This window comes from Thalassobaculum fulvum (assembly GCF_014652915.1).
Lineage (GTDB): Bacteria > Pseudomonadota > Alphaproteobacteria > Thalassobaculales > Thalassobaculaceae > Thalassobaculum_A > Thalassobaculum_A fulvum.
Genome location: NZ_BMZS01000008.1, coordinates 56,725 through 169,747, shown reverse-complemented (window position 1 = coordinate 169,747; position 113,023 = coordinate 56,725). Strand labels below are relative to the sequence as shown.

At 70.4% G+C, this 113,023-nt stretch carries 102 protein-coding genes and 3 tRNA genes (2 of these 105 running past the window's edge); 49 read left to right on the top strand and 56 right to left on the bottom strand.

The genetic code is table 11. From position 1 onward, the window contains the following. The 4 genes from gcvPB to IE246_RS17300 all read right to left on the bottom strand — a co-directional run. On the bottom strand, positions 1 to 364 hold the 5' end (the start) of the coding sequence (gene gcvPB / locus IE246_RS17315; protein ID WP_189991935.1) for an aminomethyl-transferring glycine dehydrogenase subunit GcvPB. Its footprint begins 1,079 nt before the window's first position; 364 of the gene's 1,443 nt are visible here — the first part of the coding sequence; the start codon lies at positions 362 to 364; the stop codon falls past the left edge of the window. Next, entirely contained in the window at positions 361 to 1,713 is a 1,353-nt protein-coding gene (gcvPA, locus tag IE246_RS17310) for an aminomethyl-transferring glycine dehydrogenase subunit GcvPA (RefSeq protein ID WP_189991933.1), read from the bottom strand. Before gcvPA ends, gcvPB begins: the two co-directional genes overlap by 4 nt. A gap of 70 nt (positions 1,714 to 1,783) precedes the next feature. Then, entirely contained in the window at positions 1,784 to 2,908 is a 1,125-nt protein-coding gene (locus IE246_RS17305) for an ATP-NAD kinase family protein (protein ID WP_189991931.1), read from the bottom strand. A gap of 45 nt (positions 2,909 to 2,953) precedes the next feature. Next, on the bottom strand, positions 2,954 to 3,472 hold the full coding sequence (locus tag IE246_RS17300) for a MarR family winged helix-turn-helix transcriptional regulator (RefSeq protein ID WP_189991929.1): 519 nt from the start codon (positions 3,470 to 3,472) through the stop codon (positions 2,954 to 2,956). A gap of 101 nt (positions 3,473 to 3,573) precedes the next feature. On the opposite strand from IE246_RS17300, the gene IE246_RS17295 reads away from it, so the two are divergent. Genes IE246_RS17295 through IE246_RS17280 form a run of 4 tightly spaced genes read left to right on the top strand, consistent with a single transcriptional unit; the run spans position 3,574 to position 7,477 of the window. Next, entirely contained in the window at positions 3,574 to 4,332 is a 759-nt protein-coding gene (locus tag IE246_RS17295; protein ID WP_189991927.1) for an SDR family oxidoreductase, read from the top strand. Positions 4,333 to 4,347: 15 nt separating this feature from the next. After that, a complete protein-coding gene (gene badI / locus IE246_RS17290; RefSeq protein ID WP_189991925.1) occupies positions 4,348 to 5,130 on the top strand; it encodes a 2-ketocyclohexanecarboxyl-CoA hydrolase in 783 nt (260 codons plus the stop codon). Beyond that, a complete protein-coding gene (gene aliB / locus IE246_RS17285; protein ID WP_189991923.1) occupies positions 5,127 to 6,323 on the top strand; it encodes a cyclohexanecarboxyl-CoA dehydrogenase in 1,197 nt (398 codons plus the stop codon). The genes badI and aliB overlap by 4 nt, the downstream gene beginning before the upstream one ends. Positions 6,324 to 6,379: 56 nt before the next feature. Continuing rightward, entirely contained in the window at positions 6,380 to 7,477 is a 1,098-nt protein-coding gene (locus IE246_RS17280) for a YeeE/YedE family protein (RefSeq protein ID WP_189991921.1), read from the top strand. Positions 7,478 to 7,543: 66 nt separating this feature from the next. Here IE246_RS17280 and IE246_RS17275 read toward each other — a convergent pair. Then, positions 7,544 to 7,633 (bottom strand) — tRNA-Ser (locus tag IE246_RS17275). Between the two features lie 207 nt (positions 7,634 to 7,840). Between IE246_RS17275 and IE246_RS17270 the strand changes: the two genes are divergently transcribed. From IE246_RS17270 to IE246_RS17260, 3 genes are all read left to right on the top strand, one after another. Next, positions 7,841 to 8,161, top strand: a complete 321-nt coding sequence (locus tag IE246_RS17270; protein WP_189991919.1) for a hypothetical protein — start codon at positions 7,841 to 7,843, stop codon at positions 8,159 to 8,161. 106 nt (positions 8,162 to 8,267) lie between these two features. After that, complete coding sequence (locus IE246_RS17265; protein WP_189991916.1) at positions 8,268 to 9,893, top strand: Rieske (2Fe-2S) protein; 1,626 nt, start codon at positions 8,268 to 8,270, stop codon at positions 9,891 to 9,893. A gap of 239 nt (positions 9,894 to 10,132) precedes the next feature. Continuing rightward, the gene (locus tag IE246_RS17260; RefSeq protein ID WP_189991913.1) at positions 10,133 to 11,329 is read left to right on the top strand and encodes a mandelate racemase/muconate lactonizing enzyme family protein; all 1,197 of its coding nucleotides are present in this window, start codon (positions 10,133 to 10,135) and stop codon (positions 11,327 to 11,329) included. A gap of 30 nt (positions 11,330 to 11,359) precedes the next feature. On the opposite strand, the gene IE246_RS17255 is transcribed toward IE246_RS17260, so the two are convergent. From IE246_RS17255 to IE246_RS17230, 6 genes are all read right to left on the bottom strand, one after another. Next, positions 11,360 to 12,130, bottom strand: a complete 771-nt coding sequence (locus IE246_RS17255; RefSeq protein WP_229837327.1) for an SHOCT domain-containing protein — start codon at positions 12,128 to 12,130, stop codon at positions 11,360 to 11,362. Between the two features lie 178 nt (positions 12,131 to 12,308). Continuing rightward, positions 12,309 to 12,740 carry a tellurite resistance TerB family protein gene (locus IE246_RS17250; protein ID WP_189991910.1) on the bottom strand — a complete coding sequence of 144 codons (432 nt, stop codon included), beginning with the start codon at positions 12,738 to 12,740 and terminating at the stop codon, positions 12,309 to 12,311. Positions 12,741 to 12,749: 9 nt separating this feature from the next. After that, positions 12,750 to 14,384 (bottom strand): PAS domain-containing sensor histidine kinase, encoded by a 1,635-nt coding sequence (locus tag IE246_RS17245; protein WP_189991907.1) that lies wholly within the window; start codon positions 14,382 to 14,384, stop codon positions 12,750 to 12,752. A 57-nt stretch (positions 14,385 to 14,441) separates the two neighbouring features. After that, positions 14,442 to 15,014 (bottom strand): GNAT family N-acetyltransferase, encoded by a 573-nt coding sequence (locus IE246_RS17240; RefSeq protein WP_189991905.1) that lies wholly within the window; start codon positions 15,012 to 15,014, stop codon positions 14,442 to 14,444. A gap of 137 nt (positions 15,015 to 15,151) precedes the next feature. Beyond that, positions 15,152 to 15,227 (bottom strand) — tRNA-Ala (locus IE246_RS17235). Between the two features lie 116 nt (positions 15,228 to 15,343). Beyond that, a complete protein-coding gene (locus IE246_RS17230) occupies positions 15,344 to 16,489 on the bottom strand; it encodes a sensor histidine kinase (protein ID WP_189991903.1) in 1,146 nt (381 codons plus the stop codon). Positions 16,490 to 16,749: 260 nt separating this feature from the next. Here IE246_RS17230 and IE246_RS17225 point away from each other — a divergent pair, with 260 nt between their 5' ends. From IE246_RS17225 to folD, 3 genes are read left to right on the top strand one after another with little or no spacing between them, the layout of a single operon-like run. After that, positions 16,750 to 17,040, top strand: a complete 291-nt coding sequence (locus IE246_RS17225) for a YggT family protein (protein WP_189991902.1) — start codon at positions 16,750 to 16,752, stop codon at positions 17,038 to 17,040. 31 nt (positions 17,041 to 17,071) lie between these two features. After that, positions 17,072 to 17,410 (top strand): DUF167 domain-containing protein, encoded by a 339-nt coding sequence (locus IE246_RS17220; RefSeq protein WP_189991900.1) that lies wholly within the window; start codon positions 17,072 to 17,074, stop codon positions 17,408 to 17,410. A gap of 19 nt (positions 17,411 to 17,429) precedes the next feature. Continuing rightward, positions 17,430 to 18,326 (top strand): bifunctional methylenetetrahydrofolate dehydrogenase/methenyltetrahydrofolate cyclohydrolase FolD, encoded by an 897-nt coding sequence (folD, locus tag IE246_RS17215; protein ID WP_189991898.1) that lies wholly within the window; start codon positions 17,430 to 17,432, stop codon positions 18,324 to 18,326. A 246-nt stretch (positions 18,327 to 18,572) separates the two neighbouring features. Here folD and IE246_RS17210 read toward each other — a convergent pair whose 3' ends face one another. After that, complete coding sequence (locus IE246_RS17210; protein WP_189991896.1) at positions 18,573 to 18,914, bottom strand: DUF3253 domain-containing protein; 342 nt, start codon at positions 18,912 to 18,914, stop codon at positions 18,573 to 18,575. Between the two features lie 41 nt (positions 18,915 to 18,955). On the opposite strand from IE246_RS17210, the gene IE246_RS17205 reads away from it, so the two are divergent. After that, entirely contained in the window at positions 18,956 to 19,654 is a 699-nt protein-coding gene (locus IE246_RS17205) for an NnrU family protein (protein WP_189991894.1), read from the top strand. Positions 19,655 to 19,675: 21 nt separating this feature from the next. Here IE246_RS17205 and IE246_RS17200 read toward each other — a convergent pair whose 3' ends face one another. The 4 genes from IE246_RS17200 to IE246_RS17185 all read right to left on the bottom strand — a co-directional run bounded on the left by IE246_RS17200 (position 19,676) and on the right by IE246_RS17185 (position 24,236). Beyond that, on the bottom strand, positions 19,676 to 21,280 hold the full coding sequence (locus IE246_RS17200; protein ID WP_189991892.1) for a flavin monoamine oxidase family protein: 1,605 nt from the start codon (positions 21,278 to 21,280) through the stop codon (positions 19,676 to 19,678). A 162-nt stretch (positions 21,281 to 21,442) separates the two neighbouring features. Further along, entirely contained in the window at positions 21,443 to 22,219 is a 777-nt protein-coding gene (locus IE246_RS17195; RefSeq protein WP_189991890.1) for a glucose 1-dehydrogenase, read from the bottom strand. Positions 22,220 to 22,500: 281 nt separating this feature from the next. Further along, entirely contained in the window at positions 22,501 to 22,794 is a 294-nt protein-coding gene (locus IE246_RS17190) for a GIY-YIG nuclease family protein (RefSeq protein ID WP_189991888.1), read from the bottom strand. Between the two features lie 227 nt (positions 22,795 to 23,021). Beyond that, on the bottom strand, positions 23,022 to 24,236 hold the full coding sequence (locus tag IE246_RS17185; protein ID WP_189991886.1) for an argininosuccinate synthase: 1,215 nt from the start codon (positions 24,234 to 24,236) through the stop codon (positions 23,022 to 23,024). 270 nt (positions 24,237 to 24,506) lie between these two features. Here IE246_RS17185 and IE246_RS17180 point away from each other — a divergent pair, with 270 nt between their 5' ends. Continuing rightward, positions 24,507 to 25,358 (top strand): HamA C-terminal domain-containing protein, encoded by an 852-nt coding sequence (locus IE246_RS17180; RefSeq protein WP_189991884.1) that lies wholly within the window; start codon positions 24,507 to 24,509, stop codon positions 25,356 to 25,358. After that, positions 25,355 to 27,439: a DEAD/DEAH box helicase gene (locus IE246_RS17175; RefSeq protein ID WP_189991883.1), complete on the top strand. Its 2,085-nt coding sequence runs from the start codon at positions 25,355 to 25,357 to the stop codon at positions 27,437 to 27,439. Before IE246_RS17180 ends, IE246_RS17175 begins: the two co-directional genes overlap by 4 nt. 207 nt (positions 27,440 to 27,646) lie before the next feature. On the opposite strand, the gene IE246_RS17170 is transcribed toward IE246_RS17175, so the two are convergent. Continuing rightward, positions 27,647 to 28,447 (bottom strand): HD domain-containing protein, encoded by an 801-nt coding sequence (locus IE246_RS17170; RefSeq protein WP_229837325.1) that lies wholly within the window; start codon positions 28,445 to 28,447, stop codon positions 27,647 to 27,649. A gap of 339 nt (positions 28,448 to 28,786) precedes the next feature. Then, a complete protein-coding gene (locus IE246_RS17165; RefSeq protein ID WP_189991882.1) occupies positions 28,787 to 29,650 on the bottom strand; it encodes an isocitrate lyase/PEP mutase family protein in 864 nt (287 codons plus the stop codon). 386 nt (positions 29,651 to 30,036) lie between these two features. On the opposite strand from IE246_RS17165, the gene IE246_RS17160 reads away from it, so the two are divergent. Next, complete coding sequence (locus tag IE246_RS17160; RefSeq protein ID WP_189991880.1) at positions 30,037 to 33,219, top strand: VPS10 domain-containing protein; 3,183 nt, start codon at positions 30,037 to 30,039, stop codon at positions 33,217 to 33,219. A gap of 39 nt (positions 33,220 to 33,258) precedes the next feature. Continuing rightward, positions 33,259 to 34,461 (top strand): MFS transporter, encoded by a 1,203-nt coding sequence (locus IE246_RS17155; RefSeq protein ID WP_189991877.1) that lies wholly within the window; start codon positions 33,259 to 33,261, stop codon positions 34,459 to 34,461. Positions 34,462 to 34,467: 6 nt separating this feature from the next. On the opposite strand, the gene IE246_RS17150 is transcribed toward IE246_RS17155, so the two are convergent. The 4 genes from IE246_RS17150 to IE246_RS17135 form a co-directional block, all read right to left on the bottom strand. Continuing rightward, on the bottom strand, positions 34,468 to 36,462 hold the full coding sequence (locus IE246_RS17150; protein ID WP_189991875.1) for a sensor histidine kinase: 1,995 nt from the start codon (positions 36,460 to 36,462) through the stop codon (positions 34,468 to 34,470). A gap of 83 nt (positions 36,463 to 36,545) precedes the next feature. Next, positions 36,546 to 36,878, bottom strand: coding sequence for a hypothetical protein (locus IE246_RS17145; protein ID WP_189991873.1), 333 nt, complete (start codon positions 36,876 to 36,878; stop codon positions 36,546 to 36,548). 39 nt (positions 36,879 to 36,917) lie between these two features. Beyond that, complete coding sequence (locus tag IE246_RS17140) at positions 36,918 to 39,452, bottom strand: ABC transporter permease (protein WP_189991871.1); 2,535 nt, start codon at positions 39,450 to 39,452, stop codon at positions 36,918 to 36,920. 6 nt (positions 39,453 to 39,458) lie between these two features. Further along, on the bottom strand, positions 39,459 to 40,193 hold the full coding sequence (locus IE246_RS17135) for an ABC transporter ATP-binding protein (RefSeq protein WP_229837323.1): 735 nt from the start codon (positions 40,191 to 40,193) through the stop codon (positions 39,459 to 39,461). Positions 40,194 to 40,263: 70 nt separating this feature from the next. Here IE246_RS17135 and IE246_RS17130 point away from each other — a divergent pair, with 70 nt between their 5' ends. Next, the gene (locus IE246_RS17130; protein ID WP_229837321.1) at positions 40,264 to 40,914 is read left to right on the top strand and encodes an arylesterase; all 651 of its coding nucleotides are present in this window, start codon (positions 40,264 to 40,266) and stop codon (positions 40,912 to 40,914) included. Positions 40,915 to 41,072: 158 nt separating this feature from the next. Here IE246_RS17130 and IE246_RS17125 read toward each other — a convergent pair whose 3' ends face one another. The 3 genes from IE246_RS17125 to IE246_RS17115 form a co-directional block, all read right to left on the bottom strand. Next, positions 41,073 to 42,173, bottom strand: a complete 1,101-nt coding sequence (locus IE246_RS17125) for a 3-deoxy-7-phosphoheptulonate synthase (protein ID WP_308434496.1) — start codon at positions 42,171 to 42,173, stop codon at positions 41,073 to 41,075. Between the two features lie 203 nt (positions 42,174 to 42,376). Then, a complete protein-coding gene (locus IE246_RS17120) occupies positions 42,377 to 45,130 on the bottom strand; it encodes a CHAT domain-containing protein (protein ID WP_189991865.1) in 2,754 nt (917 codons plus the stop codon). A gap of 17 nt (positions 45,131 to 45,147) precedes the next feature. Next, entirely contained in the window at positions 45,148 to 45,423 is a 276-nt protein-coding gene (locus IE246_RS17115; protein ID WP_189991863.1) for a hypothetical protein, read from the bottom strand. A gap of 238 nt (positions 45,424 to 45,661) precedes the next feature. Here IE246_RS17115 and IE246_RS17110 point away from each other — a divergent pair, with 238 nt between their 5' ends. The 3 genes from IE246_RS17110 (at position 45,662) to thpR (ending at position 47,773) form a co-directional block, all read left to right on the top strand. Then, positions 45,662 to 45,901 (top strand): HP1242/YdcH family protein, encoded by a 240-nt coding sequence (locus IE246_RS17110; RefSeq protein WP_189991861.1) that lies wholly within the window; start codon positions 45,662 to 45,664, stop codon positions 45,899 to 45,901. Between the two features lie 96 nt (positions 45,902 to 45,997). Next, positions 45,998 to 47,041, top strand: coding sequence for an aldo/keto reductase (locus IE246_RS17105; protein WP_189991859.1), 1,044 nt, complete (start codon positions 45,998 to 46,000; stop codon positions 47,039 to 47,041). Positions 47,042 to 47,194: 153 nt separating this feature from the next. Beyond that, complete coding sequence (gene thpR, locus IE246_RS17100; RefSeq protein WP_189991857.1) at positions 47,195 to 47,773, top strand: RNA 2',3'-cyclic phosphodiesterase; 579 nt, start codon at positions 47,195 to 47,197, stop codon at positions 47,771 to 47,773. Position 47,774: 1 nt separating this feature from the next. Here thpR and IE246_RS17095 read toward each other — a convergent pair whose 3' ends face one another. After that, entirely contained in the window at positions 47,775 to 48,254 is a 480-nt protein-coding gene (locus IE246_RS17095) for a low molecular weight protein-tyrosine-phosphatase (RefSeq protein WP_189991855.1), read from the bottom strand. Positions 48,255 to 48,393: 139 nt separating this feature from the next. Here IE246_RS17095 and cobB point away from each other — a divergent pair, with 139 nt between their 5' ends. Next, positions 48,394 to 49,119 carry a Sir2 family NAD+-dependent deacetylase gene (gene cobB, locus IE246_RS17090; protein ID WP_229837319.1) on the top strand — a complete coding sequence of 242 codons (726 nt, stop codon included), beginning with the start codon at positions 48,394 to 48,396 and terminating at the stop codon, positions 49,117 to 49,119. 154 nt (positions 49,120 to 49,273) lie between these two features. Here the strand turns inward: cobB and IE246_RS17085 are convergent, their stop codons facing one another. Then, on the bottom strand, positions 49,274 to 50,077 hold the full coding sequence (locus tag IE246_RS17085) for an SDR family NAD(P)-dependent oxidoreductase (protein WP_189991850.1): 804 nt from the start codon (positions 50,075 to 50,077) through the stop codon (positions 49,274 to 49,276). 97 nt (positions 50,078 to 50,174) lie between these two features. Between IE246_RS17085 and IE246_RS17080 the strand changes: the two genes are divergently transcribed. Next, on the top strand, positions 50,175 to 50,585 hold the full coding sequence (locus IE246_RS17080) for a carboxymuconolactone decarboxylase family protein (RefSeq protein ID WP_189991848.1): 411 nt from the start codon (positions 50,175 to 50,177) through the stop codon (positions 50,583 to 50,585). 147 nt (positions 50,586 to 50,732) lie between these two features. Here the strand turns inward: IE246_RS17080 and IE246_RS17075 are convergent, their stop codons facing one another. The 6 genes from IE246_RS17075 to IE246_RS17050 form a co-directional block, all read right to left on the bottom strand. Further along, positions 50,733 to 51,461 carry an SDR family NAD(P)-dependent oxidoreductase gene (locus IE246_RS17075; RefSeq protein ID WP_229837312.1) on the bottom strand — a complete coding sequence of 243 codons (729 nt, stop codon included), beginning with the start codon at positions 51,459 to 51,461 and terminating at the stop codon, positions 50,733 to 50,735. 136 nt (positions 51,462 to 51,597) lie between these two features. Next, entirely contained in the window at positions 51,598 to 52,116 is a 519-nt protein-coding gene (locus tag IE246_RS17070) for a PAS domain-containing protein (RefSeq protein WP_189991844.1), read from the bottom strand. Then, positions 52,113 to 52,646, bottom strand: coding sequence for a PAS domain-containing protein (locus IE246_RS17065; RefSeq protein ID WP_189991842.1), 534 nt, complete (start codon positions 52,644 to 52,646; stop codon positions 52,113 to 52,115). Before IE246_RS17065 ends, IE246_RS17070 begins: the two co-directional genes overlap by 4 nt. Before the next feature lie 188 nt (positions 52,647 to 52,834). Continuing rightward, on the bottom strand, positions 52,835 to 54,106 hold the full coding sequence (locus IE246_RS17060) for a class I SAM-dependent methyltransferase (RefSeq protein ID WP_189991840.1): 1,272 nt from the start codon (positions 54,104 to 54,106) through the stop codon (positions 52,835 to 52,837). 40 nt (positions 54,107 to 54,146) lie between these two features. Beyond that, a complete protein-coding gene (gene lepA / locus IE246_RS17055; RefSeq protein ID WP_189991838.1) occupies positions 54,147 to 55,946 on the bottom strand; it encodes a translation elongation factor 4 in 1,800 nt (599 codons plus the stop codon). Between the two features lie 88 nt (positions 55,947 to 56,034). Beyond that, entirely contained in the window at positions 56,035 to 56,379 is a 345-nt protein-coding gene (locus IE246_RS17050) for a rhodanese-like domain-containing protein (protein WP_229837310.1), read from the bottom strand. A 192-nt stretch (positions 56,380 to 56,571) separates the two neighbouring features. Here IE246_RS17050 and ftrA point away from each other — a divergent pair, with 192 nt between their 5' ends. Beyond that, complete coding sequence (ftrA, locus tag IE246_RS17045; protein WP_189991834.1) at positions 56,572 to 57,558, top strand: transcriptional regulator FtrA; 987 nt, start codon at positions 56,572 to 56,574, stop codon at positions 57,556 to 57,558. A gap of 422 nt (positions 57,559 to 57,980) precedes the next feature. Here the strand turns inward: ftrA and IE246_RS17040 are convergent, their stop codons facing one another. Beyond that, on the bottom strand, positions 57,981 to 58,391 hold the full coding sequence (locus IE246_RS17040) for a VOC family protein (RefSeq protein WP_189991833.1): 411 nt from the start codon (positions 58,389 to 58,391) through the stop codon (positions 57,981 to 57,983). 11 nt (positions 58,392 to 58,402) lie between these two features. After that, a complete protein-coding gene (locus IE246_RS17035; RefSeq protein ID WP_189991831.1) occupies positions 58,403 to 59,455 on the bottom strand; it encodes an SDR family oxidoreductase in 1,053 nt (350 codons plus the stop codon). A gap of 268 nt (positions 59,456 to 59,723) precedes the next feature. Here IE246_RS17035 and IE246_RS17030 point away from each other — a divergent pair, with 268 nt between their 5' ends. The 6 genes from IE246_RS17030 (at position 59,724) to IE246_RS17005 (ending at position 67,494) form a co-directional block, all read left to right on the top strand. Continuing rightward, on the top strand, positions 59,724 to 60,758 hold the full coding sequence (locus IE246_RS17030; protein WP_189991829.1) for an NAD(P)-dependent oxidoreductase: 1,035 nt from the start codon (positions 59,724 to 59,726) through the stop codon (positions 60,756 to 60,758). A gap of 11 nt (positions 60,759 to 60,769) precedes the next feature. Next, entirely contained in the window at positions 60,770 to 61,900 is a 1,131-nt protein-coding gene (locus IE246_RS17025) for a DmpA family aminopeptidase (protein WP_189991827.1), read from the top strand. A 204-nt stretch (positions 61,901 to 62,104) separates the two neighbouring features. Further along, positions 62,105 to 63,019, top strand: coding sequence for an amidohydrolase family protein (locus IE246_RS17020; RefSeq protein WP_189991825.1), 915 nt, complete (start codon positions 62,105 to 62,107; stop codon positions 63,017 to 63,019). 265 nt (positions 63,020 to 63,284) lie between these two features. Next, positions 63,285 to 65,354, top strand: coding sequence for an acetate--CoA ligase family protein (locus IE246_RS17015; protein WP_189991823.1), 2,070 nt, complete (start codon positions 63,285 to 63,287; stop codon positions 65,352 to 65,354). A 112-nt stretch (positions 65,355 to 65,466) separates the two neighbouring features. Beyond that, positions 65,467 to 66,321 (top strand): TauD/TfdA dioxygenase family protein, encoded by an 855-nt coding sequence (locus IE246_RS17010; protein WP_189991821.1) that lies wholly within the window; start codon positions 65,467 to 65,469, stop codon positions 66,319 to 66,321. Between the two features lie 120 nt (positions 66,322 to 66,441). Next, positions 66,442 to 67,494, top strand: a complete 1,053-nt coding sequence (locus IE246_RS17005; RefSeq protein WP_189991819.1) for a ketopantoate reductase family protein — start codon at positions 66,442 to 66,444, stop codon at positions 67,492 to 67,494. Positions 67,495 to 67,755: 261 nt separating this feature from the next. On the opposite strand, the gene ggt is transcribed toward IE246_RS17005, so the two are convergent. The 8 genes from ggt to IE246_RS16965 form a co-directional block, all read right to left on the bottom strand. After that, the gene (gene ggt / locus IE246_RS17000; RefSeq protein WP_229837308.1) at positions 67,756 to 69,369 is read right to left on the bottom strand and encodes a gamma-glutamyltransferase; all 1,614 of its coding nucleotides are present in this window, start codon (positions 69,367 to 69,369) and stop codon (positions 67,756 to 67,758) included. Between the two features lie 222 nt (positions 69,370 to 69,591). Then, complete coding sequence (locus tag IE246_RS16995; protein ID WP_189991817.1) at positions 69,592 to 70,092, bottom strand: GAF domain-containing protein; 501 nt, start codon at positions 70,090 to 70,092, stop codon at positions 69,592 to 69,594. Beyond that, positions 70,089 to 71,024, bottom strand: a complete 936-nt coding sequence (locus IE246_RS16990) for a branched-chain amino acid ABC transporter permease (protein ID WP_189991815.1) — start codon at positions 71,022 to 71,024, stop codon at positions 70,089 to 70,091. Before IE246_RS16990 ends, IE246_RS16995 begins: the two co-directional genes overlap by 4 nt. 10 nt (positions 71,025 to 71,034) lie before the next feature. Continuing rightward, positions 71,035 to 71,901, bottom strand: a complete 867-nt coding sequence (locus IE246_RS16985; RefSeq protein ID WP_189991813.1) for a branched-chain amino acid ABC transporter permease — start codon at positions 71,899 to 71,901, stop codon at positions 71,035 to 71,037. A gap of 243 nt (positions 71,902 to 72,144) precedes the next feature. Next, positions 72,145 to 73,314 carry an ABC transporter substrate-binding protein gene (locus tag IE246_RS16980; protein WP_229837306.1) on the bottom strand — a complete coding sequence of 390 codons (1,170 nt, stop codon included), beginning with the start codon at positions 73,312 to 73,314 and terminating at the stop codon, positions 72,145 to 72,147. A 56-nt stretch (positions 73,315 to 73,370) separates the two neighbouring features. Next, positions 73,371 to 74,087 (bottom strand): ABC transporter ATP-binding protein, encoded by a 717-nt coding sequence (locus IE246_RS16975; protein ID WP_189991811.1) that lies wholly within the window; start codon positions 74,085 to 74,087, stop codon positions 73,371 to 73,373. After that, a complete protein-coding gene (locus IE246_RS16970; RefSeq protein ID WP_189991809.1) occupies positions 74,075 to 74,845 on the bottom strand; it encodes an ABC transporter ATP-binding protein in 771 nt (256 codons plus the stop codon). The genes IE246_RS16975 and IE246_RS16970 overlap by 13 nt, the downstream gene beginning before the upstream one ends. Before the next feature lie 76 nt (positions 74,846 to 74,921). Beyond that, positions 74,922 to 76,622: a gamma-glutamyltransferase family protein gene (locus IE246_RS16965; protein WP_189991807.1), complete on the bottom strand. Its 1,701-nt coding sequence runs from the start codon at positions 76,620 to 76,622 to the stop codon at positions 74,922 to 74,924. A gap of 168 nt (positions 76,623 to 76,790) precedes the next feature. On the opposite strand from IE246_RS16965, the gene IE246_RS16960 reads away from it, so the two are divergent. The 11 genes from IE246_RS16960 to IE246_RS16910 all read left to right on the top strand — a co-directional run bounded on the left by IE246_RS16960 (position 76,791) and on the right by IE246_RS16910 (position 87,795). Beyond that, positions 76,791 to 78,026, top strand: coding sequence for a metal-dependent hydrolase family protein (locus IE246_RS16960; RefSeq protein ID WP_189991806.1), 1,236 nt, complete (start codon positions 76,791 to 76,793; stop codon positions 78,024 to 78,026). Positions 78,027 to 78,135: 109 nt separating this feature from the next. Next, positions 78,136 to 79,383, top strand: a complete 1,248-nt coding sequence (locus IE246_RS16955; RefSeq protein WP_189991804.1) for a metal-dependent hydrolase family protein — start codon at positions 78,136 to 78,138, stop codon at positions 79,381 to 79,383. 46 nt (positions 79,384 to 79,429) lie between these two features. Continuing rightward, entirely contained in the window at positions 79,430 to 80,254 is an 825-nt protein-coding gene (locus IE246_RS16950) for an ABC transporter permease (protein ID WP_229837303.1), read from the top strand. A gap of 7 nt (positions 80,255 to 80,261) precedes the next feature. Continuing rightward, positions 80,262 to 81,356: an ABC transporter ATP-binding protein gene (locus IE246_RS16945; RefSeq protein WP_189991802.1), complete on the top strand. Its 1,095-nt coding sequence runs from the start codon at positions 80,262 to 80,264 to the stop codon at positions 81,354 to 81,356. A gap of 61 nt (positions 81,357 to 81,417) precedes the next feature. Beyond that, on the top strand, positions 81,418 to 82,482 hold the full coding sequence (locus IE246_RS16940) for an extracellular solute-binding protein (protein ID WP_189991800.1): 1,065 nt from the start codon (positions 81,418 to 81,420) through the stop codon (positions 82,480 to 82,482). Between the two features lie 92 nt (positions 82,483 to 82,574). After that, entirely contained in the window at positions 82,575 to 83,459 is an 885-nt protein-coding gene (locus tag IE246_RS16935) for an ABC transporter permease (RefSeq protein ID WP_189991798.1), read from the top strand. 247 nt (positions 83,460 to 83,706) lie between these two features. Next, complete coding sequence (locus IE246_RS16930) at positions 83,707 to 83,934, top strand: Os1348 family NHLP clan protein (RefSeq protein ID WP_189991796.1); 228 nt, start codon at positions 83,707 to 83,709, stop codon at positions 83,932 to 83,934. Positions 83,935 to 84,025: 91 nt separating this feature from the next. Beyond that, complete coding sequence (locus tag IE246_RS16925) at positions 84,026 to 86,077, top strand: cyclic nucleotide-binding domain-containing protein (RefSeq protein ID WP_189991794.1); 2,052 nt, start codon at positions 84,026 to 84,028, stop codon at positions 86,075 to 86,077. Then, a complete protein-coding gene (locus tag IE246_RS16920; protein ID WP_189991792.1) occupies positions 86,074 to 87,096 on the top strand; it encodes a hypothetical protein in 1,023 nt (340 codons plus the stop codon). Before IE246_RS16925 ends, IE246_RS16920 begins: the two co-directional genes overlap by 4 nt. Positions 87,097 to 87,187: 91 nt before the next feature. Next, complete coding sequence (locus IE246_RS16915) at positions 87,188 to 87,409, top strand: FitA-like ribbon-helix-helix domain-containing protein (RefSeq protein ID WP_229837302.1); 222 nt, start codon at positions 87,188 to 87,190, stop codon at positions 87,407 to 87,409. Continuing rightward, positions 87,406 to 87,795: a type II toxin-antitoxin system VapC family toxin gene (locus IE246_RS16910; protein ID WP_189991788.1), complete on the top strand. Its 390-nt coding sequence runs from the start codon at positions 87,406 to 87,408 to the stop codon at positions 87,793 to 87,795. Before IE246_RS16915 ends, IE246_RS16910 begins: the two co-directional genes overlap by 4 nt. A 4-nt stretch (positions 87,796 to 87,799) precedes the next feature. On the opposite strand, the gene IE246_RS16905 is transcribed toward IE246_RS16910, so the two are convergent. Together IE246_RS16905 and IE246_RS16900 are read right to left on the bottom strand one after the other, a co-directional pair. Next, entirely contained in the window at positions 87,800 to 88,783 is a 984-nt protein-coding gene (locus IE246_RS16905; protein ID WP_189991786.1) for a CobW family GTP-binding protein, read from the bottom strand. Beyond that, entirely contained in the window at positions 88,780 to 90,822 is a 2,043-nt protein-coding gene (locus IE246_RS16900; RefSeq protein WP_189991784.1) for an alpha/beta hydrolase domain-containing protein, read from the bottom strand. Before IE246_RS16900 ends, IE246_RS16905 begins: the two co-directional genes overlap by 4 nt. A gap of 149 nt (positions 90,823 to 90,971) precedes the next feature. Between IE246_RS16900 and IE246_RS16895 the strand changes: the two genes are divergently transcribed. Next, on the top strand, positions 90,972 to 91,874 hold the full coding sequence (locus IE246_RS16895; protein ID WP_189991782.1) for a sugar ABC transporter substrate-binding protein: 903 nt from the start codon (positions 90,972 to 90,974) through the stop codon (positions 91,872 to 91,874). A 23-nt stretch (positions 91,875 to 91,897) separates the two neighbouring features. Here IE246_RS16895 and IE246_RS16890 read toward each other — a convergent pair. The 6 genes from IE246_RS16890 to hemC all read right to left on the bottom strand — a co-directional run bounded on the left by IE246_RS16890 (position 91,898) and on the right by hemC (position 97,745). Then, a tRNA-Thr gene (locus tag IE246_RS16890) sits at positions 91,898 to 91,973 on the bottom strand. A gap of 66 nt (positions 91,974 to 92,039) precedes the next feature. Further along, positions 92,040 to 92,762, bottom strand: coding sequence for a hypothetical protein (locus IE246_RS16885; RefSeq protein WP_189991780.1), 723 nt, complete (start codon positions 92,760 to 92,762; stop codon positions 92,040 to 92,042). A gap of 151 nt (positions 92,763 to 92,913) precedes the next feature. After that, positions 92,914 to 94,347: a heme biosynthesis protein HemY gene (locus IE246_RS16880; RefSeq protein ID WP_189991778.1), complete on the bottom strand. Its 1,434-nt coding sequence runs from the start codon at positions 94,345 to 94,347 to the stop codon at positions 92,914 to 92,916. Between the two features lie 4 nt (positions 94,348 to 94,351). Further along, on the bottom strand, positions 94,352 to 96,031 hold the full coding sequence (locus IE246_RS16875) for a COG4223 family protein (protein ID WP_189991776.1): 1,680 nt from the start codon (positions 96,029 to 96,031) through the stop codon (positions 94,352 to 94,354). Positions 96,032 to 96,043: 12 nt separating this feature from the next. Then, positions 96,044 to 96,775, bottom strand: a complete 732-nt coding sequence (locus IE246_RS16870) for a uroporphyrinogen-III synthase (RefSeq protein WP_189991774.1) — start codon at positions 96,773 to 96,775, stop codon at positions 96,044 to 96,046. A 7-nt stretch (positions 96,776 to 96,782) separates the two neighbouring features. Further along, complete coding sequence (gene hemC / locus IE246_RS16865; protein ID WP_189991772.1) at positions 96,783 to 97,745, bottom strand: hydroxymethylbilane synthase; 963 nt, start codon at positions 97,743 to 97,745, stop codon at positions 96,783 to 96,785. A gap of 80 nt (positions 97,746 to 97,825) precedes the next feature. Here hemC and tsaD point away from each other — a divergent pair, with 80 nt between their 5' ends. From tsaD to IE246_RS16845, 4 genes are all read left to right on the top strand, one after another. Beyond that, positions 97,826 to 98,887: a tRNA (adenosine(37)-N6)-threonylcarbamoyltransferase complex transferase subunit TsaD gene (gene tsaD, locus IE246_RS16860; RefSeq protein WP_189991770.1), complete on the top strand. Its 1,062-nt coding sequence runs from the start codon at positions 97,826 to 97,828 to the stop codon at positions 98,885 to 98,887. Then, positions 98,884 to 99,828: an NAD(P)H-dependent glycerol-3-phosphate dehydrogenase gene (locus IE246_RS16855; RefSeq protein ID WP_189991768.1), complete on the top strand. Its 945-nt coding sequence runs from the start codon at positions 98,884 to 98,886 to the stop codon at positions 99,826 to 99,828. The genes tsaD and IE246_RS16855 overlap by 4 nt, the downstream gene beginning before the upstream one ends. A gap of 69 nt (positions 99,829 to 99,897) precedes the next feature. Continuing rightward, positions 99,898 to 100,317: an EVE domain-containing protein gene (locus IE246_RS16850; RefSeq protein WP_189991766.1), complete on the top strand. Its 420-nt coding sequence runs from the start codon at positions 99,898 to 99,900 to the stop codon at positions 100,315 to 100,317. Positions 100,318 to 100,432: 115 nt separating this feature from the next. Further along, the gene (locus IE246_RS16845; RefSeq protein WP_189991763.1) at positions 100,433 to 101,818 is read left to right on the top strand and encodes an MATE family efflux transporter; all 1,386 of its coding nucleotides are present in this window, start codon (positions 100,433 to 100,435) and stop codon (positions 101,816 to 101,818) included. 9 nt (positions 101,819 to 101,827) lie between these two features. Here IE246_RS16845 and IE246_RS16840 read toward each other — a convergent pair whose 3' ends face one another. Next, a complete protein-coding gene (locus IE246_RS16840) occupies positions 101,828 to 102,202 on the bottom strand; it encodes a DUF4170 domain-containing protein (protein ID WP_189991761.1) in 375 nt (124 codons plus the stop codon). A 165-nt stretch (positions 102,203 to 102,367) separates the two neighbouring features. Then, positions 102,368 to 102,697: a cytochrome c family protein gene (locus IE246_RS16835; RefSeq protein ID WP_189991759.1), complete on the bottom strand. Its 330-nt coding sequence runs from the start codon at positions 102,695 to 102,697 to the stop codon at positions 102,368 to 102,370. 226 nt (positions 102,698 to 102,923) lie between these two features. Here IE246_RS16835 and IE246_RS16830 point away from each other — a divergent pair, with 226 nt between their 5' ends. Then, positions 102,924 to 104,153, top strand: coding sequence for a pentapeptide repeat-containing protein (locus tag IE246_RS16830; protein WP_189991757.1), 1,230 nt, complete (start codon positions 102,924 to 102,926; stop codon positions 104,151 to 104,153). 15 nt (positions 104,154 to 104,168) lie between these two features. Here IE246_RS16830 and IE246_RS16825 read toward each other — a convergent pair whose 3' ends face one another. Further along, positions 104,169 to 105,386 carry an aminopeptidase P family protein gene (locus IE246_RS16825; protein ID WP_189991754.1) on the bottom strand — a complete coding sequence of 406 codons (1,218 nt, stop codon included), beginning with the start codon at positions 105,384 to 105,386 and terminating at the stop codon, positions 104,169 to 104,171. Between the two features lie 182 nt (positions 105,387 to 105,568). Between IE246_RS16825 and IE246_RS16820 the strand changes: the two genes are divergently transcribed. Together IE246_RS16820 and IE246_RS16815 are read left to right on the top strand one after the other, a co-directional pair. Beyond that, positions 105,569 to 106,924 carry a TldD/PmbA family protein gene (locus tag IE246_RS16820; RefSeq protein WP_189991752.1) on the top strand — a complete coding sequence of 452 codons (1,356 nt, stop codon included), beginning with the start codon at positions 105,569 to 105,571 and terminating at the stop codon, positions 106,922 to 106,924. Positions 106,925 to 107,083: 159 nt separating this feature from the next. Next, positions 107,084 to 107,575 carry a YHS domain-containing (seleno)protein gene (locus IE246_RS16815; protein ID WP_189991750.1) on the top strand — a complete coding sequence of 164 codons (492 nt, stop codon included), beginning with the start codon at positions 107,084 to 107,086 and terminating at the stop codon, positions 107,573 to 107,575. 168 nt (positions 107,576 to 107,743) lie between these two features. Here IE246_RS16815 and ppc read toward each other — a convergent pair whose 3' ends face one another. Then, on the bottom strand, positions 107,744 to 110,509 hold the full coding sequence (gene ppc / locus IE246_RS16810; protein WP_189991748.1) for a phosphoenolpyruvate carboxylase: 2,766 nt from the start codon (positions 110,507 to 110,509) through the stop codon (positions 107,744 to 107,746). 97 nt (positions 110,510 to 110,606) lie between these two features. After that, a complete protein-coding gene (locus IE246_RS16805; RefSeq protein WP_189991746.1) occupies positions 110,607 to 111,560 on the bottom strand; it encodes a diacylglycerol/lipid kinase family protein in 954 nt (317 codons plus the stop codon). A 215-nt stretch (positions 111,561 to 111,775) separates the two neighbouring features. Between IE246_RS16805 and IE246_RS16800 the strand changes: the two genes are divergently transcribed. Both IE246_RS16800 and IE246_RS16795 read left to right on the top strand, forming a co-directional pair. Continuing rightward, the gene (locus IE246_RS16800) at positions 111,776 to 112,549 is read left to right on the top strand and encodes a UDP-2,3-diacylglucosamine diphosphatase (RefSeq protein ID WP_189991744.1); all 774 of its coding nucleotides are present in this window, start codon (positions 111,776 to 111,778) and stop codon (positions 112,547 to 112,549) included. 50 nt (positions 112,550 to 112,599) lie between these two features. Beyond that, a protein-coding gene (locus IE246_RS16795) for a glycosyltransferase family 4 protein (protein WP_189992222.1) crosses the window boundary here: on the top strand, positions 112,600 to 113,023 show its 5' portion. 599 nt of this gene lie beyond the right edge of the window; only the first 424 of its 1,023 coding nucleotides appear in the window; its start codon is at positions 112,600 to 112,602; its stop codon lies off the right edge, out of view.

The following is a 113,023-nucleotide window of genomic DNA, read 5'->3' as shown; positions in this document are numbered from 1 at the left end:
CGCCGATCCGCTTGAGCGCCTCCTGCAGGCGGTGCATCAGCTCCAGTGCCCCCTGCGCGGACGCCTCGTCCTGCAGCGGGTGCAGGCCGGCGAAGCCCGGCAGCCGGGCGAGCCGCTCGTTGATCTTCGGGTTGTACTTCATGGTGCAGGAGCCGAGCGGATAGAAGCCGCCGTCGACCCCGTAGTTGCGCTGCGACAGGTGCAGGTAGTGGCGGACCACCTCCGGCTCCGACAGCTCCGGCAGGCCGTTGTCGGCGCGGACCAGGTCGTCCGGCAGCGGGGCGGGCGGCACGTCGCAGTCCGGCAGGCTCGTGCCGGGCCGGCCGGGGACGCTGAGTTCGTAGAGGGTGGGGATGTCCGTCACGACACGATCTCCCGCAGCGCCGCGACGAGGCGGTCGATCTCGGCCCGCGTGTTGGTCTCGGTGACGGCCACCAGCATGCGGTTGCCGTAGCCGGGGAAGAACCGGCCGAGGTCGAAGCCGCCGACGATCCCGTGCCCGTCGTGCAGCCGCGCGTTCGCCTCGGCGGCCGGGACCGGTAGCTCGACGACGAACTCCTTGAAGAACGGCGCCTGTGGCGCGTCCGGGTTGACGGCGACGCCGTCGATCGCGGCGATCCGGTCGGCAGCGTAGTGACTCTTGTGGAAGCACAGCTCGGCGATCCGCCTGAGGCCGGCCTTGCCGACGGTCGCCAGGTAGGTGGCGGCGGCCAGCGCCCCGAGCGCCGAGTTCGTGCAGATGTTGCTGGTCGCCCTGGCGCGCCGGATGTGCTGCTCGCGGGTGGCCAGGGTGAGGACGTAGCCGCGCCGGCCGTCGGCGTCCGCGGTCTCGCCGACCAGCCGTCCGGCCAGCCGGCGGATGTGGGCCCGGCGGGTCGCGAAGATGCCGAGCGACGGGCCGCCGAAGGACGGCGCCAGGCCGAGCGGCTGGCCGTCGGCGACCACCACGTCGGCGCCGAATTCGCCGGGCGGCCGGAACAGGCCGAGCGCGATCGGGTCGACCGCGACGATCAGCAGCGCGCCCTTGCCGTGCACGGCCTCGGCGATGCCGTCGAGCCGTTCCAGCCGGCCGAGCACGTTCGGGGTCTGCAGCACCAGGGCGGCCGTGCGCTCGTCCACCATGTCGGCGAGATCGGCGGCGGCGACGGTCGGATCGTCCGGGACCCGGAGCTCGGCGTCGCTGCCCCGCAGATAGGTCTCGACCACCCCGCGGTGGTGGAGGTGCACCGACGGCGACATCACGATGCCGGTGCGCGCGTCCTTGGTCGCGTCCAGGGCCAGCAGCACCGCCTCGGCCAGCGAGGTCGCGCCGTCGTAGTGGCTGGCGTTCGAGACCTCCATGCCGGTCAGCCGGCAGATCATGGTCTGGTACTCGAACATCGCCTGCAGCATGCCCTGGCTCAGCTCGGGCTGGTACGGCGTGTAGGCGGTGTAGAACTCGCCGCGCTGCAGGACGTAGTCGACGGTCGCCGGCACGAAGTGCCGCCAGGCGCCGGCGCCGAGGAAGCACGGCCCGGCGTCGATGCCGGTGTTGCGCGATGCAAGGCGGCGCAGCTCGGCGTCCAGCTCCAGCTCGGACAGCGGCGCCGGCAGGCCGAGTTCGGGGAACCGGGCGCGCCCGGGGATCGCGTCGAACAGCGCCTCCAAGCTGTCGACGCCGATGGCGTCGAGCATTCGGCGCTGCTCGTCCGGGGTGTGCGGCGTGTAGCTCATCGCCTGCCTTCCGCGGGACAGACGACCATCCGACGCCACTCCGCCGGTGTCCGCGTTGACGTCGGTCAATTTACCCGGCGACCGGGGTCAGGCGGTGCCGGCGATAGCCGACGATCACCGGCAGGTAGCCGCGGCCGGCCAGCTCGGCGTCCAGTGCGGCGTCGCCGGTGTCGAACCGGAGTGCGGCGGTGCGCTTCAGCTTGGCCGGGGTGGCGACGACCACGATGTTCCCGGTGCCGATCCGGCGGATCGCTTCCGGGCTGATCTGCAGGTTGCCGCGGCCGAGCACGAAGCCCTGGGCGCCGATCGGGCTGACGATCAGTCGGGCGTCCGGATTGCGCGCCAGCAGCGCGAGGATGGCGGACTCGTCCAGGTCGCGGCCGATCAGCCTTCCGGCCAGCAGGGCGTCGACGCCCAGCAGGGTCTTGTCGAGCCCGAGCGCCTCGGCGACCGCCTGGACGGTGCTGCCGGGGCCGAGCAGGAACAGGGTATCGGGACGGGCGGCGATCTCCTCGCCGAGATAGTCGGCGATCGCGGCCTTCACCTCGGCGTCGGAACTCTCGACGACCAGCGCCTTGGCGGTCTGGGTGCGGGTCGGCTCGAAGGGCGTGCGGGCCCTGCAGGATAGCCGCATCGCCAGCTCGCCGGCCCGGTAGCGTTCCTCGTCGAGATCGAGCACGTCGACGGTGGCCAGCGGCAGCGTCCCGGCGAGCCAGTCGCGGACGACCTCGGCGGTCCCGGCCGGCGTCACGCCGAACACGCCGGAGAACATCTTGACGCCGGCCGGGATGCCGAGCATCGGCGTGGCCTCGCCGACCACCGACGCGACGTCGCGCGCAGTCCCGTCGCCGCCGCAGAACAGCACCAGCCCGGCCCCGGCGGCGACGAACGCCTCGACCGCCGCGACGGTGTCGTCCCGGCTCGGGATGGCGGCGGTGGCGTGCACGACCCGGACGGCGTCGAAGCCGGCCGCCCGCAGGACGTCGGCCCCCATGGTCCCGGCGCAGGTCAGCCACTCGATCGCGGCGGGATCGTCGAGACTGTCGCGCAGGTGTCGCAGGGCCTCGACGGCCCGTCCGGGAGCGACCGGGACGGCGCCGAGCCGGGCGGCCTCGTCGGCCAGCCCGTCGGTGCCCTTGAGCCCGACCCGGCCGCCCATGCCGGCGATCGGGTTGATCAGGAAGCCGATGCGCATGCCGGGCAGTACAGCACGGCTGCGCTGCGCCGGCCCCGACCTGGATCAATCGGATGCGGTCGGTTCCGGCGGCGGCAGGCCGTCCAGGCTGTCGCGCAGCCGGTCGAGCAGGCGGAACAGCAGCACGCACTCCTCGAGCGAGAAGGCGTCCAGCGCGTCGGCGTAGTAGCGGCGGATGTCGGCCAGCATGTCGGTCCACACCCGCTCGCCCGCCGGGGTGAGGCGGACGTGCCGCAGCCGGCCGTCGCCCTCGGTGCCGCGCACACGCTCGACCAGGCCGAGATCCTCGAGCCGCGCCAGCACGCCGGCGAGGTTCTGGCGGCTGACCATCAGGAAGCCGATCAGCTCCTTCACCGTCATGCCGCGCTCGCGTGCGCCGGGGCGCGACAGCGCGCCCATGACCGCCCATTGCTGGGTGGTGGCGCCGTGCCGGGCGACCGCGCGGGTGCCGGTCTTATGCATCAGGTTGGAGGCCTGATAGAGCCGCAGAAACAGCCGATTGGCGACGTCGAACCGGGCGTCCGCATCGGCGGTGGAAAGGCGCGTGGAGGCTGGATAATTCATCAACACCTTGTCATATCGTTTGAGATATAGCATACCATTGTCATAATGTCGGGACCAGCGGATTTGCCCGCGGTCCCCCGAGCGAGCCCGAGGGAGGAGACATGCGCGGTCTGAAGGACAGGGTGGTGGTCGTCACCGGCGGCGGCGGCGGGATCGGCAGCGCCACCTGCCGGCGCTTCGCCGAGGCCGGGTCCAAGGTGGCGGTGCTGGACATCGACCTGGCGGCGGCCGAGCGCGTCGCCAAGGAGATCGGCGGCGCGGCACGGGCGTTCGCCTGCGACATCACCGACCACGCCGCCGTCGTCGCGACGGTCGCCGCCGTCGAGGCGGCGCTCGGCCCGATCGGCGTGCTGGTGAACAACGCCGGCTGGGACGTGTTCCGGCTGTTCAAGGACAGCACGCCCGAGGAGTGGCAGAAGCTGGTCGCCATCAACCTGATGGGCCCGCTGAACATGCACCACGTGGTGCTGCCGGGCATGCTGGAGCGGCGGTACGGGCGGATCGTCAACATCGCCTCCGACGCGGCGCGGGTCGGCTCGACCGGCGAGGCGGTGTACGCCGCCTGCAAGTCCGGGATGCTCGGGTTCTCCAAGACCCTGGCGCGCGAGCACGCGCGGCACGGCATCACCGTGAACGTGGTCTGCCCGGGGGCGACCAACACCGCCCTGTTCGCCGAGTACAAGAAGGGCGCCGGCAATCCCGAGAAGCTGGAGGAGGCGTTCCGCCGGGCCGTGCCGATGGGCCGGATCGGCGAGCCCGAGGACCTGCCGGGCGCCATCCTGTTCTTCGCCAGCGACGACGCGGCGTTCGTGACCGGCCAGGTGCTGAGCGTGTCCGGCGGTCTCACCATGGCCGGTTGAGGGGAGGGCAGAGAGATGCAGTACGAGGACATCCGGTTCACGGTGGCCGACGGCGTCGCCACCATCACGATCGACCGGCCGAAGGTGATGAACGCCTTCCGCGGCCGGACCTGCGAGGAGCTGATCCACGCCTTCAACAAGGCCGGCTGGGACAAGTCGATCGGGGTGATCGTGCTGACCGGCGCCGGCGACCGGGCGTTCTGCACCGGCGGCGACCAGTCGGCCCATGACGGCCAGTACGACGGCCGCGGCATGATCGGCCTGCCGGTCGAGGAGCTGCAGTCGATCATCCGCGAGGTGCCGAAGCCGGTGATCGCCCGCGTGCAGGGCTACGCCATCGGCGGCGGCAACGTGCTGGCGACGCTGTGCGACTTCACCATCGCCTCGGAGAAGGCGCAGTTCGGCCAGGTCGGCCCGAAGGTCGGCTCGGTCGACCCGGGCTTCGGCACCGCCTATCTCGCCCGCATCGTCGGCGAGAAGAAGGCGCGCGAGATCTGGTACCTGTGCCGCCGCTACACCGCCGCCGAGGCGCTGGCCATGGGGCTGGTGAACACGGTGGTGCCGCACGAGGAACTGGATGCCGAGGTGGCGCGCTGGTGCGCCGAGATCATGGAGAAGAGCCCGACCGCGATCGCCATCGCCAAGCGCTCGTTCAACGCCGACACCGACAGCATCCGCGGGATCAGCGGCATGGGCATGCAGGCGCTGTCGATGTACTACGCCAGCGAGGAATCCCAGGAGGGCGTGCGGGCGTTCAACGAGAAGCGCAAGCCCGAGTTCCGGAAGTACCAGAAATGACCGCCGGACTCAGCACTGCCGGGCTCGGCACCGCCGGGCTCAGCGAGGAGCAGGTCGCGATCCGCGAGGCGGCCGAGCGGTTCGCGCGCGAGCGGATCGCCCCCGGCTACATGGCGCGCGAGCAGACCGGCCGGGTCGACCGCGACCTGGTGCGCGAAATGGGGGCGCTCGGCCTGATCGGCGCCGACCTGCCGGAAGCCCATGGCGGGCTCGGCGCCCCCAGCGTCACCACCGGCCTGGCGGTCGAGGCGGTCAGCCACGCCGACATCAACGTCAGCTACGTCCAGCTGCTGGCGTCGCTGAACGGCCAGATCGTCGCCCGCCACGGCTCGCCGGAGCTGGCCGGCGAGTGGATCCCGCGCATCGTCTCGGGCGAGGCGCTGTTCGCGCTGGCCCTGACCGAGCCGCGCGGCGGCTCCGACGCCGCCAACCTGCAGCTCTCGGCCCGGCGCGACGGCAACGGCTACGTCCTGAACGGCGAGAAGTCGTCGATCTCGATGGCCGACCAGGCCGACGCGGCGGTGGTATTCGCCCGCACCGGCGCCGCCGACAGCGGGGCGCGAGGGGTGACCGCGTTCCTGGTGCCGACCGACACGCCCGGCGTCACCACCACCCGCTTCAGGGATCTCGGCAGCCACGCCGTCGGCCGCGGCTCGATCTTCTTCGACGACGTGAAGCTGCCGGCCGACCACCGCCTCGCCGAGGAGGGGATGGGGTTCGTGCAGGTCATGCAGGGCTTCGACTACAGCCGCGCGCTGATCGGCCTGCAGTGCTGCGCGGCGGCGCAGGCCTCGCTCGACGAGAGCTGGGCCTACGTGACCGAGCGCGAGGCGTTCGGCGCGCCGATCGCCCGGTACCAGGGGGTGACCTTCCCGCTGGCCGAGGGCGAGGGGATGATCGCGGCGGTCCGCCAGCTCTGCTACCACACCCTGCGCCTGCGCGACGACGGCGCCCCGCACACCGCCGAGGCGGCGATGTGCAAGTGGCTCGGCCCGAAGACCGCGGTCGACGTGATCCACCAGTGCCTGCTGACCCACGGCCACTACGGCTGGTCGATGGACCTGCCGCACCAGCAGCGGCTGCGCGACGTCATGGGCTTGGAGATCGGCGACGGCACCGCACAGATCATGAAGATGATCGTGGCGCGGGAACGGGCCGGCAAGGTGACGGTGCAGCACGCCGCCCGGCCCTGACTTAAGCACTGACTTATGTCATATCCCTGGCCGGCGTTTGGACCGATACGTCAGCCATGGAACAGTTGCTGGCCACCGACGCCCTGTCGGATTCCACCAAGATCGTCCTCGGCGCGGGGGTGATCGGGCTCATCTTCGGCTACTGCGCCCAGCAGAGCCGGTTCTGCCTGAGGGCGGCCTGCCTGGAGTTCTGGGGCGGCAGGCTCGGACCCAAGGTGGCGGTCTGGCTCATCGTGTTCGGGACGGCGCTGCTGGCCGTGCAGCACCTGATCGCGACCGGCCGGCTGAACCCCCTGGACGTGCGGCAGCTGGCGATGGCCGGCAGCCTGTCCGGCGCGATCGTCGGCGGCCTGATGTTCGGCGTCGGCATGGTGCTGGCGCGCGGCTGCGCCAGCCGCCTGCTGGTGCTGTCGGCCACCGGCAACGTCCGGGCGCTGGTCGCCGGGCTGGTGGTGACGGTCGCCGCCCAGGCCAGCCTGTCCGGCATCCTGTCGCCGGTGCGCGAGGCGGTGAACCGGCTGTGGGTGGTCGGCCCGAACGCCCGCAACCTGGCCCTGCACCTGCCGGACGGCACCGGGCTGGCGCTCGGCCTCGCCTGCGTCGCGCTGGCGGCGTTCCTGGCGTGGCGCAACAAGGTCGGGCTGTGGACCGCGGCGACCGCGGTCGGTGTCGGCCTGACGATCGCGCTCGGCTGGGCCTTCACCGCGGCCCTGTCGCACGTCTCGTTCGAGCCGGTGACGGTCAGCAGCGTCACCTTCACCGGCCCGTCGGCCGACACCCTGATGGCGCTGATCGTCCGGCCCGAGATGGTCATGAACTTCGGCATCGGACTGGTGCCGGGCGTGTTCGCCGGCTCGCTGATCGCGACGCTGGCGCACCGCGAGTTCCGGGTGCAGACCTTCGACGCCGAGAGCGGCACGATCCGCTACCTGGTCGGCGCGGTGCTGATGGGCTTCGGCGGCATGGCGGCCGGCGGCTGCGCGGTCGGCGCCGGCGTGACCGGCGGCTCGGTGCTGTCGCTCACCGCCTGGGTGGCGCTGCTGTGCATGTGGATCGGCGGCGGCCTGGCCGGGATCGTGCTCGAGCGCCCGGCGGCCGGCGCGCCGCCGCAGGGGTGGACGACCGGCATCCTGGCGACGTTCCGGCGGTCGTAGAGGGCGGCGGGGGGCGGCGATTTCGGGGGGCCGGCGGACGGAGAGTCCCGTCGCACGGGGCGGGAATGGCGGAGGGGATGGGATTCGAACCCACGAGGGGCTTTCACCCCTACACACTTTCCAGGCGTGCGCCTTCAACCACTCGGCCACCCCTCCGGAAGCGGCGCAAACTAATCGACCGGGACGGGCTTTGCAACGCTTCAGGAACCGCCCGTCGCCGGCCGGTGCCCGGTCCGGCCCGGTCCGCCCGCGGGGCGGGTTCCGCGAACCCGTCGGTCGTGGTTAACTCCTTGCGGGAAAAACGCGGACGGGCGGACGATGCGGGCGATTCGCCGGTCCCCGATCGGCGCCCGCGGGTCTGACATGCGTACCGGGTTTCGCGTCATCGGCTGGATCCTGACCGGCCTCGCCGCCGCCCTGCTGGCGCGCGACCTGTTCGTGCTGGCGCAGACCGGCCGCTGGGCGCCGATCGACACCGGCGCGCTGTGGTGGTGGCTTCACCCGACCTCGCTGCAACTCGCCGAGCCGGCAATCGCCCGGCATGTCCATCCGGTCCTGTGGGACCCGGTCATGCTCACCGTCCTGCTGTCGCCTGCCTGCCTTGTGCTGGGCGTGCCGGGGCTGCTGCTGCTGCTGGTCACCGGCCGGCGGCGCGGGCGCCGGTCGCGCCGGTTCGGCGGTTGAGCGCGTACGGATCCGAACAACCGGTCGACATAAATTTACAAGTCATTTCTTGTTTTAATTCGACGGTCGCCCCATACTTCGTGAAACAGATTCACGGGAGGTCGCCATGTCCGTCGCCATCACCGAAGCGCCGTCCGGCCGGGACAACGCCGCCGCTGGAGACTGGGTCGCCGCCCTGCCGCTGGCCGAGCTCGAGGCCAAGGGCCGGGCGCTGGTCAAGCGCGGCGGCCGGCAGATCGCGCTGTTCGCGACGCCGGGCGGGGTGCGCGCCGTCGCCAACCGCTGCCCGCACGAGGGCTACCCGCTGTCCGAGGGCACCCTTGCCGACGGCCCCGGCGGCTGCACGCTGACCTGCAACTGGCACAACTGGAAGTTCGACCTGACGACCGGCGAGGTCGCCGGCGGCGGCGACGCCGTGCGGGTGTTCCCGGTCGAGATCCGCGACGGCATGGTCCATGTCGACGTTGCCGACCTGCCGGCGGAAGAGCGCATCGCCCGGGCGCTGGCCGGGCTGAAGGACGGCTTCCGGCGGCCCGAGCGCGACCGCATGGCCCGCGACCTGGCCCGCATCGAGGCGGCCGGCGGCGACCCGCGGTTTGCCCTGGCCGCGGCGGTCGAGTGGACCCACGACCGGCTGGAATACGGCACCCGCCACGGCTATGCGGCGTTGCCGGACTGGCTGGCGCTGGCCGACGCGGCGGCCGACCCGGTCGACCGGCTGGCCTGCCTGACCGAGACCGTCGGCCACCTCGCCGACGATGCGCTCCGTCATCCCGCCTTCCCGTACCCGGTCGGCAGCGAGCCCTGGAACGAGGACCGGTTCGTCGCCGCGGTCGAGGCCGAGGACGAGGCCTCGGCGGTCCGGCTGGTGCGCGGCGGGCTGGCGGCCGGCGGGTTCGCGACGGTCGACCGAGGGCTGTGCCGGGCGGCACTGAGGCACTACCAGGATTTCGGGCACTCGGCGATCTACGTGGAAAAGACCCGCGAGGCGGCGGTCCGGCTCGGCGAGCATGCGCCGGTCGAAGGCATGGTGCTGGCGCTGGTCCGCAGCCTGATCAACGCCCGCCGCGAGGATCTGATCCCGGAGTTCAAGGCCTACCGGCCGGCGCGCGACACCTGGACCGGGCGCGGCTCGGCCAAGGCCAAGCCGGCGGATTTCTGCCGGGCCTCGGTCGCCAAGTGCCTGGAGCGGGCGCTGGCGGCCAGCGGCGACACCGGCCGGCTGTACGACGCCATGCTGGAGGCGGCGGCCTGGCAGCTGCTGCGGGCCGACCCGCTGTACGCCGGCCGCGCGGCCCAACCGGTCAGCCAGAACGTCGACCGGCTCGACTTCAGCCACGCCATCACCTTCGCCAATGCCGGCCGGCGGATCGCCGCGCGGCACCGCGAGCTGTGGCCGGACGTGCTGCTGCAGATCGCCTGCTTCCTCGGCCGCAATGGCGGCTTCGTCGACCCGGGCTACGACTGGCGGCGCTGGCAGGTGACCGATGTCGACCGGTTCCTGGCCGAGGCCGCCGACGGGGTGGTCGACCACGGCCAGGCCGAGTACATCGTCACCGCCCACCTCGCCAAGATGCTGTGCGCGGTCCGCGAGGAGGTCGCGGCGGCGCCGAACGCCGCCTGGGTGCCGGCCCTGGCGGCCGCCCTCAACCGGTTCCTGAACGAGCCGTTCCGCCGCATCCTGCCCCGCCGCATCGCCCACCAGGCGCGCGAGACGGTGCGGGGGGAGTAGCGCCCGTCGGCTCGTAGCTTCCGGCTCCGTCCCGCCGCCGGCGGGCCGGTCCGGAATGACGGCAGGAAAAGGGATGGCGATCCTACTTTCCATTGTCGTCATTCCGGAGAGACGCGGCCCCGGCGCGGCTCATCCGGAACCCACCAGCCGCTTCGGCCGGTCAGCGGCGCGGTTCCACCTCTTCCACCCGCCCGTGTCCCTCCGCATACTCCCGCTCGAAACCACCGGGAGGATGCGCCGTGAAGGTCACCGCGATCGAGACGATCCGGCTCGAGGAGTTCCCGAACCTGCTGTGGGTGCGGGTCGAGACCGACGAAGGGATCGCCGGGCTCGGCGAGACGTTCTACGGGGCGGCTTCGGCCGAGGCGCACGTGCACGGCATCATTGCCCCGTACCTGCTCGGCAAGGACCCGCTGCGGATCGAGCAACACCAGGCGCACCTGATCGGTTATGTCGGGTTCGCCGGCGTCAGTGCCGAGCAGCGCGGCCGCTCGGCGGTCGACATCGCGCTGTGGGATCTGTGGGGCAAGGCGACGGGGCTGCCGATCCACCAGCTGCTCGGCGGGGCGGTGCGCGACGACATCCGGGTCTACAACACCTGCGCCGGCTACCAGTACGTCCGCAACAAGCCGGTGCAGGGGACCGCGAACTTCGGCATCGGCGCCGAGGAGGGGCCGTACGAGGACCTCGAGGGCTTCCTGAACCGGGCCGACGAGGTCGCGCACTCGCTGCTGGAGATGGGCATCACGGCCATGAAGATCTGGCCGTTCGACTACGCCGCCGAGGCCTCGTCCGGCGCCTACATCTCTGCCGCCGACCTGAAGAAGGCCCTGGAGCCGTTCGAGAAGATTCGCCGTGCCGTCGGCGACCGCATGGACGTGATGGCCGAGCTGCACTCGATGTGGAACCGCCCGACCGCGGTGAAGATCGCCCGGGCGCTGGAGCCGCTCGACCCGCTGTGGGTCGAGGACCCGGTGTTCATGGACCACCTATCGTCGCTAGGCGAGGTGGCGCGCTCGACCCGCTCGCCGATCGCGGTCGGCGAGACCCGCGGCGGCAAGGCCGACTTCCGCTATTTGATCGAGCTCGGCGAGCTGTCGCTGATCATCGCCGACCTGACCTGGTGCGGCGGCCTGACCGAGGGCCGCAAGATCGCCGCCATGGCCGATGCGTGGCACCTGCCGGTGGCGTTCCACGACTGCACCGGTCCGGTGGCGCTGACCGCCTCCACCCACCTGGCGCTGCACACCCGCAACTGCTTCATCCAGGAGATGGTGAGGGCGTTCTACCACGGCTGGTACGGCGAGCTGGTGACCGCCCTGCCGCCGGTCGAGAACGGCATGATCCGCGCGCCGGACGGCCCGGGGCTCGGCCTCGACCTGCTGCCGGACGTCGCCAAGCGCAAGGACGCGTCGGTGCGGCGGAGCACGGTGTAGGACGTTGTCGCGGCGGCGTGCGCAGGCATCCTACAGCCCGGACAGGATCTCCTGCTTCTTCTTCTCGTAGTCCGCCTTGGTTATCAGCCCGCGGTCCAGGAGGCTCTTCAACGTCGCGAGGCGCGCCTCGGCGGATGATCCCGGTGCGACCGCCCCGGTGGTCGGCGCCGTGGCGGCGTCCGCGGGCTTCGAGCCGGGCGGGACGAACTCCGGCGCGATCGGGTCCCGAAGGTTTCGGATGCCGATCGCCTTGATGAACCGCTCCGCATCGTCCTGCGCCACGCGCCCGCCGGTCGGCTCGCAGTAGTAGCCGTGGACCCGGGACGTGCCGGCATAGGTGCCGATGTGGAAGGTGCCGTCGCCGAAGGTGCTGGAGAACAGCATGCAACCGACACCGCCCGAGTCGAACAGGACGAAGTCGGTGTTGCCGAAGGCGGCGACGGTGCGATGGGTGGAGCGGACGCTGTTGGTCCGCTCCTTGAAGATCCGGAACCTGGAGATCGCCTCCGCGACATCCTCGCGCGTCGGGTAGTGGCGGCCACCTGACAGGTCGTAATACCAGATGCCGGCCAATCTCCGGCTTCCCAGGCTGCCGCCGTTGCCGAAGTACTCGCTCCGGAACCGGTATCCGTCGTCCCATCCCTTGGACTGGAAGCCGGCGCCCGGCAGCACGTTCGGGGCAGCCCGGAAGATCAGCGGGCTGCCCTCGGCGGAGACCTTCTTCCATTCGCCGGCGCTCGCGCCGGTCGAAACGATGGCCGCCGACGAGGCGATGAGCGTGACGCGGACGAGAACCGCCAAGATCCTCGAACGAATCCGACCGGGCATTGGTGCGTCCTCCTTCCGGGCGACGCGAGCCGGAGGGCCGCGTCGACGACACGGGTCCCTGACCGCGTCGTCGGGCGCTTGCGGACCCGCCGGTACTCGACCCGAACCGGGCCTCGCTCGACCGATCGTTGCACTAGCATCGTGCCCGGAATTACGCCAGGGCCAGATCGTCCGGCTCCAGTCCCAGCAGCCGGGCGAGGCGCTCGAACTCGGCCTGCTCGGCGGCCGTGGTCGCCCCGTCGCAGGTGATGACGGCGTGCGCCGCCCGCAGCAGGGTGCGGGCCCGGTCGGGCGACCCGGCATAGCCGGCGACCCGGTTCTCCAGGCGCCGGGTTGCCGCCACCCGGTCGGACCGCAGGGCGAACACGTCTTCGTCGAGGATCTCCATCGCTTCCCGCAGGTCGAACACGTCGAAGATCGGGAGCTCGGACAGCAGCGCCTCGGCGCGGTACTTCTCGGCAATGCCGTAGTCGCCGTCGGCCATGGCGGCGAGCGCGGCGACCGCCATCAATGCTTCCAGGAAGCCGCGGTGCTGCAGCCGCTCGACCTCGCGGCGGACCGCCTGCAGGAACCCTTCGGCCATGCTGCCATCCTATCCAACGGCCCGGCGTCGGCCGTGCGCTGCGGCGTCGATCATGCGGTCGGCGGGCAGGACCACGGTGACCTTGCTGCCGGCACCGACCGAGCTCTCGAAGGCGATGCTACCACCATGCGCCTCGACCAGGTTCTTGGAGATGAACAGGCCGAGCCCGGTGCCGTGGTGGCGGCGGGCGTGGACGTTCTCGAGCTGCCGGAACGGCTCGAACAGCTCGACGATCCGCTCCGGCTCGACCCCGACCCCGGTGTCGCTGACGACGATCCGGAGCCCGCCGTCCGCATCCGGCTCGGCGGTCAGGGTCACGGCGCCGCCGGCCGGCGTGAACTTGATCGCGTTGGACAGCAGGTTGAGCAGGATCTGCTTGAGGGCGCGCCGGTCGCCCCGGATGCCGATCGACGGATCGACCGCCGCGATCGCCAGGCGCAATCTGTTCTGCTCGGCGCGCTGGCGGATCATCCGGTCGGTTTCCTCCAGCAGGCTGGCGAGCGCGAACGGCTTCTCGTCCAGGGTCACCCGGCCGGCCTCGATCCGCGACACGTCGAGCAGGTCGTTGATCACCGAGAGCAGGTGCGTGCCGCTTTCGTGGATGTAGCCGGCGTATTCGCTCTGCACCGCGCCGTTCGAGGCGAACTGGCCGGACTGAATGATCTCGGCGAAGCCGATGATGGCGTTCAGCGGGGTACGCAGTTCGTGACTCATGGTCGCGAGGAACGCCATCTTGGCGCGGTTCGCCAGCTGCGCGTCGGCGACCGCCTCCGTCAGCGCGGTTTCGCGGCGCTTCAGCTCGCTGATGTCGGTGACGGTCAGGAGCTTCCCGCCGTCAGGGGTGCCCTGCTCGCTGATCATCAGCCAGCGGCCGTCCCGGAGCATCTCGATCGAATAGGGCAGGCTCCGGCGTTGCTCCAGCCGCTCCGCGAGCCACGCTTCCTGCCGCTCCACCGCCGCGGGGATATCGCCGGCGGCGATGCTGGCGCGCATGAAATCGATCCAGGTCACACCCGGTACCAGGGCGTTCCGGGCCGCGCCGGCGAGGTCGCGGTAGGCCTGGTTGCACATCACCAGGCGGTCGTCGGAATCCCAGAACGCAACGCCCTCGGAGCGCGCATCGATCGCCTGGACCAGTCGGCTGTTGATCGCGTTCGCCCGCTGCTCGGCCTCGATCAGTGCGGTCACGTCGCGGCCGATGCCGCGGTAGCCCTTGAAGACGCCGCTGTCGTCGAACACCGGCACGCCGCTGACCGACAGGCACCGGCAGGCGCCGTCCGGCCCGGTTCGATGGAACCTGAAGTCCTTGAAAGGCTCGCGACGCGCGAGCGCGGCCTCGTGGGCCGCCCATTCCTCTTCGCTCACGCCCAGCGGCGCAGTCTCGCGTCGGGTCTTGCCGTAGTGGTCTTCCGGGGTGAGGGTCGAGTGCTGCCAGACCGAGTGCGACAGGTAGGTGAAGCGCAGGTCGGCGTCCTGTTCCCAGAACCAGTCGGACGACATCTGCACGAAGTCCGACAGCCGGCGATCGGCGATGTCGACCTCCGACTGCGCCCGCCGCGCCATCGCCTGCGCGCGCCGCATCCCGACGATGGCCAGCAGTCCGACACCGACAGCCGCAGCGGTCATGGCGAACGGAAGCCACATCGATACCTCCGGGGCATGTTTCCCGGACAGTTCAGCACGCGGCTGGTTAAGGTTGGGTTACGCCGGTCCGGGGGGCGGCCCGCCCCACTCGTCGGCGAGCATGGCGTAGACGACCTCGTCGGTCCGCTCGCCCTTGACGATCTCGTTCTGGCGGAAATGCGCCTCCCGGCGCATGCCGAGCTTCTCCATGACCCGCATCGAGGCGTTGTTGCGGCCGTCGCAGCGCCCGACGATGCGATGCAGGCCGAGCCCGGCGAATCCCAGCTCCAGCATGACCTCGGCACCCTCGCGGGCGAGGCCCCGGCCGTGGTGGTCGGGATGCAGGACGAACCCGATCTCGCCCTGTTCGTGTTCGCGGCTGACCCACACCAGGTTGACGTCGCCGACCAGCGCGCCGGTGTCCCGCCGCTCCATCGCCAGGTTCAGCTTGTCGCCCTCGGAGACGATCCGGTCCTGCCGCAGCCGGTCGGCCAGCACCAGCCGAACGTCGTCGAGGGGCCTGGCGTCCCAGTACAGGTAGCGTGTCACATCGGGCCGTGACTGGATCGCATGGAGGGCGTCGAGGTCCTCCGCCCGGAACGGCCGCAGCCGGAGCCGGTCGGTCTCGATGGGGTAGTCGGGAAGCAGCATGGCGTTCACGCGAGGACGGGGCCCGGAAGTACAGCCGACCGGGGGAGCATGCCGGGATTTGCGCGGAGCGCAACGCTGCGCCGGGGGCGCGGCCGGAATCCGGCGCGGACCGTGTCTTCGTGGCAGTCGAAGGAGTTTGGTGGAGCGGAGGAGGATCGAACTCCCGACCTTCGCATTGCGAACGCGACGCTCTCCCAGCTGAGCTACCGCCCCACCGTCTGGGCGGGTCGACCTGTCGGCCGCCCGTTGAGTGACCGGGGTTATAAGAACTTCGCCCGCCGGGTTCAAGAGGAGTCGTGCGGGGATCGCGATGTGGCGGCGGCGACGGGTCAGCCGGCGACCGTGCCGGGCGGGAACTCGAGGCGGGCCCGGGTGCCCCGGCCCGGGGCCGAGTCCAGCATCAGGCGACCGCCGTGCAGCTCGACCAGGGTCTTGACCAGCGGCAGACCGACGCCGGCCCCCGACATCCGGCGCGACCGCACCTCGTCGTTCTGGGTGAACGGCTGGAGGGCGGCCTGGATCTGCGAGGGGGTCATGCCGGGACCGTCGTCCGCGATGACGATCGCCAGGCCGCCCTGGGGGTCGCGCTCGGCCGACAGCGTCACGCTCGACCCCGCCTGCGAGACCTTCACGGCGTTCGACAGCAGGTGGGTGATCATGCGCCGCAGCGATCCGCCATCGGCCCTGAGCGGCGGTATCCCGTCGGGGACCGCATTGACGAGCGTGACCTGGCGCGGGCGGGCGAACGGCTCGGTGATGCGCATGCAGGTCGCGGCGATGGCGTCGAGCCGGACCAGGGCCATCGGCATCGGCGTGCCGTTGCCGCCGAGCCGGGTCAGGTCGAGGATGTCGTTGATGGTCTGCAGCAGCTGCTCGCCGCTGGCGCGGATCAGGCCCGCATACTCGCTCATCGTCTCGGTCGCCATGGTGCCGCCGGAACGCTCCAGCAGCTGGGCGAAGCCGATCACCGCGTTCAACGGGGTTCGCAACTCGTGGCTCATCAGTGCCAGGAAGTCGGCCTTGGCGCGGTTGGCGAGTTCCGACGCCTCCTTGGAGCGCAGCATCGCCGCCTCGGCCTCGCGCTGGATGGTGACGTCGCGCCACAGGCCGACGACCCCGCCGTCCGGCAGCGGTACCTTGCGGGCCTCGATCCAGCGGCCGTTCGACAGCTTGTAGACCTGATGGGCGTACGGCGTGCGGTGCCGCCTGATCTCGGCGTCCAGGTAGCTGTCCATGTCCGGGTAGCCGAGGGTGCGGACCCGATCGTGCCGTTCGGCGAAACGTCGCAGCGCGTCGCGGTACGACAGCCCGATGGACAGCTCCTCCTCCGGAAACATCGCCCGGTAGTAGGGGCTGACCGCGACCACGCGGTCCTCGCGGTCATAGATCGCCACCGCCACGTCGATCGACGCCAGCGCATCGAAGATCCGTTCGATCGGGAGAGCGTCGCCGATCGCTGCCGTGGACGTTTCCATCGCTTACAGAATTATACGAAACTCTAGGATTCGCCAGCAAAACATTAGGATCACTGCATGAATCGCCGTTCAACGATCGCCGTCTCGATCCGGGCGTGGCGGTTCTGCCGAACCCGGGCGGGGACGACCGCACCGCCCGCGCCCGGGCCGGCCGATGCCGGTGTTTCAGGCGGTTGGGCGGGCCGCCGGCGACGCCGCAACCTTGCCGTCGGCAACTCTGCTGGGTAGGGTGCGCCGCACACCATGGAGGGCGGATCGCGATGTACTCGGTGCTGTGGCTGATCGACTGGGTTGTCCAAGCGTACACCTACCTCCTGTTCGCCTACATCGTGATCGATCTGCTGGTGAAGTTCGGCGTCATCAACGCCTACAACCGCGTCGTCTACGTGGTGATGGATTTCCTGTCGCGGATCACCGAGCCGCTGCTGCGGCCGATCCGCAACGTCATGCCGAATCTCGGCGGCATCGACATCTCGCCGGTCGTCCTGGTGCTGGGCTTGCAGTTCGGGCTGCGCCTGCTGCACGAGCTGGTCCGCGGCATGATGCAGTGACGCGGCGCCGACCGCCGCAGGCCGGCCGGGCATGCCGTCGCCGTTCCAGTCCGCCGCCGACGGTGTCCGCGTCGCCGTCCGGGTGACGCCCAGGGCCTCGGCCGACAGGGTGCGGGGCGTCGTCCTCGACGAAGCCGGCGTCGCCTGGCTGCAAGTCGCCGTCACGGCGGTGCCGGAGGATGGCCGTGCCAACAAGGCCGTAGCGGCGCTGCTGGCCAAGCGCTGGCGGGTTCCGAAATCGACGGTCGAGGTGGTGCAGGGAGCCACCGACCGGCGCAAGACGCTGCTGGTCCGCAGCGGGGATCCCGACGGGCTGGCGGCGCGGTTGGACGCCTGGCTGGCGGACGAGGGCCTCGCGGCAACGGGCTGAGCGAAAGGAAAACGGGCGGATGGGCACGGGTGCGATCATCGACGGGAAGGCGTTTGCCGAAGGGCTGCGCGGACGGGTGGCAGGCGCGGTCGCGGAACTGGTCCGCGATCGCGGGTTCAAGCCGGGGCTGGCGGTGGTGCTGGTCGGCGAGGACCCGGCCAGCCAGGTCTATGTCCGCAACAAGGCCAAGCAGACCGTCGAGGTCGGCATGCACTCGGTCGAGCACCGGCTCGACGCCGACACCTCCCAGGAGACCCTGCTGGCCCTGATCGCCGAGCTGAATGCCGACGACGCGGTCGACGGCATCCTGGTGCAGCTGCCGCTGCCGGCGCAGATCGACAGCCAGGCGGTGCTCGACGCCATCGACCCGGCCAAGGACGTTGACGGCTTCCACGTGGTCAACGCTGGCCGGCTGGCGACCGGCGGGGCGGCGTTGGTCCCGTGCACCCCGCTCGGCTGCCTGCTGCTGCTGAAGGACCGGCTGGGCGACCTGTCGGGGCTGCACGCCGTGGTGGTCGGCCGCTCCAACATCGTCGGCAAGCCGATGGCGCAGCTGCTGCTCGGCGCCAACTGCACGGTCACCGTCGCGCACTCGCGGACCCGCGACTTGGCCGCCGTGTGCCGGCAGGCCGACATCCTGGTGGCGGCGGTCGGCCGGCCCGAGATGGTGCGCGGCGACTGGATCAAGCCGGGGGCGACGGTGATCGACGTCGGCATCAACCGGGTGCCGGCGCCGGACAAGGGCGAGGGCAAGACCCGGCTGGTCGGCGACGTCGCGTTCGCCGAGGCGGCCGAGGTGGCAGGGGCCATCACCCCGGTGCCGGGCGGGGTCGGGCCGATGACCATCGCCGTTCTGTTGCGCAACACCGTCGAGGCCGCCTGCCGGCGTCGCGGCGTGCCGGTGCCGGGGATGTAGGGGGGCCGGGGATGTAGGGGGGCCGGGGATGTAGAGGCAGGCCGCCCGTCGCCTCGCGGGTCCCGGCTCTCCGCCCCGGGTTCAATCCGGGGCTGCGGCCGGGATGACGAAAAAATAGTGAGCTGCTCTCTATCTATAACGTCATTCCGGACGGGCGCGCCGCCTCGGCGCGGTCGAGCCGGAACCCACCCGCTGCCGCAACGGCTACACGATCGTCCGGTCCCGGCTGCGCCGGGCCGCCGGCGGTCATTCGCCGTCGGTTCCCGCCGACGGCAGGCCCAGCCGGATGACCCCCTTGGCGGTGCGGATGTCGACCGGCTTGCCCTTGCGCAGCACCACGATCTCGCCGGCGTCCTGCAGCAGCGTCGCCTCGGCCCGGATGCGGCGGATCAGGGCGCGCCAGGGCACCACGTCGTTCGGGTTGCCGCCGAGCGCCCGGGCGACCGCCGAGGGGTCGACCGACTTGCCGGGGCCGGCGTCGGCGCAGTGCGTCAGGATCGCCTTGCGGACCGGCTCGTCGAACGAGCCCGGCGCGGGTTCGGCTTCGGTCCGGGGGGCGGGGTTGGCTTCGTCGGAGGGGCGTGTCATATCGGCACTGTACTCGAAACCCGGGAGGGAGCCAGACCGCGATGCTCGGCACCATCGACGCGCTGCTGCTCGGGCTCGTGCTGTTCGTCGGCGGGCACTTCGCCCTGTCGTCGCCGCCGCTGCGCGAGCCGGCGATCCGGGCCGTCGGCGAGGAGCGGTTCCGCGGGCTGTACGCCATGCTGGCGCTGGCCTCGCTGCTGTGGACGGTGCTGGCGTTCGGCAAGGCGCCGTTCGTCGAGGTGTGGTCGCCGCCGCCATGGACCCGCTGGATCCCGAACGTCGTCATGCCGTTCGCGGCGGTGCTGCTGGTCGCCGGCGTCACCACCCGCAACCCGACGGCGGTCGGCGGCGAGACCGCGCTGGACGAGCCGAATCCGGTCCGCGGCATCCTGACCGTCACCCGCCACCCGTTCCTGAACGCCACCGGGCTGTGGGCGCTGGCGCACCTGGCCGCCAACGGCGACCTGGCCTCGATGCTGCTGTTCGGCGGGATCGCGGTGCTGTCCTATGGCGGCATGCCGGCGATCGACGCCAAGGTGCGACGGCGCGCCGAATCGGCCTGGGGGCCGGTCGTCCTGACGACCTCTCGGACGCCGTTCCTGGCGGCCGCCCAGGGCCGGGTAAGGGTCGACTGGCGCGGCATCGGCCTGTGGCGACCGGCGCTCGGCCTGCTGCTGTGGGCGGCGCTGTACGGCCTGCACCCGATGTATGCCGGGGTCTGGCCGCACCCGGTGCTGTGACGGTCGGGAGTTGCGCGGCTCCTACCCGCCCTGGGAGACCCGCGACACCACGGCCTCGACGGCCAGGTCGGCCGAGCGGATCGCGCCCTCCTTCCAGCCCCACCAGTAACTGAGGAAGTCGCCGGCCAGCATCAGATTGCCCTCGGGCATGGTCAGCCGGAAATACGCCTCGGGATCGGCCTCGGGCGGGTTGTTCTGCCAGCCGCCGGCGAAGTGCGGCATGTTGTGCCAGGCGATCGACAGCGCTCGGTCCCGGTAGACCCAGCTCGCGAAGCCGGGGTGCAGCTTCTCGCCGCCCTCGAGCGCCAGCTGCACCCGCTGCTCGTGGGTCAGCCGGCCGAACATCTCGGCGGTGGCGCCGTTGTTGTAGGCGCCGGTCAGCACTCCGGTCTTCGAGAAGAACTCGTTCGACGGGTACCACATCTGGGTGATCGGATGGTCGGTCCAGCTGATGCCGCCGTAGATCTGGTCGTCCTCCTCCCAGAACCGCCGGCTCGCCTGCCAGCCGAGCTTGAAGGCGGCGGCGTCCTGGATCCGCTTCAGGGCGTCGGTGTAGGCGGGCGTGAAGTTGTTCTTGGTCTTGGCCAGCAGCGACGGCGCCATGGTCGAGATGCAGAAGTCGAAGGTCTCCGGGCCCTTGGCGTGGACCACCTGGACGCCGCTGCCGGTGTTGGTCACCTCGCCGACCGGGCTCTCGGTGACCACCAGGTCGCGGACGGTCCTGCCGCCGGGGATCTTCGCCCTGAGCAGGCCCTTGACGATCATGTCCATGCCGCCGACCGGCTGCAGCAGGCTGGTCTGCCAGAAGTCGACCATGTCGTTGAACAGCCCGTTCTTCCAGAAGTCGGAATCGAGCAGGGTCTTGAGGTCGATCTCCGGGTACAGCATGCCCGGGTTGCGGCCGGCGCCCGGCGCGATCGTGTAGCCGGCGCGGCCCGAGCCGTTGTAGACCAGCGCGCCGTTGCGGCCGCGCTGCAGGTCGCCGAACTGCCGCAGCATCTCCAGGAACGCCGAGCGGTCGTCGGCCGTGAGCGAGCCGTCGAGCGCCGCCGGGTCGGGCACCTTGGCGAGCATCTCGGACAGCTGGCCGCGCAGTTCGTGCTTGATGCGCCGCAGCTGCACCGGGTGGCCGCCGAACGCCTTGTCGCTCTGCATCAGGTTGGCGCGGCTGGCGAAGATGTACGGCTCCATCGCCACGCCGAGCTCGCGGCAGTACTCCAGCACCGCGGTGTGGTGGTGCGGGATGCGGCCGGGGCCGGCGTTGAGGTACAGGCCCTGGTCGAACCGGCAGACCATCGCCTCGCGCCCGACCTCGGCGTATTCGTCGCCCGGCCGCACCGTCAGGCTGCGCCCGCCGATGTGCCTGTTGGCCTCGATCACCTTCACGGTGAAGCCGGCGCGCGCCAGCAGCAGGGCGGCGGTCAGTCCGGCCATGCCGGCGCCGAGGATCGCCACGCTGCGGCCCTTGCCGATGTCGGGGGCGTAGGCCGGGATTCCGGCATAGGCCGGCGGGATAGCCAGCAGCCCGAGCGTCGTCAACCCGTGGTAGACGGCGCCGGCGCCGCCGAGCGCCGCCAGCCCGCGCAGAAAGCCGCGCCGCGTGACCGGTTGCCTGTCGCGTGTCATCTCCCACCCCCCTGTCCGGACTTCCCTGGTCGTCGGCCTGCGCGCGGTCGGAAACCGCCCCTCCGATGCGGGCCGTTGACCGAGTCTGCCCGATCCGGCTGCGGGTGTCGCGGCAAACCGGCCGGGGGAGGGGCTGACGGAACCGTCAGGCTTCGAGCAGGGCTACTCGACGTAGATCATCCGGCGGGTCATGCCGCCGTCGACCACCAGGTTGTGGCCGGTCACGAAGCCGTTGCGCTCGGACAGCAGGAACGCGACCGCCTCGGCCACGTCGTCGGGCGTGCCGACCCGGCCGGCCGGGTGCTGGGCGCGGTCGGCGTCGCTGTGCCGGGCCTCGCGCCGGCGCGACGCCTTCTGCCAGGGTCCGGTCTCGATCCAGCCGGGCGACACCGCGTTGACCCGGATTGCGGGGCCGAGCGACACCGCCAGGGCGTGGGTCAGCGCCACGATGCCGCCCTTGGAAGCGGAGTAGGCCTCGGTGTCGGGCTCGCTCATCAGCGCCCGGGTCGAGGCGATGTTGACGATGGCTGCGCGCGGGGACTGCCGCAGATGGGACAGGGAATGCTTCGCGAACAGCATCGGCGCCGTCAGGTTGACCGCCAGCACCCGGTTCCAGGCCGCCGGCTCGAGCTGCTCGAGCGGGCCGTTGGCGCTGATCCCGGCGTTGTTCACCAGGGCGTCGAGCCGGCCGAACGTAGCGACCGCGCGCTCGACCGCGATGCCGGGAGCGTCCGGCTCGGCGACGTCGGCCGGCACCGCGCACACCACGCCGCCGTGCCGGCCGGTGACCTCGGCCAGCGCCTCGGCGTCCAGGTCGACCGCCGCCACCCGCCAGCCGTCGGCCACCAGCCGGGCAACCGTGGCCCGGCCGATCCCCTGGCCGCCGCCGGTGACCAGCGCGACCGGGCGGGTGTCGTTCGAGGGCGTGGCGTCGGTCATCGTGGAGTCCTGTGGCTGCGGGTTCCCGGATCGGCGATCAGGACAGAGGAATGTGGAGATTCCGTTACCGGCCGGGGAGGCGGGCTGTCCAGGGGGCGCCCGTCGTTGCGTGGGTTCCGGATGCGTCCCGCCTGCGGCGACCCGCTCCGGAATGACGAAGGGGGAGGGGGCGTGGCGCCAGGCTTTCCCCACTGTTCGTCATTCCGGAGCGGACCCCGGGCTCGGCCCGGGGGACGCATCCGGAACCCACGAAGCGACGGGCCCACTCAGGTCAGGCCCGGTCAGACCAGGTCCGGGTACAGGTCCCGCCAGTCCGGATTGGCCTGCTCGATCAGCGCGATCTTCCAGGCCCGCCGCCAGCCCTTGAGGCGGGTCTCGCGCAGGATGGCGGCGGCCATGTCCAGGTGCGGCTCGAACCAGACCAGGCGGTCGACGCGGTAGCGGGCGCAGAAGCCGGAGGGCTGCTCGCGATGCACCCAGACCCGCCGCAGCAGATCGCCCGTCACGCCGACGTAGAGGGTGCCGTTGCGCTTCGACGCCAGGATGTAGACGCAGGGGCGGAGGGTGCGGGCCATGTCCCCCGGTATGGTCGGGGCAGAGGCGTTTCCACCCGTCGCCCCGTGGGTTCCGGATGCGTGCCGCCGGCGGCGCCCCGCTCCGGAATGACGAAAAGGGGGGGAGGGCAGTAAGGGGGGCATAAACGAAGAAGGGGGCCGCCGCGGCGACCCCCTTCCTTTTCGTCATTCCGACCGTAGCGGCGCAGCCGCGGAGAGCCGGAACCCACGCAGCGACGGGCGCCCCGTCAGCCCTGCAGCATCTTCTTCAGGCGCAGGCGCAGGGCGTTCAGCTTGATGAAGCCGGCGGCGTCCTTGTGGTCGTAGTCGGCGACCGCGCTCTCCTCGAAGGTCACCCAGTCGGCCGAGTACAGCGACTTCTCGCTGTCGCGGCCGACCACGATGGTGTTGCCCTTGTACAGCTTCAGGCGGACCCGGCCGGTGACGTCCTGCTGGCTGTAGTCGATCGCCGCCTGCAGCATCTGGCGCTCCGGCGAGAACCAGAAGCCGTTGTAGATCAGCGTGGCGTAGCGCGGCATCAGCTCGTCCTTGAGGTGCGTCATGCCGCGGTCCAGCGTGACGCTCTCGATCGCCCGGTGGGCGACGTGCAGGATGGTGCCGCCCGGGGTCTCGTACAGGCCGCGGTTCTTCATGCCGACGAACCGGTTCTCGACCATGTCGAGCCGGCCGATGCCGTGGTCGTGGCCGAGCTGGTTCAGCCTGGTCAGGATGGTGGCCGGCGACAGCTTCTCGCCGTCGATCGAGACCGCGTCACCCTTCTCGAAGCCGATCTCGACATAGGCCGGGATGTCCGACGCCTCCTCGGGCGACAGGGTGCGCGACCAGATGTAGTCCTCCGGCTCGGCCCACGGGTCCTCCAGCACCTTGCCCTCGGACGAGGCGTGCAGCAGGTTGGCGTCGACCGAGAACGGCGCCTCGCCGCGCTTGTCCTTGGCGATCGGGATCTGGTTCTTCTCGGCGTATTCGAGCAGCGCGGTGCGCGACGACAGGTTCCACTCGCGCCACGGCGCGATGATCTTGATGTCCGGCTTCAGCGCGTAGTAGCTGAGCTCGAAGCGCACCTGGTCGTTGCCCTTGCCGGTGGCGCCGTGGCACACGGCGTCCGCCCCGGTCATCTCGGCAATCTCGATCTGGCGCTGGGCGATCAGCGGCCGGGCGATCGAGGTGCCGAGCAGGTAGGTGCCCTCGTACAGGGTGTTGGCGCGGAACATCGGGAACACGAAGTCGCGCACGAACTCCTCTCGCAGGTCCTCGACGAAGATCTCCTTCACGCCGAGCATCTCGGCCTTCTTGCGGGCCGGCTCCAGGTCCTCGCCCTGGCCGAGGTCGGCGGTGAAGGTCACCACCTCGCATCGGTAGGTGTCCTGCAGCCAGCGCAGGATGATGGAGGTGTCGAGCCCGCCGGAATAGGCGAGGACGACCTTCTTCGGGGAGTCGGCCATGGTGCCCTCGTGATGGTGCGAATCGCCGGGCACGCGCCGGCCCGGAACGGCTGCGTTGTATAGGGAGAGCGCGGCGGGGGGCAAGGGGGAGTGGGGAGCGGGAGTTTCGCGTCACCTGGAACTCGAAGCAGCAGTTGGCTCTGATGGAGCGGGTGTGGTGTCAGCGATCACCAGACATATCGCACACTGCGTTCCGTCAGAGAGTGATACGATTGCTTGCGTCGGGTACAACCATAGGCAATTATCCGATCAAAAATGGGGTGAACTAGCGTGACGGCTTATAGCCACAAGCCAAAGCGTTTCCTCGAACGACTATACTTCCAGGACGGAGGCAACCCCGTCGAAGGAATCTGTTGTGCCGGTTTCGAGTTAAGCGCGTGGCGTTGTATTCCTTTTGCGGAGCATCTGATTGAATGGCTCCCAGAGTACGCCCTTCCAGAAGACGAGCTATCAGTCACGCATGCAAATATGTATGTTAAATTAAAACAGGCCGCATACCGAGTCTACACAAGTGTGAAATATGCAAAACGTGGCGAAGCGGGCGAGATTGCGCTGCACGCAATTTGTCGGGATTATTTCAATACATTGCCAATATCCAACCGCGTGTTCTACAAGAGCGCATCCAACGATGTTATAAAAGCGTTCGATATGGTGCATGCGCGGTTTCCGGATAGCGGCGGTGTTGAGCTATGGTTGGGCGAATCTAAACTCTACCAGGACACAAACAGTGCTATAGTCGAAGCGCTCAATTCTGTTGCGGACCATCTGGAAAAAGGATTTCTAAAGGAACAAAAACTACTTCTTGGTCCGCAGATTCCCAAAACAACTCCGCGTTACGATGAGCTGATTGAGCTATTTGAGCCTCAAACTAGTTTGGATAAGTTCATTTCTTCTGGCGTGTTTGTAATTGGAATTCTTGCAAATAGTAAGGCGTGCAGCTCAGCGGGCGCCGTTACTCCGGCGTATATATCTGATTTAGAAAAAGAACTATGCAGTATCAGAGGTAAGCTCGAAAAGTCGGGACTTACAAAGATCGTTCGTGTTGTTTTGGTTTACATTCCGTTAGCGGATAAAGATCAATTTGTTGCTGAATTTGATAAGAAACTGAGGGGGCTCCAATGACGGTGTCTCAGCAACAATGGCGAGAAATAGAAAAACTTCAAGGAAATGAACTAAAGAGTCGTGTTTTTTCTGTATTGCAGGAGGCTGCGCGTGACATTCAAATTCTTGATGTTGACGATCCTGGCGTGCTCGATGTAGTGCCACGATTGGCCAATTTATTGGAAGCTCGTCCAGAATTAGAGTCGTATCGCGAGGCCTTCAGTTCCCTCGCACGAGCCGTTGGACTATGGAACTATATTGATAAAGAAACGGCAGACTATCGGGACTCTATGGTGGCCGATGCTGTTACGGCTAATGAACTCGATGGTATCACGTTTCACAGAGAACAGGTTGCGGCGCTGAATACCTTGCTTTCAGGCAAAAACTTGGTACTGAGTGCGCCGACCAGTTTTGGAAAAAGTCTCCTGATTGATGCGCTGCTTTCGACGAACCGATATAAGCGAGTCGCAATTGTTCTGCCAACTATCGCGCTCCTTGACGAGTTTAGGCGTCGGATTGAGAGGCGATTTGGAGACCGATTTGCTCTAGTAATGTATCATTCTCAGGAGGCTCCATCTCATGACCCAGTCATTTTTTTAGGGACGCAAGAAAGGCTGATCAATCGGAAGGATCTTGGGCGACTGGATTTGGCTGTCGTAGATGAGTTTTATAAATTGGACCCCTCTCGCCAGGATGATCGTAGTTCGACTCTCAACGCTGCTGTCTATCAATTGCTTCGTCGGTCTAATCAGTTCTTTTTTTTGGGCCCTAACATCGAGACCGTTCGATATTCAGCAGAGAATCGGTGGAAGTTTGAGTTTTTACATACACGGTTTGCAACCGTTGCTGTTGATACTTTTGATTTAACAAGAATAGAAAATAAGGAAGACCGACTTGTAGCTGAGCTAAAGGATTCTAAGAACTGGCCAGCGCTTGTGTTTATTTCATCGCCGGATCGCGCAAATCGACTCGCTGCGACTCTGACAGCAGAGACTGCGTTTTCGAAGGTTGCCAATATGTCAGAGTGGATCGATGAGAATTTTGGCGATGGGTGGGAATTGAGCGACGCTGTTGCTTCTGGTGTTGCCGTGCATCATGGTCGTATTCCGCGATCTCTAGCATCCCAATTTGTGCGAATGTTTAACAATGGGTCTCTTCCCATTCTCATTTGTACTTCAACATTAATTGAAGGGGTTAATACAGCTGCAAAATCTGTTCTAATTTACGATAAACAGATAGCCCGAAAAAATTATGACTTCTTTACGTTTTCTAACATCCGTGGTCGCGCGGGACGCCTTGGTCAACATCACGTTGGTTCAGTTTATTTATTTCACGCGCCACCGGATGAACAAATCGTCGAAGTCGAGCCTCCACTTTTCGGTGATCTCGATGATGCTCCTGATGAGCTAGTTGTTCACATATCTGATGAGGATAGTTCTCCCAAGATATCTGACCGCGTTGCGGAGCTCGCTCGAGCGATGGAGCTTTCGCCAGATGAACTTCGCTTGGCGTCTTCTGTCGGTCTTGAGGATGCGCTTGCTCTAAAGCAGCTAACGCAGATTGCTTCACGACAAGATTCCGTTATTCACTGGGGCGGATCACCCAGCTATAATGAAATTTTGGCCGTGTGTGCTGTGATTTGCAAAGTGCGAAACGCAAGTGAATTTGGGGTTCGTAGTCCAGCGCAGTTGGCATTTTATCTATCTAATCTTCGGTCTAACAATTCTTTGCGTGAGTTTTTCCGCTGGCATAGCGGCAGTTATCGTGGTCAAGCGCATCAGCAGGATAATGTATTTCGATTTCTCCGGGCGTGTGAATATGGACTTCCGCAGTTGTTTTCAGTTGTGGAGTTATTTGCCAAGCGAATCCAGCCGACCACAAACTATAGTCTCTTCATTGCCGAAATGCCCCGTTGGTTCCGAGCCGAAGTGCTTAAGAATCTTGATGAGCAAGGAGTGCCTGTACAGATCTCCGAGCGCTTCCTAGCGCACAACGACACAATCGAATCGCTTCGCCAACGCCTTGTTCGGCAGGCAAGGGATCCTGGAAGCAAACTGACTGAATTCGAACGGGAATGGATATTGGAGGCACTCACCGGTTGATCACGCGAGGCCGCTGATGCAGCCACGGGGCTACCATCCTGCTTCCAATTGTCTTCAGTCGTTCGTGCCGAGCAGAGTACCCTTTCGCTCTCTAGCCATCACAGTCAATTCTGACTGCGGCCATCGACGTCGAAGCGGACCTGCCCGAAGGCGCATTGGGGCCGCACCCGCGCCGACTACTTCGCGAACCCCCAAATCCAGCCCCCCTCACAAAAAGTTATTCGGCCAGATCATCGTCCGCCACATGTGCGCCACCGGGCTGCCGTCGAAGCCGAGGCCTTCCGCCGGGTCCCGCCAGTTGCGCGCGATCACGCCTTCGAACTCGTCGATCGTCACCTGCTTGTCCGGGTCGAAGGCGTACAGGTCGTTGACGACGACCTGCATCGCGGTGTCGTACCACTGGTGGCCCCGGCAGTACTCCCACTCGGCCTTGACGTAGGCCGGCGGGTCGTAGTCCTCGCCGAACGCCTTCATGTACGACGCCGGGTACTCGTAGCCATAGTCCGGGTCCGGACGGAACCGCAGGGCCTGGTGGTGCCGGATCGCCCAGGTGACCTCCGGGTCGACATAGGGCTCGATCATCTGCGCGCCCCAGTGGCCGTGGTCGGTGCGCACGAAGCCGACGACCGAGATGTCGTGCAGCAGGCAGGCCAGGATCACCTTCTCGCTGCAGCCCTTCTCCATGGCCAGCTTGCCGCTCTGCAGCAGGTGGTTGCCGCCGTAGGAGTCGTTCAGGAACCGGTAGCGGAAGAAGTCCATCAGGGTCGGCTTCTCCGGCATCTCCGGCAGCCGCGGGTCGTCGCCCATCAGCCATCGGCCCTGCGAGCGCGGCATGCTGCCGGAGGCGTAGTTGCCGACCCGGCCGATCGCCGGCTTCATGATCTGGATGTCGAGCAGCTCCATCATCGCCATCTCGAGCGCGTCGATCTTCTCGTCCAGGCCCATGCCGTCATGGACACGGGCCGCGGCCAGCTCCTTGGCCCGGGTGAACAATTCCTCGCGCTGCATCCTCGCCTCCCTGGCGGGGCGCGCTCGCTTCGGCTGGGGCGGACATTTCCCGGGCGCGCCGTTCGTCTCGATCCGCGGCAAGAGCGTAGTCCCCCGGGCGCCGGCGCGGCAACCGCCGGGGGCGGTGGCAAATACGCAAATACGGTGACAGTGCACTTGACTGCACGCCTGCGACGCCCGACGGATGAAGCACGGAGATGAGTGCACTGTCACCGAAATGGCCTCACCGAAATGGCCTGCGGCGACCCGCTCCGGAATGACGGCCATTCATATCATCGTCATTCCGGCCGCAGCGGCGAGGCCGCGGAGAGCCGGAACCCACGAGGCGACGGGCGCCTGTCACCCTCCGACGATGAACGGCCTGGCCTGGGCGTCGTAGTCGGCGTAGCCGAGCGTCGTGCGCAGCTCGGCCGGCGGCAGCGCGCCCGCGGCCTCCGACCCGCCGGCGGCCAGCGCCGCCAGCCCGGCCTTCATGCCGGCGATCGCCGGCGCCAGCATGGCGGTCGGGAAGGTGCCGATCTTGAAGCCCAGGGCCTCGGCCTCGGCCTGGGTCGGGGTCGCCCGCGGGGCGCCCGGCGACAGCACCGAGAACGACGCCCGGCCCTGGGCCGCGGCGACCGCGCGCCGGCACTCGTCGTCGTCGGCCGGCGAATCGAGCAGCAGGATCTCGGCGCCCTCCTCGACATACATCTCGATGCGGGCGACCGCCTCGTCGATGCCCTGGGTCGGCCGGCAGTCGGTGCGCGCCAGCACCATGATTCCCGATTCCTTGGCCGCCTCGATCGCCGCGCGGATCTTCATGCGGGCCTCGTCGCGGGTCAGGCACGGCTTGCCGGCGGAGGTCAGCGGGCGCGGGGTGATCTTGTCCTCGATCAGCACCGCCGCCGCCCCGGCCCGGCCATAGTTGCGGACCGTGCGCTGGACGTTCATGGCGTTGCCGTAGCCGTGGTCGCCGTCGGCCAGCAGCAGCAGGTCCGGCGCCGCCGCCCGCACCATGTGGCAGGCATCCAGCATCTCGGTCGCCGTGATCAGGTCCAGGTCCGGGCCGCCGAGCCGGCTGGCCGCCACGCAGGAGCCGGACAGGAACGCGGTCTTGAAGCCGGCCTCCGCCGTCAGCTTGGCGGTCAGCCCGTCCCACACCGCCGGCATCACGACGAAGCCGGGTTCGGCGAGCAGGGCGCGCAGGCGATCGGGAGGGGTCATGGCTGGGACTCTCGGAAAGGGGAAACGGAGGCGGGAGCCCCGACGTTAGGCGCCCGCCCGGCGCCCGGCAAGCCGCCTGCGGGCCGGACGCCGCTTCCGGCAGGGCCGGAACCAAGGCATTCCGAATTCAGCCGCTCCCAACAACTTAGGCCGTTGCCGCCGGCCGGCCTCGTGCCATAGGCTTTCCCGCGGCCGGTCCGTTCGGGCCGGCCTCCACCACAGGCATCCCGTGTGACGAGTCCATCTTCAGATTCCGGACGACCGTTCCGGCGCGCGCCTCGGCAGAAGCCGACGGACGGCGCCGTGCGTCCCGTCCGTCCGCCGCACGCGCGCCCCTAGACTCTGCCCACGAGCCTCTGCCCCGCCACAGGAACCGGACATCCGCCATGCCGACCCCCGCCGCCTTCTCCGCCAGTCCCGCCGAACTCGACGCGCTGAAGTGGCGCTGCATCGGGCCGTCGCGCGGCGGCCGCGTCGTCGCCGTCGCCGGCGACTACCACGACCCGATGACCTTCTACTTCGGGGCCTGCGCCGGCGGCGTGTGGAAGACCGTCGACGGCGGCACCTACTGGCGCTGCGTCACCGACGGGTTCCTGACCTCGGCGACCATCGGCGCCCTGGCGGTCGCCCGCTCCGACAGCAACGTGGTGTACGCCGGCACCGGCGAGACCACGATCCGGCTCGACGTGTCCTACGGCGACGGCGTCTACCGCTCGACCGACGCCGGCCGCAGCTGGAAGCATATCGGTCTCCGCGACACCAAGCACATCGGCCGCGTCGTCGTGCACCCGAGCGACCCGAACCTGGTCTACGTGGCGGCGCTGGGCGACGCCTTCGGGCCGAGCGAGGCGCGCGGCGTCTACCGCTCGAAGGACGGCGGCGAGACCTGGGAGAAGGTGCTGTACCGCGGCGTCGACGCCGGCTGCGTCGACCTGTCGATGGATCCGAACAACCCGCGCATCCTGTTCGCCGGCTTCTGGGAGGCGCGCCGGCACTTCTGGAGCCTGCGCAGCGGCGGCCCGGGCAGCGGCCTGTTCCGCTCGATGGACGGCGGCGACACCTGGGAGCAGGTCGAGGGCAACGGGTTTCCGGACGGCGTGCTCGGCAAGGTCGGCGTCTCGGTGTCGGGGGCCAAGGCCGGCCGGGTGTTCGCGCTGCTCGAGGCCGAGGACGACAAGATCGGCCTGTACCGGTCCGAGGACTACGGCGCGACCTGGACCCAGGTCTGCCGCAACCGCGACCTGATGCACCGGCCCTGGTACTACACCCACGTGTTCGCCTGCCCGGTTAACGCCGACACGGTGTACGTGACCAACCTGCAGATGTGGAAGTCGACCGACGGCGGCGCCGGCTTCAAGGAGATCACCACGCCGCACGGCGACAACCACGACCTCTGGATCGACCCGGCGAACCCGCGGCGTATGGTCCAGGGCAACGACGGCGGCGCCAACGTGTCGTTCAACGGCGGCGAGTCCTGGTCGACGATCTACAACCAGAACACCGCCCAGTTCTACCGGATGGACATCGACAACCAGTTCCCCTACCGGGTCTACGCGACCCAGCAGGACAACACCTCGATCTCGGTGCCGAGCGCGTCGGAATGGGGCGTGATCACGCTGGCCGACTGCTCCTACCCCGGCACCGGCGAAAGCGGCTTCGTCGCCGTGCACCCGGAGGACGCCAACATCGTCTATGTCGGTGCCATCGGCTCTAGCCCGGGCGGCGCCGGCGCCCTGCAGCGCTACGACCACGGCACCCGACAGGTCCAGCTGGTCAACGTCTGGCCGGAGGAGTCGACCGGCATCGCGCCGCGCGACATGCGCTACCGGTTCGCCTGGACCTTCCCGATCATCTTCTCGCCGCACGACAGCAACACGCTGTACGTCGGCGGCAACCACGTGTTCCGGACCCGCGACGAAGGCATGAGCTGGGACGAGATCTCCCCGGACCTCAGCCGCAACGACCGCAGCAAGCAGGACTATTCCGGCGGCCCGCTGACCCGTGACAGCGCCGGTGCGGAGACCTACGCGACCTGCGCCTGCATCCACGAGTCGATCCACCGCAAGGGCGAGATCTGGGCCTCGACCGACGACGGGCTGGTCCACGTCACCCGCGACGACGGCAAGACCTGGGAGAACGTGACCCCGCCGGGCATGCCGGAGCTGGCCTATGTCGGCAGCGTCGAGGTCTCGGCGCTGGATGCCGACACGGTCTACGTCTCGGCCACCCAGTACAAGCTGTCGGACTACAAGCCGTACCTGTTCCGCAGCACCGACGGCGGCAGGACCTGGGCCTCGATCGTCGGCGACCTGCCGCAGGACGAGATCACCCGCGTGCTGCGCGCCGACCCGGTGCGGGCCGGCCTGCTGTTTGTCGGCACCGAGACCGGCGTGTTCTTCAGCCTCGACGACGGCGCGACCTGGTCGCGAATGGGCGGCGGCTTCCCGGTGGTGCCGGTCTACGACCTGAAGCTCAAGGGCAGCGACCTGGTGGCCGCCACCCACGGCCGGTCGTTCTGGATCCTCGACGACGTGTCGCCGCTGCGCGCACTCGCCGACCGCGGCAAGCCCCAGCTGGTTGCGCCGCGCGACACCGTGCGCACCAAGCTGGCCTGGAGCGCGGGCCGCGGCAACCTCAACGGCATCAGCTACGGCCCGGCCTTCGGGATCGACGGCAGCACCCAGCTGGTCGAGCGGCCGGACGGCAGCCGGGTCCGCCACCATCTGGACGTCGGCGAGAACCCGCCGAACGGGGCGATCATCTACTACTGGCTGCCCGAAGGCACCGAGGGCGCGGTGCAGCTCACGGTCCGCAACGCTTCCGGCGAGGTGGTCGCCAACTTCGTCAGCGACGACAAGGCTGCGCCGTTCGCCAAGCGGCCGGGGGCGAAGCCCGGGCTGAACCGCTTCGTGTGGGACCTCAAGGTCGCCGGGCCGGAGAAGCTCGACCCGGCTCTGTCGCCGCGCAAGCTGAAGCCGCTGGCCGGCGACGGCGAGCCGCCGGCCGGGCCGACCGTGGTGCCCGGGGCCTACGAGGTGACGCTGGAGGTCGGCACGACCAGCCTGACGGCCGGCTTCGCGGTGGTGCCGGACCCGCGGGTGCGCACCACCGAGGCCGACTTCGTCGCCCAGTTCAACCTGCTGCGGTCGCTGAACACCGCGCTCTCGACCCTGAACCAGGGCGTCAACCGGATCCGCCGGCTGAAGCGCCAGCTCGGCCTCCTGCCGGAGCGGCTCGGCGACGGTCGGGAGACGCTGGGCGAGCGGGCCGCGGAGATCGCCGACAGCCTGTCGGCGATCGAGGGCGCGCTGGTCGACGTCAAGCGGGAGTCGCCGCGCGACGTGCTGCGCAACCCGGCCGGGCTCGACGACACCCTGGTCGACCTGATCAACGTCGCCTCGACCGCCGACGCGGCGCCGACGACGCAGGCGCACGCGGTCTCGGCCGAGATCATCGGCAAGGTGCGCGAGCAGATCGCGGCCCTCGACCATCTCGTCGACGGCGAGCTGGCCGCCCTCAACACGGCGCTGGCCGAGGCCGGGGTCAGGGCCGTCGAGGTGACGGCCTGACCGGACCCGGGGCGGGCGCCACTTGGGAGCTGATCTGTCATGCTGAAGCAGCCGGGTGGATTCTGGCCGCTGTTCGTGGCCGATGCGATCGTCCGCACCGGCTACCAGATGGGCAAGACGCCGGTGCTGCCGATGTTTGCGGCGCTGATCGGCGCCGGCGAGCTGATGATCGGCACGATCGTCGCGGTGTCGACCGTCACCGGCATGGTCGCCAAGCCGTTCGTCGGGGCGCTGTCCGACCGCTGGGGGCGCCGGCTCTGGTTCTTCGCCGCGCTGCTCCTGTTCGCCGGAACGCCGTTTCTCTACCGGCTGGTGGAGACCCCGGAACAGCTGTTCTGGCTGCGGCTGTTCCACGGCAGCGCGACGGCGATCTTCGGGCCGGTCACCCTGGCGATCGTGGCCGAGATGGGGACGCGGGACCGGGCGACACGACTCGGCTGGTTCGGCATCGCCCGCGAGATCGGCTACCTGCTGGCGCCGGCGATCGCCGGCTGGCTGCTGCTCGTGTTCGAGGATCCGGCCGACCTGTTCACGGTGATCGGGTTGCTGAGCTGTGCGGCGTTCGCGCCGGCCGCCTTCATGCGGTTCCCGCCCACGCCGCTGCAGGCCGGCGGGGGCGACAGGCCGGGGGTGATCCGGCAACTGGTCGACGGCTTCCGGCACACCGCCACCCGGGGCGAGATGTGGTTCGCGGGTACGCTGGAGATGACCGTGTACTCGGTCACCTACGGCCTGAAGGCGTTCCTGCCGCTGTTCGTGGTGCAGGTGGCCGGGTTCAGCTGGCTCGACGCCGGGCTGTTCTTCACCATCCAGGAGGCGGCGAACGTCCTGACGCGCCCGGTCGGCGGCCGGGTCGGCGACCGCATCGGCTACCTGCCGGCGATCGCCGGGGGGCTGGCCCTGGTCGCCCTGGCGCTCGCCTGGCTGCCGGCCGTGTCGATCGCCCCGTCGCTGCTCGCCGTCGCGGTGGCCAGCGGGGTCGGGCAGGGCCTGATATTCCCGTCGACGGTCGCGATGGTCGGAACCGCGGTCGGGGCCGGGCATCTCGGGCTCGGCCTCGGCGTCTACGGCACGCTGAAGAACCTGGGCAAGGTCGCCGGTCCGCTGGCGGCCGGCGCGCTGTTGCAGGTCATGCCGTACGGCACGCTGTTCCGGGTGCTTGCGGCGCTGGCGGTGGTGGCGGCGATCGGCGTGCTGCTGGCGCATCGCCACCAGCGGCGGGTCTCCGAACAGCCGTCGTAGTCCGGCTCAGAGGGGGAGTCGCACCGTGACCGTGGTGCCGACGCCGGGTTCGCTGTCGAGCGTCAGGCTGCCGCCGTGCAACTCCACTAGGGCGTTCGACAGGGCCAGGCCGAGGCCGGTGCCCTCGCGCCCGCGGCGGTCGTTGCGGTCGATCTGCTCGAACGGCCGCAACAGGCGCGGCATCTCGTCCTTCGGAATCCCGATGCCGTTGTCGGCGACCTGGATGGCGACCTGCCCGGGTTCGGTCCTGACCCCGAGCCGGACCCGGCCGCCGGCGGAGGTGAAGGTGATGGCGTTCGCGAGCAGGTTGATCAGGACCTGCTTGATCGCCCGGACGTCGACGTCGACCATCAGGCCGGCATCGATCGGATCGACCTGCAGCACCAGGTCGGCCTCGGCGGCACGCCCGCGCATCATCCGCCCGACCGATCCGATGATCTGGGCCAGCGCCTCCTTCTCCCGGTGCAGCCGGTACTTGCCGGCCTCGATCTTCGACATGTCGAGCAGATCGTTGATCAGGCTCAGCAGGTGGCTGCCGCTGGCGTGGATGTCGTCGGCGTATTCCTTGTAGCGTCGGCCGCCGAGCGGGCCGAACGCCTCGGTCTTCAGGATCTCCGAGAAGCCGAGCACGGCGTTCAGCGGGGTTCGCAGCTCGTGGCTCATGTTGGCCAGGAACTGGGACTTGGTGCGGCTCGCCGCCTCCGCCCGCTCCTTTTCGCGGGTCAGCATCTCGGTCACCTGCGCGAGGTGCTGGGCCTGATGCTCGGCCTCGCCGCGCGCGGCGTCCAGCTCCTGCACCTGGGCCTCGAGCATCTCCTCCTTGCGCTTGAGCTCGGTCACGTCGGTCCCGGTGATGACGGTCCCGCCATCGGCCGTGCGCAGGTCCCGGATGATGTGGATCTGCCCGTCCCGGGTCCGGCGCTCCAGCTCGACCGGGTCCGGCCCCCGGAGCGCAAGTCGGCGGGCCACCGACACCGGCTCGCCCTTGTAGAGCAGGACGGCGCCGCGTTCCCGGATGACCGCATCGGCGATCTCCCCGAGAGTGATGCCGGATCGCAGCTCGACGCCTTCGGCGAACCGCTCGTAGGACTGGTTCCAGACCACCAGCCGGTCGTCGCGGTCGAACAGCGCCACGGCCTGCTCGGTGGCATCGAGGGTGGCGCGCATCAGGCGGCGGCTGCGGTCCAGTTCGGTGACCTCGGTCGCCACGCTGACCACGCCGCCGTCGCCCATGCGGCGTTCGCGGATCAGGAACACCCGGCCGTCCTTCTGGGTGATCTGGATCGGGTCGCCGTCAGGGCTGCGGTGGCGCTCGATCCGCCACGCGATGAAGTCCTCCATGCTGTCGAAGCCGACATTCGCCGGATTCTGGCCCTTGGAGACCTGTCGCAGCAGATCCTCGAACCGCCGTCCCGGCAACCGGGCGGCGTCGCCGAGGCCGCTCATGGTTGCCCAGGACTGGTTGCAGAGCGCCAGCCGCTCGTCCGCATCGAACACCGCGAACGGGTCGGGGCTGGCCGACAGGGCGTCGATCAGCCGCTGCTCGGCGCGGCGGGCGCGCTGCTCCAGCTCGCGCATCCGCACTTCGTCGGCGCGCCGGTCGGTGACGTCCTGGGCATACAGGGCGAGGCCGCCGCTGAACGGAGTGACCTTGACCGTGTAGGTCCGCGGCCGCCCCTCGACGCGCAGGTTGAGGTCGAAGGCGTCCGGGATGCCGGTGTCCATCACGCGCAGCAGCCGCCCGGCCGCGTCCGGGACCGGCCAGCCGGAAACCAGGGTCAGGAAGGAGGTCTCCACGAGGCTCGAACGCGGCCGGCCGAGCAGGCGCTCGGCGCCGGCGTTCACGACCGTCCAGACCAGATCGACGGTGGCCCCGTCGGCCCCGAGGACCGGGCGCAACGCCATCAGCCCCTGAAACGCGCTGTCCAGGAGCGATACCAGCAGGTCGTGGTCTGTCGGCACCGGGTCGGGTACCGGAGGCAGGGCCAGGGTATCGGACATCGTCTGCGCTGTCGGTTTGCCTGGCTGCCAATTTGCCCTGCGCGAGTTAACAGCGCGTAAAGACGGCCGGAATGCCGCGGGTTCTACAGTTTGAGGGAGTTGCCGTCCTTGCCGTCGGGCGTGTCCGGCTGCGCCGGCGGATCGGCTTCCCCGGGCGGGCGCCGCCGGATGATGATATCGCCGTTCGGCAGGACCTCGGGCGGCTGGTAGCTCTGCAGCTGATCCATCAGCATGCGGAGCCCGTCGACGATCGCCGCCGCCCCCTCCTGCAGGCGGTCGGTCGCGCTCGGCCCGTCGGCCTTCGGCCCGGCCTGGCCGCCGGAATCGGACTGGCCGCCGGGATCGGACTGGGCGCCGGCAGCCCAGGGAGCGCCGGCCAGGGCGGCGACGATGACGGTGGCGGCAAGACGTCTCATGATCGTAGCCTCCCTCGCGAATGCGGCGTGACGATGACGTCACTCGTTGCGGAGCAGCGGGGCCGGGCGCTGGCCGAGGGCCCGCCAGGTGCCCGCGAAGCCGAACGTCAGGGTGACCGCGGTGGCCAGCGCCGCGACCGCGGCCACCACCTCCGGCGCCAGCACGAAGTCGGAGCGCATGACCCGGGTGACCACCACATAGGCGGCGCCGGACCCGACGACGGCGGCGACGGCGGCGGTCGCCAGCCCGAGGATGCCGTACTCCAGGGCATAGGTCTTCAGGATGCGGGCGCGGGTGGCGCCGAGCACCTTCAGGACCACGGCGTCGCGGACCCGTCGGGCGTGGCCGGCGGCGACGGCCCCGGCCAGCACCAGGATGCCGGCCACCAGGGTGACCGCCGCGGTGGCGCGCACGGCGGTCGAGACCGCCCGGAGGATCCGGTCGGCGGCCTCGATCGCGTCCTTGACCCGGATGGCGGTGACGTTCGGCAGCGCGTCGGTGACCCGGCGCTGGACCGTCGCCTCGGCCGCGGGATCCGACACCCGGACGGTCGCGACGATCGAGTGCGGGGCGGCCTCCAGCGTGCCCGGCGCGAACACGAAGATGAAGTTCATGGACATCGAGGACCAGTCGATCCGCCGGAGGTTGGCGATCGTGGCGGTGATCGGCCGGCCGAGCACGTTCAAGGTCACGGTGTCGCCGACCCCGACGCCCAGGCCCTCGGCGATGCGGGCGTCGAACGAGATCAGCGGCGGCCCGGCATAGTCCGGCGCCCACCACTCGCCGGCCACCACCTCGGCTCCCTCGGGCGGCTCGGCGGAATAGGTCAGGCCGCGGTCGCCGCGCAGCGCCCAGGCGGCGTCCGGGTCGGCCGACAGGGCCTCGGCATCGACGCCGTTCACCGCCGCGATCCGGCCGCGCACCATCGGGGTGGTCCGGACCTCGGTCACCTCGGGGATGGCGTCGACGATCGACTGGAACCGCGTCGCCTGGTCCGGCTGGATGTCGATGAAGAAGAACGCCGGGGCGGCTTCGGGGATGCGCTCGGCAACCTGGCGGGCGATGTTGGCCTGGATCAGCGCGACCGCGATCAGCACCGTCAGCCCGAGGCCGAGCGCCAGCACCACGCCCGCCGTCGGTGCGCCGGGGCGATAGAGGTTCGCGAGCGCGATCCGCAACTCCGGATTCCGCGGCCGGCCGGCCCGCCGGGCCGCCGTCATCACCACACGGGCCGCTCCCAGGAACAGGGCGAAGGCGGCGGCCGACCCCGCCACGAACCAGCCGGCGAACGCCCGGTCCTGCGAGGTGGCGACCGCCAGGGCCGCCAGCAGCGCCACGGTCCCGGCGGTGGCGGCGATCACGAGCGCCGCCGGCCGGCCGCCCAGCGGCGCCACCACGGCGCGGAACAGCGCCGCCGCCTGCACCTGCCCGGCACGCCCGAGCGGCCACAGCGAGAAGGCCAGCGCCGTCAGCAGACCGAAGGCCGCGGCGACCGCGAGCGGCAGCGGATACAGCCTGACCGGCAGGTCGAACGGCAGCAGCGGCCCGGCCAGTTCGGCCGCCGCGATCGGCGCGGCCGCGCCGACCGCCAGGCCGATCAGGGTCCCGGCGGCGGCCAGCACCAGCACCACCGCCAGATAGGTCCGGAACACCAGCGCGCGCGACGCGCCGAGGCATTTCAGGGTCGCGATGGTCTCGGTCTTGCCGTCGAGATAGGCCTTCACGGCCATCGCCACGCCGACCCCGCCGACCAGCAGCGAGGTCAGGCCGACCAGGGTCAGGAACAGGGTGGTGCGCTGGACGAAGGTGTCGAAGCCGGGGGCCGCGCTCTCCAGCGAGCGGGGGCGCCAGCCGGCGTCCGGGAAGCGGTCGTCGAGCCGCTCCAGCCAGGGCTTCGGAGCGGTGCCGGCGGGCAGGGCGATCCGGTAGTGGTAGCGGATCAGCGATCCGACCTGGACGAGCCCGGTGGCCGGCAGGGCCGCCTCGGACACCATCAGCCGCGGTCCGAAGCTGGCGAAGGTGACGATCCGGTCGGGCTCGGCGGCCAGCACGGCGCGCAGCTCGACGGTGGCGTCGCCGAGCCGCAGCCGGTCGCCGACCGCGAGCCCGAGCCGGTCGGCGAGCGACTGTTCCGCGACCGCGCCGAAGGTGCCGTCGCGCCCGGCCAGGGCGGCGTCCAGCTCGATCGCCGGTTCCAGCCCGACCGCGCCGACCAGCGGATAGGCGTCGTCGACCGCCTTCAGCTCGACGAGGGTGCGGGCCGAGCCGTCGACCGTGCGCGCCATCGCCCGCATCTCGGCGACCGCCGACACGCGCCCCGAGGCCTCCAGGAAGGCGCGCTCGGCAGCGTCGGCCGGGCGGTGCACCAGCCGCAGGTCGACGTCGCCACCGAGCAGGCGCCGGGCGTCGCCCTCGATCCCGGCCATCATGGCCGAGGAGACCGAGCCGACCGCCGCGATCGCCGCTACGCCGAGGGCGAGGCAGGCCAGGAAGATCCGGAAGCCCTTGAGGCCGGTCCGCAGCTCGCGCCGGGCGAGGCGCAACGGAAGATGCAGGGGAAGCGGCAGCGTCACGGCCGGCTACTCCGCGGCCAGGGCGGCGTCGCCGTCGACGATGCGGCCGTCGGCGATGTGGATCACCCGGTCGCAGCGCCCGGCCAGCGTGGTGTCGTGGGTGATCAGCAGCAGGGTGGTGCCGTGGTCGCGGGCCAGCGAGAACAGCAGCTCGATGATGGTGTCGCCGGTCCGGCCGTCGAGGTTGCCGGTCGGCTCGTCAGCCAGCAGCAGCCGCGGGCGGCCGACGAAGGCGCGGGCGATGGCGACGCGCTGCTGCTCGCCGCCGGAGAGCTGGTCGGGGTAGTGGTCGGTGCGCGCCGCCAGGCCGACCCGGGCGAGCGCCGCCTCGGCCGCCTCGAAGGCGTCCGCCCGGCCCGCCAGTTCCAGCGGGATCGCCACGTTCTCCAGGGCGGTCATCGTCGGCACCAGCCGGAACGCCTGGAACACGATCCCGACATGGTCGCGCCGGAACCGCGCCAGCGAATCCTCGTCGAGCCCGACGAGATCCCGCCCCGCTACCCGGACTAGGCCCGTGCTCGGCGCCTCCAGCCCGGCCGCGACCATCATCAGCGTCGACTTGCCGGCGCCCGACGGGCCGACCACGCCGACTGCCTCGCCGGCCGCCACCGACAGGTCGATTCCGCGCAGCACGTTGACCTCGCCGGCCGCACTCCTCAGTTTCAGGGTGACGCCCTCGAGGCGGATGATCGGCTCGGCCGTTGCCGGCTGGGCGGCGTGCGGTCGGTCGGGAGAAGTCATGGTGTCGCGTTCCATCATCGTTGCCGTGGGACCCCGGTGCCGGCGGCGAGCCTCACGCCCATATGGTCCCTTGGCCGGACCGATAAAAGCGCTGGCCGTCCTGGTGCTGCTTCTCGGGCTCGCCGTGCCGCATACGGGGCGGGCGGCCGATCCGATCACCATACTGGGTTTCGGCGACTCGCTGATGGCCGGCTACGGCCTCGGCAGGGCGTCCAGCTTCCCGGCCCAGCTCCAGGCGGCGCTCACGCAGAGGGGCCATGCGGTCCGGCTGGTGAACGCGGGGGTGTCCGGCGACACCTCGGCCGGCGGCAAGGCCCGGCTGGCCTGGTCGCTGGCCGAGAACCCGGACGCGGTGATCATCGAGCTCGGCGCCAACGACGGGCTGCGCGGGCTGGCGGTCGAGGAGCTGCGCAGCAACCTCGATGCGATGCTGGGCGAGCTGGACAGGCGCGGCATTCCGACCCTGCTGGCGGGCATGCGGGCGCCGCCGAACATGGGCCGCGACTACGGCCGGGCGTTCCGGCAGGTCTATGCGGATCTCGCCCGCAAGTACGACGTGGAGTTCTATCCGTTCTTCCTCGACGGGGTCGCCGCCAACGCCTCGCTCAACCAGGGCGACGGAATCCACCCGACCGCCGAGGGCGTCGGCGTTATCGTCGAAGGGATCCTCCCGACGGTCGAGGCGCTGATCGAGCGGGTTCGGGCGAAGCGCGGCGGCTGAGGGGTTGCGGCGGCGGGTGGGGTCCGGATCCGTCCCGCCGTCGGCGGTCCGGTCCGGAATGACGAAGAAAGCGGGACTGCCGATCTCCTCCCCCTGTCGTCATTCCGGACGGACGCGCCACCCCTGGCGAGGCCGAGCCGGAACCCACGAAGCGACGGTCATCGGGCCCGCCGTGCCCGCACCGCTGCCGCCAGCCGCTCCAGCATCGCCACCGAGGTCTCCCAGTCGACGCAGCCGTCGGTGATGCTCTGGCCGTAGACCAGCGGCCTGCCCGGCTCCAGGTCCTGGCGGCCGGCGACCAGGTTGCTCTCGGCCATGACGCCGATGATGCGGCGCTCGCCGGCGGCGATGCGCCCGGCCACGTCGTCGATCACTGCCGGCTGGTTCTCCGGCTTCTTGGCGCTGTTGGCGTGGCTGGCGTCGATCATCACCTGGCCGCGAAGCCCGGCCTTCTCGGCGATCGCGCAGGCGGCGTCGACGCTGGCGGCGTCGAAGTTCGGCCCGTCGTTGCCGCCGCGCAGGATGACGTGGCAGTCCGGGTTGCCCGCCGTGGCGGCGATCGCCGCCTGGCCGCTCTTGGTGACGGCCAGGAAATGGTGCGGCTGGGCCGCCGAGACCACGGCGTCGACCGCGATCTTGACGCTGCCGTCGGTGCCGTTCTTGAAGCCGACCGGGCAGGACAGCCCGGACGCCAGCTCGCGGTGGATCTGGCTCTCGGTCGTGCGGGCGCCGATCGCCCCCCAGCCGACCAGGTCGGCGAAGTACTGCGGGGTGGCGGTGTCGAGGAATTCGCAGCCGGCCGGCAGTCCAATCTCGGCGATCCTGAGCAGCAGGCCGCGGGCCAGCCGCAGGCCGCGGTCGATCCGGAAGCTGCCGTCCAGGTCGGGGTCGTTGATCAGCCCCTTCCAGCCGACCGTGGTGCGCGGCTTCTCGAAGTACACCCGCATCACCACCTCGAGCTCGCCGGCGAACCGGCGGCGCTGCTCGAGCAGCCGGCCGGCGTAGTCCAGCGCCGCCTCGGGGTCGTGCACCGAGCACGGGCCGATGACCACGGCGAGGCGGTCGTCTTCGCCGCTCAGGATGCGGTGGATCGCGTTGCGGGCGCCGGCGACGGTGCGCGAGGCGGCGTCGCCGCGCGGCAGTTCGGCGATCACCGCGTCCGGCGGGCTGAGCGGGGTGATCGCGGCGATGCGCAGGTCGTCGGTGCCGGGCGTGATCGCCTCGGCTTGGGTCTGGATATCGTCGGTGACGGTCTTCACTTGTGGGGTCCTCCGGGTGGAGGCCCGCCGGCGACCGAAAAAGCCGCCGGGAGGGCCGGCGGCTTCGGGATGGTCTGCTGCGCTGTCTGTCTAGGTCGCGCGCACCCATGCCTCCGCCGGCGGCTGCGGATAGCTAAAGTAAAACCAGAAGCCGGCGAACGAATGGGTCATGGGGACGGTTATAGGGCGCCCGGTGCCGGTTGTCACGCCCGAGGCGCCGTGCTCCAGCGCCGCACCACCGACGGGCTCCCGTACAGGCAGTAGAACAGCCACACCGGACGCTTGAACCGTCGGGCGGCGTCCTGGCGAGCCATGCGAAGGGCATGTCCCGCGGGCAGTCCGGCGATCGCGAAGTGTTCGTAGAACAGGCCCGCGAACTCCACCGCCTCCCGTGTCGGCACCGGCCCGAGCGTGCCGATGAACGGGCGGGCGCCGGCATAGTAGAACTCCCGCCCGAAGCTCTGGAAATCCGACAGCAGCAGATCGGAGGCGCCGGAACTGCAAGCGTTGGCGAACACCACGGCGCCCCATTTCACGCCGAGGGCGTGCACCTGCCTCGGCAGCAGTCTTCCCGCGACACCCTCGCGGTAGCTGAGATGGTAGCTGGGCTGCTGGCGGCCGTGGCAGACGAAGTGCACGATGTCCTTGCCGGCCACGTCGCGCTGCAGCTCCGCCCAGCTGGCCTTTATCAGGGGCGGCGCCGCGCGGGCCTCCATGCGGCCGAAGGTCAACTGGCCGACCCGGCCGGGCCGATCGATCTCGTCGCCGACCACCAGGAGCGCCCGGTCGAGCGCGGTGGTGACGGTAGTGGGGGTCGCGATCGTCGCATGCGGCGGGCGGCTCGCGACCGGCGATCGCACGAGCACGAACCGCTCGCCCCACAGGGTGCCCTCGGGACGGCTGGCGAGCAGCTCCCACGGAATCCAATCGGCGTCGCAGTCGAAGACGACCAGCGCGTTCTCGTTGAGGCCGTCCAGCACCGATTCCAGGCCCTTCGGCGCAATCTGGGCGTACAGCTCGTTGCCGGTGGCGGCGAGTTGCGCGCGAAGGGCGTCGAGGTCCTCCGGTGTCGGTTCAGGCTCCAGCATCTCGCGGATCAGCCGGGATTGCTCGACCTGCCATGCCGCCACCCGGGCCGGCTCGAAAGCCCCCGACGACTGACCGAGGAACTCGCGGGGACCGGTCGGGCGCACCAGGGTCCAGTCGAGCCTGCCATTGTCGGCCGTCTGAACGAGGAACGTCGCCTCCGCGACGCCGGCCAGCTCAAGTGCTTCGGCATCGATCGGTTCCAACATCGTCACCGCGGCGGTGCCCGCGCTCTCCGGCGTCGTCTCGGTCCGCTCGATCACCCTGGTGGCGACGCAGCTCTGTCCGATGGTCGCGGTGCCATGCATGAACTTCACGTCGATCACCTGCTCGCCGGCGGCCCGCGGACGCAGGGCGAAGGCGACGGTTTCCGACGACCCGTCCCGTGGCACGGTCATGGCCTTGACGGGCTCCCGGACCGAGAAACCCGGCGCCTGTACGACCACCAGCAACTCGACCTCGGCCTCGCCCTCGTCGAACGGAACGGCGACCGGCCCGACGGCCGGCCCGGCGACGGCGCGCAGCTGCACCGTCAGCGTCACCTCGGCGTCGACGGAGCACTGCTCGGGAAAGTCGATCTTCGGCTCGCGTTCGAGTCGTGCCTTGGGAAGCGGCCGGTCCCCGAACAGGTGCCTGATCGTCGGCACGTGCGAACCGAACAGCATCGCCAGGTGGGCAGTCCGCGCGGTGGAATAGGCTTGGCCCACCGTGCCGACCATATCGGGCAGCGCTTCGATCGCCTCGCGAAGGATCGGGATCGCCACGCCCGGATCGCCATCCCAGCTCGTCTGCGTGCGGTTCCGCGCCACCAGGTCGAGCAGCCAGTCCAGATGCCCGTGGGGGAACTCGATCCGGTGGATGTGATGGAACGGGGCATCGAGCGCACCGTCCAGCGCGACGATGCGGTGCAAGACCTCGGCGGCTCGGGCGCGTTCCCGCGGCGACGGCAGGTGTCGGGCGGACCAGACCAGGGCAGGCAGCGCCGCCGACGCCGACATTCGCCCGGCGACCCGGACGACCCGCGCGCGTGCGTCGCCGTCCCAGCCGATGGCCGCCGCCGCGACCGCGGCGCCGGTCGCCGGGTCGGCGAAATCCTCGAGGGCTTCCGCCGTCAGAAACATCGAGAGCCCCTCGGGGGTCAGCCCGTCGATCGATTCGCGACGGTCGTCGCGGGCGATGGCCCAGACGGCGTCGGCGTCCGGATGCGGTCCGTCGTCGCCCGCGAGCTTGCGGAGCAGCGGTGTGGCGGCGTCGAGGCCAAGTTCGCTGGCCGCCTTCCTGGCGACGACGCGCGTCCATTCGTGCGGGTCGGTCAAGGCGACGGCAATCAGAGCATCCGCGGCTGCGGCCGTGTCTTCGCGCTCGAGCATCGTGCGAACCGCCTCGAACGCGCCGGCCGCCGCCGCCGGGTCCGCATGCATCCGGCTCCACCGGTCGAGAGCGGACTTCGCGGCCTGTGCGCGATGGGCCGCCGACCTCCCCGGCCTGAGAGCCGCCGGGGGGTAGCTCAGCCCGTTCCACGCCGCGATCAGCGGCCCGATGACGCCGACCGGTCCGCGCAATCCGGCGGAGGTCACCGACGCACGCAGGAATTCGAACCAGTCCGCGCGGTTGCCGGCCAGGGCCTCGCGCAGCCTGTCCTGCGGCACCTGCAGCAGCTCCGCGGTTAGCGGAAGCGGGTTCTCTCGGGTATGCGCCATCGCGATGGCCAGGGTCGAAGCCTCGTCGACCGCCAGTGGACGACGGAGCGCCCCGGCATGCTCGGCGAGCAGGCCGCCGGCCCGGGTCGGCGCGAGTTCCTGAGCCGCCCGGATTGCGCCGATGCGGATCCACCCGACGGGATCGCCGAGCGCAGCCTTCAGCGCACTCACCGGCTCCATGGCCGGGCCTAGCCGTCGTCGCCGAGGAAGGTCGCGGTCTTGTCTCTGCCGGCCAGAAGAAGCGCGATCGCGAGATAGGCGAAGAACCCGGCCGCCAGCCCGATGGCATAGCTGTCGAACCGGTCTGTGCCGGTCTGGAACAAGGTCAGGACGGTTCCGCCGCCCACGGCGCCGATGACGGTCGCGAGATCCGAGATCCCCGAATTCTTGGTGTGCCGCAGCGTTCGGTAGGTGATGAAGCCGATCACGACGCCGAAGAAGAACGGCCCGATGGAGAAGACCACGGCACCCTCCCTGCTATCACTTCGAGTTCTGCAGTATTCGATCTTCGGTTGATGGATTTGCCAAGTCAATCGCGGACAGGGTGCTCTGCATCCGCGTCGCGTACCGCGCTTCGGCGGTCGGCCGGCGGCACGGCAATCCTGGTGGGGCTGGCGTGGCGACGTGGACTTGATCCAGGTCATCCTTGAGGCGCAGGCCGGCTGCTAGGTTCGCGCAGCAACCCACCAGGAGCGAGACCACATGGGCGATTTCCACCACGATATCGGCACCGAATTTCCCGAGTACCGCGATCGCATCCACGACCTGAAGACCGGCAACGCGCATTTCGCGCGGCTGTACGACCAGTATCACGACCTCGACAAGCAGATCGCCCGGATCGAGCAGGAGATCGAGCCGACGACCGACGAGCACGCCGAGGAGCTGAAGCGCCAGCGCGTCAAGCTGAAGGACGAGATCTTCGGCATGCTGCGGGCGGGCTGAGCCACACCGAACCTCCCGAGGGTGGGGGCGTTGCCCCCGTGAGTGGGCTCCGGTATAGCGCGACCTCTTTCGTCGCCTGTTCCGGAGCCCTTTTTCATGCAGTACCGCCAGCTCGGCCGCACCGACCTCCGCGTCAGCCTGATCTGCCTCGGCTCGATGACCTGGGGCCGCCAGAACACCGAGGCCGAGGGCCACGCGCAGATGGACCTGGCGCTCGAGCGCGGCGTCAACTTCATCGACACGGCCGAGATGTATTCGGTGCCGGTGACCGCCGAGACCTACGGGCGCAGCGAGGAGATCATCGGCTCGTGGCTGGCGGCGCGCGGCACCCGCGACCGCGTGGTCGTCGCCACCAAGGCGGTCGGCCCGGGCGAGCGCTTCGGCCATATCCGCGACGGCAAGCCGAGGCTCAACCGCGCCCATCTCACCCGGGCGGTCGAGGACAGCCTGCGCCGGCTGCGCACCGATTGGATCGACCTGTACCAGCTGCACTGGCCGGAGCGCTCGGTGAACAGCTTCGGCAAGCTTGGCTACGTCCATGTCGAGGACGAGGACACCACGCCGATCGCCGAGACCCTGGCGGTCCTGGGCGACCTGGTGAAGGCCGGCAAGATCCACCATGTCGGCCTGTCGAACGAGACGCCGTGGGGCATGATGACCTTCGCCCGGATCGCCGACGCCACCGGCCTGCCGCGGCCGGTGTCGGTGCAGAACGCCTACAACCTGGTGAACCGGGCGTTCGAGGTCGGCTGCGCCGAGGTGGCGATCCGCGAGGACATCGGGCTGCTGGCGTACTCGCCGCTGGCCGGCGGCTGGCTGACCGGCAAGTACGACGGCGGCGCGCGCCCGGCCGGCGCCCGGATGACCGAGTTCGCCGACTACTTCCGGCGCTATTCCGGCGAGACCGGACAGGCGGCGATCGCCGGCTATGTGGCGCTGGCGCGCGAGCACGGCCTGGACCCGGCGCAGATGGCGCTGGCCTACGTGAACTCGCGGCGGTTCCTGACCTCGAACATCATCGGTGCCACCTCGCTGGAGCAGCTCGCGGCCGACATCGACAGCGTCGACGTGGTTCTGGGCCCGGAGGTGCTGCAGGGCATCGAGACCCTGCAGGCGCGCTGGTCGAATCCGTGCCCGTGACGGGGTAGGGTCGTCAGACGCCCGTCACTCGGTAGGTCCCGGCTCAAGGCCGGGATGAGGGAGCAAGGGGGGGCGTCTCACACCCTCATCCCGGGCGTGCGAAGCACGACCCGGGACCCCTGGCGCGGATGCGTGAGATATGGAGGTTCACCCATGCGCCTGTTCGTGGCGATCGCGATGCCGGAGGACGTCACCGACCGGCTGGCCGCCGTGATGGGCGGGCTCGACGGCGCGCGCTGGGTCGATCCGGCCGACCTGCACCTGACCCTGCGGTTCGTCGGCGAGGTCGGCCGGGACGCGGCCGAGGACCTGGCGGCGGCGCTGTCGTCGCTGCGGGCGCCGGCGTTCGCGCTGCGGCTGAGCGGCTTCGGCTACTTCGGCGGCGGCCGCCGGGTGCGGGCGCTATGGGCCGGGGTCGAGGCCCAGCCGGCGCTCGAGGTGCTGCAGGGCCGGGTCGAGGCGGCGGCCCGGCGGGCCGGCCAGCCGGCCGAGCCCCGCAAGTTCGTGCCGCACGTCACCCTGGCCCGGATGGCCGGCCCGGTCGGCGAGGACGAGGTCGCGCACTGGATCTCCGTGCGCGGAGCGTTCACGGCCGGCCCGTTCGAGGTGCGTGAGGCGGTCCTGTTCGAGAGCTTCCCGGGACGCGACGGGCCGCTGTACGAGCGCCGGCTGGCGGTGCCGCTGGAGCGCCTGCCCGACGCCGACGACTGGGAGCAGGGCGAGTTCGACTGAATCAGTCGGCCACGCCGGCGTCGGCCAGGGCGTCGACCAGGGCGGTGCAGCCGGTCTCGATCATCTCGAAGGCGCGCCGGTACTCCTCGGCATCGCGGCCGTACGGGTCCGGCACCGCCACGCCCTTCATGTCGGGCGTGTAGTCGAGGAACAGCCGGACCCGGTCGCGATGCGCCCGGCCGCCGCGGATCCGCAGGTCGTGGACGTGGCCGCGATCCATGCCGAGGATCAGGTCGAAGCGCTGGAAGTCCTCGTCGGTGAAGGCCCGCGCGCGCAGGCCGGAGAGATCGTAGCCGTGGCTCTGGGCCGTCATGCGGGCGCGCAGGTCGGGAGCCTCGCCGACATGGCCGTCGTACAGGCCGGCGGAGTCGACCAGGACCTTATCGCCGAGACCGCGCTTCTCGAGCATCGCCCGGGCGATTCCCTCGGCGGTCGGCGAGCGGCAGATGTTCCCGGTGCAGACGAACAGGATGCTGTACATGCCGGTGCGTGAGGTGGTCTCGGTTACGGCGGGCTCAGATACCGGGGGTCGCGCCCGGCGCTGCGGGCGGTTACAGTCGCGACCCGGCCGGGGGCGGTCAAGAGCGGGTTTGTCGCAGACGAGCAAGGCGGGAGCGACCGTGAAGGATCTGAAACCGACGGATGCGATCGTCATTCTGACCGGGGCCGGTATCTCCAAGGAGTCCGGCCTCGATACCTTTCGCGATGCCGATGGAATCTGGTCGCGGGTACGGATCGAGGACGTCGCGACGCCCGAGGCCTTCGCCCGCGACCCGGTCCGGGTGCACGAGTTCTACAACGCCCGGCGCAGCGGTATGCTGAACCCGAACGTGCAGCCGAACGCCGCCCATGCCGCGTTGGCCCGGCTCGAGCGGGAATGGCCGGGCCCGGTGCTGCTGGTCACCCAGAACATCGACGACCTGCACGACCGCGCCGGCTCGACCGCGCTGATCCACATGCACGGCGAGATGTTGAAGGCGCGGTGTGCCGGCTGCGGCGGGGTCGGGGCGTGGCGCGAGGACATCACCGTCGCGACCGCCTGCCCGTCCTGCGGCGGCGCCGGCGGCATGCGGCCGCACGTGGTGTGGTTCGGCGAGATGCCGCTGGAGATGGACCGGATCATGGCGGCACTGGCGGAGTGCGCGCTGTTTGTGTCGATCGGCACCTCCGGCAACGTCTACCCGGCCGCCGGCTTCGTGCAGGAGGCGCGCTACGTCGGCGGCGCCCACACGGTCGAACTCAACCTGGAGCCGTCGGCCGGGGTGACCGACTTCCACGAGGCCCGGCACGGCCCGGCGACCGAGCTGGTGCCGGCGTTCGTCGAGGAGCTGCTTTCGCGGGTGTAGGGCGCCCGTCGCGCCGTGGATCCCGGGTCTCGCTTCGCTTGCCCGGGATGACGTCAGGAGAGGGCAATGCCTCGGCGACCGCCTCCTTTTCTGCCGTCATCCCGGACGTCGCGCAGCGGCGATCCGGGACCCATGGCGCGACGGGCCCTCACCCTCAGAACGGCGTCCGCACGATGCCGCCGTCGCAGCGCAGGGCGGCGCCGTTGGTGGCCGCGGCGGCCGGCGAGCAGGTGTAGCAGATCAGCGACGCCACTTCGTCGGGCTCGGCATAGCGCTGCAGCAGCGAGGTCGGCCGGCGCTCGGTGAAGGTGCGGCGCTTGAACTCCTCGGCCGAGATGCCCATGGTCTCGGCCCGCGCCGCCACCCGTTCGACCTGCGCCTCGACCCAGGTCGGGCCCGGCAGCACCGAGTTGACGGTGACCCTGGTTCCCTTGGTGAGTTCGGCGCAGCCGCGGGCGATGGCGAGCTGGGCCGCCTTCGAGAAGCCGTAGTGGATCATGTCGGCGGGGATGAAGATCGCCGATTCCGACGACACGAACACCACCCGTCCCCAGTCCTTGTCGAGCATCTTCGGCAGGTAGTGGCGGGTCAGCCGCACGCCGCTCATCACGTTGACGTCGAACATCCGCTGCCAGTCGTCGTCCGGGGTGTCCTCGAACGGCTTCGGCTCGTAGATCCCGGTGTTGTTCACCAGGATGTCGACGTCCGGGGCCATCGCGATCACGTCCTCGCAGCCGGCGACCGTGCCGAGGTCGCCCGGGGCCGAGCCGAAGTCGCCGTCCGGCACCCGCACCCGCAGCTCGCCGATGGCGTGGTGCACGGTCTCCTCGGTGCGGCCGTTGACCAGCACCCGGGCGCCCATGGCGGCCAGGCCGGCCGCCGTCGCGTAGCCGATGCCGCGGGTCGAGCCGGTGACCAGGGCGGTCCGCCCGGACAGGTCCATGTCGAACGCCTTCATGGCGGAGTCCTCCTCTCGTCGTCTGATTGTCTCGTGCCGCGGACGCGACCATGCCACAGTTCCGCCACCAGGAAACGAGCGTCAGGAGAAAGGGACCATGAGCGAGCCGGCGACCGTGAAGATGGTCGAGTACGCCGAGGCCAGCGACGAGGTGCGGGCGGTGTTCGACGACATCATGGCGACCAAGGGCATCGACTTCGTGCCGAACGCCTGGAAGGTGTTCGCCAGTCATCCGCCGAGCCTGAAGCGGCTGTGGTACGGGCTGAAGGAGGTGATGGCGCCGGGCGCGCTCGACCCGAAGTTCAAGGAGATGATCGCGATCGCGGTGTCGGCGACCAACGGCTGCGACTACTGCACCCGCAGCCACACCGCGGCGGCCCGCAAGCTCGGCATGTCCGACGCCGAGTACGGCGAACTGATCGCCGTGGTCGGAATGTTCAACCAGACCAACAAGATGTCCGACGCGTACAAGATCCCGGTCGACGAGGTGTTCCTGCGCGCCTGGTAGACGGCGCCTGGCTTCGCGGCGGCCGGTGGGTCCCGGATCTACGCGGCGTTGCCGCTCCGTCCGGGATGAGGGTCGGTAGGAATTCACCCATTGTCCTCATCCCGGCCGAAGCGCAGCGGAGAGCCGGGACCCGCGAAGCGACGGGCGTCAGTTGGAGATCGCCTGCGCCCCGTCGATGTAGAAGGTCTCGCCGGTCAGGAACGGGATGTCCTCGGTCACGATGGCGGCGACGAAACGCGCCACCTCCCAGGCCTCGCCGGGGCGGCCGCGCGGGATCGCCCGCTCGATGAAGGCGCGGAACCGGGCGTCCTCCATGTGCGCCTTGTTCAGGTCGGTCATGGTGAAGCCCGGGGCGACGTCGACCACCCGGATGCCCTGCTTCGCCCATTCCACCGCCAGGCAGCGGGTGATGGCGCCGATCGCGGCCTTCGAGGCGGCGTAGGCGGCGTTGTACTTCACGCCCATCTTGTCGTAGTGCGAGCCGATGTTGACGATCACCCCGCCGCCGGCCGCGAGCAGGTGCGGGTGGGCGGCCTGGCAGGCGGCGAAGGTGCCGAGCGCGTTGGTGTGCAGCACCGCGGCGAAGTCGTCGAGGTCGAACGCCTCGCTGCGGCCCTGACGGTGGATGCCGGCGTTGTTCACCAGGGCGTGCAGGCCGCCGGTCCGGGCCGTCAGCTCCGCCAGGGCGGCGCGAACGGACGCCGGGTCGTCGACGTCGCAGGCGATGCCGACCAGGCGCGGCTCGATGTCGGCCGGCACCGCGCTGTCCTCCGGGCCGATCCCCTTGCGCGACAGGCAGCCGACGGTCAGGCCGCGGCGCGCCAGTTCCAGGACCATGGCGGCGCCCAGTCCGCGCGACGCTCCGGTCACGGCCACGGTTCTGGGCTCTCCGGACGCCGGAGCGGCTGCGGTATCGGTCATGGCGGTCTCTCGGACGGTCGCGATGGCGGGACCGCATCCTGGGGCAGCCGGCCGGCTTTGGCCAGATCGGCGGCGGCCGGACCCGCGGGCGTCAGTCGATGACCGGCCGGCCGTAGGTTTCGGGGTCGATGATCATGGCGTAGCGGTCGCGCTTCACCCCGTCGCTGCTGAGCGGCAGGAGCAGGCGCACGAACGACCACATTTGGCCGTGCGGGTCCTGGAACTCGCGCCGCATCAGTTCCGGCTCGCCGCGTGCCATGGCACGCTCGATGCCCTCGCGTACCTTTTCGACGTCGCCCGGCGCGAACCCCTCGGACAGGCCGGTGCCCTTCATCTCGCGCCCGTGGCCGTCGGTCAGCAGGGAGCCGCCGAGGTCGACGATCCAGTCGCCGCTGTCGGGATTCTTGCGCAACAGGCTGACCCCCTTGATGACCGCCACCGGCAGGGTCAGGGGGTCGAGCGTCTCGGGAAGCCGTCCGGTCGAGGCGTTGCGCCATACCTTCAGGCACTCGGCGAGCAGCGGGTAGTCGGCGATCTCCGCGATCGGGATCTCCACATGGATGCTCGGCAGGCGCCAGAACGCTTCGGGGGCCAGGGTCGGAGATCTCATTGGCCGGGATCCTCGGGGTCGACACGACCGAAGCTGTCCGGATCGATCACCGTCACGAAGCGGTCGACGCCGTCGCCGGCGCGGCCGAACGGCAGGAACAGGCGGACGTACGACCACCGGCGGCCGCGCGGGTCGACGAAATTGCGGCGCATCAGTTCCGGCTGACCGCGCTGCACCGCCGCGTGGATCGCCGCCTTGACCTGGGCACGGTCGGCTTCGGAGAACGCTTCGACCAGACCGGTGCCGCGCAACTCGGATCCGACATGCTCCGTGATCAGGCGGCCGGCCAGCCGGACCCGCCAGTCGTCGGTGTCGGCGTCGAACTCGAACAGGTTGAGCCCGGCGATGGCCGAGCGCGGGAACACCAGCGGGTCGACCTGCGAGGGCAGGCCGTCCGCGACCAGGCTGCGCCAGCTCTCCAGGCACTGCGCCAGGATCGGATAGTCGACGAGCCGGTCCAGCGGCAGCGTCGCATGCTCGCCCGGCAGTGCCCAGAAGGCACCGAGCGGTTTCCCGACCAAAGTCTTCATCGGGCGCATTCTGCTTCCCCGTTCCCGGAAACCGGCGTTCTCCGGGAATCTTTCGCATCGTTTCTGCGAAGCGGCCGGCCGGGCAATCGCCGACTTCCTCGCGGCTCTGCGCAAGTGTGATCGGGCCGCCCGATGGCGTCCAGTGCGGGAAGCCCTTAGTTCTGCCCGCCCGATGGCCGGGGCCGAATTCACCCGGCCAGCAGGTACAGGAGACCCAGTCCGGTCAGGCGGCGCTGGACCTGCCTGAGTTCCGCCCGCGCCGCATCGCGCTGTCCGGCGAACCGGTCCAGCACGGCGCCCACCCGGGTCGGGCCGTCGATCGCCGACAGGACATCCAGCCCCAGGTCCGAGAGGCGCAGGCCGACCGAGATCGTGCGGCCGTCCACGTCGATCTGGATGCCGCGCGCCTGTTCGGACCGGCCGCGCAGGGTCGCGGCCAGGGCAGGCGGGCGGATGCCGGCCGGAACGAGCACGGTCGCTGGGTCATCGAGCAAGCGCTCGGCGGGATCCTCGTCTTCGGCAGCGGCGCCCTGGTCGTCCCGGACGGCATAGAACACGTGCTTCTTCAACGAGCCCTGCAGCAGTTCCGCCAGCTGCCGGCCGGTCCGGTGATCGAGACCGGCCGCCGCCGCCCGCAGGGTCGGGTCCCGCAGGGCCGGTACCGGATCGTACAGGAAGGGCGGCGTGAACGTCCGGATCCGCAGGCCCGCCGCCGCGAACAGCTCGTCGAGCTCGGCGACGCCGAAGGCGCGGTCCCGCGGGTTGAGCAGCACGTCCGCCAGCTCGGCGTCGTCGGCGTCGGCCAGGGCCTGGAACGCGGGGTTCCGGCGCAGCCAGTTGGTCTGCGGCAGGCCGCGCACGAAGGCGCGCGCCAGGGCCACGGCGTCGGGCCGTCCGGCATCGACTCCCAGAAGCGCGAGCGCGGCCTGGGCCTGGTAGACGCCGGTCCGACCGATCCGGCCATATGCCATCACCCCGATGCCGCCGCCCGGGGCCAGCACGCGCGACAGCACGGCCAGCGCGGTCCGCGGCTCGGGGACGTGGTTGAGGACGCCGCAGAGGTCGATGTAGTCGTACGGCCCGTCGATGCCCTCGGCGAGGGATTCGAGCGGTGCGACCCGAAACGCGACGTCCTGCAGCCCGAGGGTGGCGGCGCGGGCGCGGGCAATGGCGCAGGACCGTTCCGACAGATCCACATAGTCGATCCGTCCGGCCAGCCCCAGCCGCCGGAGCCAGCCGCCGAGGCAGACGACGGCGTCGCCGGTACCGCCGCCGGCGACCAGCAGGCGCAGCGGCCGGCCCGCCGGGAGCCGACCGCCGAAGACGTGATGGGCGACCGCCGGCAGCGAACCCGGCCGGATCCAGGCGAGATCGCCGACGGCGGCGTCCGGGTCGCGGTGGGGATAAGGGAACCGCTCGTAGAAGGCGGCGATCCGGTCCCCGGGGCCGGCGTCCGTCACCGCGGGCTCCGGTGCCGTGCCGGCCGCCGACCGGGCATGCTCAGCTGTCCATCTTCAGGGCGGCGATGAAGGCGGATTGCGGGATCTCGACCTGGCCGAACTGCCGCATCCGCTTCTTGCCTTCCTTCTGCTTCTCCAGAAGCTTCTTCTTGCGGGTGATGTCGCCGCCGTAGCACTTGGCGGTGACGTCCTTGCGCAGCGCGCCGACGGTCTCGCGGGCGATCACCTTGCCGCCGATCGCCGCCTGGATGGCGATCTTGAACAGCTGCCGCGGGATCAGGTCCTTCAGCTTGCCGCACATCGCCCGGCCGCGCGGGTCGGCCTGACTGCGGTGCACGATCATCGACAGCGCGTCGACCGGCTCCTGGTTGACCATGATGGTCAGCTTCACCAGGTCGCCCTCGCGGTAGCTGTCGAGCTGGTAGTCGAAGCTGGCATAGCCGCGGCTGATCGACTTCAGGCGATCGTAGAAGTCGAACACCACCTCGTTCAGCGGCAGCCGGTAGACCACCATGGCGCGGCTGCCGGCATAGGTCAGGTCGAGCTGCTCGCCGCGGCGCTCGGTGCACAGCGTCAGCACCGGGCCGAGATACTCGTCGGGGACGAAGATCGTGGCCTTGATCCACGGCTCCTCGATCGAGGCGATCTTCATGACGTCGGGCATGTCGGCCGGGTTGTGCAGCTCGATCGTCTTCCCGTCGGTCAGATGGATCTTGTAGACGACGCTGGGCGCGGTGGTGATCAGGTCGAGGTCGAACTCGCGCTCCAGCCGCTCCTGGATGATCTCCAGGTGCAGCAGCCCGAGGAAGCCGCACCGGAACCCGAAGCCGAGCGCCGCCGAGGTCTCCATCTCGTAGTGGAAGCTGGCGTCGTTCAGCCGCAGCTTCTCCAGGCTGTCGCGCAGGTGCTCGAACTCGCCGGCGTCGGCCGGGAACAGCCCGCAGAACACCACCGAGATGCTCGGTTTGAAGCCCGGCAGCGCCTTGGCCGCGGGCTTGCGCTCGTCGGTGATGGTGTCGCCGACCTGGGTGTCGGCCACGGTCTTGATGCCGGCGTTCAGGAACCCGACCTCGCCGGGGCCGAGGCTATCGACCTCCAGGCCCTTCGGGGTCAGCACGCCGACGCGCTCGACCGGATGCACCGCGCCGGTCTGCATCATCTTGATGCGCTGGCCCTTCCTCAGCACGCCGTCGTGGACGCGCATCAGGCAGGTGACGCCGAGATACGGGTCGTACCAGCTGTCGACCATCATCGCCTTGGTCGGCGCGTCGCGGTCGCCGGTCGGCGGTGGCAGGCGCTTCACGATGGCCTCGAGCAGCTCGTCCATGCCGAGCCCGGTCTTCGCCGAGATCTCGATGGCCTCGGAGGCGTCGATGCCGATGACGTCCTCGATCTGCTCCTTGACCCGCGCCGGGTCGGCGGCCGGCAGGTCGATCTTGTTCAGGACCGGGATGATCTCGTGGTTCGCCTCGATCGCCTGGTAGACGTTGGCCAGGGTCTGCGCCTCGACGCCCTGGCTGGCGTCGACCACCAGGATCGAGCCCTCGCAGGCCGCCAGCGACCGGCTGACCTCGTAGGCGAAGTCGACGTGGCCCGGGGTGTCGATCAGGTTGAGCGTGTAGCGCTTGCCGTCCTTGGCGTCGTAGATCAGCCGAACGGTCTGCGCCTTGATGGTGATGCCGCGCTCGCGCTCGATGTCCATCGAGTCGAGCACCTGCTGCTTCATCTCGCGCTCGGTGAGGCCGCCGCACATCTGGATCAGCCGGTCCGCGAGGGTCGACTTGCCGTGGTCGATGTGCGCGATGATCGCGAAGTTCCGGATGTGGGTAAGGTCGGTCATGGAGCCGGGTTATGCCTGAAAAATGCGGCGCGGAACATAGTGTCCCGCACCGCACCCGGCAATGCCGGAGATCGACCGTCCGGGCGGGTCACGCCGGGACGGGGGGCGCCTCGGTTGCGAGGGCGAATCCCTCGTCCTTCCAGCCTTCGATTCCGCCGATCATCAGCTTCACCGGGCGGCCCAGCCGGGCCAGCCGGATCGCCGCCCGGCAGGCGCCGTTGCAGTGCGGTCCGGCGCAGTACACCACGAACAGGGTGTCGGCCGGCCAGTCGGCCAGCTTGCGCTCGATGATCTTGCGGTGCGGCAGGTTGACGGCACCGGGCACGTGGCCGGCGGCGTACAGCGCCGGCGAGCGGACGTCGAGCAGCACGAAGTCGGCCCGGCCGCCGGACATCGCGTCGTGGACGTCCCAGCAGTCGGTCTCGAACGCCATCAGGGCCTCGAAATGGGCGAGGGCGGCAGCCGACGGGGCGGCCGGGATCTCAGCTACGGCGGAGGGGGCGACTGCGGAGGGGGCGACTGCGGAAGGCATGGCGGGGCTCCGGGAACGGTTGCGGTTGCCGGCCAGCATTGCGCCGCCGCCCGCGCCTGGAAATCGGCACTCAAGCCATGTATCGTAAAAATCATGCCAAAGGGTGCTCATCCGGGGCCCGACCCCCGCAGCGTCGCCGTGCTCGCCTATGACGGGCTCTGCACCTTCGAGTTCGGCCAGGTGGTCGAGGTGTTCGGCCTGCCGCGCCCGGAGATGGGCGACGACTGGTACCGGTTCCGGGTCTGCGCCGAGCGCCCCGGGCCGCTGCGCGCCATCGGCGGCTTCCGGGTCGAGGCCGGCGGCGGGCTGGCCGAGCTCGGCGCGGCGGCGACCATCGTGGTGCCCGGCTGGCGCGGCATCGACGCCCCGGTGCCGGACGACCTGCTGGAGACCCTGTGGGCCGCGCACGCCCGCGGCAGCCGGCTGGTGTCGATCTGCTCGGGGGCGGCGGTGCTGGCGGCGACCGGGCTGCTGGACGGCCGGCGCTGCACCACCCACTGGCGCCATGCCGAGAAGCTGGCGGCGCGGTTCCCGGCGGTCCGGGTCGACGCCGACGTGCTCTATACCGAGGCCGACCGGGTGTTCACCTCGGCCGGCAGCGCCGCCGGGCTCGACCTCTGCGTCCATCTGGTGCGGCGCGATTTCGGCCCGCGGATCGCCAACGAGGTCGGCCGCCGGCTGGTGCTGCCGCCGCATCGCGAGGGCGGCCAGGCGCAGTTCATCGCGCGGCCGGTGGCGGACCGCGAGAACGGCCGGTTCGCCGCGCTGTTCGACTGGGCACGCGACCGGCTGGGCGAACGCATCAGCGTCGACCGCATGGCGGCCGAGGCGGCGATGAGCCGGCGCAGCTTCGTGCGCCGGTTCGAGGCCGCCACCGGCACCACGCCGGGCGAGTGGCTGATCGGCGAGCGGGTGCGACGGGCGAGCGACCTGCTGGAGACCACCGGGCTCGGGGTCGAGCGGGTGGCGACCGAATGCGGCTTCGGCAGCGCCGAGGCCCTGCGCCACCACTTCCGGACCCGGCTCGGCATCAGCCCGACCGCCTACCGCCGCCAGTTCGCGCGGGTGGGGGCGCGATAGGGGGCGACGGCGCCCGTCGGTTCGTGGGTTCCGGATGCGTTCCGCCTGCGGCGGCCCGCTCCGGAATGACGAAAAAAGGGGAGAAGGCGCGCGCGGCCGGTCCTCACCAAACTTCGTCATTCCGGAGCGACGCGCCACCCTTGGCGCGGCGGATCCGGAACCCACGAAGCGACGGGCGCCCGCGCCTTGCATTACGGTGACAGTGCACTTGTCTTGAGTTCCGGCACTCTCGAGCGCGTTGCTACGAGGCAATTTGAGTGCACTGTCACCGCAATAGCGGCGGCCCGCTCCGGAATGGCGAAAAAAGGGGAGAAGGCGCGCGCGGCCGGTCCTCACCAAACTTCGTCATTCCGGAGCGACGCGCCACCCTTGGCGCGGCGGATCCGGAACCCACGAACCGACGGGCGCCTGCGCCTTGCGACCTACCCCCGCCCCTTCAACTCCACGCCGTTGCCCTCGGGGTCGCGCAGGTAGATCGACGGGCCGTCGCCCTCGGCGCCGAAGCGGGTGGCCGGGGCCTCGGTCTCGACGCCGTGGGCCGCGAACCAGGCGCGGATCGCCTCCGGGTCGAACGGCTCGACCTTGAGGGCGACGTGGTCGACGTTGCGGCCCGGGCCCGGCGGCGGGCCGCCGCGGCTGCCGGCCTTACCGTTCATGTCGACCAGGTCGATCATCGAGCCGCCGGCGTCCAGGTGCCAGAGCCCGAGCGGCTCGTTGTGCTTGGCCACCGGGCAGCCCAGCAGGTCGCGGTAGAACCGCAGCATCGCGTCGATGTCGCGGGCCCGGACCACCACGTGGTCGAGGCCGCCGAGGCGGTAGGGCAGGTCGGGCATCGCCGTTCTCCTTAGGGAATCACCTTCATGTCGCGGAACTCGCCGAAGATACGCTCGAACATGGCGTCGGACCGCACGCAGTCGGGAAAGCCGTGCAGCCGCAGCTTCAGGGTGTCGCTCATCACGTCCCAGTCGGTGCCGAACACGTAGTCGGCGAACGGCCAGGCGGCGATCTGGTCGTAGGGGATGCGCTGCAGCCCGAACTTCTCGACGATGCTCGCCCACAGCCCGGCCTTGTCGGCCATGAACTCCGACAGCCTGATGGTCTGGACGTCGGCCGGCTCCATGTCGAAGAACCTCGCGAACTTCGGCCACACGTTCTTCCAGCGGAAGAAGTCGCCGTTGGTGATGTTGAACACCTCGTTGGCGGCCCGGTCGTCGGTCGCGCACCACACCATGGCGTTGGCCAGATGCTGGTTGTCGCAGACCTGGTAGACCGCCTCCCAGGCGCCGGGCTTGCCCGGGAACCGGAGCGGCAGGCCGAGCTCCTTGGAGATCGTCGCGTACACCGCGATGCAGGTGGTGATGTTCATCGGGTTGCCGAGCGCGAAGCCGCACACCGTGTGCGGGCGCAATGCCGACCAGCTCCAGGCCTTGCCCTTCTGGGCGGCCCGCAGCCACTGCTCCTGGTCCCAGTAGAAGTTCGGCAGCATGTGCGGCGGGTCGTCCTCGCGCGCCGGCGTCTTGAACGGGCCGAGATGCGAGCCGTAGATCTTGTTGCCCTCGATCAGCTGCACGTGGCGCAGCGCCTTCGAGGCCTGCTCGATCGGCTCGACCGAGTTAACCAGCATCGCCAGGTTCGGCGGGCCGTGCTCGGCCCAAACCGGGCGGGCCTGGAAGGCGCAGTAGAAGATGTGGGTGACGTCGGTCAGGCCTGACAGCTTGGCCTCGGCGTCGGCCCGGTCCAGCAGGTCGACCGAGATGTAGGTCGCCGGGCTGTCGAAATCCGGCGCCCGCCGGCTCAGCCCGACGATCTCCCAGCCGCCGAGATTGCCGAGGTGCTCGATCAGCTTGCGGCCGATGACCCCGAGGGCGCCGACCACCACGGCCTTGTTCTTCGCCATGTCGTCCTCCGTCTGTCCGGTGCGCATGGTCCACGCTCGCCGCGTTTGGATCAACGCCCGTCGGAGCACGGCAGGATTTCCTGCACCGGGTCGATCTTCTTTTCGCCACAGACCGCTCCATATAGAGATCCAGGTCGTGCCAACTGGGCGGGTCGTGAAGCGGTCCGCCTTTTCTTTTCCGGCACGGGTCATCCCCCGATCCGCGACGTCCCGACAGCCCTGGAACGCGGTGTATGCTCGCTCGAAGACCAATCGAGGGAGTGCCGCCATGACTGCCTTCCGCGTCGGCCTCAGCGCCGATTTCACCCGTGCCGACGGCAAGCCGACCTTTCCGAGCTACGACCTGTCGCCGCTGGCCGCCGACGGCGTCGAACTGGTGGAGCTGCCGCGTACCGCGGTGCTCGCCCCCGGGCACGTCGCCGGCTTCGACGCCATCGTGCTGCTGGGCGAGCGGATGGCGGCCTCCAGCTTTCCGGGCGACGGCCGGCTGGCGCTGGTCGCGCGCATGGGGGTCGGCTTCGACACCGTCGACACCGCGGCCTGCACCGCCAACGACACCGCCCTGACGATCACCCCCGAGGCGGTCCGCCGGCCGATGGCGACGACCCAGGTCTGCTTCATCCTGGCGCTCGCCCACAATCTGGTGGCCAAGGACCGGATCGCCCGCACCGGCTCGCTCGGCTGGCCGGCCCGGCTGGACTTCCACGGCACCGGCCTGGTCGGCCGGACCGTCGGCTCGGTCGGCATCGGCAACATCGGCGCCGAGATGTTCCGGCTGCTGAGGGCGTTCGACGTGCGGATGATCGCCCACGACCCGTACACCGACCCGGCGCGGTTCGCCGAGCTCGGGGTCGAGTCCGTCCCGCTGGAGGCGGTGTTCGAGCGGAGCGACTTCGTCACCTTCAACTGCCCGCTGAACGACGAGACCCGCGGCATCGGCTCGGCGGCGCTGATCGCCCGCATGAAGCCGACCGCGTATCTGGTCAACACCAGTCGCGGCCCTGTGGTGAACCAGAAGGCGCTGTACCACGCGCTGGTCGAGCAGCGGATCGCCGGTGCGGCCATCGACGTGTTCGACCCCGAGCCGCCGGCCGCCGGCGATCCGATCCTGCAGCTCGACAGCGTGATCACCGCGCCGCACTCGCTCGGCTGGACCGACCAGATGTTCGCCACCATGGGCGAGGTGAACCGCGGCGCCATCGCCGACGTGAAGGCTGGCCAGATACCGGCGAACGTGGTCAACCGCGCGGTGCTGGAGCGGGCCGGCTTCCAGGCCAAGCTGGCGGCCTACGCAGCGCGATAGGGGGCCAACCGATGAGCGGCGCCACCCACCAGCCCGACGGCCGCCCGCGCGGGCGCGGCCTCGGCCTGCCGTTCCCGGGCCAGACCGGGGCGACCAACTCCATCGTCGACGTCCCCGGCGTCGAGGTCGGCGCCGTCACCCTGATCCGCGGCGACGGCCCGCTGCTGGTCGGCCAGGGGCCGGTGCGCACCGGCGTCACCGCGATCCTGCCGCGCGGCAAGACCGGCATGGCGGTGCCGGTGTTCGCCGGCATTCACAGCCTGAACGGCAACGGCGAGCTGACCGGCAGCCACTGGATCGTCGAGTCCGGCCGCTGCGAGGGGCCGCTGACCATCACCAACACCCACTCGGTCGGCCGGGCCCGCGACGCCAGCGTGCGCTGGCTGGTCCAGCATGCCGGGCTCGGCGCCTCGGTTGCCGCCTGGGGACTGCCGGTGGCGGCCGAGACCTATGACGGCTATCTCAACGACATCAACGGCTTCCACGTCACCGAGGACGACGTGATCGCCGCCATCGACGGCGCCTCGGCCGGCTTCCCGCCGCTCGGCAACCGCGGCGGCGGCACCGGCATGATCTGCTACCAGTTCAAGGGCGGCAACGGCAGCGCCTCGCGGGTGACGGAGGCGGGCGGACAACGCTGGACATTGGGGGCGTTCGTGCAGGCCAATTTCGGCCGCCGCGACCTGTTCGCGCCGCTCGGGGTGCCGGCCGGCCGGCTGCTCGAGGTGCCGCTCCCGGGACCGCTGGCTCCGACCGGCGGGGCCGAGGGCTCGATCATCGTGATGGTGGGAACGGATGCGCCGCTGCTGCCGCACCAGTGCGCCCGGGTCGCCCGCCGGGTCTCGCTCGGCCTGGCCCGCACCGGCTCGGTCGCCACCAACGGTTCCGGCGACATCTTCCTGGCGTTCTCGACCGGCAACCAGGCGGCGTTGGGCGACGGCGAACTCACCCCGAAGCACCTCGACTTCCTGCCCGACGCCGCCCTCGACCCGCTGTTCGAGGCGACCGTGCAGGCGACCGAGGAGGCGATCGTCGAGGCCATGCTGGCGGCCGATACCATGACCGGCATCGACGGCCGCACCGTGCACGCCCTGCCGCACGGGCCGTTGGTCGACGTGATGCGGAAGTTCGGGCGGGTGTAGAGGGACCCATCCGCTCCATACCGGTCCCGAATGTGGTGGCGCCGGGGACGATCGATGCGCTCTACTGCTCCCTGCCAGGGGACGATCCCCGTTCTGAATACCGAGTCCAAGACAAGCGAAAGACAGTCACGAGGCTGTCCCGGTCGACCGCCGGTGCGGGTTGACGGGGTCAGCCCCTTCGACACCGTCCGGAAGGGAGGAACGATGCGCCCCATCATCGACATGGAGATCGAGGCCCCGCTTTCCGAGGCCGCCCTGCGTGCCCAGGAGATCGGCAAGGGCCGGCCCGGCACGCCGACGGGCGAGCCGTTGCCGCGACCCGAGGGATACGGGTTCGCCAACTACGGCACGGTCTTCGGCGGTGGCTCGACCGGCTCGGCGACCAGGGGGTTCTCGCCGGACGAATGGGACCGGCAGCTCGAGGCGATCGTCGCGGACATGGACCGGGCGAACATCGAGTACGGCTTCCTGTGCAACATGCTGAACAGCGAGATCGGCGACATCCACCGCAAGCATCCCGGCCGCTTCAGGATGTTCGCCCTGATCGACCCGATGGACGGCATGCGCGGGGTGCGGGAGCTCGAGCGGCTGGTGCGCGAGGACGGGGCCAACGGCTTTCGCGTGACCGCACTCAGCAACTGCCTGCCGGCCAGCGACCGGCGCTACTACCCGCTCTACGCCAAGTGCGTCGAGCTGAACGTGCCGGTCAAGATCTACAGCACCATGAACTACGCCAACGACCGGCCCTACGATCTCGGCCATCCGCGCCACCTCGACCAGGTCGCGGTCGACTTCCCGGAGCTGAAGATCGTCGCCGGCCTCGGCGGCTGGCCGTGGGTCCCGGACATGGTCGGCCTGCTGGCCCGGCATCCGAACCTCTACTGCGACACCTCGGCCCACCGCCCGCGCTATTTCGCCAAGCCGGGGTCCGGCTGGGAGATGTTCCTGCAGTTCGGCAACACCCGCCTGCAGGACAAGATCATGATCGGGATGTCGCGCTACCTGTTCGGCTGCCCGTTCGAGGAGCTGATCGAGGAGTACAGCCAACTCCCGCTCAAGGAGAAGGTCCTGGACAAGTGGTTCTACCACAACGCCAAGCGGTTCTTCGAAGGCGGCTGAGGGCGGCGATCCGCCTGCTGGATCCCGGCTCTCCGCGGCTCCGCCGCTGCGGCCGGGATAAGGGAACTTCACCACCCGACCCTCATCCCGGCCGGAGCCCGGCCCCAGGCCGGGCGCAGAGCCGGGACCTACACGCATGCGCCTCGCAACGCCTCGACTGGCCTCGCGCGGCGCCCACCCAGGAGCCGCGCGTCCAGCCAGAACACCACAAGGGGTCACCATGACCAGGGATGTCTCGTCTCTCATCAGGCCGGCGACGATTGCCGTGATCGGTGCGTCCGCCACCAAACGGGCCCAGGGCAACGCCGTCATCGACAACCTGCTGAGCCGGGATTGCCGGAGCCGGATCGTCCCGGTTCATCGCAGCGCCACGGCGATCCAGGGGCTGGCGACCGTCGCGTCGATCGACGACCTGCCCGACGGGGTCGATCTGGCGATCGCCTCGGTCCCGGCCGCCGCCGCGACCGAGACGGCGCGGGCGCTGGAGGGGCGCGGCGTCAAATCGGCGATCTTCTTCGCCTCCGGGTTCGCGGCGGCGGACGAGGACGCCTTCCGCGCCTTCGCGACCACCAGCGCCATGACCGTCCACGGACCGAACTGCATGGGCCTGATCAACCTGAACGACGGGCTGTTCCTGTATCCGGCGACGACGTCGAGCAAGATCAGGCCGGGCAGGGTCGCGTTCATCGCGCAGTCCGGCTCGGCGGCGATCACCCTGATGAACTCGGCCGAGTTCGGCATCTCGAAGATCGTCACCGTCGGCAGCGAGTTCCAGCTGACTGCCGCCGACTACATGGACTGGCTGGCGACCGACGACGACACCGCGGCGGTCGGCGTGGTGCTGGAGGCGATCAAGGACCCGGAAGCCTTCGCCCGGGCCGCCCGCCGGATCTTCGAGAACGGCAAGTCGCTCGCCGTCCTGAAGGTCGGCAATTCCGAGGTCGGATCGGCCGCGACCCTCGCCCACACCGGCTCGATGACCAGTGACTCCGATACCTACCGGCTGTTCTTCGAGGCGCACGGCATCGCCACCGTGGACGACTACGACGAGCTGAACGCGGCCCTGGAGATCCTGGCGCGCGTCGGCCACCGCCCAGGTGCGGGCAGGCTCGCGATCGTCGGCATCTCGGGCGGGCAGACCGCGCTCGCCTGCGACGTCGCGGCGGCCGCCGGCGTCGAGCTGGCGCGCTTCGGCGACGACGTGGTCCGCCGGATGGGCGAGGTCTCTCCCGGCACCCGGGCCCAGAACCCGATCGACTTCGGATCGGTGGTGGACGAGGCGGCCCGCGACATCGTCGGCTCGATCAGGGCGGTGCTCGACGACGACGGCATCGACGTGCTGGCGGTGCTCCAGGACTGCCAGGCCGGCCTGCACCCGAAGTCGCTGGAATCCTACAGCACGCCGATCGACGCCTATTGCCGGAGCGCTCTCGAGGCGTCGAAGCCGATCGTCGCGATCTCGCCGACCTCGGAGCCGATCCATCCCGATGTCCGGGCGAAGTTCGAGAGCCACGGCATTCCGATCGTCAGCGGCCTGCGCGAGGGCATCGTCGGGATCAGGACGATCTCGCGACCCCGTCCGCCGGCGCGCGCCGAGATGGCAGAGACGCCCGAGGCGACGGCCCGCAGGAGCCGGGCTCTGGGCCTGATCGGGGGCGAAGTGAACAGCGGCCGGTCCCAGCTGGCGCCGCAAAGCTGTCTGGAGATCCTGAAGGCCTACGGCATTCCGACGGCCCCGTCCGTGGTGGTCGGGAGCGCGTCGGAGGCGGCGGAGCGGGCCGCCGAGATCGAGTTCCCGCTGGCGGTCAAGATCGCGTCCAGGGACATCGCGCACCGCTCCGAGCTCGGCGGCGTCGTGCTCGGCGTGAAGGACATGGACGGGCTCGCGGCGGCGATCGCCCGGATCGCCGACAACGTCGCTGCGGCGGCGCCCGGAGCGGCGATCGACGGCTACGAACTGCAGCGGGAAGTCCGTGGCGATCTCGAGGCCGTGGTCGGGTACGTCGCCTCGCCGCCGTTCGGCGTCAAGGTCATGGTCGGAACCGGCGGGACGTTGGTCGAGCTGACCGGCGACCTGGCCATGGGGCTGGCGCCACTGACGGTGGCGGACGCGCAGGCGCTGATCGCCTCGACCAGGCTCGGCAGGCGGATGGACGGCTACCGGAACCTCATCGCCCGGACCGACACGCGACCGCTCGCCGAGCTGGTGGCGAACCTGTCGCGGATCGCCCACGACCTCGGCGACCGGATCACCTCCTGCGACCTGAACCCGGTCATGATCAGCGCCGGTTCCGGCGACGTCGCCGTCGTCGACGTGCTGATGACGGTGCGGTGACGCTGATCTGAACATTGCACTCGATCCCGACCCCCTGGATCGCGCCGTCCGGCCGTGCTGACATGGCGATGCCGCGGCAGACGGCCCGACAAGAAATGCGGAGGTTCCCGCCATGGCCTACCGGACCATCGAGGTCACGCCGATCGGCGGCACCCTGGGCGCGGAGGTCGCCGGGATCGACCTCGCCCGGCCGCTCGGCAACGAGCAGATCGCCGAGATCCACCAGGCGTTCCTGGAGAACCAGGTGCTGGTGTTCCACGGCCAGGACCTGACCATCGAGCAGAACAAGGACTTCGCCCGGCGCTTCGGCCCGCTGGTCCCCTATCCGTTCGTGAAGGGCCTGGACGACCATCCGGAGGTGTTCGAGATCCGCAAGGAGCCGGACGAGGAGAAGAACTTCGGCGGCGCCTGGCACACCGACATGTCGTTCGAGGAACGGCCGCCGGTCGGCACCATGCTGTATGCCCGCGAGACCCCGTCGCGCGGCGGCGACACCCTGATTGCCAACCTGTACCGGGCCTACGAGACCCTGAGCGACCCCATGAAGCGCGTGGTCGAAGGGCTGACCGGGGTGTACAGCGGCGACCTCAAGGGCAGGCGCGGCGGCCGCAAGGCATTGATGGACTCGACCCGGTTCCAGGCCGCCAACGTCGAGCGGGCCGGCGAGATGGAGGCCGAGCACCCGCTGGTGCGCACCCACCCGGAGACCGGCCGCAAGGCGCTCTACGTCAGCGGCAGCCACCTGTACCGGATCGCCGGCATGACCGACGCCGAGAGCGCGGCCCTGGTCGGCTTCCTGAAGGACCACGCCGCCACGCCGGACTTCACCTGCCGGGTCAGCTACCGGCCCGGCACCCTGGTGGTCTGGGACAACCGCTGCACCCAGCACCGGGCGCTCAACGACTATCCCGGCGAGCGCCGGGTGATGCACCGCCTGACCATCGGCGGAGGCGACCGCCCGCACTGAGCTCGACATTGGCCAATCGCGCGGAGCGAGTCTTGCGCTGGCATCACCCCTCGAGGAAGGGGTGCGGCCCGCCGGAGCGGCGGTGACCGGGAAAACAACCACAGTCGAGGAACACCGAGAATGAGCGAACGCATCGCGATCGTCGGGGCCGGCGCCGTCGGCGCCTATGTCGGCGGCTACTTCGCGCGGGCCGGCGAAGACGTGACCCTGATCGACCCCTGGCCGGAGCACGTCGAGGCGATGAGGCGCGACGGCCTCAGCCTGTCCGGGATGACCGAGGGCGAATGCTTCACCACCCCGGTCAAGGCGATGCACCTCACCGACGTGCAGAGCCTGGCCAGGACCGGGCCGATCGACATCGCGTTCGTGTGCACCAAGTCCTACGACACCGACTGGGCGACCGCGATGATCCGCGGCTACCTGGCGCCGGACGCCACCGTGGTCTCGCTGCAGAACTGCATCAACGAGGAGACCATCGCCCGGATCGTCGGCTGGGGTCGCGTCGTCGGCTGCATCGCCGCCAAGATCGCCGTCGAGCTGACCGGGCCGGCACAGGTCCGGCGCGGTGTTCCGCTCGGCGGCAACAAGCACACCGTGTTCCGGGTCGGCGAGGTGCACGGCCGGATCACGCCGCGGATCGAGCGGATCGCGACCATGCTCGGCCGGGTCGACAGCGCCAAGACCACGTCGAATTTGTGGGGCGAGCGCTGGTCGAAGCTGTGCGCCAACGCCCAGGCCAACGGGGTGTCGGCGGCCACCGGGCTCGGCAACAACGGGATGGCCCGCGAGCCGGTGACCCGCTGGCTTTCGATCCGGCTGGCCGGCGAGGCGGCGCGGATCGGCCGGGCGCTCGGCTACGAGCTGGAGACCATCAACAAGTTCAGCGCCGACGACTGGATCGCCGCCACCGACGGCGACGCGGCGGTGCGCGAGCGGATCGAGGCCGAGATGATCGCCGCCTGCGAGGGCCGCAGCGAGACCGGGCGGCCGTCGATGGGCCAGGACATCGCCAAGGGCCGGCGCACCGAGATCGAGATGCTGAACGGCTACATCGTCGAGCGCGGCAAGGAGATCGGCCTCGCGGCGCCGGCCAACGCGGGGCTGACCGCCGCGGTCCAGGCGGTCGAGCGCGGCGAGGCCCCGCCGGGCCTGGAGCGCGTCGCCGGGATCTGAGGGTGGCCGCGCGTCTCTGATCGCATGGTCGCCAAGGCCGGTCCTTCTCCCTTCGCCGTCATTCCGGAGCGGCGCGCCGCCTCGGCGCGACGCATCCGGAACCCAACAAGCGACGGGCGCCAGCCATGGCCATCGCGGCGGCGGGTGGGTTCCGGCTCGCCCGCGCGAGGGCGCGGCCGTCCGGAATGACGGCAATTGGGGGAAGCGGGACGCCGGGGGCTCCGGGGCGCGCGTTGGCCCCCCTCCGGCCTGCCTCGCCCGTCAGGCGCTCAGAGCCACTCCGTCGCGGCCCGGGTCGGCGGCGCCGTCGAGGCGGTCGGGCAGGATGCGGATGCCGTGCACCCAGCCGATGGTGAAGCCGAACGGGTTGCGGATCACCTCGTAGCCCTGGGCCTCGAGTTCGCGGGTGACCGAGCGCGGGATCCGGTTCGACACGTCGATGGCGTTGCTGGTCGACGAGAACCGCGGGGCCGCCGCCGCCTCGGGCATGGTCATGCCGAAGTCGAGCACGTTCAGGATCGCCTGCAGCACGCCCATGACGATCTGGGTGCCGCCGGGCGCGCCCAGCACCAGCAGCGGCCGGTCGTCCTCGAACACGATGGTCGGGCACATGGCGCTGAACCGCGACTTGCCGGGCGCCAGGCTGCCGGCCCGGCCCGGGCGCGGGTCGAACACGCCCATGCAGCCGTTGTACATGAAGCCGAGCCCGCCGGTGATGACGCCCGAGGGCATGCCGAGCGAATGGGTCATCGCCACGCAGTTGCCGTCGGCGTCGACCACCGACAGGTGCGTGGTGTCCTTCGGCACCAGATCGGTCGCCTGCAGCCGCGCCACCGACGCCTTCTCGCCGCGCCGGATCGCGGCCGCCAGGCCGGCGGCGTAGTCCTTGCCGGTCAGCCGGTCGAGCGGCACGTCGACGAACGCCGGATCGCCGACGAAGCGGTCCTTGTCGACGGTCGCGCGCTTCATCGCCTCGCACACCACCCGCAGATATTCCGGCGTGTTGTGGCCGATGCCGGCGAGGTCGAAGCCCTCCAGGATGTTCAGCATCTCCAGCAGCATCACCCCGCCGCCCGGCGGCTGGTTGGTGGCGATGCGGCGGCCGCGATAGCTGCCGACCAGCGGCGCGGTGCGGACCGGCTGGTAGGATTCCAGGTCGGCGCGGCCGATCAGCCCGCCGTTGGCCGCCATGTCGGCGACGATCCGGTCGGCGATCTCGCCGCGGTAGAAGGCGTCGGCGCCGCCCGCGGCGATCGTCCGCAGGGTGGCGGCGTAGTCCGGGTTGCGCAGCGGCGTGCCGATGGTCTTGGGCGAGCCGTCGGGGCGGCAGTACATCGCCCGGCCGGAGGCCGAGTAGGCCAGCCGCTCGGTCGACGACACCCGACCCATGGTGCCCTCGTCGATCCAGAACGCGTACATCGCCGGGCGCACGAAGTAGCCGTCCTCGGCCCAGGCGATCGCCGGGGCGCAGACTTCCTTCCAGGGCAGCTTGCCGTGCGCCTTGTGGGCCGCCTCGTAGGCCTTGAGGGCCGCCGGCACGCAGATCGACTGGTAGCCGAGGTCGTTGACCCGGCCCTTCAGCACGAAGCCGAAGCCGTCGCGGGTCTCGCCCTCGACCAGGTCGGCCCACATGTCCGGGCGGGTGGCCTGCGGCGCCGGGGCGTGGAAGTCGATGTACTCGTGGGCGCCGTCGGCCGGCTTGTAGACCGCCAGGCTGCCGAAGCCGGCGATCCCGCACATCAGCGGGTCGACCACGGTCTGGGCCAGCGCGGTGGCGATCGCCGCGTCGACCGCGTTGCCGCCGGCCCGCAGGATTTCCACCCCGGCCTCCGCCGCCTCGGGCTGCGGGCACACCACCATTCCGTTGTTCGTCATGGCCGTCCTCTAGTCGTGCGTTCAAGCGCCATTGCGCAGGCTTCGGGGCGGCGGGTGGGTTCCGGATCGACCGCGCCAAGGCGACGCGTCCGTCCGGAATGACGAAGGAGGGGAGGTTCCTGTCGGCAACTCCGCTTCCCCCTCGTCATTCCGGACCGGGCCGCGGCAGGCGGACCGGATCCGGAACCCACCCGCAGCTGCTGAATCCAGCTACCGATGCTCTCAGCTCAGCGCCAGGTAGGGCGTCACCGCCAGCCCGGCGAACACGGTGGCGAGCGGGATGTCGCCTTCGCCGTACCAGTTCGCCTCGTGCAGGATGTTGATGGTGCCGAGCATGGTGTCGTTCCACACGACAGGCACGTTCAGCACCGAGTCGCAGCCGAGCGACGCGATCAGCTCGTGGTCGAAGAACACCGATTTGATGTCGGCGGCGTCGTAGCCGATGTAGGGCTTGCGGCCGTGGATCACGTGGCCGGCCCAGAAGGTCGGGTTCAGCGCCTTGCGGCCGCCGACCGGGTAGCTGTCCGGCTGGTTGGTGTAGACCCGTTCGGACTCGCCGCTGTCGGCGTGGAACCGCAGGACGGTGAACAGCTTGTGGCCGATCGCCGCGTCCATCGCCCGGTCCAGGGCGGCGAAGGCGGCCTGCGGCTGGCCGCCGGCGGCCAGCGCCCGGGCGGCGGCCTCCAGATGCGGCAGCGGGTCGACGGTTCCGACGTGGCTCATGTCGCTTTCTTCTCTTGCGGCAGGTTGGACTCGGGCAGATCGATGCGCGGCAGCCGCTCCGGCAGCAGGCCGCCCGGCCTGAGCCGCATGATCACGATCAGGGCACCGCCGATCAGCATCTCGCGGAGCGCGGCGACCTGCACGGCCTGCAGGCCGGGCACGACCTCGGTCAGGAACCGGGTGGATTCCATGAAGAACACCACCAGCACGCTGCCGACCACGGCGCCGTAGTTGTTGCCGGTACCGCCGGCGGTCAGCGCCAGCACGATGTAGATGGTGATCAGCGGCACGAAACCGTCGGGCGCGATGTAGGAGGTGTAGTGGCCGTACAGCGCGCCGGAGAGGCCGATCACGGCGCAGCCGAGCGCGAACGCCTCGACCTTGAAGCGGATCACCGTCTTGCCGGCGACCGCCGCCACCTGGTCGTCGTCGCGGATCGCCCGCAGTACCCGGCCGTAGGGGGCGTGGCGGACCCGTTGCAGCAGGAACACCACGATCGCGACGACGACGGCGACCAGCGCCAGGAAGATCAGGTTGAAGGCTTCCGGCGTCACCTGGCCGCGCAGCGGACCGGGTATGCCGGAGATGCCGTCGGTGCCGTTGGTCAGCCAGATCTCGTTCGACGCGGTGATCCGGATCACCTCGGAGAAGCCGAGGGTGACGATCGCCAGGTAGTCGCCCCGCAGCTTGGCGGTGACCATCGCCACTACCATGCCGGCGGCTGCGGCCCCGGCGGCCCCGGCGACCACGCCGAACCAGATCGGCAGGCCCAGCACTTTGGTCAGCAGCGCCGAGACATAGGCGCCGAAGGCGAAGAAGCCGACCAGGCCCAGGTTGATCATCCCGGCCATGCCCCAGACCACGTTGAGGCCGAGCGCCATCAGCCCGTACAGGCCGGCGAACACGAGCATGGCGACGATGTAGTTCTCCATCGCCGGCTCCTCAGAAGGCCCGCTCGCCGAGAATGCCGCGCGGCCTGAGCGTCAGCACCAGCAGGATGGCGACGAAGCCGACCGCCGAGCGGTAGGCCGGGTCGAGCACCAGCAGCGACAGCTCCTCGGCGACGCCGATGGTGAGCGCCCCGACCACCGCGCCGGGGATGCTGCCGAGGCCGCCGACCACGGCCGCGGCGAACACCGTCAGGATCGCCCGGAACCCGGTCAACGGGTCGATCGAGGTGTCGAGGCCGAGCAGCATGCCGCCGAGCCCGGCCAGCCCCATGCCGACGAAGCTGACCAGCCGGCCGACGGCGACCGAGTCGATGCCCTTGATCGAGGCCAGCATCGGGTTGTCGGCGACCGCCCGCATCGCCTTGCCCATGCGCGAGAACGCCAGGAAGCCGAACAGGCAGGCCATCGCGATGATCGCGATCACCCCGTTCTCGAGCTGCTGCGGGCTGACCCTGAGGCCGGCGAACCGCCAGTCGCGCAGGACCGGCAGGTCGTAGCCCCTGAGGTCGTTGCCGAACCAGAACCGGACGACGTTCTCCAGCACGATGGTCAGGGCCACGGCGGCGATGGCAGCGGCCAGCGGGCCGGCCGGCCGCATCGGCCGCAGCACGAACTCGTCGCAGACCAGCCCGGAGAACCCGGCGACCAGGAAGGCGAAGGCCACCGCGACCGGGGCCGGCAGCCCGAAGGTCACGTTCGCCACATAGCCGGCGAACGCCCCGATGGTCACCTGCGAGGCGACGCTGAAGTTGGGAAAGCGCAGCACCGCGTAGATCGCGGTGAAGCCGATGGCCGGGACCGCGAGAATGGTCCCGGCCATCAGCCCGTTCAGCACGAGCTGGACGACCTCGGTCAGCATCGGCAGGTCCGATGGTCCGGGGCCAGCGTCCTTCGCGGCCCGCCGGCCGGCTCTCCCCCACTGTCGTCATTCCGGAGCGGGCCGCCGCAGGGCGGCACGCATCCGGAACCCACGGGCTCCCGCCGCCGTGGTCGTTGAGCCCGCCCGTCGCTGCGTGGGTTCCGGATCGCCCGCGCCGGCGCGCGGGTGTCCGGAATGACGGAATTGGGGTTGAGGCCGCTCACCCGAAGCATTCCCGCGCTCTCAACCGACCTTCAGGGTCTTGAACGCCCCCTTCTGCACCTGCTCGTAGCGGAAGTTGGTGGTCAGGATGTCGCCGATGTCGTCGAAGTCGCAGGCGCCGCTGGCGCCCTCGTAGTTGATGTCCTTGCCGGCGGCCAGCAGCTTCAGGCCGTCGACCACGTCGTCGACCTTCTCGCCCGGTCCCTGCGAGATCTTGCGGACCGCGTCCTTGATGGCGGTGCCGCTGGCGTCGCCGGCCTTGGCGATCGCCAGGCACACCAGGCTCGCCTGGTCGTTGCACTGGCAGGAGTACGGGTCCAGGTCGGGCTTGCCCAGGAACTCGGCGAGCCGCTTGTAGGCGGCGGAGTTGACCGACGGCGACGGCGCGACCGTGTAGCAGCCTTCGGTGACGTCGGCCGGCAGCGACTCCAACAGCTTCTTGTTGACGGCGTAGGCCTGGCCGATCTTGCCGCCCTCGTAGCCGGCCTTGTACAGCTCGCGCATCACGATGGTGACGTCCGGCGTGTAGCCGTTCAGGTAGATCATGTCCGGGTTGGCCTTGAGGGCCTGGTCGATCTCGGAGCGGAACGTGGTCTTGTCCTTGTCGTAGATCACGCCGCCGATCAGCTCCGAGCCGCCGGCCTTCAGCACCTCGCCCAGGCGTTCCTGAGACGGCAGCGCGAACGGGGTCTGGGCGGCCAGCACGAACACCTTCTTCGAGCCGAGCTCCAGCAGGAACTCGCCGAGCCTGCCGATCTGCAGGTGGGTGTTCGGCTGGGTGCGGACCAGATAGCCCTGGTGCGGCAGCTTGGTGATGGTGTCCGACCCCGACACGGTCGTCAGGAACACCTTGCTCTCCCAGCACAGCGGCGCCACCGCGGTGGTGCAGGCCGAGGCCCAGGTGCCCATGATCGCCGACACCTTGTCGACGTCGATCAGCTTGCGGGCGGCGCGCACCGCGGCGTCCGGGTTGGTCTGGGTGTCCTCGCCGGCCAGCTCGACCTTGCGGCCGTTGATGCCGCCGGCGGCGTTGACGCGGTCGACGACGCCCTCGATGGCCTTGCGCATGGTCGGCCCGTAGGAGCCGCCGGCGCCGGTCAGCGGGTTCAGCGCGCCGAGCCGGATCGGCTCGCCCTGGGCGCGGACGATGGACGGGGCCGCCAGCGCGGTCACCGCGGCCGCGGTTCCCATGAGTACCTGACGCCGAGACGGATGCACAAAGATCGTCATGACCTCTACCCCCACTGTTAGGCGGCCTCACCCCCGAGAAACACCCGGCGGACGCTCGGATCGGCCGCTAGTTCGTCAGCGCGCCCGGACATGCTGTTGCGCCCGTCGACCAGGATGTAGCCGCGGTTCGCGATCGACAGGGCCTGCAGGGCGTTCTGCTCGACCATGGCGATCGCCACGCCCTCGGCGTTGATCGCGACGATGGTCTCGAACAGCCGCTCGGCGGCGATCGGCGACAGCCCGGCCGACGGCTCGTCGAGCAGCAGCAGCGCCGGCTCCACCATCAGCGCCATGGCCATCGCCAGGATCTGCCGCTGGCCGCCGGACAGGGTGCGGGCCATCTGGCGCCGCTTCTCGGCCAGGATCGGGAACCGCTCCAGGATCCGGTCGATCCGCTCGGCGGTGTGGGCGGGATCGACGTAGCCGCCCATCTCCAGGTTCTCGCGCACCGTCAGGGTGCCGAACACGTTGTGCTCCTGCGGCACGAAGGCGAGGCCGAGGCGGGCGATCTCGCGCGGCGGCCGGCCGTGGATCGGGGTGCCGTCGAGGACGATGGTTCCCCGGCTCGGCTTCAGGATACCGGCGATCGCCTTCAGCAGGGTCGACTTGCCGGCCCCGTTCGGGCCGATGATGCTGACGATCTCGCCCGGCTCGACGTCGAGGTCGACGCCCTTGAGGATCTCGTCGGCGGCGGTGTAGCCCGCCACCACGCCGGACGCGGTCAGGAGGCCCATCGGCGCTTCCCCATGTAGGCGTCCTGGACGCGCTCGTCGGCGGCGATCTCCGCGAAGCTGCCCTGGGCCAGGTGCCGACCCTCGGCCATGACGATCACCGGGTCGCATAGCCGGGCGATCATGTCCATGTGGTGCTCGATCACCAGGAAGCTGATGCCCTCGTCGCAAAGCGAGCGCAGATGGTCGGCGATCTGGTTGGCGAGCGTCGGGTTGACGCCGGCGATCGGCTCGTCCAGCAGGATCAGCTTGGGATCGGTCATCAGCGCCCGGCCGATCTCCAGCAGTTTCTTCTGGCCGCCGGACAGGTCGGAGGCGGCGTTGTTCAGGACGTGGCCGAGGTTGAGCCGGCGGCCGACGGCGACCGCACGCTCGCGCACCTCGGCCTCGCGCGCCGCCTGGTCGCGGGTCCAGGCCAGCGCCTTCCACAGGGTCTCGCCCGGCTGCCGGGCACCGTACAGCATCAGGTTCTCCAGCACCGACAGGCGCGGGAAACCGCGGGCGATCTGGAAGGTCCGGACCAGGCCGGCCTGGGTGATCCGTTCCGGCCGCCAGCCGGTGATGTCGCGGCCGTCGAAGGTGACGCTGCCGGAATCCGGCGGTACCAGGCCGGTGACGCAGTTGAACACGGTGGTCTTGCCGGCGCCGTTCGGGCCGATCAGGCCCGTGATGGTGCCGGGCTCGACGACCAGGTCGACGCCGGCCAGGGCCTGCACGCCGTAGAAGTTCCGATGAAGATTGCGGACGTCGAGAAGACCCATGGCGGCAAAACTCTAGCCTGGATTTTCCCGGTTGGAATAGTCGTCTTCGAGTTCGCTCGTATTTACGTGTCAGCCCTTACCAGCCGAGAGCATAGGTCGGGCGGCGATGGTCCGAGGCGGCCCACAGCGTGCCCCCGGGACCCGGCGCGATGGCGCAGACCGAGCCGGCGAGGTAGGTGCTCTGCGGCCAGCGGCCGACGGTGTGGCCGAGCGCCTCCAGGCCGGAGACCGTCGTGTCGGCGATCCGGGCCTCGGCCTTCACCAGTCCCGGATAGGCGGTGTGCGGCTCGAAGGTGTCGGGCTGGCTGTAGGTCGCGACCCGCGGGGCCTCGACCGCGACCTGCGGCGGCATCCGGAATACCAGCAGGTTCAGCAGGAACTGGGTCATCGCCTGGATCTGGACGTCGCCGCCAGGGGTGCCGAACGGCATGGCGCGGCCGTCGGGCGCGATCCACATCGCCGGGTTCGGGGTCAGCCGCGGCCGCTTGCCGGGGGCGACCCCGCTCGGGTGGCGCGGGTCGCCCCAGCTCGCCGAGCCGCGCGACGACGGCACCAGCCCGGTCCCGGGGATCACCGGGCTCTGGTACGACACGTCGCTCGGGGTCGCCGAGAACGTGTTGCCCCAGCGGTCGACGGTGCAGACGTAGGAGGTGTCCGGCGGCGGCGGCGGGTCGCCGGCGGCGACCGCGAAGGCCCGACGCGTCGGGGCATCGACCCCGGCCGGCGGCAGGCCCGGCCAGGCCCGGTCGCGGTGCAGCTGGCCGCGGCGCTCGGCGGCGTACTCGGCGCTCAGCAGGCGCTCCAGCGGAACGTCGACGAAGTCCGGGTCGCCGAAGGTCTGCTCGCGGTCGGCGAACGCCAGCTTGATGCTCTCCAGCAGCAGGTGGAGGTGCTCCGGCCCGTTGTGCGGCAGGGCGGCGAGGTCGTAGCCCTTGAGCAGGTTGACGACCATCGCAAGCACCGGCCCCTGGCACCACGGCCCGCAGCACAGCAGCTCGCCGCCGGCGAAGCCGGTCGACACCGGCGGCGTCAGCGAGACCCGGTAGTCGGTCAGGTCGCGCTCGCGCAGCAGCCCGCCGTTCGCCTCGTGGTAGGCGACGATCCGGCGACCCAGGTCGCCGCGGTAGAACGCGTCGCGGGCGGCCTGCAGCCCGGCCTCGCGGCCGCGGCCGGCCTGCGCCGCCTCCTGGTCGGCCATGAACTGCAGCGACCGGCCGAGGTCCTCCTGCCGGAACAGGTCGCCGGCCTGCGGCAGCTTGCCGCCCGGCAGGTAGATCCGGGCGTTCTCGTCCCACTCCCGGTATTCGTCGGCGTGCTCGGCGATCACCGCCGCGGTCAGCCGGTGCAGCGGGAAGCCGTCGCGGGCGAAGCGGATGGCGCTGTGCGCGACCTCGCCGAACGACATGGTACCGTAGCGGCGCAGCGCCTCGATCCAGGCGGCCGGGGCTGCCGGTACAACCGTACGCTGAAGGCCGCGCGGGATTCGACCGCCGTGCTCCTCGAAGAAGCTCTCCGGGTCGAGGGCGCTCGGCCAGCCGCCGAGCCCGTCGATCGTCACGGTCTCGCCGGTCGCCATGCGGATCATGATCGGCGCCACGCCGGCGACGTTGACGAGGTCGCTCTGCACCACGCCGAGGGCGATGCCGCCGGCGACCCCGGCGTCGACCGCGTTGCCGCCGGCCTCCAGGACAGTGAATGCGGCGTGTGCCGCCAGATAATGTCCGGCAACCACCATGTGGCGAGTGCCGGCCACCTCGGTCTTCCAAGGATCTGTCATGGGCAGGGCGCTCCGGGAGCAAGGCGAGGACTGGACGATAACGCCAGCGGGCGGCGACTAGAAAGAGGGCATTCCGGAAAGGCATTTGGCGAAAACGCGGTCACGTTGACGGCGACGAATTTCTGACCTTTGCTTGCCGGATCGCCGCTGCGGTCGAGGAGGGAGTCGGTGGGCCAGACGCTGTTCCGGAATTTCCGGATGCTCGATCCCGAACGGGACGAGATCGTCGACGGGTTCGAATTGCTCGTTGAGGGCGAGCGGATCCGCGAGGTGTCGGACCGCCCGATCAAGGCCGACGGTGCCGATGCCGTCGACTGCGGCGGCCGCACGCTGATGCCCGGCCTGATCGACAGCCACGTGCACGTGATGCTGAGCGAGGTGTTCATCCGCCAGCTCGAGAACGTGCCGTTGACCCTGGCGACCGCGCGCTCGATCGCGCTCATGGGGGCCACGCTCGATCGCGGCTTCACCACGGTGCGCGACACCGGCGGTGCCGACTGGGGCCTGAAGGCGGCGGTCGACCAGGGCCTGGTGCCCGGTCCGCGCCTGTTCATCGCCGGCCGCGCGCTCGGGCCGACCGGCGGCCACAGCGACGGCCGGCGCCGTACCGACAGCGGCCCGACCTGCTACTGCTGCAACGCCATGGCGTTCACCATGCGGGTCGCCGACGGCATTCCCGAGGTCCGCAAGGCGGTCCGCGAGGAGATGCGGCAGGGCTGCGACCATGTGAAGATCATGATGTCGGGCGGCGTCGCCTCGCCGTTCGACCCGCTGGACAGCATGCAGTACTCGCCGGGCGAGGTGGAGGCGGCGGTCGAGGAGGCCGAGGCGTTCGGCCGCTACGTCTGCGCCCACGCCTACACCCCGGAGGCGATCACCCGGGCGGCGAAGTCCGGCGTGCGCACCATCGAGCACGGCAACCTGATCGACGACGCCTCGGCCAAGCTGATGGCCGAGAACGGCATGTTCCTGATCGCCAACCTGATCGCCTACTACGCCATGCGCGAGCGGGCCGCCGATTTCGGCATGCCGGCGGAGATGCTCGAGAAGAACGAGATGGTGATCGACGGCGGCCTGCGGTCGCTGGAGATCTGCAAGCGGGCCGGGGTGCCGGTGGCCTACGGCACCGACCTGCTGGGCCAGCTCCAGGTCGACCAGGGCCGCGAGTTCGAGATCCGCTCGCAGGTGCTGTCGCCGATGGAGATCATCCGCTCGGCCACCCTGATCGGCGCGCAGGTCGTGCGCCGCGAGGGCAAGCTGGGCTGCCTGCGGCCGGACGCCTATGCCGACCTGCTGGTGATCGACGGCGACCCGCTGAAGGACCTCAGCCTGTTCAAGAAGCACGAGACCCACCTGTCCGCGATCATGAAGGGCGGACGGTTCCACAAGAACACCCTCGGTTAGCGCGAGCACGTATTTCCGCCTGCGCCTTCCTGCCTTAGCCTTCCCGCCTTCGGCCGCTCCCATCCCGCCTGCCGGCCCGCACGAGACGCAATACCGAGGACGACCCTCCATGGCCCCGACCGGTAGTTTGCTGTTGTTCCGGAACCTGCGCCTGCTGGATCCGCGCTTCGACGAGGCGCGGGGCGGCTACGAGGTGCTGGTCGAGGGCGACCGCATCCGCGAGGTCGCCGACGGGCCGATCAGGGCGGACGGGGCGACGGCGATCGACTGCGGCGGCCGGGTGCTGATGCCGGGCCTGATCGACAGCCACGTGCACTGCATGCACAGCGAGGTGTACATGCGGCGCATGGAGGACGTGCCGCTGACCCTGGCGACGGCACGCTGCGCGGTCCGGCTGCGCGACATGCTGGACCGCGGCTTCACCACCGTGCGCGACACCGGCGGGACCGACTGGGGGGTCAAGACGGCGGTCGAGCAGGGCCTGCTGGTCGGCCCGCGGCTGTTCATCGCCGGTCGCTCGATCGGTCCGACCGGCGGCCATTCCGACGGCCGCGGCCGCACCAACACCGGCTATCCCTGCTACTGCTGCAACGCCTTCGCCAACCTGCGCGAGATGGTCGACGGCGAGGACGATTTGCGGCGGGTGGTGCGCGAGCAGATGCGCCAGGGCTCGGACCACGTGAAGATCATGGTGTCCGGCGGCGTCGCCTCGCCGTTCGATCCGCTCGACTCCCTGCAGTTCTCGATCGGCGAGATCCGGACCGCGGTCGAGGAGGCCGAGGCGTTCGGCCGCTACGTCTGCGCCCACGCCTACAGCGCCGAGGCGATCGACCGGGCGGTATCGAACGGCGTGCGCACCATCGAGCACGGCAACCTGATCGACGACGCCAGGGCCGAGCTGATGGCCCGCGAGGGCGCCTATCTGGTGGCCAACCTGGTCGCCTATGTGGCGATGAAGGAGCGCGCCGCCGACTACGGCATGCCGGCGGAGATGCTCGAGAAGAACGCCATGGTGCTGGAGGGCGGCTACCGCAGCCTGGAGATCTGCAAGCGCGCCGGCGTCAAGGTCGCCTACGGTTCCGACCTGCTCGGCGCGCTGGTCGAGGACCAGAGCCGCGAGTTCTCGATCCGCACCGAGGTGGTGTCGCCGATCGAGGTGATCCGCTCGGCGACCCTGATCGGCGCCGAGGTGGTGCGCCGTCCGGGCAAGCTCGGCGTGGTCGAGCCGGGCGCCTGGGCCGACCTGATCGTGGTCGACGACGACCCGTTGCGGGACATCACGCTGCTGGAGGGCCAGGGCCGGCACCTGGCGGCGATCGTCAAGGGTGGCGCGTTCCACAAGAACCGGCTGAACTGATCGGGAGCGGCGGCATGGCGGGACGGGGCATGGCGGGGCGGGAATGATGGGCGGTATCGACAGGCGGACGATCGGACGGTGGGCGCTGACCGGCACGGCCGCGCTGACCCTGTTCTACATCCTGATGCCGCTGATCTCGGTGACCTGGCTGTCGTTCTACGCCCAAGAGATCCCGTCCTTCCCGCCGCAGGGATACTCGCTGCGCTGGTACGCCTCGATCGTCGGCAACGAGCGGTTCGTCAGCGGCCTGCTGCTCAGCGTCCAGCTCGGGGTGAGCGCGACCGCCATCGGTCTCGCGGTCGGGGTGCCGGCGGCGCTGTGCCTGTCGCGGTTCCGGTTTCCCGGGCGCGAGGCGCTGAACAACCTGCTGCTGCTGCCGCTGATGGTGCCGGGCGTGGTGCTCGGCACGGCGCTGTACGTGTTCCACGTCGAGGCCGAGATCGCCACCGGCGGCGAGTTCCAGATCCTCGGCTCGACCGTCGGCCTGCTGTCGGGCCACGTGCTGGTGGTGATCCCCTGGGTGGTGCGGCTGGTACTCGCCAGCCTGGCCGGCTTCGACCGCACGCTCGAGGAGGCGGCGCACAACCTCGGGGCCGACCGCTGGACGACGTTCCGCCGGATCACCCTGCCGGGCATCCTGCCGGGCGTGGTGGCGGGCGCGATGTTCGGGTTCGTGGCGTCGTTCGGCAACCTGGAGATGAGCCTGTTCCTGGTCGGGCCGGGCCGCACGACCCTGCCGATCGCCATCCTGCAGTACCTGGAGTGGAAGATCGATCCGTCGATCGCGGCGGTGTCGGTGGTGCAGATCGTGCTGATCGGCGCCGCGATGCTCATGACCGACCGTTTCGTGAAGATCAGCCGCGTGGTGTGAGGACAGTATGGCCCGCCTTGTATTGAACCAGCTCTCCAAGCGCTACGGCGACTTCTTCGCCGCCCGCGACGTCACCCTGGACGTCGCCGACGGCGAGTTCCTGGTGCTGCTGGGCCCGTCGGGCTGCGGCAAGACCACGACGCTGCGGATGATCGCCGGCTTCGTGGAGCCGACGTCGGGGACCGTGCGGCTAGGCGACACCGACGTGACCCGGCTGCCGGCGTGGAAGCGCAACACCGGCCTGGTGTTCCAGAACTACGCGCTGTTCCCGCACCTGACGGTGGCCCAGAACGTGGCGTTCGGGCTGGAGATGCGGAAGGTCGCGAAGCCGGAGGCCGACAAGCGGGTCGCCGAGGCGCTGGAACTGGTGCGCCTCGGGCATCTCGGCGAGCGGCTGCCGCGCCAGCTTTCGGGCGGCCAGCAGCAGCGGGTCGCCTTGGCGCGCGCCCTGGTGTTCCGGCCCGACGTGCTGCTGCTCGACGAGCCGCTGTCGAACCTGGACGCCAAGCTGCGCCAGGAGGTCCGCGTCGAGATCCGCAAGCTGCAGCAGTCGCTGAACCTGACCACGGTGATGGTGACCCACGACCAGGAGGAGGCCCTGACCATGGCCGACCGCCTGGTGGTGATGAGCGAGGGCGCGGTCAGGCAGGTCGGGACCCAGCGCGACCTCTACGAGCGGCCGGCCGACCGGTTCGTCGCCGGCTTCGTCGGTCGCAGCAGCTTCCTGCAGGGGGCACTGGAGGCGCCGCAGCGGTTCCGGACCGCCGGCGGAATCGCGGTCGCCTGCAATGCCGACCTGGCACCGGGCGCGGCCACCATGGCACTCCGGCCGGAGCGGGTGATCGTCGGACCGAGCGAACTGACCGAGGTCGACAACGGGTTCCCGGGGGAGGTCGAGTTCGTCTCCTATCTCGGTGGCCTGATCGACCTGCATATCCGCCTGTCGCCACAGGACCTGGTGATCGCGCAGATCCCGAACCGCGAGGACGGGTTCATGCCCGAGGTCGGCGACAAGGTGCATGTGGGTTGGACGACGGCCTCGGCCGCCGTCTTCGCCGGAGCCGGCAGCGCGGCCGATTCCGACGAGCTTCAGCCGGACTAGCTCGGCCGGCCGAGGGGAACGGGAAAACCAGACGGGCAACCACGAACAGGGAGTGCGGAGAATGGAAAAGATCAAGCAAGGCTTGGGGATCTCGCGCCGCAATCTGATGAGGGGCGCGGCGGCCGTGGCGGGGACCGCGGCGCTCGGTCGTGCCGGCGGCGCACTCGCCCAGTCCAAGGGCAAGATCGTCGTCGGAACCTGGGGCGGCGATTACGCCCGCCTCCTGACCAAGAACATCGAGGACCCGATCCTGAAGGCCGCCGGCTGGGAGGTCATCCAGGACCAGGCCGGCGATCCGCAGCGCCGCAGCAAGATGCAGGCCGAGCGGCGGCTGCCGCGCGGCACCAGCGACGTGCAGGGCCTGTCCGCCCTGAACATCTACCAGATGCACGCGCTCGGCGTGACCGACAAGATCGACTACTCGAAGCTTAAGAACGCCAAGCACATCCTGCCGTCGATGAAGTTCGAGGCCGGCGTCGGCCACATCTACTCGGGCAAGGTCGCGGTCTACAACGCCAACCTCGTGAAGACCCCGCCGACCAGCTACGCCGACACGCTGAACCCGAAGCACGGCAGCAAGCTGGCGATCATCGACATCCAGTACCAGTACACGCTGGTCGCGGCGGCGCTGGCGGCCGGCGGCGGCGTCACCGACATGGACGGCGCCAAGAAGCTGCTGCTGGAACTGCGCAAGGCCGGCTGCCGCATCTACCCGACCAACGAGGCGTTCGCCCAGGGCCTGGCGGCCGACGAGTTCGAGGTCGGCATCATGTGGAAGGCCCGCACGGTGCAGTGGCAGAACAAGGGCATCAACGTGAAGTCGGTGGCCCCGACGGAAGGCACGCTGGCCTACACCTCGGGCTTCGTGATCCCGTCGAACGCCCCGAACAAGGACGGTGCCTACGCCTATCTCGACGCCATGCTGGAGCCGTCGGCGCAGGAGGCGTTCGCGATCGACATGGGCTACAACCCGACCGTCGACAACGCCAATGTGGCGCCGGACCTGAACGAGCGCATCGGCTTCACGCCGGAGCAGATCAAGAACCTCCGCAACATGGACTTCGGCTTCATGACCGACCACGACGTCGAGCTGAAGGAGTGGTGGGACAAGGAGTTCAAGGCCTGACCGGCCCGGACTTCGCATGATCCGGTCCCGGACGCCCGCCGTTGCACGGTCGGGCGTCCGGGACATCCGACCGGCATAGAGGAACTCGGTTGATGGCGGCAGGAACGACAGCCCCCGCAAGGGTGGAGGAGCGCGGCGGGTCGATCCTGTCGGCGGCGTCGCTGATCGGCCCGGCGACGTTCATCGTCGCGGCCGGCCTGCTGATCCCGATCGCCATCCTGTTCCGCTACAGCCTGAACAAGTTCGTGCCCCGGCTGCTGATGGTCGAGGCCTTTACCTTCGAGAACTACGTCAAGTTCTTCACCGACGCCTACTACATCGGGGTGTTCCTGACGACCGTCCAGGTGGCGCTGGCCTGCACGGTGATCTGCCTGGTGCTCGGCTTTCCGCTGGCCTACGTGCTGGCCCGCACCCGGACCCGCTTCAAGAACGTGCTGGTCATGCTGGTGGTGCTGCCGCTGTTCGTCGGCAACGCGGTGCGGGCGGCCGGCTGGATGACCCTGTTCGGCAGCAAGGGCATCATCAGCGTCGGGCTGATGGGCATCGGCATCACCTCCGAGCCGACCGAGATCATGTTCACCACCAGCGCGGTGATCATCGGCATCATCGCGGTCAACCTGCCGTTCATGGTGCTGACCCTGCAGAGCGTGATCGAGAGCATCGACCGCTCGGTCGAGGAGGCGGCGTTCAGCATGGGCGCCGGCCCCTGGCACATGTTCTGGCGGGTGCTGTGGCCGCTGGCCCTGCCGGGTATCGCCGCCGGCGTCATCCTGACCTTCATCCTCGGCATGAACGCCTACGCCACGCCGGTGCTGCTCGGCGGGCCGGAGTTCAAGATGATGGCGCCGCTGGTGTTCGGGCAGATGCAGCTCGGCAACTGGCCGTTCGGCGCCGCGGTGTCGTTCATCCTGATGATCACCACCCTGGTGCTCACCATGATCGCCGGGTTCAGGCTGCAGAAGCGCTACCGGCGCTGACTCTTCGCGGCCCGGCGCTTCCGGGGCGACAGGGAGAGCGGCCGGCCGGTCCGCCTGATCCAGCCACCAATACTGACGGAACCGGCAAGTTTTGCGCGTGTCGATTCCAATTCGTCTTTGCCTGTGATTGAATTCCAGACGTTGAGACGATTTCTGCTCCGGACGGCGTGTCGATCCGACGGTGACAAGCGGGCGGTTGCGGCATCCGACGGACAGTCTCGCATTGCCTGACGATGGGGGATGGGGGATGAGCGAAGAGATCGTGAAAGCGATCGTGGACAAGTACGTCGCCGACGAGACGTTCCGGACCGAGGTCCGGGCCGATCCGGAAGGTGCGATCCAGGCCGCCGGCTTCGAACTGGACGACGAGGAGCGGGCCTTGCTGCAGTCGATCGACTTCTCGCAGACGGATGAGCAGCTTTCGAAGCGGTTGTCGGGCGCATGGTCGGACCCCATAGGAACGCCGTGGGATTGACCTCTCGCAAGCGAACGGGCTGCGTTCGGAACGGATCTCCGCGAGGACCGGCCTGAACACGCATCGCCAGGACCAAGACCTCCGAGCAGTTGTGCCCGCCCAGGATCAATCTCTCGCCGACAAGCGCGGTGTTCTCGCCTCCCACCCGGCCTTCGCGACGCTGTCCGGGGCGGCGCTGGAATCGCTCGCCGGGCATTTCGCGGAGGAGCGGTACGCCCCTGGCGAGGCGATCGTCCGCGAGGGCGACCCCGGGGACCGGCTGTTCCTGATCGTCTCGGGAACCGTCGATGTCCATTCCGCCGACCGCAAGCGGTCGGTGTTCATGAAATCGCTGGGGCCGGGCGACATGTTCGGCGAAATGGCCCTGCTCGAGCCGGACGGCCGGCGCAACGCCACCGTCACCGCGACCGGCGAAGTCAGGGTCCTCAGCCTGCCGAGACCGGTGTTCACGGAGTCACTCCAGGCCGAGGGCGGGCTGCGCGACGCGGTGCTCCGGCTTCGCGACACCATTCTCCGGTTCCGCTTCCTGCGCATGGCCAGCCCGTTCGGCGCGCTGGAGCCGGCAATGCTCGACGCGCTGTCGGCGCGCATGACACGGACCGACTTCTCCGCCGGCGACGAATTGATCCGGCAGGGCGACGCCGGCGACTTCGCGCTGCTGATCGCCGAGGGCGAGGTGGAGGTGGTCCGGCGCGACGGCGGGGACGAGCGTCGGCTCGCCGCGCTCGGCGTCGGCGCCATGCTGGGCGAGGCGGCGATCCTCACCGGCGAGGTCCGCAACGCCGCGGTCCGCGCACTGAAGGACGGCCACGCCTTCCGGATCGACCGCGACGCGATGCTGGAGATGTTCGAGCGCGACCGGCGGATCGGCCTGCAGGCGATCCAGCTGCTGCGCCTGCGCGAGCAGCCGCGACAGGCGCCCGGCGTCGAGGTACACGAGCGGCGGACCGTCGACGGCGACACGATGTACGTCCTGAAGCGCCGGGACACCAGTGCCTTCTTCCAGCTGTCCGAGAACGGCTGGCGCCTCTGGCAGAAGCTCGACGGCGAGTCGACCCTCCGGGACATCACCATCGCCCATATGCTCGCCACCAGGACCTTCGCGCCGCAGATGGTGGCCGACACCATCGCCGCGCTCATCGCCAGCGGATTCGTCGATGTCCGGACCGTGACGCCGGAGGTCTCGGAGCGGCTCGGCGACCAGACCGGCGGCACGGCGCTCGGCCGGATCGCCGCGGCCCTGCGGCGCATCTTCGTCTGGCATTGGGATATCGGCTCCGGCGACCGCCTGGTCGGGCGGCTCTACGATGGCGGCGGGCATCTCGCCTATCGTGCGGCCGGGCTGGCCGTCATCGCGACGGTCATCCTCACAGGAACGGCGATCGTCGTCCTCACCGGCCCGCAGGCGCGGCTGGCGATGCAGGGCGGATGGGGCGAGGGCTCGCTGTGGCTGGTGGTGCCGCTGGTCTACGCCAGCATCGTCCTGCACGAGCTCGGCCATGGTCTCTCGGTGAAACACTACGGGCGCGAGGTGCTCGGCGCCGGCCTCGGCTGCCAGGGGCCGTTCGTCTTCGCCTACGTCAACACCAGCGACATGTGGCTCGAGGGGCGACGACCGCGACTGGTTGTCGACGCGTCCGGCCTCGTGGTGAACATGCTCCTAGCCGGGCTGGCCGGGCTCGGCCTGCTGCTCGCCGAGGACCCGGCGACGGTCGCGGTGCTGTGGCTGTTCGCGGTGTTCTCCTGGCAGATCGTCCTGGTCAACCTGAATCCGTTCTTCGACCTGGACGGCTACTACCTGCTGTCGGACTGGCTCGACCGTGCGAACCTTCGAGAGAAGTCGTTCCGGCGATTTCTCGACCTGGTGCGCTCCGGTGACCTGGCGATCGCCCGGCGGCATCCGGTGGAGATCGCCTATACCGCCCTGACCCTGGTCTACGTATCGGCGATGGGCGTGGTGCTGTACCTGGTCTATCGCCCCCTGCTCGCCAGCTGGTTCGGCGACGCCGCCCCGGCTCTGCTGGCCGAGCTGGGCGCGTTGGCCATCGCCCTCCTCTGGTATGCCAGCAGCGCTGCCTTCCTCTCCCGCAGCCTGAAGCGCGCCTGGTTGGCCTCCCGAAACCGGCCGGCGACCGGGATATGACGGCGGCCCCGTCCGGCCCGGCCTCAGCGACGGCGCGCCTCGACGACCCGGGTTTCGCCGAGGCGCTGATGGCGTGGATCGGCGACCTCGCCGACGGCCTCGCCCGCAGCGAGGGCCAGCGCGACCTGCTGCGCCTCGCCCGGGCCGAGCTGGCGGCCAAGGAGCGCAGCAATCGCGAGGTCTTCGGATGCTCCCTGTTCGGCACCCTGCCGGCTGCGATTTTCGAGGCGGTGGCGCCGGGCCGGCCGGTGCCGCTCGCCCTGCCGGCCGCCTCGTCGCTCTGCTTCCTGGCGCTCGACATCCTCGACGACCTGGCCGACGGCGACTGGCCGGCGCACTGGGGCGACCTCCGTCCGGCAGAGATGGAGCTGACCGGGGTGCTGATCCTCTCGGTGCTGGTCCCCGAGGCGCTGGCGCGAACGACCGACGATCCGGCGCTCCTGGCCGCGCTCGGCGCCATCCACCGCCAGTCGCTGCTGCGCATGGCCGACGGCCAGCGGGAGGACCTGGCGGCCGCCGACCCCGCCGACTGGGACGCCTCCTGGGACATGGTCACCGCCCGCCGGGTGCTGACCGCGCGCGGTCCGGACCAGGCGTCCGGATATGCCGCGATGGCGGCCGTGCTGGCCGGCGCCCCCCCGGAAGCGGCGCGGCACCTCGCCGGCTACGCCCACTACCTCACCGGCGCCGCGAGCCTGTGGAGCGATCTCGCCGAACTGCTCGGCCCCGAAGGCCGCGACCTGAAGCAGGGCAAGCGCACAGTGCCGCTGGCCGCCCATGTCAACGCGCTGGCGGCGTCGGAGCGGCCGGCTTTCCTCGCCCGGCTGCGGGCGGCGCGGACCTCGGAGGCCGAACGGGAGGCCCTCCGCACGGATCTCCGAGCCAGCCCGGCAGTGGCCGCGGCGATGGCATACCGGGACATCGACCTGACGATGGCGCGGGCCGCCCTGAAGCGCGCCGGACTCCGGGATCCGCAACGCCTCGCGGGCTTCGTCGACGCCCTCGCCAGCCTCGGCTGAACCCGGCGTCAGGCGGCGAACCGCTTCCTGCCCCCATTGGCCTGATCTGGACATGTGTGCCACATGTGAATATGCTCGGCACATGTCCGTGATGATCCAGATCCGCAACGTGCCCGAGGAGCTGCATCGGCGCCTGAAGTCGCGGGCGGCGATGGCGGGGATGTCGCTGTCCGACTACCTGCTGGGCCAGATCCGCGAGGCGGCGGAACGCCCGACGATCGAGGAACTGCGCGAACGAATCAGGAGCCGGGGGAGTGCCGATCTGCCGGTCTCGGCGGCGGATGTTCTGCGCGAGGAGCGCGAAGCCCGTTGATCGTCGTCGATGCGTCGGCGGTCGTCGAAGTCATTCTCGACACGCCTGCCGCCGAACGGATCGCGAAGCTGTTCTTCGACTCCGGTGAGAGCCTTCACGCACCGCATCTCCTGGATGTCGAGGTCGCTCAGGTTCTCCGCCGCCTTGCGGCCACGGGCTTCGTGGAAGCCGGGCGCGCGCGCGGAGCGCTTGCAGACCTTGCCGATCTGCAGGTCGTCCGATATCCGCACGATGTCCTCCTCCCACGCGTCTGGGAGCTCCGTCACAACGTCTCGGCCTATGATGCCGTGTACGTGGCGCTCGCGGAGACGCTCGACGCGAAACTGCTGACCGGCGACAGACGCCTCGCGGCAGCGATCGGTCACCTTCACGTCGAGACGATCTGAGCTTTCACCCGCTCGCCGCGCAGCCGTCCAGCAGCGCGGTCAGCGCGTCGCCGTCCAGCTCGCCGGTGCGGGCGATCGCCACCAGCATGCTCTCGGCCGGGGCCGGGCCGTCCGAGGTCTCCAGGGTGTGGCGCTTGCCGACCATCTGGAACACCGCGCGCTGGTCCGGGCCGTCGGCGAACGCCAGCACCCCCTTCATCCGCAGCAGCGAGGCCGGCAGCCGCCGCACGGCGCCGCGGAAGGCTGCGCGGTCGAGCGGCGCGGCGCTGCGCCACGACCAGGCCTGGAACTCCTCGCCGTGGTCGTGGTGATGGTGGTCGTGATCATGGTCATGATCGTGGTGGTGGCCATGCTGGTGGCCGGCGGCCGGGCGCTCCGCCGGCGCCCGCTCGATCCCGAACAGCACCTCGCGCGGCACCTCGGAGAACCGGGTCGGCAGGAACCGGATGCTCGGCGTCGGCCCGCGCAGGGTGCTCTCGACCAGCTCCAGGTCGGCGGCGCTGGCGATGTCGGTCTTGTTCAGCACCACCATGTCGGCCGAGCAGGCCTGCTCGATCGCCAGCTCGGTCGAGGCGAAGTCGAGGTCGCGGAAGCCTGCGGTGTCGACCAGGCAGAACACCCCGGCGATCGCCACCCGGCCGTCGAGCGTCGGGTCGAGCAGGGCGTCGACCACGGCGATCGGCCGCGACACCCCGCTGGTCTCGATCAGCAGGTGCTCGGGCACCGGGTCCTGGCCGAGCAGCCGGTCGATCGCCTCGACCATGTCGTCGCGGATCGTGCAGCACACGCAGCCGTTCGCCAGCGACACCTGGTCGGCGCCGGTCTCGACCACCAGTTCGGCGTCGATGTTGATGGCGCCGAAGTCGTTGACCAGCACGCCGTAGCGCACGCCGCGCGGGTCCTCGAGGATGCGCTTCAGCAGGGTGGTCTTGCCGGCCCCCAGGAAGCCGGCCAGCACGGTGACCGGGGTCGGCGCCGGCGCCGTCACGAAGCCTCTCCCGGCAGCCGGGTGGTGTGGCGCGCCCGGTTCCAGTTCGCGGCGGCCGCGACCGCCCGCTCGACGTCCTCCTCCAGCATCAGCCCGTCGGCGACCAGCGCCTCGGCGGCACGCCGGATCGCCGCCACGTAGTCGGCGGCGTCGCTGTAGCGCTGCAGGATCGCCGGCCGCGGGTCGCAGGTCTGGACCCGCTCCTCGGCGGTGTCGGCGAACGGCAGGTAGGCGCCGGTGATGCCGACCATGGCGCCGTGGCCGAGCTCCGGTCGCCGCAGGTTCCAGCCGACATAGGTGCCGAGCGGCGCGGTCACCATCGGCGCCCGGACCCCGGCGCGGTCGTTGCCGTCGGCGTCGCCGGCCGGCACCAGCACCGGGTACTCCTTGTCGCCGACCACGCGCGGCGGCTCGTGCTCGATCACGCCGGTCTCGTCCAGCGCCGATCCGAAGTCGAGCAGCTCCAGCCGGCTCGGCCCGCGCGGCAGCATGACGCCGGGCACCGCCGGGAACCCGGCCCGCCATTCCTCGGCCGACACCAGGGTGCCGTCGGCGACCGAGGGCACCCGGCTGGCCGGCGGCGGCGTGCCGTCGGTCGCCCAGCGGTCCAGGTTGTCCAGGTTGGCCCGAAAGAACATCGAGGTGGCGACGGTGTTGTGCAGGTTGGCGGCGATCCCGCGTTCCGGCTTCGCGACCAGCGGCGAGGCGAAGTGCTGCGAGCCGGCCCAGCAGTACACCCGAACGCCGTCGGGCTGCGGCAGGTCGCGGCCCTCGCTGTCGGTGACCACCAGCGAGGCCCGGCGGTGCCAGTACTCGGACGAGGTGTCGGTGTGGATCACCAGCGGGTCGGTGTCCGGGCGCTTCAGGATCGCGTCGTCCCGCCCGGTCAGGTGGTCGGTCGAGCGGGCGTAGCTGAACGGGAAGCGGTCGACCACGGTGTAGTGGTTCTCGTGCTCCTGGCCCGGCAGCACGGTGAGCTGGGCGAACCGATGGTTCATCCACATCTTGCCGCCGCCGGCGACGTGCGGCAGCACGCCGTCGAACACTCGGCGGCCCTCGGCGTCGGCGTTGAAGCCCTGCCAGACGAAGTCGCGGATGCAGCGGCCGGTCTGCGACCGCCCCCAGGCATAGGCCTTCTCGACCCGGCCGCCGGCCTCGCGCAGCGGGTTCGGGGTGCCGGCGGCGTCGCTGTCGGCGTGCTTCAGGAAGCTGACGAAATCGCGCACCGCCAGATGACCGAGGCCGAGCACCCGCGGGTCGCGGGCCTCGTAGATCAGTTCGTAGATCCAGCCGGTCTCGAAGCCGCCCGGCATGTACAGGTGGCTGTCGGACGGCGCGATCGCCTTGTCGCGGCCGAGGCCGTCGACCGCGGGGGATTCCTCGATGCGCGCGAACGCCCAGGCGCCGGCCGGGATCGGCTGGCGCTCGCTGGCGGCATAGCGGCGGCGGGTGAACTGCGCCTTGGACGTGTCGAGCGAGGCGGCCGGATAGCTGCGCGACGGCGCCAGCCCGCTGAGCGGGATCACGTGGATGCCGGGCGCGTTGACGATGTACTCGACCCGCACGGTGCCGGTGATCGGGCGGCCGTTTTCGGTCGCCACCGGCACGTCCAGCAGCAGGCGGCCGTCGCCCGGCAGCAGGTCGCCCTGCCATGCCAGCCAGACGACGGTATAGCCGCGGCGCATCAGGAAGCCGTTGCCGGCGTGCTCGATGGCCAACGGGTTGTTGGAGCCGACCGCGTCGTTGAAGAACTGCAGGGCGCGCTTGTTGCCGCGGTTGCCGTAGTCGAAGAACACCCTTCCGTTGCCGCGCGCCGGCTCGGCCGGCTTCAGCAGGCAGAAATCGGCGGCGTAGTCGACCAGCCCGTCGCCGTCGCGCGGCGCCTTGTCGAGGTCGACGATGCGCGGCTGGTTGCCGTTCGGGTCGGCCTTGAAGCGGACCTTGCCGGTGATGCGCTCATAGGCGCCGGCCTCGCCGAAGGCGTGGCCGTCGGCGAACGGGCGGCGGTCGTCGATCGACAGGACGAGGGATACGCTCATGGCGGCCGGCCTTTCCGGGGCGGGAGGGGCGGCGTCGCAAGACCGGCGCCGCGGGCGAGACCGCAACGATACGGCGGCGGCGGGCAAGCGTTCAATCCGTGCCGGCCCGCATGGCATGCTTGGTCGACGCGAGCGGGAAGGGGAGAGCGATGACCGGGGCCTGGAGGCTGTGCTGCCTGACCAAGAACCGGACCAACCCGGCCTATGTCGGGGCGCAGATCGGCGCGGCCCGGCTGGCCGAGCGCCTCGGCTGCACGCTGGTCGGCTACGCCCCGCAGACGCCCGACGACGTGGCCGAGCAGACCGCGCTGCTGGAAGAAGCCCTGGCGAGCGCGCCGGACGCGATCCTCATCTCGCCGGTCCACACCACCGCCCTGGACCCGACGTTGCAGAAGGTGGTCGACGCCGGGATCCCGCTGATCTTCTTCGTGTCGAGCGCGCCGGCGATCCCCGCCGACACCTTCGTGACGGCCAACAACGAGACCCTGGCCGCGGGAATCGCGGACCACCTGTTCCGGCACCTCGGCGGGTCCGGCGACATCGCGGTAATCGAGGGGCTGCCGCAGTCGCCGACCGCGGCCCCGCGGACCCGGGGCTTCCTGAAGGCCGCGGAGGGCTTCCCCGGCATCCGCATCGTCGCGTCCGCCGTCGGCGACTACCAGTTCGGCGGCGGCAAGGGCGCGATGGCCGGGATCCTGGAGCGGTGCGCCCGGATGGACGGCGTGGTGGCGGCGAACGACGTGATGGCGCTCGGCGCCCTCGAGGCGCTGCGGGAGGCCGGGCGCGAGGCACCGGTGGTCGGCATCAACGCGATGCCGGACGCGATCCGGGCGATCAGGGCGGGAACATTGTTGGCGACGGTCAGCTACGACGCGCTGTCGCTGGTCGGCACCGGCGTGCTGGCCGCCGTCCGGATCCTGCGGGGCGAGCCGGTTCCGAAGCTGCTGGAGTTGCCGGCCGACATCGTCGACGCGGGCAACTGCGATGCCTGGGACATGCCGTACGAGCAACGGCCGCTACCGAACTGGGAAGCGGTGACCGGATCGGCCTGAGGGAATGTGGGGAAGCGTGAAGGTGGTGCCGCAGAAGGGACTCGAACCCCCGACCCTCGCATTACGAATGCGATGCTCTACCAGCTGAGCTACTGCGGCCCCGGAGTGGTGCGGGCCCTAGATACGGGTTGCGCGGTCCGGATGCAAGTGCGGCGCGCGCCGATGTCAGTTGATGGCCAGCGCCCCGATGCCGGGGAACACCGCGCCGAACTTTCCGCCGGCCGGGCTCTCGCCGTCGACCAGCAGCTTCTTCAGCGGATCGCTGTCGCCGGAGCGGAAGGCCTTCAGGGCGTCCTGGGTCGCCTTGACGCGCGCCAGGCCGGTCTGCGCCGCCTCCAGCCGCTCGCGGGCGGCCGTCGAGAGCGAGCCGCCGCCGGTCTCGACCAGGCGGTAGTGGCCGGTCGACAGGCCGGTCCGCGTCTGCTCGGCGGTCAGGCCGAACGACCTGCCGTCGAGACCCACGACCGAGGTGTCCTCGGCCCGCACCGCACCGTCGCGGGCGACGCCGATCTCGACCCCGAGACGGCGGTACGAAGCGTAGGCGGCTTCGTCGCCGGCACCCTGGTCCGAGAACGCGACGTCGACGCCGACGATGCGGATCTGCACCAGGAAGCCCTCGCTTGCCGACGCGCCGTCGAGGGCTTCCGCCGCGGCCTGCAGCGCCCGCTCGGCCGCCTCGGCGGCCTCGTCGGGCTTCTGAACCGCCGCAAACACGGTGCGAAGCGCGTGGCGCAGGCGGTCCTGGAAGGAGATGTCGTCGCGGCCGTCCGGCTCGACTGTCAGGAACTGGCTGTCGTGCGGGACCGCCTGGCGCAGGCCGGAGCCGGTCGTCGACGCGGTCGCCGGAGGGGACGCAACAGCCCGACCGGTCCCTGCGGCGACTGCCACAGCGGGCGACGATGTCCCCGCAATGTCCACAGGAGCAAGCATGGCTCAGTCCCTTCTGGACGGCCGGTCTCCCCCAAGGAGAGTCCGTACGGCCCGGCCTTCTTGACCGGATAGTTCGAATTCTACCGAAAATCGGATCAAGAGTCTCCGGTTAATTCGAACCGGCTGCCCGGGCCGCCTCTTCGGCCCGCTGCGACGGGGTCTTCCCGGGATCCCGCGGCTCGGCGGTGGATGCCGGGGCCAGCTCTACGATCTGCGCTTCGGCCGCCGACACCTCTTCCTCGGTCATCACGCTGACCCGAGGCGGCGGCGTCCAGGCCAGGGTGTCGAACTCGCCGCAATGGCCGCAGATCGCCGACCAGTCGGGCGCGACCGCGCCGCAGGTCGAGCAGGTCCAGGCCGGATCGGCAGGCGCCGAGGACGCGCGCTCCAGCCACGTCCGGGCGGCCCGGCCGTCATCGTGCTCGGACTCCTCGAGGCGGGAACGCAGGCGGCACGCCCGTGCGGTCAGGTCGGCACCCGACAGGGCCTCGAGCTGCACCCGCGCCTCGCCCCAGAGCTCGGCGTCGAGCGCCGCCTCGGCGACCGTCAGCCGGCTTTCGACGGCGTCCGGCGCCCGTTCGGTCAGCGCGTGCAGGCGCTTGAACCGGTCGATCGCGGTGCCTTCCGGCGACAGCTCGCGATAGGCCCGGGCGAGCGCCGGGTGCGGCGACCGGGCCCAGGCGTCCTCGATCAGCCGCTGGCCGCGCCTGGCCTTGCCGGTCTTGCCCAGCAGTTCGGCCTCCAGCGCGACCGCCGGCACGAAGCCGGCCTGAGACTCGCGGGCCTTGCCGAGATGGTCGAGTGCCTCGTCGGTCTTGCCGGCCGCGAGATCCTCGCGGGCGCGTTCGGTCAGCAGAGCGGCGCGGTGCCGCAGGCCCTCGGCCTCGGGCACGATCCGCCGCTTGACCGCGTCGTACAGTGCGACCTGGGCGTCGAACCAGCGGCCGGCGCGGGCCCGGCCGTACAGCCGGGTGGTCGCGACCAGCGGCGCGTCGGGGCGCAGGGCGTGCGCCTCCTCGGCCAGTTCCAGGGCGCGGTCCTCGTCGCCGCGGCCGATCGCCTGGCGCAGCAGCCCGACCAGGCCGAGGAAGCGGGTGTCGTCGTTGTCACGCAGGGCGGCGAAGTACTTGGCGGCGGCCGCGGTGTCGCCGTTCAGCGCCGCGGCCTGGGCCGACAGCAGCCGGGTCAGGCTGGGGTCGCGTAGCAGCCGGTCGGCCTCGCGCGCCTGCCGGCGGGCCTCCTCGGCGTCGCCGGCGGCGACCGCGGCCAGGCCCAGGGTAAGCGCCCGGAACCCGCCCTCCCGGCGCTGGTCGGCACGCCGGCGCATGGCGACCCAGGGCGAGCCGACGGCATGGGTCAGGGCCCGGAGGCCGATGGCGCCGAGCCAGATCAGCCCGGCCACCACCACCGCGAACAGCGCGAACGAGGTTTCCAAGCGCCAGCCGAGCCAGTCGACGCGAATTTCGCCGGGGTTGCGGACCAACCAGATCGCCAGGGCGACCAGGACCGCGAGGCGGATCAGGTAGAAGATCGAGCGCCGCACCGTCTCAGCCTCCCGCCACGCCCGCCAGGGCCTTGGACTGCAGTGTGCGCACCGCGCCGTCGACCGCCGCCCGCGCCTCGGCACCGCCGAGCCAATCCGAGACGGCCTTGGCCGGGTCTCCGTCCAGCTTCTTCACGGCGGCGATCGCCGCCGCCAGGTCGCCGGCGTTGAGCGCCGCCTCGGCCCGGAGCAGCAGCGCTTCCAGGCTGTCGCCGTCGTCCGTCACGGTCCGCCGGACGGTCACCAGGGCGGCGATCCGGGTCAGGGCCTGTCCGACGACGCCCTCGTCGCTGCCGACCACCGAGGCATCGACCGCCCGGCTCGCGGTCGCGGCGAACCGGCTGCGCAGCACCGCCAGCGACGGCACGCCGCCGGCATGGCCGCCGAGCGTGTCCAGTGCCGCCGTCACCGCGTCGTCGGCCGGGGCCGCGGCGCGCAGAGCCTCGAGCTCGGGCGCGAAGCCGCCGGAGCTGGCGGCGGCCGCGGCCAGCTGGTTCGACGCCAGCAGGAACGCGCCGGCCCGCTCACGGCCGCTGCGGGTGCTGTCGAGCGCGCCGGCGAGGCCGTCGATCCGGGTCTGCAGCTCGGTCAGCCGGCTTTCCAGGGCGGCCCGTGCCTCGGTACCGGCCTTGGCGGCGTCGGCCACGCTGCCGGCGACATCGTCGAGGCGCGCCTGCTGCCGGTCGAGGCCGGCCCGCAGCTCGCCGCTCTGGGCTTTCAGCGCGTCGACGCCGGCCTGCAGTGCGTCGCCCTGGGCCTTCGCCTCGTCGAGCCCGGCCTGCAGCCCGTCCAGCCGTTCCGGTGCCACCGCCGGCCTGGCCGGGGCGTTCTCCAGCGCCTCGATCCGGTCGGTCAGGCCCTGCAGCCGCTCGGACAGCTTCTCCGCCATCGGCCCGAGGCCCTCGCCGCCGGCGCTCGCCGCCAGCCCCTCGCGGACGATGGCGACCTCGTCGGTCGCGGCAGTCAGGGTCTGCGCCATCTCGTCGACCCGGGCCGCCAGCTCGTCCAGCGCCGCGGCGTCGGCCTTGGGTGTCTCCGGGGCCGCCGGCTCCGGCACCGGACGACTCTCAAGGGCGGCCAGCCGCTGTTCCAGCGCGTTCACCCGGTCGGTCAGCCGGTCGACGTCGCCAGCCAGCGCCGGGTCGGACACGGCGACCGGCGGCGTCGGTGCCTTGGCCGGCGCGGGAGCCGTCGCCGGCGCGGGGGCGCTCGGCTGCGGTGCCGGCGCCTCGGGAGCCTTCGCCGGCACGGAGGGTTTGGCGGCCTCGGGGGCCTCGGCGGTCTGTACCGGCGGCAGGGCGATGCCGAGCTGCCGGGCCAGCGGCTCGACCTCGGCGCGCCACATCGGATAGCTGGCGTAGCCGCCGCCGACCGCCAGCGCCAGCAGGATGACCAGGATCAGGGTCCGCCGCCGGCCGCCGCCGCCGGCCGGTACGGTCACCGTCGCCGGCCGGTCCCCGGCTGCCGGTTCGGCGACCCGGTCGGTCGCGTCGGACGCCGGAGCCTCGGTATCGGCGGCCGGCTCGGCGCTCGCCAGGCTGTCGGCGCCGACGTCGCCGGCGATCGTGCCGCCGGCGAGGCTGTCCGCGGCGGTGGATGACGCGGTGGATGACGCAGTGTCGGCCCGGACAGTGTCTGGGGCGTCGGTGGAGGAGGTGGTGTCGCCCTTGGGCGTCTCGGCCATCGAATGCTCCTGTCAGTCCGGATCGGACGCGGTGGTGTCGTCCAGGGTCGCCAGCAAGTCGTCTCGGGTCGGTCGCCGTGCAATCCGGATCGCCGCCCAGGGCAGGGAACGGGCGGCCTCGGCGACCGCCGCCGACAGGCAGTGGGCGGTCATTGCCGCGGCCCGCTTGGTCAGTCCGGCACCGGCCACGAGACTAGCAAAGCGCTCCGCGGTGCGTGGAGAGAAAAACAGGACGCCGTCCGCCGTGCCCTCGGCCAGGGCGCACCGGGCCGCGGCGGGCAGATCCGCCGCCGCCACTGCCCGGTAGGCGATCACGCGCTCGACCTCGTAGCCATGCCTGCCCAGCTCCTCCGCCATATCGACCCGCACCTCGTCGCCGCTGACCCACAATAGCGGCCCGGAAGCGGGACGGACCTTGTCCAGGATCAATTCGACAAGAGCAAGGCCGGTTCCCCCGGCAGCCTCGATCGCCGTGAAACCTTGTCCGCGCAGCCGCTCGGCGGTCGCCTCGCCGACCGCGAACACCGGCATCGCGCGGTATGTCGTCGCGGCCGCCAGCCCGTCGGCGCCGTTGCCGCTGGTCACGACCGCGGCCCGGTAGCGCCCGGCATCGCCGACCGTCGCGCCGGTCGGCTCGATCGCCAGCATCGGCGCCGTCACCGGCTCGATCCCGCGCCGCCGCAGCGCCTCGGCCAGCTCGCGGCTCTCGGCCTCGGGACGGGTGACCAGGACCCGGCGGGGCACGGCCGTCTCAGCCGGCGAGGAAGCCGCGGCCGCAGCGCGCCAGGATGCTCTCGCCGACGTCGCGGCCGAGCGCCTCCGGATCGTCGGCCCCGCCCGTCAGGGCGGCGCCGTGGCTGTGGCGGCCGTCCGGCGACAGCACCAGCCCGGTCAGGGTCAGGCGGTCGCCGTCGAGCGTGGCGTGCCCGGCGATCGGGGTGCGGCACGAGCCGTCGAGGGCGGCCAGCATGGCACGCTCGGCGGTCACCCGGACCCGGCTCGGTCCGTCGTCCAGGGCCGACAGCCAGCGCCGGATCTCGGCGTCGCGGGCCGAGGCCGAGCCGTCGCGGCTCTGCACGCCGATGGCGCCCTGGGCGACCGCCGGCAGCATCTCCTCGACGCCGAGCACCCGGGTCGCCCGGTCCAGCAGGCCGAGCCGGCTGAGACCGGCGGCCGCCAGGAAGGTGGCCGCGACCTCGCCCTCGGCCAGCTTGCGCAGGCGGGTGTCGACGTTGCCGCGGAACAGCACGACCTGCAGGTCCGGCCGGCGGTTCAGCACCTGGGCGGCGCGCCGCACCGAGGCGGTGCCGATCCTGGCGCCGTCCGGCAGGCCTTCGATCCGGTCGGCCACCGGCGACAGCCAGGCGTCGCGCGGGTCCTCGCGCGGCAGCACGGCGACCAGCACGGTGGCGTCGGCCATGGTGGTCTCCATGTCCTTCATGGAGTGCACCGCGGCGTCGATCCGCCCTGCGACGAGCGCCTGCTCGATCTCCTTGATGAACAGGCCCTTGCCGCCGATGTCGGCGAGCGGACGGTCGCGCACGGCGTCGCCGGTGGTCTTGATCTCCTCGATGCCGATGGCGCCGTCGGCGCCGAGTTCCGGCCAGGCCGCGATCAGGCGGTCGCGGACCTCGTGGGTCTGCCGCATGGCGAGCGGCGATCCGCGGGAGCCGAGGACCAGCCGTGGGGTACCGGGTGTCGTGCTTGCGCTCATGGCCGCATCGTGTAGACGGAAGCGGCGCGAACGAAAAGGGGGCGCGGTTGAACGGACGGCCAAACTTGGACCGGATGGGCATGGACCTGGTGCTCGGGATCGAGACCAGTTGCGACGAGACCGCGGCGGCCGTGGTGGCGGCCGACCGGCGGATACTGTCGAACGTCGTGCTGTCGCAGATCGACGAGCACCGCCTCTATGGCGGCGTGGTGCCGGAGATCGCCGCGCGCGCCCATCTCGACCATCTCGACGCGATCATTGCCGAGGCCATGCGCGAGGCCGGGATCGGCTTCGCGGACCTGGCGGCGGTGGCGGCGACCGGCGGCCCCGGGCTGATCGGCGGCGTGCTGGTCGGCGCCACGACCGCCAAGGCGATCGCGCTGGTGCACGGCCTGCCGTTCATCGGCATCAACCACCTGGAAGGCCACGCCCTTACGGCGCGTCTGACCGACGGTATCGACTTCCCCTACCTGCTGCTGCTGGTCTCCGGCGGCCACTGCCAGCTGCTGGCGGTCGAGGGCGCCGGGCGCTATCGCCGGCTCGGCACCACCATCGACGACGCGGTCGGCGAGGCATTCGACAAGACCGCCAAGCTGCTCGACCTCGGCTATCCCGGCGGGCCGGCGCTGGAGCGGGCGGCCGAGGGCGGCGACCCGGCGCGCTTCGATCTGCCGCGCCCGATGGTCGGTAAGCCCGGCTGCGACTTCTCGTTCTCCGGCCTGAAGACCGCGGTGCGGCGGCGGGTCGAGGAGCTGGGCGGCGCTCTCGACGAGAAGGCCCGCGCCGACCTGGCGGCGTCGTTCCAGGCGGCGGTCGCGGCCTCGCTGGTCGACCGGTCCGGACGGGCGATCGAGGCGTTCGAGGCGGACCACGGGGCGGGCCGGCCGTTCGTGGTCGCCGGCGGCGTCGCCGCCAACCGGACGCTGCGGGCCGCGCTTGCCGGGCTGGCCGAGCGCCGCGGCATGCCGTTCGTCGCCCCGCCGCTCGGGCTGTGCACCGACAACGCCGCGATGATCGCCTGGGCCGGCCAGGAGAAGCTGGCGCTCGGCCAGGTCGACGGCCTCGATTTCCGGCCGCGGCCGCGCTGGCCGCTCGACCCCGGTGCGGCGCCGTCGATCGGCGCCGGGGCGGTGAAGGCATGACGGATGTTGCGATCCTGGGCGGCGGCGCCTGGGGCAGCGCGCTGGCGGTGCTGGCGAAGCGGGCCGGCCGGACGCCGGTGCTGTGGGCGCGCGACCCGGCGCGGGCGAAACTGACGGACCCGGGCATCCTGGTGACCGGCGATCTCGCCGGGGTGCTGGCGCCGGTCGTGCTGCTGGCGGTGCCGGCGGCGGCGGTGCGGGCGGTGGCGGCGGACTGGCGGCGTGCCGGCGGCCGCGGCATCCGCGTAGTCTGCGCCAAGGGCTTCGATCCCGGGACCGGCCGGCTGCTGTCGGACGTGCTGGAAGCGGACGCGCCGGACGACCCGGTGGCGGTGCTGTCGGGCCCGACCTTCGCGGCCGAGGCGGCGCGCGGCGTGCCGACCGCGGCGACCGTGGCGTCGGCCGACGGGCAAGTGGCGGCCCGGGTGGCGGCCGCGCTCGGGTCGCCGACCTTCCGGCTCTACACCTCGGCCGACGTGGTCGGGGTGGAGGCGGCCGGCGCCTTCAAGAACGTGCTGGCGATCGCCTGCGGCATCGCCGACGGCATGGGCACCGGCGACAACGCCCGGGCGGCGCTGATCACCCGCGGGCTGGCCGAGCTGGCGCGGCTGGTGGCGGCGCTCGGCGGCCGGCCGGAGACGGTGATGGGGCTCGCCGGCCTCGGCGACGTGGTGCTGACCTGCACCAGCGGGCAGTCGCGCAACTACAGCTTCGGTCGCCGGCTCGGCGAGGGCGCCAGCCGCGAGGCGGCGCTGGCGGCGAGTCCCGGCGTGGTCGAGGGGGCGGCGACGGCCGCCAGCCTGCTGGCGCGCGGGCGGGCGCTCGGGCTCGACCTGCCGGTGACCGAGGCGGTCGACGCCGTGCTGAACCGCGGGGCCGACCTGGCGGCGACCGCGGCCGGCCTGCTGGCGCGCCCGACCGGCGTGCCGGAGACCGGTTGAGCGAAAGGCCGGTTGAGCGAAAAGCCGGGCCGGGTTTCAATCCCGGCGACCGAAATCCAGGAGGCGGGCATGGCGTATTGGCTGTTCAAGTCGGAGCCGGGAGCGTGGTCGTGGGACGACCAGGTGGCCAAGGGCGACGAGGGCGAGGGCTGGAACGGCGTCCGCAACTACCAGGCCGCCAACAACATGAAGGCCATGCAGGTCGGCGAGCGCGGGTTCTTCTACCACTCGGTCGACGAGAAGCGGATCGTCGGCATCGTCGAGGTGATCGAGACCTACCACCCCGACCCGACCGACGAATCCGGCCGGTTCGGCATGGTGACGGTCAGGGCGGTGAAGTCCGTGAAGAAGCCGGTGACCCTGGCCGACATCAAGGCCGAGCCGCGGCTCGAGGGCTTCGCCCTGGTCCGGCAGTCGCGGCTGTCCGTCGTGCCGGTCACCGACGAGCAGTGGCGGCTGATTTGCGCGATGGCGGAGACGGAGGCCTGAGGGCCCGCGGCCGCTTGGACCCATCGGCGGCGCCGGGTTTCCCCTTGACCCCCCGCTGAGCCACACCTAAAGCGGGTCCGGGCCCGTCGCCTGACGACAGGGCCGGGAGACCCCTATGTCCATCGCATCCGCCGTGCGCGGCGGTGGCGCGGGCCGCGTCCTGCGGGACGAGATCCGTGCGACCGTCGCGCTGTCGATCCCGATCGCGCTCACCCAGATCGCGCAGATGTCGCTCAACACCACCGACGTGGTGATGACCGGCCGCCTCGGCCCGGAGGCGCTGGCGGCCGGCCAGCTCGGGCACAGCCTGTTCTTCCCGATGTACATCACCGTCATCGGGGTGCTGTTCGCGACCGCCGCGATGTTCGCGCAGGAGATCGGCGCACGCCGCTACAAGGGGGTGCGGCGCACCGCCCGCCAGGGCTTCTGGGTGATCGTCAGCCTGACCGGGCCGGCCTGGCTGTACTTCTGGCACGCCGAATGGATCCTGGTGCACGCGCTCGGCCAGGATCCGGCGCTGGCGGTGCGGGCCGGCGAGTACGCCGACGGCGCCATGTGGGGCTTCCCGTTCATGGCCGGCTTCAGCCTGCTGCGCAACTTCATCGCCGCGCACTCCCGGCCGCGGGCGGCGCTGTACATCCTGGCGGTCGGGATCGTCATCAACGCGGTCGCCGACTGGGTGCTGATGTTCGGCGGGTTCGGCCTGCCGCGGCTGGAGCTGTACGGGCTCGGCCTGGCGACCAGCATCGTGCAGACCGCGATGTTCCTCGGCCTGCTGGCGGTGGTGCTGCGGGACCGGCGCTGGCGCCGCTACCGGATCCTGGTGCGGTTCTGGCGGCCGGACTGGCCGCGCTACCGCGAGGTCTGGGCGATCGGGCTGCCGATCGGCCTGACCAAGCTGGCGGAATCCGGGCTGTTCGCGGCGTCGGGCTTCCTGGTCGGCCTGATCGGGGCGGAGGCGCTGGCCGGCCACGCGGTCGCGATCCAGTACACGGCGATCTCGTTCATGGTGCCGTTCGGGATCGCCCAGGCAGCGACCGTGCGGGTCGGGCTGGCGGTCGGGCGCGGCGATCTCGAGGCGGCGCGCCGGGCCGGCCGGGTGGCCATGGTGGTCGGGGTGCTGGTGGTGCTGCCGATGGCGCTGCTGTTCGTTACCGCCGGCGGGCCGCTGGCCCGGCTGTTCCTGGACGGCGACGACGCCGCAGGGGCCGTCGCGATCGCCCACGCCACGGCGTTCCTGGCGATGGCCGGGCTGTTCCAGATCGCCGACGGCGGTCAGGCGGTGACCGCCGGCGCTCTGCGTGGCTTCAAGGACACCAGGGTGCCGATGGTGATCGCGGTGGTCGGCTACTGGGCGTTCGGAATCGGCGGGGCCGCGGTGCTGGCGTTCCCGCTCGGCTTCGGCGGCGTCGGCGTGTGGGGCGGGCTCGCGCTCGGCCTGGCGGTGGTGTGGGCGGCCCTGGTGCTGCGGTTCCGGAGAGTCACGCGACGGATCGCGTGACCAGTCGGATCAGTTGCCGACTTTCTCGATGCGCCAGCGCGAGTGGGCGTCGTCGACGCTGTCCCACGCCTTCTGCTGCCAGACCGACTTGGCCTGCTCGTAGGTCTCGAACGGGCCGATCCGGGCTTCCGGCGAGCCGTCGGCGGTCTCGGTGAAGTCGGTCGACTTGTAGACCCCGCCGACCACCCAGAACTCGGTCGCCTCCTCCTGCAGGATGCGGTAGCGGACATGGGCGTCGTCGACGTGCTGCCAGGCGAGCTTGCCCCAGACCGACTTGGCGGTCTCGTAGTCCTGGAACGGGCCGATGCGCTGCTCGGCGTCGCCGCCCTTGATGAGCGTGAAGCTGGTGTCCGTGTACTCGCCGCCGATCACCCAGTACTTCATGGCCGTCTCCGAGGCGTGCGGTGGAGGATTTGCGGCCCGTATAGCGGAGCCCGACGGCCGGTTCAATCGACGGCGGCGGACCGCGGCCGAAGCTCAGGCTGGCCGCCCCGTACGACTACGTCGTCCGCCTGGCGTTCGGCTGACCCTGGTCGGCGAGCCTGCCGGTCAGCCGCCGTCCTTCAGGCTGAGGATGTGGGCGACCACGTCGCTGATCTCGTCGGGCGTCAGGATCAGGTTGGGCATGGTCCGGTGCGGGGTGCGCAGGAACGCCGACAGCGCCATGCCGGTCATGCCCGGGTTGTCGGCGATGTCTTCGAAGCTCGGTGCCGCGTCGACCGGAGAGACCGTCTCGCCCTCGGCGACCGCATGGCAGTTGGCGCAGACCCGAAGCGCCAGATCCAACCCCTTTCCCTTGTCGCCGGCTTCCTGGGCGGCGGCCGCGACCGGGGCGGCGAGCAGGGTCGCCAGGATCGCCGCCGCTGGCAGTTGACGCATTGTTTCCGTCCTCCTCGCTGCCGTTCCGTTTACCACTCCAAGCGTGGTCGAGCGCACTCGAGCGGATCATAGCAATGCGGCGACCGCGGGGCACGGCCTCGTGCGATTTCCGACGCTTGCTGACACGCATTAATTTTTAACTAAATTCTTTTACGCAGTGTTAGCGGCGGATGGTCGACCATCGCGCCGGAGCCGACGGTGGTCGGCATCGTCATGTGGGCATGCCATGTCGTTCGAGCCGCGCAACCTCGATCTGCCCCGGGAGATCGCCCAGCAGGTCCGCGATCACCAGTTGTTCGCCGAGAAGCGCGGCGGCAGGCGGATGATGTGCAAGAACGCCCGGCTGTCGGGGAAGACCCTCGACGGCCTGTGTCTGATTTCCGCCGTCCTGTCGAGCAGCGACCTGTCCAGGGCGTCGGCCCAGTCGACCAATTTCTTCGGGGCCGACCTGTTCGCTGTCGATTTCACCTGGGCGAACCTTCGCAAGGCGACACTCAGCCAGGCGGACCTGCGCGGGGCCAATTTCTGCATGGCGGACCTGAGCGGCGCCGTCATCCGGAATGCCGACCTGCGATCGGCCGAGGTCGAGGAATGGGGCACGGCGATCAAGCGGCTGCTCAGCCTGTCCGGTGCCAACATCTCGGACGCCGACTTCACCGGGTCGGACCTGGAAGGGGCCGACGCGACCGACGCGACCGCGCTCGGCACGGTGTTTGCCGATACCGGGATGCGCGCCGTGAACCTTGCAGGCGCCAACCTGTCGGGCGCCGACCTGTCGGGATCGAACCTGACCGGCGCCAACCTGACGGGGGCGAATCTCGACGGGGCCGACCTGTCGAACGCCAAGCTGGCCGACGCCAACCTTCGGAACGTCGATCTCTCCACCTGCAACCTGGACGGCGCCGATCTGGAAGGGGCGGTCACCCGGGACATCGACGCTTCCCTGCCGGCCGACATCGAGGCGTCCCTGCGTGCGCACAGCCAGTGGATCGCCAGCGGCGGCGCCGTCGGCGCGGTCGCCAATTTCGCCGACCGGAAACTGAAGGGCCTGGACTTCTCGGGCTGCGACGTGCGGGCCGCGATCTTCGACGGCGCCGACCTGTCGGGCGCGACCTTCGTGAAGTCCGAGCTGCTGTTCACCAGCCTGAAGAACGCCAATCTTTCCTCGGCCGACTTCTCCTTCGCGACGATCTCGGGCGCCAATTTCACCGGCGCCAATCTGTCGGGCGCCAGCTTCGTCGGTGCGCAGATCACAGCGGCCGACCTGGCCGACACACGCGGGCGACGGACCGGGCGCAAGATCAGGGTCCGGTTCGAGAAGGCCAACCTGCAGGGCGCCAACTTCACCGGCGCCCGCATCGAGGCGGCCGACTTCACCGGCAGCGCCCATCGCGATGCCCTGCTGTGGAACGCCAAGCTGATCGGCTGCGACGGGCTCGAGACGGACGACGACTGAGGCCGGCCGGAGCGGTCAGCCTTTGCGGATGACGTTGGCGTCCGGTCCGACCGGGAAGCCGGTGACGTTGCGGGCGCCCTCGGCGGTCACCACCAGGATGTCGTGCTCGCGGTAGCCGCCGGCGCCGGGCTCGCCCTCCGGGATCATGATCATCGGCTCCATCGACACCACCATGTCCGGCTCCAGCACGGTATCGACGTCCTCGCGCAGCTCCAGCCCGGCCTCGCGGCCGTAGTAGTGGCACAGCACCCCGAACGAGTGGCCGTAGCCGAAGGTCCGCCTGTCGAGCACGCCGTGCTCGGCATAGATCTCGTTCAGCGCGTGGGCGATGTCGCGGCACTTGGCGCCCGGCCGGATCAGCTCGAGGCCGGCGCGGTAGACCTCGAGGTTGATCTCCCAGTACTTCAGGTGCGCGTCCGAGATTTCCTCGGCGAACAGCGTGCGCTCCAGCGCGGTGTAGTAGCCGGCGATCATCGGGAAGCAGTTCAGCGACAGGATGTCGCCGCGCTCGATCCGGCGCGAGGTCACCGGGTTGTGGGCGCCGTCGGTATTGAGGCCGGACTGGAACCAGGTCCAGGTGTCCATCAGCTCGGCATGCGGGAGGCTGCGGGCGATCTCGCGGACCATCGTCCGGGTCGAATGCAGGGCGACCTCGTGCTCCGGCACCCCGACCGCGATGGCCTCGACGCAGGCCGCGCCGCCCAGATCGGCGATACGCGCCCCCTCGGTGATCAGCGCGATCTCCTCGGCCGATTTCACCATGCGCTGGCGCATCGCAGGGGCGGCGACGTCCAGGAAGCTGGCGCCGTCGAACGCGTCGCCCAGCAGCTGGCGGGTGTCCAGGTCGACGTGGTCGAACTCGATGCCGATCCGTGTGGCGCGCGGCAGCAGGGTCTGCAGGGCGTGGAAGAAGCTGTCGCGGCGCCAGTCGGTGTAGACGAGGTTGTCGCCGACGGTGCGGCGCCAGGGCTGGCCGCCGTCGATGTTGGCGCTGACCGAGGTCACCTTGTCGGCGGTGACCACCAGCGCATAGCGCCGCCCGAAGCGGGTGTAGAGGAAGTCGGAGTAGTACGCGATGTTGTGATAGGAGGTCAGGATCGCGGCGTGCAGGTCGAGCTCGCCGAGGATCCGGCGCAGGCCCGCGATCCGGCGCGCCATCTCGGCCTCCGAGAAGGTGCCGACGACCTTCCCGCCGTTGCGGATGTGCTTCAGCCGTTCCATGTCGAGTGCCATCGTTGCCCTCCGATTGCACGGCACCGGTTGCGGAGTGCCCGGTCGCACTCTATCTGAGCCCGACCACGACGCCCATTCAACGAGCCGATGATGCGGGCCGCTCGCCGAGCGGCTACCATCCGCGGCCCGCGCCCCCGGTTGGCGTCCGAAGTCCGTGCCTCACGAGCGATCCGAGCGAGTTCATGACCGACAACGCCGCCACCGACGCCCTGTCCCTGCTCGACGACCTGCTGGCCCGCGCCCGGCGGGCCGGGGCCGATGCTGCCGACGCCCTGCTGGCCCGCGGCGTCTCGCAGTCCGTGTCGCAGCGCATGGGGACGCCCGAGGCGGTCGAGCGGTCGGAAGGCCGCGACATGGAGCTCCGGGTGTTCGTCGGCCGGCGCCAGGCGGTGGTGTCGTCGACCGACTTCGCGACCGACGCGCTGGACGAGCTGGTGTCGCGGGCGCTCGCCATGGCAAAGGCGGCGCCCGAGGACAAGTACGCCGGCATCGCCGACCCCGGCCAGATCGCCCGGAGCTGGCCGGCGATCGAGATGTTCGACCCGACCGAGCCGTCGGCCGAGACCCTGGTCGAGCGCGCCCGGATCGCCGAGGAGGCAGCGCTGGCGGTCGAGGGGGTGACCAATTCCGAGGGCGGCGAGGCCAGCTGGGGAACCACCGAGGTCGCGCTGGCCGCCAGCAACGGCTTCGCCGGCACCTACCGCCGGTCCAGCTTCTCGATCGCCGCCTCGGTGGTCGCCGGTACCGGCCAGAAGATGGAGCGCGACTACGACTACACGGCCGCGGTGTACGACGCCGACCTGAAGCCCGCCGAGGAGATCGGCCGGAGTGCCGGCGAACGGGCGGTCCGGCGGCTGAACCCTCGACGCCCCAAGACCGCGACCCTGCCGGTGGTGTACGACCCGCGGGCCGGCCGCTCGGTGCTGATGCATCTGGCTTCCGCCATCAACGGCTCGTCGATCGCCCGCGGGACGAGCTTCCTGAAGAACGACATGGGCGCGGCCCTGTTCGCGCCCGGAATCCGCGTGGTGGACGACCCGCATCGGCCGCGCGGCCACCGCTCCAAGCCGTTCGACGGCGAGGGGCTGCCGACCGGCCCGCGGGCGATGGTCGAGGACGGCCGGCTGGCGAGCTGGTTCCTGGACCTCGCCACGGCGCGCCAGCTCGGGCTCGAGAGCACCGGCCACGCCGCCCGCGGCGCCGGTTCGCCGCCGAGCCCGGGTTCCACCAACCTGTACCTCGACAAGGGCGCGGTCGGCCGCGACGCGCTGATCGCCGACATCGAGCGCGGGTTCTACGTGACCGAACTGATGGGCTCGTCGGTGAACCTGGTGACCGGCGACTACAGCCGCGGGGCCGCCGGCTACTGGATCGAGAACGGCGAGATCACCTTCCCGGTCTCGGAGATGACCATCGCCGGCCATCTGCGGGACATCTTCCGGACCCTGACCCCGGCCGACGACCTGGAGTTCAAGTACGGCATCGACGTGCCGACGCTCCGGGTCGAGGGTCTGCTGGTCGCCGGCGGCCAGGACTGAGGTCGGCCAGGACTGGAGCCTGCGCCGGGCCGACCGTCGGTTCCGTTCCACTGAAAACCCTCCGGATCGCGCGCTCGTGAGCGCGTGAGGCCTGGATTCTTCCCTGTGTTCTCCCCATCTCGCGGCTTGCGGGAGTGGGGCTGGTGTCTGGAGTTCGACATGCCGTCCTGTGGCACGCTTGCCCGCGTGATCCTGCTGACCCTGATCCTCGGCACCGGGGTTGCCCTGTCCAAGCAGGAGCCCGAGGTGACCGACCCGACCGTCGACTATGCCGTGAACGCGGCCGACGGCGTGGCGATCCACGGGTACGACCCGGTGGCCTATCTGGAGGACCACGAGGCCGTTGCAGGCCTGCCGGAATTCGCGACGACTTGGCGCGGCGTCGAGTGGCGGTTCAGCTCGGCCCGCAACCTGTCGCGCTTCCTCGCCGACCCGGTCGGCTATGCGCCGCAATACGGCGGGTTCGGGGCCTATGGCGTGTCGATCGGCAAGGCCTACGACGTCGACCCGACGGTATTCGACGTGGTCGACGGCCGGCTCTACCTGCACCGCAACGCCCGGGTCCGCGAGCTCTGGCTGCGCAACCCGACCGGCTACATCGCCGAGGCCGACGAGACCTGGCGCCAGCGGGTGCGCGGCTCCGGGGCGTGACGGGCGCGAGCGGCGGGTAGGTTCCGGCTCGGCCGCGCCGGGGCGGCGCATCGGTCCGGAATGACGTCAGGAAAGGAAAAGCCGCCCAAGAATGTCGTCATTCCGGACCGGACCGCCAATGGCGGGACGGAGCCGGAACCTACGTAGCGACCGGCGCTTTACCCCCTGTCACCCGCTGTTGCGCAGCCCCGCGGCGATGCCGTTGATGCTGAGGTGGATGCCCTCGACCACCGCCGGGTCCGGGTCGCCGGCGCGCAGCCGTCGGAGCAGTTCGACCTGCACGTGATGCAGCGGGTCGATGTAGGGGAACCGGTTGCGGATCGAGCGCGCCAGCAGCGGGTTGCCCTCCAGCAGGCTCTGCTGCCCGGTGATCGCCAGCACCGCGTCGATCGAGGCCAGCCACTCGGTTCGCAGCCGCTCGAAGATCGCCGCGCCGAGCGCCCGGTCGGTCACCAGTTCGGCGTAGCGCGAGGCGATGGCGATGTCGCTCTTGGCCAGCACCATGTCCATGTTCGACAGCGCGCTGCGGAAGAACGGCCAGTCGCGGTACATCGCCTGCAGGGTCGCCAGCCCGTCGGGGTTGTCGGCGAGCCAGGCCCGAACGGCGCTGCCGAAGCCGAACCAGCCGGGCAGCATCAGCCGGCACTGCGCCCAGCTGAACACCCACGGAATCGCCCGCAGGTCCTCGATCCGGGTCGATTTCTTCCGCGATGCCGGCCGGCTGCCGATGTTGAGGTTGGCGATCTCGCCGATCACCGTGGATTCCCGGAAGTAGCGCTCGAACCCGTCGGTCTCGTAGACCAGCCCGCGATAGGCGGCGAACGCCCGCTCCGACAGCGTCTCCATGACGGTAAGGTGCGCGGTCGGCGGCGGCGGGCGTCCGTCGGCGGCCAACAGGGTGGCCTCGACCGTCGCTGCCGCCAGGGTCTCCAGGTTGCGGCGGCCGACCTCGGCGTTGGAGTACTTGGCGGCGATCACCTCGCCCTGCTCGGTCACCCGGATCGAGCCCTGGATGGCGCCCGGCGGCTGCGCCAGGATCGCCTGGTAGCTGGGGCCGCCGCCGCGCCCGACCGAGCCGCCGCGGCCGTGGAACAGCCGCATCGCCACGCCGTGCCGGGCGAACACCTCGATCAGCACGGTCTGCGCCTTGTACAGCTCCCAGATCGAGGTCAGGTAGCCGCCGTCCTTGTTGCTGTCGGAGTAGCCGAGCATCACCTCCTGGGTGTCGCCGCGCGACGGCAGCAGCCGGCGGTACTCGGGCAGCGAGAACAGCCGGTCCATGACGTCACCGCAGCGCCGCAAGTCGCCGATGGTCTCGAACAGCGGCACGATGTCGACGTCCAGCCGCGGCTCGCGCGGGTTCAGCAGGCCGACTTCCTTGAGCAGCACCGCCGCCTCCAGGATGTCCGACACCCCGTCGGTCTTCGAGATGATGTAGTGGCGCACAGCCTGGGCGCCGTACCGCCGGCGGCCGTCCGCCGCCTCGGCCAGGGTCGCCAGCTCGCCGGCGGTGCGCTCGGAATAACCCAGGTGCGGCGCCGACAGCGGACGGGCGCCGGTGAGTTCGGCCCGCAGCAGGGCGATCCGGGCGTCCTCGCCGGTCGCCGGGTAGTCGGTCCCCGCCCCGGCGACCGCGAGCAGTTCCGCGACCACCGCCTCGTGCACGTCCGAGTTCTGGCGCTGGTCGATCGACGCCAGGTGGAAGCCGAACGCGTCGACCGCCCGTCGCAGCCGCCGCAGCCGGCCGCGGGCGAGGCTGGCCGAGCCGTTGGCGCATAGCGAGTCGAAGACGGTGTCGAGATCGGCCCGCAGCTCCTCGGCCGTCGCATAGGCCGGTGCGGCGCCGACCGCATGGCGGGCCGCCTCGACTCCGTCCAGGCTCCGGGCAGTCTCGGCCAGCCGGGCGTACATTCCGGCGATCGCCCGGCGGTACGGTTCGGTCGCGCGGTGCGGCGAGTGATCGGGCGAGCGGTCGGCCAGGGCCCGCAGCGCATCGCTGACCGTGACCCGCCGCTCGTCGAGCGACAGCTCGCCGCCCAGAAGGTGCAGCTCGTCGAGATAGAAGTTCAGGGCCTGGGCGCTCTGCAGCCGAAGGGCCTCGCGCAGCACCTCGGCTGTGACGAACGGGTTGCCGTCGCGGTCGCCGCCGATCCAGCTGCCGACCCGCAGGAAGGACGGCACCGTGACCTCCTCCCACCCCTCGACCAGCGCCAGCTCGTCCTCCAGGTCGCCGTACAATCGCGGCAACTCGCGCAGGAAGGTGTGGTCGAAGTGCGACAGGCCGTTCACGACCTCGTCCAGCACTCGGAGCCGGCTGCCGCGCAGGATGCTGGTCTGCCACAGGATCAGGACGGCGCGCCGCAACTCCTTGCGGTTGGCGGTCAGCTCGGCCGGGGTGAAGTGGATGCGGTCGCGGTCGTCGAGCAGCCGCGCGATTTCCATCTCGCGGTCGATCGAGCTCTTGCGGCGGATCTCGGTCGGGTGCGCGGTCAGGACCGGGCTGCAGAATGCGCCGTCCAGGAACTCCTGCAGCCGCTTGCCGGATACCCCGGTGGCGTAGGCCCGGCCGAGCGCGCAGGCGAGCGTGCCCTCGCGCGGCGCCGCCCCGGTCAGCGCGTGCGCCCGGGTGCGGCGGATGTGGTGCTGGTCCTCGGCGATGTTGGCGAGGTGCGAGAAATGGCCGAAGGCGCGGATGACGGTGGTCGCCAGCCCGACCGGCAACCCGCTCAGCAGCGCCTGGAGCTCGGCGCGAGCGGTCTCGTCGGCTTCGCGGTGGAAGCCGATCGAGGTCTGGCGGATCCGCTCGACCATGTCGAACGCCGCCTCGCCCTCCTGGGCCCGGATGGTCTCCCCCAGGATCCGGCCGAGCAGCCGGATGTCGTAGCGGAGCGGGGAGTCCTTCTCGGCTCCGTCGCCGAGGATCACCGGTTCCATGCTGTCCTTCCCGTCGACGTCGGGCGTTGTGGAAGCGCCATTGTCCACCACCGGTGTGTGCGGTGCAGCATGAAAATCGATCGCCGGGCGATCCGGCCTATCCGGCGATGGGCATGACCAGCGGGAGGGTCTGGTCGGCGATCCGGATCCGCACCGGCAGGCGGGCGACCACGTCGCCGTCGCCCTGCACCGGCCGGCCGTCGTCGTCCGCGATGACGATCTCCCGGCCGGTGATCACGCGATAGCTCTTCAGGTGGCCCAGGAAACCGCCGAGCAGGGCCAGCGTGTAGAGCGCCATGTGCCAGCGTCCCGGCGTCTCGAACAGGCAGACATGCAGGTGCGGGTCGGTGAGGCGGGCGTCGTCGGCGCACACGAACCGGCCGGCATAGTAGTGGCCGTTGGCGAACACCGCGGCGGCGGCCTCGTGCAGGACGCCGTCGACCTCGATCCGGTAGCGATGCCGGCGGTATTTCAACCAGCGGACCAGCGCGGCGACCGCATAGGCCGCCTTGCCGGCGCGCCGCTTGAGCCTCGGGCTGACCGACGCCACGATCTCGGCGTCCATGCCGACCCCGGCCATCAGGGTGAACCGGCGGCCGTTGACCTCGCCGAGATGGATCGGCACCGCCGGACCGTGCCGGATCGCCCGCACCACGGCCGTGACATCGTCCGGCAGGCCGATCTCGGCCGCCAGGACGTTGGCCGTCCCGAGCGGCAGCAGCGCCAGCGGCAGCGGGCCGCCGGCAAGGCCGTTGACCACCGCGTTGATGGTGCCGTCGCCGCCGGCTGCCACCACCACGTCGGGGCCGTCGCCCGCGGCTGCGCCGGCCAGGGCGGCATGCGCGTAGCGGATGGCGTCGCCGGCGGCGGCGGTCAGCACGACCTCGACCTGCGCGCCCAGCCGCTCCAGCTCGGCGATCGCCGCCTGCAGCCGGTGCCGCCGCCGGCCGCGGCCGGCGTTGGGGTTGTGGATGACCAGAACCCGGCGGCGCGGCGGCGGCTGCGGGGCGGCGGCCGTGTCCTCGTGAGCGACGTCGGGGCTTCTGCGCATTCTGCGTCGATTCCTTGGGTTCCCGGTGTTCGACTTGGTCGATTTTCCAGTATTAAAGAATTGTGACAAATATGGTGTCGTGTTGGGTTGGTCTTACGAAGTCGAAATCCAAGTTTCTGTCATGGATATTTAACTTTACCAGATTTGGGGCCGTCGGTATCCCCCCTTTCCAAGTGTAGTCCTTACGCGCGACCGGAGCGGGACGGGAGAGGGCGATGAATGCCGAGCGCGGCGCCATGCGGTACCGGTCCATCTGGATCTCCGACGTGCACCTGGGCACCCGTGGGTGCCAGGCCGAACAGCTGCTGGACTTCCTGAAGCACACCGAGTCCGAGCATCTCTACCTGGTCGGCGACATCATCGACCTGTGGCGGATGCGCCGGTCCTGGGCCTGGCGGCAGGCCCACAACGACGTCATCCAGAAGTTGCTCCGCAAGGCCCGCAAGGGCACCAAGGTGATGTTCATCCCCGGCAATCACGACGAGATGTTCCGGGAGTTCCTGAACGCCGACTTCGGCCAGATCGAGATCCGGCCGGAGCACGTGCACGTGACCCGCAAGGGCGAACGCTTCCTGGTGATCCACGGCGACGAGTTCGATGCGGTGGTGACCTACGCCAAGTGGCTCGCGGTCCTGGGCGACTGGTCCTACAACACCCTGCTGTCGATCAACACTGTCTTTAACGACGTCCGACGGCGCCTCGGCTACCCGTACTGGTCGCTGTCCGCCTACCTCAAGCAGAAGGCCAAGCGGGCGGTGGAGTTCATCGGCCGGTTCGAGCAGGCGCTGGCCACCGAGGCGGCGCGCCGCGGCGTCGACGGCGTGATCTGCGGCCACATCCACAAGGCCGAGATGCGCCGGATCGGCGAAGTTCTCTACTGCAACGACGGCGACTGGGTGGAGAGCTGCACCGCCCTGGTCGAGCACATGAACGGCGAGTTGGAGATCCTGCACTGGACCGAGGTCCGGCAGATGGCGCTCGTGGCCTGATCCCGGACCGGGCCCGACCCATGCACGATCCCAGCGGCACCGGCGACCGGCTGCACGTCGCGATCGTCACCGACGCCTGGCACCCCCAGGTCAACGGCGTCGTGCGGACGCTGGCGACCACCGGCGACGAACTGCAGGCGATGGGCCACCGGGTGACCTTCATTACCCCGGCCGACTTCTGCACCGTGCCGTGCCCGACCTATCCGGAGATCCGGCTGGCCCTGCTGCCGCAACGCAAGATCGCGCGACTGCTGGACGCGGCGGCGCCGTGCGCGATCCACATCGCCACCGAGGGGCCGCTCGGCCACGCCGCGCGCCGCTACTGCCTGAATCGCGGCCTGCCGTTCACCACCGCCTACCACACCAAGTTCCCGGAGTACGTCCAGGCCCGCTCGGGCATTCCGCCGGAATGGACCTATGCGGTCATGCGGCGGTTCCACGCGCCGTCCAGCGGGGTGATGGTGGCGACCGCAT

Bases quoted from the DNA above. Each gene is read 5' to 3' on its own strand.
- gcvPA (WP_189991933.1), bottom strand. From the start codon at position 1,713: ATGAGCTACACGCCGCACACCCCGGACGAGCAGCGCCGAATGCTCGAC.
- IE246_RS17305 (WP_189991931.1), bottom strand. From the start codon at position 2,908: ATGCGCATCGGCTTCCTGATCAACCCGATCGCCGGCATGGGCGGCCGG.
- IE246_RS17300 (WP_189991929.1), bottom strand. From the start codon at position 3,472: ATGAATTATCCAGCCTCCACGCGCCTTTCCACCGCCGATGCGGACGCC.
- IE246_RS17295 (WP_189991927.1), top strand. From the start codon at position 3,574: ATGCGCGGTCTGAAGGACAGGGTGGTGGTCGTCACCGGCGGCGGCGGC.
- badI (WP_189991925.1), top strand. From the start codon at position 4,348: ATGCAGTACGAGGACATCCGGTTCACGGTGGCCGACGGCGTCGCCACC.
- aliB (WP_189991923.1), top strand. From the start codon at position 5,127: ATGACCGCCGGACTCAGCACTGCCGGGCTCGGCACCGCCGGGCTCAGC.
- IE246_RS17280 (WP_189991921.1), top strand. From the start codon at position 6,380: ATGGAACAGTTGCTGGCCACCGACGCCCTGTCGGATTCCACCAAGATC.
- IE246_RS17270 (WP_189991919.1), top strand. From the start codon at position 7,841: ATGCGTACCGGGTTTCGCGTCATCGGCTGGATCCTGACCGGCCTCGCC.
- IE246_RS17265 (WP_189991916.1), top strand. From the start codon at position 8,268: ATGTCCGTCGCCATCACCGAAGCGCCGTCCGGCCGGGACAACGCCGCC.
- IE246_RS17250 (WP_189991910.1), bottom strand. From the start codon at position 12,740: ATGGCCGAAGGGTTCCTGCAGGCGGTCCGCCGCGAGGTCGAGCGGCTG.
- IE246_RS17245 (WP_189991907.1), bottom strand. From the start codon at position 14,384: ATGTGGCTTCCGTTCGCCATGACCGCTGCGGCTGTCGGTGTCGGACTG.
- IE246_RS17240 (WP_189991905.1), bottom strand. From the start codon at position 15,014: ATGCTGCTTCCCGACTACCCCATCGAGACCGACCGGCTCCGGCTGCGG.
- IE246_RS17230 (WP_189991903.1), bottom strand. From the start codon at position 16,489: ATGGAAACGTCCACGGCAGCGATCGGCGACGCTCTCCCGATCGAACGG.
- IE246_RS17225 (WP_189991902.1), top strand. From the start codon at position 16,750: ATGTACTCGGTGCTGTGGCTGATCGACTGGGTTGTCCAAGCGTACACC.
- IE246_RS17220 (WP_189991900.1), top strand. From the start codon at position 17,072: ATGCCGTCGCCGTTCCAGTCCGCCGCCGACGGTGTCCGCGTCGCCGTC.
- folD (WP_189991898.1), top strand. From the start codon at position 17,430: ATGGGCACGGGTGCGATCATCGACGGGAAGGCGTTTGCCGAAGGGCTG.
- IE246_RS17210 (WP_189991896.1), bottom strand. From the start codon at position 18,914: ATGACACGCCCCTCCGACGAAGCCAACCCCGCCCCCCGGACCGAAGCC.
- IE246_RS17205 (WP_189991894.1), top strand. From the start codon at position 18,956: ATGCTCGGCACCATCGACGCGCTGCTGCTCGGGCTCGTGCTGTTCGTC.
- IE246_RS17200 (WP_189991892.1), bottom strand. From the start codon at position 21,280: ATGACACGCGACAGGCAACCGGTCACGCGGCGCGGCTTTCTGCGCGGG.
- IE246_RS17195 (WP_189991890.1), bottom strand. From the start codon at position 22,219: ATGACCGACGCCACGCCCTCGAACGACACCCGCCCGGTCGCGCTGGTC.
- IE246_RS17190 (WP_189991888.1), bottom strand. From the start codon at position 22,794: ATGGCCCGCACCCTCCGCCCCTGCGTCTACATCCTGGCGTCGAAGCGC.
- IE246_RS17185 (WP_189991886.1), bottom strand. From the start codon at position 24,236: ATGGCCGACTCCCCGAAGAAGGTCGTCCTCGCCTATTCCGGCGGGCTC.
- IE246_RS17175 (WP_189991883.1), top strand. From the start codon at position 25,355: ATGACGGTGTCTCAGCAACAATGGCGAGAAATAGAAAAACTTCAAGGA.
- IE246_RS17170 (WP_229837325.1), bottom strand. From the start codon at position 28,447: ATGCAGCGCGAGGAATTGTTCACCCGGGCCAAGGAGCTGGCCGCGGCC.
- IE246_RS17165 (WP_189991882.1), bottom strand. From the start codon at position 29,650: ATGACCCCTCCCGATCGCCTGCGCGCCCTGCTCGCCGAACCCGGCTTC.
- IE246_RS17160 (WP_189991880.1), top strand. From the start codon at position 30,037: ATGCCGACCCCCGCCGCCTTCTCCGCCAGTCCCGCCGAACTCGACGCG.
- IE246_RS17155 (WP_189991877.1), top strand. From the start codon at position 33,259: ATGCTGAAGCAGCCGGGTGGATTCTGGCCGCTGTTCGTGGCCGATGCG.
- IE246_RS17150 (WP_189991875.1), bottom strand. From the start codon at position 36,462: ATGTCCGATACCCTGGCCCTGCCTCCGGTACCCGACCCGGTGCCGACA.
- IE246_RS17145 (WP_189991873.1), bottom strand. From the start codon at position 36,878: ATGAGACGTCTTGCCGCCACCGTCATCGTCGCCGCCCTGGCCGGCGCT.
- IE246_RS17135 (WP_229837323.1), bottom strand. From the start codon at position 40,193: ATGACTTCTCCCGACCGACCGCACGCCGCCCAGCCGGCAACGGCCGAG.
- IE246_RS17110 (WP_189991861.1), top strand. From the start codon at position 45,662: ATGGGCGATTTCCACCACGATATCGGCACCGAATTTCCCGAGTACCGC.
- IE246_RS17105 (WP_189991859.1), top strand. From the start codon at position 45,998: ATGCAGTACCGCCAGCTCGGCCGCACCGACCTCCGCGTCAGCCTGATC.
- thpR (WP_189991857.1), top strand. From the start codon at position 47,195: ATGCGCCTGTTCGTGGCGATCGCGATGCCGGAGGACGTCACCGACCGG.
- IE246_RS17095 (WP_189991855.1), bottom strand. From the start codon at position 48,254: ATGTACAGCATCCTGTTCGTCTGCACCGGGAACATCTGCCGCTCGCCG.
- IE246_RS17085 (WP_189991850.1), bottom strand. From the start codon at position 50,077: ATGAAGGCGTTCGACATGGACCTGTCCGGGCGGACCGCCCTGGTCACC.
- IE246_RS17080 (WP_189991848.1), top strand. From the start codon at position 50,175: ATGAGCGAGCCGGCGACCGTGAAGATGGTCGAGTACGCCGAGGCCAGC.
- IE246_RS17070 (WP_189991844.1), bottom strand. From the start codon at position 52,116: ATGAGATCTCCGACCCTGGCCCCCGAAGCGTTCTGGCGCCTGCCGAGC.
- IE246_RS17065 (WP_189991842.1), bottom strand. From the start codon at position 52,646: ATGAAGACTTTGGTCGGGAAACCGCTCGGTGCCTTCTGGGCACTGCCG.
- lepA (WP_189991838.1), bottom strand. From the start codon at position 55,946: ATGACCGACCTTACCCACATCCGGAACTTCGCGATCATCGCGCACATC.
- IE246_RS17050 (WP_229837310.1), bottom strand. From the start codon at position 56,379: ATGGCGTTCGAGACCGACTGCTGGGACGTCCACGACGCGATGTCCGGC.
- ftrA (WP_189991834.1), top strand. From the start codon at position 56,572: ATGCCAAAGGGTGCTCATCCGGGGCCCGACCCCCGCAGCGTCGCCGTG.
- IE246_RS17040 (WP_189991833.1), bottom strand. From the start codon at position 58,391: ATGCCCGACCTGCCCTACCGCCTCGGCGGCCTCGACCACGTGGTGGTC.
- IE246_RS17035 (WP_189991831.1), bottom strand. From the start codon at position 59,455: ATGGCGAAGAACAAGGCCGTGGTGGTCGGCGCCCTCGGGGTCATCGGC.
- IE246_RS17030 (WP_189991829.1), top strand. From the start codon at position 59,724: ATGACTGCCTTCCGCGTCGGCCTCAGCGCCGATTTCACCCGTGCCGAC.
- IE246_RS17025 (WP_189991827.1), top strand. From the start codon at position 60,770: ATGAGCGGCGCCACCCACCAGCCCGACGGCCGCCCGCGCGGGCGCGGC.
- IE246_RS17020 (WP_189991825.1), top strand. From the start codon at position 62,105: ATGCGCCCCATCATCGACATGGAGATCGAGGCCCCGCTTTCCGAGGCC.
- IE246_RS17010 (WP_189991821.1), top strand. From the start codon at position 65,467: ATGGCCTACCGGACCATCGAGGTCACGCCGATCGGCGGCACCCTGGGC.
- IE246_RS17005 (WP_189991819.1), top strand. From the start codon at position 66,442: ATGAGCGAACGCATCGCGATCGTCGGGGCCGGCGCCGTCGGCGCCTAT.
- ggt (WP_229837308.1), bottom strand. From the start codon at position 69,369: ATGACGAACAACGGAATGGTGGTGTGCCCGCAGCCCGAGGCGGCGGAG.
- IE246_RS16995 (WP_189991817.1), bottom strand. From the start codon at position 70,092: ATGAGCCACGTCGGAACCGTCGACCCGCTGCCGCATCTGGAGGCCGCC.
- IE246_RS16990 (WP_189991815.1), bottom strand. From the start codon at position 71,024: ATGGAGAACTACATCGTCGCCATGCTCGTGTTCGCCGGCCTGTACGGG.
- IE246_RS16985 (WP_189991813.1), bottom strand. From the start codon at position 71,901: ATGCTGACCGAGGTCGTCCAGCTCGTGCTGAACGGGCTGATGGCCGGG.
- IE246_RS16980 (WP_229837306.1), bottom strand. From the start codon at position 73,314: ATGGGAACCGCGGCCGCGGTGACCGCGCTGGCGGCCCCGTCCATCGTC.
- IE246_RS16975 (WP_189991811.1), bottom strand. From the start codon at position 74,087: ATGGGCCTCCTGACCGCGTCCGGCGTGGTGGCGGGCTACACCGCCGCC.
- IE246_RS16970 (WP_189991809.1), bottom strand. From the start codon at position 74,845: ATGGGTCTTCTCGACGTCCGCAATCTTCATCGGAACTTCTACGGCGTG.
- IE246_RS16965 (WP_189991807.1), bottom strand. From the start codon at position 76,622: ATGACAGATCCTTGGAAGACCGAGGTGGCCGGCACTCGCCACATGGTG.
- IE246_RS16955 (WP_189991804.1), top strand. From the start codon at position 78,136: ATGGCCCCGACCGGTAGTTTGCTGTTGTTCCGGAACCTGCGCCTGCTG.
- IE246_RS16950 (WP_229837303.1), top strand. From the start codon at position 79,430: ATGGGCGGTATCGACAGGCGGACGATCGGACGGTGGGCGCTGACCGGC.
- IE246_RS16945 (WP_189991802.1), top strand. From the start codon at position 80,262: ATGGCCCGCCTTGTATTGAACCAGCTCTCCAAGCGCTACGGCGACTTC.
- IE246_RS16940 (WP_189991800.1), top strand. From the start codon at position 81,418: ATGGAAAAGATCAAGCAAGGCTTGGGGATCTCGCGCCGCAATCTGATG.
- IE246_RS16935 (WP_189991798.1), top strand. From the start codon at position 82,575: ATGGCGGCAGGAACGACAGCCCCCGCAAGGGTGGAGGAGCGCGGCGGG.
- IE246_RS16930 (WP_189991796.1), top strand. From the start codon at position 83,707: ATGAGCGAAGAGATCGTGAAAGCGATCGTGGACAAGTACGTCGCCGAC.
- IE246_RS16920 (WP_189991792.1), top strand. From the start codon at position 86,074: ATGACGGCGGCCCCGTCCGGCCCGGCCTCAGCGACGGCGCGCCTCGAC.
- IE246_RS16915 (WP_229837302.1), top strand. From the start codon at position 87,188: ATGATCCAGATCCGCAACGTGCCCGAGGAGCTGCATCGGCGCCTGAAG.
- IE246_RS16900 (WP_189991784.1), bottom strand. From the start codon at position 90,822: ATGAGCGTATCCCTCGTCCTGTCGATCGACGACCGCCGCCCGTTCGCC.
- IE246_RS16895 (WP_189991782.1), top strand. From the start codon at position 90,972: ATGACCGGGGCCTGGAGGCTGTGCTGCCTGACCAAGAACCGGACCAAC.
- IE246_RS16875 (WP_189991776.1), bottom strand. From the start codon at position 96,031: ATGGCCGAGACGCCCAAGGGCGACACCACCTCCTCCACCGACGCCCCA.
- hemC (WP_189991772.1), bottom strand. From the start codon at position 97,745: ATGAGCGCAAGCACGACACCCGGTACCCCACGGCTGGTCCTCGGCTCC.
- tsaD (WP_189991770.1), top strand. From the start codon at position 97,826: ATGGACCTGGTGCTCGGGATCGAGACCAGTTGCGACGAGACCGCGGCG.
- IE246_RS16855 (WP_189991768.1), top strand. From the start codon at position 98,884: ATGACGGATGTTGCGATCCTGGGCGGCGGCGCCTGGGGCAGCGCGCTG.
- IE246_RS16850 (WP_189991766.1), top strand. From the start codon at position 99,898: ATGGCGTATTGGCTGTTCAAGTCGGAGCCGGGAGCGTGGTCGTGGGAC.
- IE246_RS16845 (WP_189991763.1), top strand. From the start codon at position 100,433: ATGTCCATCGCATCCGCCGTGCGCGGCGGTGGCGCGGGCCGCGTCCTG.
- IE246_RS16840 (WP_189991761.1), bottom strand. From the start codon at position 102,202: ATGAAGTACTGGGTGATCGGCGGCGAGTACACGGACACCAGCTTCACG.
- IE246_RS16835 (WP_189991759.1), bottom strand. From the start codon at position 102,697: ATGCGTCAACTGCCAGCGGCGGCGATCCTGGCGACCCTGCTCGCCGCC.
- IE246_RS16830 (WP_189991757.1), top strand. From the start codon at position 102,924: ATGTCGTTCGAGCCGCGCAACCTCGATCTGCCCCGGGAGATCGCCCAG.
- IE246_RS16825 (WP_189991754.1), bottom strand. From the start codon at position 105,386: ATGGCACTCGACATGGAACGGCTGAAGCACATCCGCAACGGCGGGAAG.
- IE246_RS16820 (WP_189991752.1), top strand. From the start codon at position 105,569: ATGACCGACAACGCCGCCACCGACGCCCTGTCCCTGCTCGACGACCTG.
- IE246_RS16815 (WP_189991750.1), top strand. From the start codon at position 107,084: ATGCCGTCCTGTGGCACGCTTGCCCGCGTGATCCTGCTGACCCTGATC.
- ppc (WP_189991748.1), bottom strand. From the start codon at position 110,509: ATGGAACCGGTGATCCTCGGCGACGGAGCCGAGAAGGACTCCCCGCTC.
- IE246_RS16805 (WP_189991746.1), bottom strand. From the start codon at position 111,560: ATGCGCAGAAGCCCCGACGTCGCTCACGAGGACACGGCCGCCGCCCCG.
- IE246_RS16800 (WP_189991744.1), top strand. From the start codon at position 111,776: ATGAATGCCGAGCGCGGCGCCATGCGGTACCGGTCCATCTGGATCTCC.